At 47.6% G+C, this 115,343-nt stretch carries 99 protein-coding genes, 1 tRNA gene and 1 pseudogene (1 of these 101 only partly in view); 59 read left to right on the forward strand and 42 right to left on the reverse strand.

Annotation, left to right across the window (positions count from 1 at the left end):
* The 9 genes from PKOR_RS04595 to PKOR_RS04635 form a co-directional block, all read right to left on the reverse strand.
* Nucleotides 1-281, reverse strand: partial view of a DUF4249 domain-containing protein gene (locus tag PKOR_RS04595; RefSeq protein ID WP_046309412.1) — the 5' end (the start) only. The gene continues 757 nt to the left of window position 1, outside the view; 281 of the gene's 1,038 nt are visible here — the first part of the coding sequence; the start codon lies at nucleotides 279-281; its stop codon lies beyond the left edge, outside the window.
* 6 nt (nucleotides 282-287) lie between these two features.
* The gene (locus PKOR_RS04600; protein WP_084694726.1) at nucleotides 288-2,648 is read right to left on the reverse strand and encodes a TonB-dependent receptor; all 2,361 of its coding nucleotides are present in this window, start codon (nucleotides 2,646-2,648) and stop codon (nucleotides 288-290) included.
* Nucleotides 2,649-2,955: 307 nt separating this feature from the next.
* Nucleotides 2,956-4,512 carry a SusD/RagB family nutrient-binding outer membrane lipoprotein gene (locus PKOR_RS04605; RefSeq protein WP_046309415.1) on the reverse strand — a complete coding sequence of 519 codons (1,557 nt, stop codon included), beginning with the start codon at nucleotides 4,510-4,512 and terminating at the stop codon, nucleotides 2,956-2,958.
* A 32-nt stretch (nucleotides 4,513-4,544) separates the two neighbouring features.
* A complete protein-coding gene (locus PKOR_RS04610) occupies nucleotides 4,545-7,754 on the reverse strand; it encodes a SusC/RagA family TonB-linked outer membrane protein (protein ID WP_046309416.1) in 3,210 nt (1,069 codons plus the stop codon).
* A gap of 797 nt (nucleotides 7,755-8,551) precedes the next feature.
* Entirely contained in the window at nucleotides 8,552-9,988 is a 1,437-nt protein-coding gene (locus tag PKOR_RS04615) for a SusD/RagB family nutrient-binding outer membrane lipoprotein (RefSeq protein ID WP_046309418.1), read from the reverse strand.
* Between the two features lie 10 nt (nucleotides 9,989-9,998).
* Complete coding sequence (locus PKOR_RS04620) at nucleotides 9,999-13,244, reverse strand: SusC/RagA family TonB-linked outer membrane protein (protein ID WP_046309419.1); 3,246 nt, start codon at nucleotides 13,242-13,244, stop codon at nucleotides 9,999-10,001.
* Nucleotides 13,245-13,997: 753 nt separating this feature from the next.
* Nucleotides 13,998-16,151 (reverse strand): ferrous iron transport protein B, encoded by a 2,154-nt coding sequence (gene feoB / locus PKOR_RS04625; RefSeq protein ID WP_052738718.1) that lies wholly within the window; start codon nucleotides 16,149-16,151, stop codon nucleotides 13,998-14,000.
* Between the two features lie 9 nt (nucleotides 16,152-16,160).
* Nucleotides 16,161-16,364 (reverse strand): FeoA family protein, encoded by a 204-nt coding sequence (locus PKOR_RS04630; protein ID WP_046314082.1) that lies wholly within the window; start codon nucleotides 16,362-16,364, stop codon nucleotides 16,161-16,163.
* A 199-nt stretch (nucleotides 16,365-16,563) separates the two neighbouring features.
* A complete protein-coding gene (locus PKOR_RS04635; protein WP_046309421.1) occupies nucleotides 16,564-19,020 on the reverse strand; it encodes a bifunctional UDP-N-acetylmuramoyl-tripeptide:D-alanyl-D-alanine ligase/alanine racemase in 2,457 nt (818 codons plus the stop codon).
* 189 nt (nucleotides 19,021-19,209) lie between these two features.
* Between PKOR_RS04635 and PKOR_RS04640 the strand changes: the two genes are divergently transcribed.
* Nucleotides 19,210-20,157 carry an EamA family transporter gene (locus tag PKOR_RS04640; RefSeq protein WP_046309422.1) on the forward strand — a complete coding sequence of 316 codons (948 nt, stop codon included), beginning with the start codon at nucleotides 19,210-19,212 and terminating at the stop codon, nucleotides 20,155-20,157.
* A 55-nt stretch (nucleotides 20,158-20,212) separates the two neighbouring features.
* Here the strand turns inward: PKOR_RS04640 and PKOR_RS04645 are convergent, their stop codons facing one another.
* The 3 genes from PKOR_RS04645 to PKOR_RS04655 form a co-directional block, all read right to left on the reverse strand.
* On the reverse strand, nucleotides 20,213-20,521 hold the full coding sequence (locus PKOR_RS04645; RefSeq protein WP_046309423.1) for a hypothetical protein: 309 nt from the start codon (nucleotides 20,519-20,521) through the stop codon (nucleotides 20,213-20,215).
* 83 nt (nucleotides 20,522-20,604) lie between these two features.
* The gene (locus PKOR_RS04650; protein ID WP_046309424.1) at nucleotides 20,605-23,193 is read right to left on the reverse strand and encodes a DUF5686 and carboxypeptidase regulatory-like domain-containing protein; all 2,589 of its coding nucleotides are present in this window, start codon (nucleotides 23,191-23,193) and stop codon (nucleotides 20,605-20,607) included.
* A 93-nt stretch (nucleotides 23,194-23,286) separates the two neighbouring features.
* A complete protein-coding gene (locus tag PKOR_RS04655; protein ID WP_235337240.1) occupies nucleotides 23,287-24,183 on the reverse strand; it encodes a DMT family transporter in 897 nt (298 codons plus the stop codon).
* Between the two features lie 184 nt (nucleotides 24,184-24,367).
* Between PKOR_RS04655 and PKOR_RS04660 the strand changes: the two genes are divergently transcribed.
* The 3 genes from PKOR_RS04660 (at nucleotide 24,368) to PKOR_RS04670 (ending at nucleotide 27,401) form a co-directional block, all read left to right on the forward strand.
* Nucleotides 24,368-24,850: a regulatory protein RecX gene (locus PKOR_RS04660; RefSeq protein WP_046309426.1), complete on the forward strand. Its 483-nt coding sequence runs from the start codon at nucleotides 24,368-24,370 to the stop codon at nucleotides 24,848-24,850.
* 114 nt (nucleotides 24,851-24,964) lie between these two features.
* Nucleotides 24,965-25,861 carry an SRPBCC family protein gene (locus tag PKOR_RS04665; protein WP_046309427.1) on the forward strand — a complete coding sequence of 299 codons (897 nt, stop codon included), beginning with the start codon at nucleotides 24,965-24,967 and terminating at the stop codon, nucleotides 25,859-25,861.
* A gap of 70 nt (nucleotides 25,862-25,931) precedes the next feature.
* The gene (locus PKOR_RS04670; protein WP_046314085.1) at nucleotides 25,932-27,401 is read left to right on the forward strand and encodes a serine hydrolase domain-containing protein; all 1,470 of its coding nucleotides are present in this window, start codon (nucleotides 25,932-25,934) and stop codon (nucleotides 27,399-27,401) included.
* A 49-nt stretch (nucleotides 27,402-27,450) separates the two neighbouring features.
* Here PKOR_RS04670 and PKOR_RS04675 read toward each other — a convergent pair whose 3' ends face one another.
* The 6 genes from PKOR_RS04675 to carB all read right to left on the reverse strand — a co-directional run bounded on the left by PKOR_RS04675 (nucleotide 27,451) and on the right by carB (nucleotide 36,253).
* The gene (locus tag PKOR_RS04675) at nucleotides 27,451-28,083 is read right to left on the reverse strand and encodes a DUF4230 domain-containing protein (protein WP_046309428.1); all 633 of its coding nucleotides are present in this window, start codon (nucleotides 28,081-28,083) and stop codon (nucleotides 27,451-27,453) included.
* A gap of 63 nt (nucleotides 28,084-28,146) precedes the next feature.
* The gene (locus PKOR_RS04680) at nucleotides 28,147-29,034 is read right to left on the reverse strand and encodes a 1-aminocyclopropane-1-carboxylate deaminase/D-cysteine desulfhydrase (protein WP_420806332.1); all 888 of its coding nucleotides are present in this window, start codon (nucleotides 29,032-29,034) and stop codon (nucleotides 28,147-28,149) included.
* Between the two features lie 177 nt (nucleotides 29,035-29,211).
* Nucleotides 29,212-31,668, reverse strand: coding sequence for a YfhO family protein (locus PKOR_RS04685; RefSeq protein WP_046314087.1), 2,457 nt, complete (start codon nucleotides 31,666-31,668; stop codon nucleotides 29,212-29,214).
* Between the two features lie 41 nt (nucleotides 31,669-31,709).
* Nucleotides 31,710-31,988, reverse strand: coding sequence for a DUF4834 family protein (locus tag PKOR_RS04690; protein ID WP_046309430.1), 279 nt, complete (start codon nucleotides 31,986-31,988; stop codon nucleotides 31,710-31,712).
* A gap of 276 nt (nucleotides 31,989-32,264) precedes the next feature.
* Nucleotides 32,265-33,194: a hypothetical protein gene (locus PKOR_RS04695; protein ID WP_046309431.1), complete on the reverse strand. Its 930-nt coding sequence runs from the start codon at nucleotides 33,192-33,194 to the stop codon at nucleotides 32,265-32,267.
* A 242-nt stretch (nucleotides 33,195-33,436) separates the two neighbouring features.
* Nucleotides 33,437-36,253, reverse strand: a complete 2,817-nt coding sequence (gene carB, locus PKOR_RS04700) for a carbamoyl-phosphate synthase large subunit (protein ID WP_046309432.1) — start codon at nucleotides 36,251-36,253, stop codon at nucleotides 33,437-33,439.
* A 61-nt stretch (nucleotides 36,254-36,314) separates the two neighbouring features.
* On the opposite strand from carB, the gene PKOR_RS04705 reads away from it, so the two are divergent.
* On the forward strand, nucleotides 36,315-36,635 hold the full coding sequence (locus PKOR_RS04705) for a hypothetical protein (protein ID WP_235337248.1): 321 nt from the start codon (nucleotides 36,315-36,317) through the stop codon (nucleotides 36,633-36,635).
* 318 nt (nucleotides 36,636-36,953) lie between these two features.
* Nucleotides 36,954-37,361 carry a hypothetical protein gene (locus PKOR_RS04710; RefSeq protein WP_046309433.1) on the forward strand — a complete coding sequence of 136 codons (408 nt, stop codon included), beginning with the start codon at nucleotides 36,954-36,956 and terminating at the stop codon, nucleotides 37,359-37,361.
* A gap of 1 nt (nucleotide 37,362) precedes the next feature.
* Here the strand turns inward: PKOR_RS04710 and PKOR_RS04715 are convergent, their stop codons facing one another.
* A complete protein-coding gene (locus PKOR_RS04715) occupies nucleotides 37,363-38,016 on the reverse strand; it encodes a DsbA family protein (RefSeq protein ID WP_046309434.1) in 654 nt (217 codons plus the stop codon).
* A gap of 340 nt (nucleotides 38,017-38,356) precedes the next feature.
* Here PKOR_RS04715 and PKOR_RS04720 point away from each other — a divergent pair, with 340 nt between their 5' ends.
* The 3 genes from PKOR_RS04720 (at nucleotide 38,357) to PKOR_RS25215 (ending at nucleotide 40,892) form a co-directional block, all read left to right on the forward strand.
* The gene (locus PKOR_RS04720; RefSeq protein WP_200897426.1) at nucleotides 38,357-38,842 is read left to right on the forward strand and encodes a hypothetical protein; all 486 of its coding nucleotides are present in this window, start codon (nucleotides 38,357-38,359) and stop codon (nucleotides 38,840-38,842) included.
* A gap of 80 nt (nucleotides 38,843-38,922) precedes the next feature.
* Nucleotides 38,923-40,443 (forward strand): HTTM domain-containing protein, encoded by a 1,521-nt coding sequence (locus tag PKOR_RS04725; protein WP_046309435.1) that lies wholly within the window; start codon nucleotides 38,923-38,925, stop codon nucleotides 40,441-40,443.
* An 83-nt stretch (nucleotides 40,444-40,526) separates the two neighbouring features.
* Nucleotides 40,527-40,892, forward strand: a complete 366-nt coding sequence (locus PKOR_RS25215; protein ID WP_046309436.1) for a hypothetical protein — start codon at nucleotides 40,527-40,529, stop codon at nucleotides 40,890-40,892.
* A gap of 68 nt (nucleotides 40,893-40,960) precedes the next feature.
* Here the strand turns inward: PKOR_RS25215 and PKOR_RS04735 are convergent, their stop codons facing one another.
* Both PKOR_RS04735 and PKOR_RS04740 read right to left on the reverse strand, forming a co-directional pair.
* A complete protein-coding gene (locus PKOR_RS04735) occupies nucleotides 40,961-41,419 on the reverse strand; it encodes a hypothetical protein (RefSeq protein ID WP_046309437.1) in 459 nt (152 codons plus the stop codon).
* A gap of 72 nt (nucleotides 41,420-41,491) precedes the next feature.
* Entirely contained in the window at nucleotides 41,492-42,577 is a 1,086-nt protein-coding gene (locus PKOR_RS04740; RefSeq protein WP_046309438.1) for a DUF3616 domain-containing protein, read from the reverse strand.
* Nucleotides 42,578-42,664: 87 nt separating this feature from the next.
* On the opposite strand from PKOR_RS04740, the gene msrA reads away from it, so the two are divergent.
* Nucleotides 42,665-43,162, forward strand: a complete 498-nt coding sequence (gene msrA, locus PKOR_RS04745) for a peptide-methionine (S)-S-oxide reductase MsrA (RefSeq protein WP_046309439.1) — start codon at nucleotides 42,665-42,667, stop codon at nucleotides 43,160-43,162.
* Nucleotides 43,163-43,382: 220 nt separating this feature from the next.
* Here the strand turns inward: msrA and PKOR_RS04750 are convergent.
* The 4 genes and pseudogenes from PKOR_RS04750 to PKOR_RS04765 form a co-directional block, all read right to left on the reverse strand.
* Nucleotides 43,383-44,906 (reverse strand): annotated as a pseudogene (locus PKOR_RS04750) (IS1182 family transposase); the annotation flags it as partial.
* An 86-nt stretch (nucleotides 44,907-44,992) separates the two neighbouring features.
* The gene (locus PKOR_RS04755) at nucleotides 44,993-45,502 is read right to left on the reverse strand and encodes a hypothetical protein (RefSeq protein ID WP_046309440.1); all 510 of its coding nucleotides are present in this window, start codon (nucleotides 45,500-45,502) and stop codon (nucleotides 44,993-44,995) included.
* 237 nt (nucleotides 45,503-45,739) lie between these two features.
* Nucleotides 45,740-47,011 (reverse strand): zinc dependent phospholipase C family protein, encoded by a 1,272-nt coding sequence (locus PKOR_RS04760; RefSeq protein WP_052739091.1) that lies wholly within the window; start codon nucleotides 47,009-47,011, stop codon nucleotides 45,740-45,742.
* Nucleotides 47,012-47,049: 38 nt separating this feature from the next.
* Nucleotides 47,050-47,844: a phosphatase PAP2 family protein gene (locus PKOR_RS04765; RefSeq protein ID WP_052738720.1), complete on the reverse strand. Its 795-nt coding sequence runs from the start codon at nucleotides 47,842-47,844 to the stop codon at nucleotides 47,050-47,052.
* 137 nt (nucleotides 47,845-47,981) lie between these two features.
* Between PKOR_RS04765 and PKOR_RS04770 the strand changes: the two genes are divergently transcribed.
* From PKOR_RS04770 to PKOR_RS04785, 4 genes are all read left to right on the forward strand, one after another.
* Nucleotides 47,982-48,542, forward strand: coding sequence for a DUF4864 domain-containing protein (locus PKOR_RS04770; protein ID WP_046309441.1), 561 nt, complete (start codon nucleotides 47,982-47,984; stop codon nucleotides 48,540-48,542).
* Between the two features lie 127 nt (nucleotides 48,543-48,669).
* Nucleotides 48,670-49,680 carry a dipeptidase gene (locus tag PKOR_RS04775; RefSeq protein WP_046309442.1) on the forward strand — a complete coding sequence of 337 codons (1,011 nt, stop codon included), beginning with the start codon at nucleotides 48,670-48,672 and terminating at the stop codon, nucleotides 49,678-49,680.
* 185 nt (nucleotides 49,681-49,865) lie between these two features.
* Nucleotides 49,866-50,051, forward strand: coding sequence for a hypothetical protein (locus tag PKOR_RS04780; RefSeq protein WP_046309443.1), 186 nt, complete (start codon nucleotides 49,866-49,868; stop codon nucleotides 50,049-50,051).
* 108 nt (nucleotides 50,052-50,159) lie between these two features.
* On the forward strand, nucleotides 50,160-50,831 hold the full coding sequence (locus PKOR_RS04785) for a hypothetical protein (RefSeq protein ID WP_046309444.1): 672 nt from the start codon (nucleotides 50,160-50,162) through the stop codon (nucleotides 50,829-50,831).
* Nucleotides 50,832-50,842: 11 nt separating this feature from the next.
* On the opposite strand, the gene PKOR_RS04790 is transcribed toward PKOR_RS04785, so the two are convergent.
* The 4 genes from PKOR_RS04790 to PKOR_RS04805 form a co-directional block, all read right to left on the reverse strand.
* Complete coding sequence (locus PKOR_RS04790; RefSeq protein ID WP_046309445.1) at nucleotides 50,843-51,409, reverse strand: DUF4142 domain-containing protein; 567 nt, start codon at nucleotides 51,407-51,409, stop codon at nucleotides 50,843-50,845.
* A 123-nt stretch (nucleotides 51,410-51,532) separates the two neighbouring features.
* Nucleotides 51,533-53,851: a M20/M25/M40 family metallo-hydrolase gene (locus tag PKOR_RS04795; RefSeq protein WP_046309446.1), complete on the reverse strand. Its 2,319-nt coding sequence runs from the start codon at nucleotides 53,849-53,851 to the stop codon at nucleotides 51,533-51,535.
* A gap of 247 nt (nucleotides 53,852-54,098) precedes the next feature.
* Nucleotides 54,099-54,881: a TerC family protein gene (locus PKOR_RS04800; protein WP_046309447.1), complete on the reverse strand. Its 783-nt coding sequence runs from the start codon at nucleotides 54,879-54,881 to the stop codon at nucleotides 54,099-54,101.
* 173 nt (nucleotides 54,882-55,054) lie between these two features.
* Nucleotides 55,055-55,552: a YajQ family cyclic di-GMP-binding protein gene (locus tag PKOR_RS04805; protein ID WP_046309448.1), complete on the reverse strand. Its 498-nt coding sequence runs from the start codon at nucleotides 55,550-55,552 to the stop codon at nucleotides 55,055-55,057.
* Between the two features lie 224 nt (nucleotides 55,553-55,776).
* Between PKOR_RS04805 and PKOR_RS04810 the strand changes: the two genes are divergently transcribed.
* The 8 genes from PKOR_RS04810 to PKOR_RS04845 all read left to right on the forward strand — a co-directional run bounded on the left by PKOR_RS04810 (nucleotide 55,777) and on the right by PKOR_RS04845 (nucleotide 60,427).
* Nucleotides 55,777-56,208, forward strand: a complete 432-nt coding sequence (locus PKOR_RS04810; protein ID WP_046309449.1) for a GNAT family N-acetyltransferase — start codon at nucleotides 55,777-55,779, stop codon at nucleotides 56,206-56,208.
* 16 nt (nucleotides 56,209-56,224) lie between these two features.
* Nucleotides 56,225-56,779 (forward strand): lipocalin family protein, encoded by a 555-nt coding sequence (locus PKOR_RS04815; RefSeq protein ID WP_046309450.1) that lies wholly within the window; start codon nucleotides 56,225-56,227, stop codon nucleotides 56,777-56,779.
* A gap of 253 nt (nucleotides 56,780-57,032) precedes the next feature.
* A complete protein-coding gene (locus tag PKOR_RS04820; protein WP_046309451.1) occupies nucleotides 57,033-57,236 on the forward strand; it encodes a hypothetical protein in 204 nt (67 codons plus the stop codon).
* A gap of 186 nt (nucleotides 57,237-57,422) precedes the next feature.
* Entirely contained in the window at nucleotides 57,423-57,785 is a 363-nt protein-coding gene (locus PKOR_RS04825) for a nuclear transport factor 2 family protein (protein ID WP_046309453.1), read from the forward strand.
* A 10-nt stretch (nucleotides 57,786-57,795) separates the two neighbouring features.
* Entirely contained in the window at nucleotides 57,796-58,443 is a 648-nt protein-coding gene (locus PKOR_RS04830) for a DUF4369 domain-containing protein (protein WP_071843112.1), read from the forward strand.
* Between the two features lie 81 nt (nucleotides 58,444-58,524).
* Entirely contained in the window at nucleotides 58,525-58,707 is a 183-nt protein-coding gene (locus PKOR_RS04835; protein ID WP_148561631.1) for a hypothetical protein, read from the forward strand.
* A gap of 51 nt (nucleotides 58,708-58,758) precedes the next feature.
* Nucleotides 58,759-59,673, forward strand: a complete 915-nt coding sequence (locus PKOR_RS04840) for a pirin family protein (protein WP_046309457.1) — start codon at nucleotides 58,759-58,761, stop codon at nucleotides 59,671-59,673.
* Nucleotides 59,674-59,791: 118 nt separating this feature from the next.
* Nucleotides 59,792-60,427 carry a hypothetical protein gene (locus PKOR_RS04845; protein ID WP_046309459.1) on the forward strand — a complete coding sequence of 212 codons (636 nt, stop codon included), beginning with the start codon at nucleotides 59,792-59,794 and terminating at the stop codon, nucleotides 60,425-60,427.
* Nucleotides 60,428-60,496: 69 nt separating this feature from the next.
* On the opposite strand, the gene PKOR_RS04850 is transcribed toward PKOR_RS04845, so the two are convergent.
* Nucleotides 60,497-61,456 carry a sterol desaturase family protein gene (locus PKOR_RS04850; protein WP_046309460.1) on the reverse strand — a complete coding sequence of 320 codons (960 nt, stop codon included), beginning with the start codon at nucleotides 61,454-61,456 and terminating at the stop codon, nucleotides 60,497-60,499.
* 199 nt (nucleotides 61,457-61,655) lie between these two features.
* Between PKOR_RS04850 and PKOR_RS04855 the strand changes: the two genes are divergently transcribed.
* Nucleotides 61,656-62,591, forward strand: coding sequence for a glutamate--tRNA ligase family protein (locus PKOR_RS04855; RefSeq protein WP_046309461.1), 936 nt, complete (start codon nucleotides 61,656-61,658; stop codon nucleotides 62,589-62,591).
* Between the two features lie 77 nt (nucleotides 62,592-62,668).
* Here PKOR_RS04855 and PKOR_RS04860 read toward each other — a convergent pair whose 3' ends face one another.
* Nucleotides 62,669-63,187 carry a DUF2911 domain-containing protein gene (locus tag PKOR_RS04860; RefSeq protein WP_046309463.1) on the reverse strand — a complete coding sequence of 173 codons (519 nt, stop codon included), beginning with the start codon at nucleotides 63,185-63,187 and terminating at the stop codon, nucleotides 62,669-62,671.
* Nucleotides 63,188-63,422: 235 nt separating this feature from the next.
* Between PKOR_RS04860 and PKOR_RS04865 the strand changes: the two genes are divergently transcribed.
* The 4 genes from PKOR_RS04865 (at nucleotide 63,423) to PKOR_RS04880 (ending at nucleotide 66,989) form a co-directional block, all read left to right on the forward strand.
* A complete protein-coding gene (locus PKOR_RS04865) occupies nucleotides 63,423-64,832 on the forward strand; it encodes a mechanosensitive ion channel family protein (RefSeq protein ID WP_046314097.1) in 1,410 nt (469 codons plus the stop codon).
* Between the two features lie 223 nt (nucleotides 64,833-65,055).
* The gene (locus PKOR_RS04870) at nucleotides 65,056-65,757 is read left to right on the forward strand and encodes a haloacid dehalogenase type II (protein ID WP_046309464.1); all 702 of its coding nucleotides are present in this window, start codon (nucleotides 65,056-65,058) and stop codon (nucleotides 65,755-65,757) included.
* A 269-nt stretch (nucleotides 65,758-66,026) separates the two neighbouring features.
* Nucleotides 66,027-66,371 (forward strand): hypothetical protein, encoded by a 345-nt coding sequence (locus PKOR_RS04875; RefSeq protein ID WP_046309465.1) that lies wholly within the window; start codon nucleotides 66,027-66,029, stop codon nucleotides 66,369-66,371.
* Between the two features lie 150 nt (nucleotides 66,372-66,521).
* Nucleotides 66,522-66,989 carry a VOC family protein gene (locus PKOR_RS04880; protein ID WP_046314098.1) on the forward strand — a complete coding sequence of 156 codons (468 nt, stop codon included), beginning with the start codon at nucleotides 66,522-66,524 and terminating at the stop codon, nucleotides 66,987-66,989.
* Nucleotides 66,990-67,061: 72 nt separating this feature from the next.
* Here the strand turns inward: PKOR_RS04880 and PKOR_RS04885 are convergent, their stop codons facing one another.
* Nucleotides 67,062-67,664, reverse strand: a complete 603-nt coding sequence (locus PKOR_RS04885; protein WP_148561632.1) for a hypothetical protein — start codon at nucleotides 67,662-67,664, stop codon at nucleotides 67,062-67,064.
* Nucleotides 67,665-67,742: 78 nt separating this feature from the next.
* On the opposite strand from PKOR_RS04885, the gene mfd reads away from it, so the two are divergent.
* The 4 genes from mfd (at nucleotide 67,743) to PKOR_RS04905 (ending at nucleotide 73,432) form a co-directional block, all read left to right on the forward strand.
* Complete coding sequence (gene mfd, locus PKOR_RS04890) at nucleotides 67,743-71,114, forward strand: transcription-repair coupling factor (protein ID WP_046309468.1); 3,372 nt, start codon at nucleotides 67,743-67,745, stop codon at nucleotides 71,112-71,114.
* A 262-nt stretch (nucleotides 71,115-71,376) separates the two neighbouring features.
* Nucleotides 71,377-71,784 (forward strand): response regulator, encoded by a 408-nt coding sequence (locus PKOR_RS04895; protein ID WP_046309469.1) that lies wholly within the window; start codon nucleotides 71,377-71,379, stop codon nucleotides 71,782-71,784.
* A 164-nt stretch (nucleotides 71,785-71,948) separates the two neighbouring features.
* Nucleotides 71,949-72,803: a hypothetical protein gene (locus PKOR_RS04900; RefSeq protein ID WP_046309470.1), complete on the forward strand. Its 855-nt coding sequence runs from the start codon at nucleotides 71,949-71,951 to the stop codon at nucleotides 72,801-72,803.
* 194 nt (nucleotides 72,804-72,997) lie between these two features.
* Nucleotides 72,998-73,432 carry a hypothetical protein gene (locus PKOR_RS04905; protein ID WP_046309471.1) on the forward strand — a complete coding sequence of 145 codons (435 nt, stop codon included), beginning with the start codon at nucleotides 72,998-73,000 and terminating at the stop codon, nucleotides 73,430-73,432.
* Nucleotides 73,433-73,514: 82 nt separating this feature from the next.
* Here PKOR_RS04905 and PKOR_RS04910 read toward each other — a convergent pair whose 3' ends face one another.
* Complete coding sequence (locus PKOR_RS04910) at nucleotides 73,515-74,105, reverse strand: hypothetical protein (protein ID WP_046309472.1); 591 nt, start codon at nucleotides 74,103-74,105, stop codon at nucleotides 73,515-73,517.
* 99 nt (nucleotides 74,106-74,204) lie between these two features.
* Between PKOR_RS04910 and PKOR_RS04915 the strand changes: the two genes are divergently transcribed.
* The 3 genes from PKOR_RS04915 (at nucleotide 74,205) to PKOR_RS04925 (ending at nucleotide 76,855) form a co-directional block, all read left to right on the forward strand.
* Complete coding sequence (locus tag PKOR_RS04915) at nucleotides 74,205-74,783, forward strand: uracil-DNA glycosylase family protein (RefSeq protein ID WP_046309473.1); 579 nt, start codon at nucleotides 74,205-74,207, stop codon at nucleotides 74,781-74,783.
* A gap of 56 nt (nucleotides 74,784-74,839) precedes the next feature.
* Complete coding sequence (locus PKOR_RS04920; protein WP_046309474.1) at nucleotides 74,840-75,988, forward strand: pyridoxal phosphate-dependent aminotransferase; 1,149 nt, start codon at nucleotides 74,840-74,842, stop codon at nucleotides 75,986-75,988.
* 90 nt (nucleotides 75,989-76,078) lie between these two features.
* A complete protein-coding gene (locus tag PKOR_RS04925; RefSeq protein WP_046309475.1) occupies nucleotides 76,079-76,855 on the forward strand; it encodes an amidohydrolase in 777 nt (258 codons plus the stop codon).
* A gap of 99 nt (nucleotides 76,856-76,954) precedes the next feature.
* On the opposite strand, the gene PKOR_RS04930 is transcribed toward PKOR_RS04925, so the two are convergent.
* Together PKOR_RS04930 and PKOR_RS04935 are read right to left on the reverse strand one after the other, a co-directional pair.
* Nucleotides 76,955-77,347, reverse strand: a complete 393-nt coding sequence (locus PKOR_RS04930) for a hypothetical protein (protein ID WP_046309476.1) — start codon at nucleotides 77,345-77,347, stop codon at nucleotides 76,955-76,957.
* Complete coding sequence (locus PKOR_RS04935) at nucleotides 77,347-79,587, reverse strand: T9SS type A sorting domain-containing protein (RefSeq protein ID WP_046309477.1); 2,241 nt, start codon at nucleotides 79,585-79,587, stop codon at nucleotides 77,347-77,349. The genes PKOR_RS04930 and PKOR_RS04935 overlap by 1 nt, the downstream gene beginning before the upstream one ends.
* A 172-nt stretch (nucleotides 79,588-79,759) precedes the next feature.
* Here PKOR_RS04935 and PKOR_RS04940 point away from each other — a divergent pair, with 172 nt between their 5' ends.
* Together PKOR_RS04940 and PKOR_RS04945 are read left to right on the forward strand one after the other, a co-directional pair.
* Nucleotides 79,760-81,046, forward strand: a complete 1,287-nt coding sequence (locus PKOR_RS04940) for a UDP-N-acetylmuramoyl-tripeptide--D-alanyl-D-alanine ligase (RefSeq protein WP_046309478.1) — start codon at nucleotides 79,760-79,762, stop codon at nucleotides 81,044-81,046.
* Between the two features lie 192 nt (nucleotides 81,047-81,238).
* Nucleotides 81,239-81,934, forward strand: coding sequence for a hypothetical protein (locus tag PKOR_RS04945; protein ID WP_046309479.1), 696 nt, complete (start codon nucleotides 81,239-81,241; stop codon nucleotides 81,932-81,934).
* Nucleotides 81,935-82,017: 83 nt separating this feature from the next.
* On the opposite strand, the gene rfbC is transcribed toward PKOR_RS04945, so the two are convergent.
* On the reverse strand, nucleotides 82,018-82,560 hold the full coding sequence (gene rfbC / locus PKOR_RS04950) for a dTDP-4-dehydrorhamnose 3,5-epimerase (protein ID WP_046309480.1): 543 nt from the start codon (nucleotides 82,558-82,560) through the stop codon (nucleotides 82,018-82,020).
* A gap of 142 nt (nucleotides 82,561-82,702) precedes the next feature.
* On the opposite strand from rfbC, the gene PKOR_RS23345 reads away from it, so the two are divergent.
* From PKOR_RS23345 to ppk1, 4 genes are all read left to right on the forward strand, one after another.
* Nucleotides 82,703-83,431, forward strand: coding sequence for a SirB2 family protein (locus PKOR_RS23345; protein WP_052738721.1), 729 nt, complete (start codon nucleotides 82,703-82,705; stop codon nucleotides 83,429-83,431).
* Between the two features lie 3 nt (nucleotides 83,432-83,434).
* Complete coding sequence (hflX, locus tag PKOR_RS04960) at nucleotides 83,435-84,622, forward strand: GTPase HflX (protein WP_046309481.1); 1,188 nt, start codon at nucleotides 83,435-83,437, stop codon at nucleotides 84,620-84,622.
* 201 nt (nucleotides 84,623-84,823) lie between these two features.
* Nucleotides 84,824-85,318, forward strand: coding sequence for a SixA phosphatase family protein (locus PKOR_RS04965; protein ID WP_046314101.1), 495 nt, complete (start codon nucleotides 84,824-84,826; stop codon nucleotides 85,316-85,318).
* Nucleotides 85,319-85,359: 41 nt separating this feature from the next.
* Nucleotides 85,360-87,477, forward strand: coding sequence for a polyphosphate kinase 1 (gene ppk1 / locus PKOR_RS04970; RefSeq protein WP_046309482.1), 2,118 nt, complete (start codon nucleotides 85,360-85,362; stop codon nucleotides 87,475-87,477).
* 89 nt (nucleotides 87,478-87,566) lie between these two features.
* On the opposite strand, the gene PKOR_RS04975 is transcribed toward ppk1, so the two are convergent.
* A complete protein-coding gene (locus PKOR_RS04975; RefSeq protein ID WP_148561633.1) occupies nucleotides 87,567-88,592 on the reverse strand; it encodes a DUF6268 family outer membrane beta-barrel protein in 1,026 nt (341 codons plus the stop codon).
* Between the two features lie 74 nt (nucleotides 88,593-88,666).
* Nucleotides 88,667-92,479, reverse strand: a complete 3,813-nt coding sequence (locus tag PKOR_RS04980) for a BamA/TamA family outer membrane protein (RefSeq protein WP_046309484.1) — start codon at nucleotides 92,477-92,479, stop codon at nucleotides 88,667-88,669.
* Nucleotides 92,480-92,879: 400 nt separating this feature from the next.
* On the opposite strand from PKOR_RS04980, the gene PKOR_RS04985 reads away from it, so the two are divergent.
* The 8 genes from PKOR_RS04985 to PKOR_RS05020 all read left to right on the forward strand — a co-directional run bounded on the left by PKOR_RS04985 (nucleotide 92,880) and on the right by PKOR_RS05020 (nucleotide 100,817).
* Entirely contained in the window at nucleotides 92,880-94,079 is a 1,200-nt protein-coding gene (locus tag PKOR_RS04985) for a Pycsar system effector family protein (protein WP_046309485.1), read from the forward strand.
* 92 nt (nucleotides 94,080-94,171) lie between these two features.
* Nucleotides 94,172-94,669: an SRPBCC family protein gene (locus PKOR_RS04990; RefSeq protein WP_046309486.1), complete on the forward strand. Its 498-nt coding sequence runs from the start codon at nucleotides 94,172-94,174 to the stop codon at nucleotides 94,667-94,669.
* Between the two features lie 213 nt (nucleotides 94,670-94,882).
* Nucleotides 94,883-95,482: a TetR/AcrR family transcriptional regulator gene (locus PKOR_RS04995; RefSeq protein ID WP_046309487.1), complete on the forward strand. Its 600-nt coding sequence runs from the start codon at nucleotides 94,883-94,885 to the stop codon at nucleotides 95,480-95,482.
* Between the two features lie 100 nt (nucleotides 95,483-95,582).
* Nucleotides 95,583-96,116 (forward strand): YceI family protein, encoded by a 534-nt coding sequence (locus PKOR_RS05000; protein WP_046309488.1) that lies wholly within the window; start codon nucleotides 95,583-95,585, stop codon nucleotides 96,114-96,116.
* A 415-nt stretch (nucleotides 96,117-96,531) separates the two neighbouring features.
* Nucleotides 96,532-98,694: a PAS domain-containing sensor histidine kinase gene (locus PKOR_RS05005; protein ID WP_084694728.1), complete on the forward strand. Its 2,163-nt coding sequence runs from the start codon at nucleotides 96,532-96,534 to the stop codon at nucleotides 98,692-98,694.
* Between the two features lie 79 nt (nucleotides 98,695-98,773).
* Nucleotides 98,774-99,301: a GAF domain-containing protein gene (locus tag PKOR_RS05010; protein WP_046309490.1), complete on the forward strand. Its 528-nt coding sequence runs from the start codon at nucleotides 98,774-98,776 to the stop codon at nucleotides 99,299-99,301.
* A gap of 262 nt (nucleotides 99,302-99,563) precedes the next feature.
* Nucleotides 99,564-99,635: transfer RNA gene (locus PKOR_RS05015), tRNA-Arg, on the forward strand.
* 123 nt (nucleotides 99,636-99,758) lie between these two features.
* Entirely contained in the window at nucleotides 99,759-100,817 is a 1,059-nt protein-coding gene (locus PKOR_RS05020) for an ArsO family NAD(P)H-dependent flavin-containing monooxygenase (RefSeq protein WP_046309491.1), read from the forward strand.
* 55 nt (nucleotides 100,818-100,872) lie between these two features.
* Here PKOR_RS05020 and PKOR_RS23350 read toward each other — a convergent pair whose 3' ends face one another.
* Nucleotides 100,873-101,637 carry a hypothetical protein gene (locus PKOR_RS23350; RefSeq protein WP_052738722.1) on the reverse strand — a complete coding sequence of 255 codons (765 nt, stop codon included), beginning with the start codon at nucleotides 101,635-101,637 and terminating at the stop codon, nucleotides 100,873-100,875.
* A 176-nt stretch (nucleotides 101,638-101,813) separates the two neighbouring features.
* Here PKOR_RS23350 and PKOR_RS05030 point away from each other — a divergent pair, with 176 nt between their 5' ends.
* A complete protein-coding gene (locus PKOR_RS05030) occupies nucleotides 101,814-102,158 on the forward strand; it encodes a hypothetical protein (RefSeq protein WP_046309492.1) in 345 nt (114 codons plus the stop codon).
* 103 nt (nucleotides 102,159-102,261) lie between these two features.
* Here the strand turns inward: PKOR_RS05030 and PKOR_RS05035 are convergent, their stop codons facing one another.
* Nucleotides 102,262-102,639: a T9SS type A sorting domain-containing protein gene (locus PKOR_RS05035; RefSeq protein ID WP_046309493.1), complete on the reverse strand. Its 378-nt coding sequence runs from the start codon at nucleotides 102,637-102,639 to the stop codon at nucleotides 102,262-102,264.
* A gap of 171 nt (nucleotides 102,640-102,810) precedes the next feature.
* Between PKOR_RS05035 and PKOR_RS05040 the strand changes: the two genes are divergently transcribed.
* The 4 genes from PKOR_RS05040 (at nucleotide 102,811) to PKOR_RS05055 (ending at nucleotide 106,129) form a co-directional block, all read left to right on the forward strand.
* Nucleotides 102,811-103,929 carry an NAD(P)/FAD-dependent oxidoreductase gene (locus PKOR_RS05040; RefSeq protein WP_200897427.1) on the forward strand — a complete coding sequence of 373 codons (1,119 nt, stop codon included), beginning with the start codon at nucleotides 102,811-102,813 and terminating at the stop codon, nucleotides 103,927-103,929.
* 105 nt (nucleotides 103,930-104,034) lie between these two features.
* Complete coding sequence (locus tag PKOR_RS05045) at nucleotides 104,035-105,204, forward strand: type III polyketide synthase (protein ID WP_071843113.1); 1,170 nt, start codon at nucleotides 104,035-104,037, stop codon at nucleotides 105,202-105,204.
* The gene (locus PKOR_RS05050) at nucleotides 105,185-105,886 is read left to right on the forward strand and encodes a methyltransferase domain-containing protein (RefSeq protein ID WP_052738723.1); all 702 of its coding nucleotides are present in this window, start codon (nucleotides 105,185-105,187) and stop codon (nucleotides 105,884-105,886) included. The genes PKOR_RS05045 and PKOR_RS05050 overlap by 20 nt, the downstream gene beginning before the upstream one ends.
* Nucleotides 105,887-105,922: 36 nt before the next feature.
* The gene (locus tag PKOR_RS05055; protein ID WP_046309497.1) at nucleotides 105,923-106,129 is read left to right on the forward strand and encodes a hypothetical protein; all 207 of its coding nucleotides are present in this window, start codon (nucleotides 105,923-105,925) and stop codon (nucleotides 106,127-106,129) included.
* A gap of 112 nt (nucleotides 106,130-106,241) precedes the next feature.
* Here PKOR_RS05055 and PKOR_RS05060 read toward each other — a convergent pair whose 3' ends face one another.
* The gene (locus PKOR_RS05060) at nucleotides 106,242-107,144 is read right to left on the reverse strand and encodes a histone deacetylase family protein (RefSeq protein ID WP_046309498.1); all 903 of its coding nucleotides are present in this window, start codon (nucleotides 107,142-107,144) and stop codon (nucleotides 106,242-106,244) included.
* A gap of 618 nt (nucleotides 107,145-107,762) precedes the next feature.
* Between PKOR_RS05060 and PKOR_RS05065 the strand changes: the two genes are divergently transcribed.
* The 3 genes from PKOR_RS05065 (at nucleotide 107,763) to PKOR_RS05075 (ending at nucleotide 109,942) form a co-directional block, all read left to right on the forward strand.
* Nucleotides 107,763-108,392, forward strand: a complete 630-nt coding sequence (locus PKOR_RS05065; protein ID WP_046309499.1) for a porin family protein — start codon at nucleotides 107,763-107,765, stop codon at nucleotides 108,390-108,392.
* Between the two features lie 162 nt (nucleotides 108,393-108,554).
* Complete coding sequence (locus PKOR_RS05070; protein ID WP_046309500.1) at nucleotides 108,555-109,286, forward strand: YceI family protein; 732 nt, start codon at nucleotides 108,555-108,557, stop codon at nucleotides 109,284-109,286.
* A 113-nt stretch (nucleotides 109,287-109,399) separates the two neighbouring features.
* Nucleotides 109,400-109,942 (forward strand): DUF6992 family protein, encoded by a 543-nt coding sequence (locus tag PKOR_RS05075; protein ID WP_046309501.1) that lies wholly within the window; start codon nucleotides 109,400-109,402, stop codon nucleotides 109,940-109,942.
* Nucleotides 109,943-110,048: 106 nt separating this feature from the next.
* Here the strand turns inward: PKOR_RS05075 and PKOR_RS05080 are convergent, their stop codons facing one another.
* A complete protein-coding gene (locus PKOR_RS05080; protein ID WP_046309502.1) occupies nucleotides 110,049-110,606 on the reverse strand; it encodes a type 1 glutamine amidotransferase domain-containing protein in 558 nt (185 codons plus the stop codon).
* Nucleotides 110,607-110,894: 288 nt separating this feature from the next.
* Between PKOR_RS05080 and PKOR_RS05085 the strand changes: the two genes are divergently transcribed.
* The 3 genes from PKOR_RS05085 to PKOR_RS05095 all read left to right on the forward strand — a co-directional run bounded on the left by PKOR_RS05085 (nucleotide 110,895) and on the right by PKOR_RS05095 (nucleotide 115,337).
* Nucleotides 110,895-113,369 (forward strand): TonB-dependent receptor, encoded by a 2,475-nt coding sequence (locus PKOR_RS05085; RefSeq protein ID WP_200897428.1) that lies wholly within the window; start codon nucleotides 110,895-110,897, stop codon nucleotides 113,367-113,369.
* A gap of 95 nt (nucleotides 113,370-113,464) precedes the next feature.
* A complete protein-coding gene (locus PKOR_RS05090; RefSeq protein WP_046309504.1) occupies nucleotides 113,465-114,679 on the forward strand; it encodes a PepSY-associated TM helix domain-containing protein in 1,215 nt (404 codons plus the stop codon).
* Between the two features lie 160 nt (nucleotides 114,680-114,839).
* Complete coding sequence (locus tag PKOR_RS05095) at nucleotides 114,840-115,337, forward strand: TlpA disulfide reductase family protein (RefSeq protein WP_235337250.1); 498 nt, start codon at nucleotides 114,840-114,842, stop codon at nucleotides 115,335-115,337.
* Nucleotides 115,338-115,343 lie beyond the last annotated feature (6 nt).

The following is a 115,343-nucleotide window of genomic DNA, read 5'->3' on the forward strand; positions in this document are numbered from 1 at the left end:
TCAATTGGGTAATAACGTGTAGTAGCAGAGTCATACTCGAACTCATACTTTTCATTTCCGTCTGAGCTATATACCGCAACACTGGCCTTCTTTTCATACTCACTGTATTGATCTGAGTAAGGCTTAGCATGTGACAGCCGCACATAGTTATGCTCCGGATCGTTTGTAAAGCTGCCCTCTATTACCAGGTGCCTTTGCTGATCTTTGTGGTCAAAATCTATAGGGTCTATACATCCTACTGCGAGGAGCAGGAGCACCAACGGAAAAATTACTCTCAGCATATCAGATTAAAATTTCGCATTGAAGTTTACAGAAGGTATAGGCGCACCGATTACCGACAACTTAAAAGCACCGGGAGGAGCACCGTAATAGTGCTGGTATAGGGTAGAGTAGGCATTCTTTCTGCCATACAGGTTGTAGATAGAGATACCCCAGGTATACTCTGCCTTCTCCTTGATTATTGGCTCACGGTTAAATGAAAGATCCAGCCTATGGTAGTCTGGCATACGGCTTTGGTTGCGGCCTACATAGTTTGCAAATATTTGATTGTAGTACCTGTACCAGGAGTCTGCTCCCGTAATAGGCCTGCCCGTGGTGTAGGTAAAGTTTGCTGATACCGTCCATTTAGGCCAAGCCTTATAGTTGGCAAACACATTCAGGTTAACGGGTTTATCGTAATTTGAAGGATAGGCTTCTCCATCATTAATCGTTTCCTCCTCTGTTTCGCCTACAATTTTCCTGAACGACCTAGAGTATGTCATGCTTACCCAGCCGGTTAAGCGCCCCTGGTTCTTTTTCAACAGCCACTCAGAGCCATAGGCGTAACCATCTCCAAACAACAAGTCTGCATCCAGGGTAGGATTCAGGAGCAGCACGGCACCATCTTTATAGTCTATCTGGTTATACAGCTTCTTGTAGTATACTTCCCAACTGTATTCGTATACATGGTCTGGCTGCAAGTAAAAATATCCTAATGCTATCTGATCTGCTATTTGTGGTTGTATATACTTGTTCGAGAGCTTCCACACATCCACCGGTGTAATGGCCGCGGTATTGGAGATAAGCTGAATATACTGCCTGGTGCGGTTAGCCCCTACCTTAACGGCAGCGTTTTCAGACACAGAGTATTTAAGAGAGGCCCTAGGCTCTAGTCCTTGATAAGACTGTACAACACCGCCAGAACTAACATGAAGAGTGTCTACGATGCTCTTTATGCTTCTAGGCTCTCCCTCCGAGTACATATAAATATCAGCAGGGCCCACCTTGGTATAGTGGGTATAGCGCAGCCCTACCGACACCGATAATCTGTCATTTAACTTAACTTCATCATTGATGAAGCTAGATAATTCATATCCCCTGTCCTCATTTAAAGTGCGTCGATTAAAGCTAGAGGTTCCATGGGGTACCAGATCACCGGGTTGGATGCTATATAAAGAGGCTTCCCCTCCAAAATCAATCTGGTGACTTTCTTTTCCAAAATACCCGAAGTTCAACCTCAGCTGTGTGAGGTCAATACCTGAGTTTAGCTGAAACTCTTCACCTGTGGCAATACCTTCTACTGTATTTTTGTAAATACTTTTTACTAATGTAGCTGTACTTGTAAAGTTGTTGCTGAACAGATGATTCCATTGCAGCGTGCCGAGTGTGTTAGTCCAGCTATAGGTCGTATCATAAGGGAACTTAAACCCATCAGCACTGTGGTAGCCTGAGAAGCTGAGACTGTTATTTTTGTTTATGGTACACTTTAACTTCACATTGCCGTCATAAAAATACCCTGAGCTATTTTTGATGTTTTCGCTCGGGAAAAGCTTCAGCAGGTAATCAGGATAGGCGCCCCTGAAAGCTAAAAGCATAGTTACCTTTTCTGACAGCGGACCATCCATACTTACTTTAGCCGTAACCGGAGTTATACCTGCCTCATACCTCATCTTCTCGTTGTTCCCGTCTCGTAGGCTAACATCCAGAATAGAGGAAATCCTACCCCCATAGGTGGCTGAGATACCACTTCTATGAAGTGTAAAGCTCTTTAGAATATCGGGGTTATAAACGGAGAAGAACCCAAACAAGTGGGTGGAATTAAACAAGGGGGCACCATCCATTAAGATTAGGTTTTGATCCGCACTTCCGCCACGCACAAAGAAACCAGATGTCCCCTCCCCTGCATTCACGACTCCAGGTAGGGCTGATACTGCTCTTACTACATCCGGCTCACCTAGTAAGGTAGGCATACGCGTTAGCAGCTTCTGGTCCATGTAGCTGCTGCCCATACGCACTGAGTTTATATCAATGATGGAATTGGTCGTAATTTCGACTTGCTTTAAGCTTACGCTCCTCTCGCCTAGCATCAGAACAACTTCTTTATTGCCACCGTCTAGAACAATTGTTTCTTTAAGAGGGGCCATACCCACATACTGGCAGACTACTTCATATGTCCCTTTTTCCAGCTTTATACTAAAACGCCCCTGCTTGTTTGCCAGTACGCCTTTTCCGCCTGGCGAGAATACTACAAATGCCCCTTCCAACCTTTCTCCGGAGGCATCGGTTACTATGCCTGATAGTTTGTACTGCCTGATTTCAGTCTGTTGAGCTAAGACTGGCATCACTAGCAGTAGCACTATAAGAAAAGTATGGAGAATCTTTGACAACACAAGCTATACCTTTATAAGGGATTGTTTATTTTAAATATATAAAATAAACAATTGACATTAAACCCCTTACAGATGTTTTCCGTTGTCTCTCTCCTTTTTTAGAACATATGTACCCGCACCTTTTGCTTCTGCTCCTATGACAGCAGCGAGATGATATAGCTTTAGCTGTGGCTTACACTGCACAAACACCGATCTTTTACCATTCTATAAAAAAGAAAAGGCCTCCGGAAACCGGAGGCCTTTGTCCAATGAAGAAGACTACTACCTAGTATTCTAATCTATCTACTTTATTCATTTTTACTCTGTATTATTTAACGTCCCACCAAGGTCTTACTCCTAGGCTGTTTTTGCCACCAATGCGCTGCACTGCGTCAGCATAATTGGTTCCGTTCAGAGAAGCTTCTGTTACAGGATAGCTCATACGGAATGGTACCATGGTTACATCTGGGTCAACGGAACCGTCAGCTGGTGCTACAAAGATCGGCTCACCGGTGTAAGGATCTTCAAAGTCCAGACGTAGGCGCTCAAACCAAGCTTGTACACCTTGTCCATACATAGCGATCCACTTCTGAGAACCTATCAAATCCAAAGCTGTTTCCAAATCAGGAGCTTGATTAGCAGTACGAGACTCACTATAAGGAACCTCAGTTAGGTATTCTTCAAATGCAGCCTCAGACAGACCTGCAGCTTCGAAAGAAGATCTGATACCAGCCTCATAATGCTCTTCAGCACTCATAGGAGTACCTGCTATACCACGGGCAGCAACCTCAGCCAACATAAATTCTACCTCTGCATGGCTCAGGATATAAGTTGGAGCAGTTTCACCGATAACATAATCTCCCGGTAAACTTACCACCTTGGCATCACCATTAGAGTTTCCATTACCCGCATCCAGACCATAAGTTTCACCTACATACTGTGGGTTACCATTTGCGTCCAAGATAGGCGTGAAGCTAGATCCAAATGGGTTTCCAGAGCCAAGAGGTCTAGCAAACACAGTTACACGAGGATCGTCATACTTCTGCAGGTAATCAATGAATGGCTCAGAAACAGAGAAGTCAATTCTTGTTTTGTAGGCCTCTGCAAGTGGGTTGTTATTTGGTGCACCAGCAATCCAAGCAAACTTAGCACCCTCAGCGTTTGAAGAAATGAATCCTGCATCGCTGTTCAGAGCCTTGGTGATATGCTCTGTTGCGGTAGCCTGATCTGCTTCATACATACGCAGTGCAATACGCAGACGAAGAGAGTTCGCAAACTTCTTCCACAAAGTAACATCACCACCATAGATTATATCACCAGACTGGAATCCTGGGCTAGACTCATCCAGGATAGCAATTTGCTCATCCAGTGTATTGAGCACACCCAAATAGATCTCCTTACCATTGTCATATTTAGGAGTAACATTTTCTGTGCTCAATGCCTCAGAATAAGGCACTGGACCACCGTAAATGTCAGACAAAGTATGGAATGTCAGGGCCTTCATGATCTCAGCAATGGCGATACGGTTCTCATAGCCATTCAGCTGGTTCTCAGCCTCAATTTCCTGTGCAGTTGTCAGCTCTCTGAGCACATCAGCGTAGAAAGTGTTCCACATTGTTTGGTTTACACCCTCACGAATCTGGTAACGGCTTTCGTCTGTATACTGAGTAGAAGACCAATACTGAGCATAGTACATACCCATACGGCCATTGTTCCATGCATCTCCAATGTTGGTTGCATAGTTGTACTGCGCTGTCGCTAGTAGCTGCGCAGGGGTCGCATTCGCCGGCTGGTTAGGGCTAATGTTCATCTCCTCGAAGTCTTCTGTACAAGACACCATAGAGAACAGTGCTGCCCCAAGCAATAGCTTATTATATAACTTCATATTTATTCTATTTGAATTCGTTTATCTAAATACTACAGTCCCAGTGTCAGAGTGAATCCGTAAGAACGAACTGATGGTAAGGCACCACCTTCAATACCCTGCACGTTTGTGATAGAGTTAGTGATGTTCGATGGGTCTACGTGCTCTGAGTTAGAGTGAATCAGCCAAAGGTTTCTGCCTACAAACGCTAATCTTACGTTGTTGAATGGAGTTTTTCCTACTAGGCTGCTTGGCAGGCTATAGCCAAGGCTAGCCTCACGCAGATAGACGAAGCTTGCATCAATAATGTCAGCTGCACCAATTCTGTAGCCACCGTTTACGTAGAAATATGTACCTGCATCAATAGCTGTAGTGTTAGGAGTGCCATCGGCATGAACACCTGGCGCTACGATACCGTCTTCACGTACACTTCCTTCTGCAGTCTCTTCAACCATACCTGAGTAACGGCCAAACATCTGCGTAGTAGAGAAGAAGTCGCCACCTTTCTGGAAGTCTACTAGTGCTGAAAGGCTAAGGCCTTTGTAGCGGAATGTGTTAGTAACACCACCAGTAAAGTCTGGAAGAACAGAGCCAATTACCTTCTGCTCAGAAGAGCGGGCATAGTAACCGTTTGCAAGTACAATTCTTCTACCCTGATCATCATATTGATAGTCATAACCAACAATCGAGCCAAACGATTCACCTTCGCGAGCTTGCAGCTGAACAGCAAACGGAGCGTTAGTAATCACCATTGTCTTCTGGTCATCAGTCAACTTAATGATCTTGTTCTCGTTTTTAGCCCAGCTTATGTTAACATCCCAGCTGAAGTCGTTAGTTTTAACTGGTGTACCATACAGGTTAACTTCCACACCTTTGTTCTCTACCTCACCCGCATTAATGTAACGGTAAGTAAAACCGGTAGCAGCTGAAAGGCTCAGCGGAATGATCTGGTTTCTTGTTCTTCTGTTGTAGTAAGTAGCATTAAGACCCAATCTGTCATCGAATACACGCCACTCAGTACCAAACTCATACTCTGTAGAAATTTCTGGCTTCAGCTCTGCGTTAGGCAGTGTGTTTGGCACAGATACTCTTGACTCAGAGCCAAAAGGCATGTTCAGTGAGTAGGTTAGGATTGTGTTGTAAGGGTCAGTATCGTTACCTACCTGCGCAACGGCTGCACGAACTTTAGCCATGTTCAGCCAAGGAGCATCAATCAGTTCTGTAAATACATAAGAAAGTGATGCAGCTGGGTAAAAGTAAGAGTTCTCTCCTGCAGGAAGTGTAGAAGACCAGTCGTTACGTGCACTCAAGTCTAAGAACAATTGATCTTGGTAACCTAATGAAGCACTTGCAAACACAGAGTTAATCTGCTTTTCAGTCTTGTTATCCGTAATAGAAGGGCGGCCAACTGATGCACCAAGGTTATATACCTCTGAGCTCAGGCCATCTACGGTAGAACCTGCAAACACATTACGGGTACGTGTCATTCTGTTACCACCAACAAATGCATTCAGAGAGAATACATCAGTCAGATCTTTGTTGAAGTTTAACAAACCTTGAAGGTTGTTCTCCATGAAGTCGATCTTATACAGCGTGTAGTCAGATATCTCCTGAGAACCTGGTGCAATACGCTCTTCCTGTGTTTCTGAGTAAGTATCTGTAGACACTCTTACGTCAGCGCTCAGGTAATCAGTAAGCTTATAGTTTGCATTTACGTTACCGAAGATACGATCTCTTCCGTCGTTCTGGTAGTTCTTATAACGTACCCAGTATGGGTTGTTAGAGTATTTCGGAGCAGGGTTATCCCAAGAAGTACGGTTCCAGGTTAACTGTGTACCATCTGGCAACATGTAGTTCTTTTGTCTCTCGGTATCAAGCTGGCGCTGTCCCCACTGCGTGAACTGCTGTAGTACGTTAGTCCCGTCATAACCAGTACCTGGACGACCCTTGGCTTCGTGCGTAACATAGTTTGCACTTGCAGATACGCTCAATCGGTCTGTTACATTGTAACCACCATTGAAGCTCAGGTTATGGCGAACCATTTCTGAGTTAGGCAGGATAAAGTTCTGATCCAGGTTTGAATATGATAAACGGAAAGAACCTTTATCGTTAGAACCATCTACAGAGATAGAGTTCGTCAGGGTAGTACCTGTCTCAAAGAAATCGCGGATGTTGTTTGGCTGAGCTTCCCATCTTGCCAGTTCACCAAAGTTAGGGTTACCTAACTCCTTGTCCCAGCTCCAGTAAGGGCGGTATAGTTGTCCCTCAAATGCAGGTCCCCAAGATTCGTCCACGTCATAGTCAGGAATCAGATCATAGCTGCCTTTTCCGTCATTATCGTTGTAAGCGCCATCTCTTCCTTCTGGGAAAGCCTCAGGATTTTCTTCTTTATACAGTTTAGTGAAGCCGAAGCCACCACCATACTTGTTCTGATACTTAGGTAGTATGTATACTTTGTCTAGTGTCAAGCCAAGGGTATAAGTTACACCGATGCCACCACCGTCTCTCTTACCTTTTTTAGTAGTGATTACGATTACACCGTTAGCACCACGGCTACCATATAGCGATGTAGCAGCCGCACCCTTCAGTACAGTTACCTCAGCAATATCATTTGGGTTGATATCCTGAATAGCACTACCGTAGTCATAGCCGCCACCGCCACGCTGTTGGTTGGCGCTGTTAGAGTTAGAGTTTTCGATTGGAACACCATCCACTACGAACAAGGCGTTGTTGTTACCGCTGATTGAGCTAACACCTCTCATCGTAACTCTGGCTGAACCACCCATAGCACCTGAGTTCGTGCCCACCTGAACACCAGCAACTCTACCTGAAAGAGAATTAACGATGTTCGTTTCGCGCACCTGGCTCAGTTCATCGCCGCTCACAGTCTGAGATGAGTAACCGATTGATTTCTCTTCTCTAGCGATACCAAGAGCAGTTACAACAACCTCGCTAAGCTGCTGAGTGTTTACAGGCAGGCCAACATTAACAGTATTACCTGAGCCAATGCTGCGTTCTACTGTTTGATAGCCAATAAAGCTGAAGACCAATGTATTATTACCTTCAGGAACGTTGATTGTATAACTACCATCTGCTGATGTAGCAGTACCTACGGTAGTGCCTTTTACCAGAACGGTAACGCCTGGTAATGGCTGACTGGTAGTAGCATCTGTCACCTTACCAGTGATTGCCCTTACCTGTGCCATAGCCTGATGCAACAGGGCAGTCACAAGCAAGAGACTCAGAAATAGAATTTTCTTCATTGTGTTTTAGTTTAAAGTGAGAGTTTAGGTACTATTTATCTAAAACTAAGGCTAACACCTTAGTAGTGATACAAAAAAAGACATAGCTGCAAAGGCAGCAGCATATTTCTCTTTAGAGTGGCATAACAGGATGTAAAGGCGCTACAAAGCGAAGGCTTTTATAGCAGCAATAACACCCCTCTAGGAGCCAGACAGGTCCTACAAAGATGCCAATTTCCTAAAGGATTTCAGCCTGCCTATAAGCAAGCTACTACGATGGTGTGATATAAGCAGGAGGATAAGTGCAGTGTTGGGAAAGCACCTTATTAAGTAGTAGAGTTTCTTCCATAAAATATTTGTTTAAGGTGAGATATAATTCAAGTTTATTAAAAAGCCATCACATATTCAAATCCCCATCAAAAATTTCTAGTTTTTTTTATATAAATATCTTTATCAACAGAAGCTTAAAAAATCACAAACCATTGAATGTCAAAATCTTAAACAAGAAAGACATTTTTACACCTAATGATAAAAAGTTAAAAGCAATTTAATGAGACGCTAACTACCATCTCAATGTGGCGGCAATAAGAGCAATCGCTTTTGAGGTCACATTCAACTGACTTCTCTTGCTGCCGAAGATGGCGATTTATACGCACGTTTTGTTTTTTCTTTGCGTTCTTACGCATTTATTATTTCCCTGAAAGATAAGTGTGGACAAAATAAAAAAGCCTTAGGGTGCCAAGGCTTTTTTATTTGGAAACAGACTACTACTTAATCTTTCAGTTTATACCTTGTTACAACTAGTATAACCACCAGTATTACTGAACATCCCAGAAGAGGCGGGTACTTGCATCATCTCCGCCAATAGCCGCTGCCGCTGCCGCACGATTTTCAGGGTTAAGCGTCTGCTCGTTGATTGGGTAGATTAGACGCTTTGGAATGGTTAACTGAGCCGCTCCCTCTATTGCTGGAGGCTGCAAGTCAGGAGCATCCAACCTGCGCCATTCCAGCCAGGCATCAAAGCCACGGTTATACAACGCAATCCATTTCTGTGTACCTATTTTTTGTCGCCAGTCGCCTGGAGCTGTGTTATAGTTTACATCGGGTTGTGCCAAATAAGCAGCAGCCTCCTCCTCTGATCTACCCCAATACGTGATAGACGCAGTAACAGCATTATTGTAATGCTCTTCTGCAGTTCCTTCTACATTGAAGCCCCTTTCAACAGCCTCTGCCAACAAAAACTCTACTTCCGAATAGTCCAGCAGCAGTGCCTCAAAAGTAGGGTCGGCTATTTTAGCACTCACAGTTGAAAAGTTCGAGTAGTTATTTTCAAAGCCATAAATACCCCCTCTAAACTCCCCGTCAACATCAGTAAAATATTCTGGCCTTCTTGGGTCATCCAGTGCATTCATGATGTCAACTAGGGTATTGGCGGCAACATAGTCCTCTCTGGAGGTGAACGGCCCCTTCACGTTATCCGAAATGGGGTTGTTGTTTGGCGGCGCACTCAGGTAAGGGAAAACAGCATTATCTGCATTACTTGTGAACACGTTAGGAGCAGCCTCCTCTACAGCCGTTCTAGCACGATCTGGGTCAACATCCGCCAACACCATACCCATTTTTAACTTTAGCGAGTTACCAAACTTAAGCCATTGACTCATGTCTCCGTTGTAAAACACATCTCCTTCCTCAAAACCAGAGGCAGCAGGGTCCACAAGTCCGATAGCAGTATCCAGACGCGAAAGAAGATCATTGTATATCGTCCGCGCATCATCGTAGGCTGGTAGAGAGTTGTTTGGATCAAGTGCTTCGGTATAGGGTACATCTCCCCAAGTGGTCACAATCACAAACCAGGTGTACACCTCCATCATCTCTATCTGCGCCAACTGATTATTCTTCACCTCAGCATCAAGAAATTCATCTTCTGTTACCAGCCGCTTGGCTTCCTTCAGGTCTGCCAGCACATCCCGGTATAGCTCCTGCCACATATTTTGCGGAATCAGGCGGGATGTCATGTTATACCTTGGCTCATCCAGGTATTGAGTGGAGGTCCAGTGCTGCACGTAGAACCTATAATTATTAAAGTTCACGCTGGGTGTAGTTAACGCATCCGATAAACTCAAGACCGCAGTTGTAAACAGGGTAACAGGCGGTGCCTCTGACGTTCGCTTCGGATCAACGTTGTAATCATCCAAATCATCTACGCATGATGCCACCAGCACCATGGAGAGCAAGCATATAAGAATCCTTTTCATCTTCTAGTTCTTAAAAATTTAATCTAACATTAAAGCCGTAGGTCTTGACGGCAGGGTATGCACCACTCTGGTAGCCTCTGCCTGCGTTTCCGGAGCTAATGCCCTCTTCCGGATCAGAGTACTCCATGTTTTTATGAATGATCCACAGGTTACGGCCGATCAGCTGCAGGTCTATACCTTTTATAAAGCCAATGTTCTCTATAAGGGTTTGTGGCAATGCATAGGTTAAGGCAAGCTCTCTTAGCTTCACAAAGCTACCGTCGTATACATACCAAGCTCTTGGGGCACCAGAGAAGTTGTTGGCCGCGTAGCCAAACGGAGTTAAGCCGTTACCGTTCTGGTTTTCGGCATACACATCGTTCGGACTGCCATCTTCTTTCACGCCTGGCAAAAGGATACCACCGCCTTCTGCAACAGGAAGTCGCGACGGATTGCCTTTATCATTAAGACCCGCCGTGTGCGGATACAAGCCGGTGGCCTCACCATACCACTGGTCCAGCGAGAAAATATCGCCACCATGGCGCACATCCACCAGGAAGGCAAGGGTTATACCTCGGTAAGTAAGCGAGTTATTTACACCTCCCATCCAATCCGGGTTTGGATCTCCAATAATGGCATTAGCCCCTGGGGTAGTAAGATAATATCCATCTGCACTGACGGTTCTCTGTCCGTTAGTATAGACAAAGTCGTTGCCCCTGATGACACCGTAAGGATGACCTACCGCAGCATTGAGTGAAACACCACCCTGGAAGTTTTGCAGCGGGATATTCTGCACGTCCTCATACAAACTCAACACCTCGTTTCTGTTGCGCGAGAAGTTGAGATTCATGGTCCAGGTAAAGTCGGAAGACCTGATAGGTGTAACAAACGCTGCCACCTCAATTCCTTTATTTTGCACCTCACCCGCGTTCACAAAACGTTGGGTATAGCCAGATGCCGCTGTGGTGCTTACAGGTATAATCTGGTCTACAGTTTTAGATGTATACCAGGTAAAGTCAAATCCAAACAAGCCGTTGAAGAACTCTGCTTCCAAGCCTGTTTCAAAGCTTTTTGACCTTTCAGGCTGCAGGTTTTCATTATTCTTTATGTCCGGAAGTGAGAAGAGCGGAATGTTGCCATAGCTGGTAGGCTTGTCATACACATCAAGCAAACTCAGCGCCGGTGCATCGTTACCTACTTCGGCATAATTTACCCGAACCTTACCGTGGGACAGCCAACCTAACTCCAGCAAGTTTGAGAAAACCACGTTTGCAGCCACTGCCGGATAAAAGAATGAGTTATCTCCTTCAGGTAAGGTAGTGGACTTATCCCGACGTGCTGAAAGCTCAATAAACGCCGTTTCTTTGAAGCCAAAGTTTGCGTTGGCAAAAATACCATCAACACCGATACGCTCACCTTCCTCAAACGGAGGAGTTGGAGGGTTTGCAGAGTTTGACAATGCGTACAAACGAGGTACAACAAGTCCACCGTTAGTAGTCGCTCTAATAGAATTCATGCGGCTCCTGCGCAAGTTAGAACCCAATAAGCCCGTAAAGCTGATGTCTTCGGTGATATCTCCATTGAAGTTGGCGATGAGGTCAAAGTTGGCTTCGTTAAAGTCCCGGTTAAATCGTGCATATTGACTTACGTCTGCACTTCCCACAGCTACACGCTCTTCCTGCATATCGGTTGTGGTGTTAAAGGCTGCCCTACCCATTAGATTGAACCAGTCTGTAAACTTATAGGTGGCAGTGGCATAGCCGTAGAAGTTATCCCTGCTATCGTTTGAGAAGTTCTCATACCGTGACCAGTATGGGTTATCAGAGTAGATAGGACCTGTGTTGGAGCTGTTCCAGTTCCAGGTAATGTTCTGGCGGTTTCTAAAATAGGCCTCCCTCTGTTCTTCTATGTCTACGTTAGTTTGCCACCACTGCCTGAATGCCTGGTTAGGGTTACGGCCGTTGTAGCCGGTGCCGTACCTACCCACAGCTACAGTACGGGCATAGTTGGCAGAGGCAGCCACTGTTAATTTATCAGTTGCATCATAAGATCCATTAAAGTTAATCAGATCCTTGTCAATGGTGCTGTTTGGCAGGTTACCTTTTATGTCGTTGCGGGTATAGCCCAGGTTAAAGGTTGTTCTGTCACCACCACCGTTAACCACTATACTTTGGTTGGAGTTAACGCCTGTTTCATAAAAAGTGCTTGGGTCATTGTCAGCTGCAACCCACGGCCTTGTCTGGCCAAAGTTCGGATGGAACGGATCAATGGCATCCCACTGGTAAACCTGCAGGTTCGGGTCAAATCTCGGGCCGTAGGAGGCGTCATCCTGAAACCTCACCACAGGTGCTTCTCCGCTACCTAAGTCCTGAGGTGTGCGAAAACTCTGGAGGTAACCGGCACCATACTCCTTCTGGTATCTGATGAATGTACTTTCGTCAATCTGGCTCCAGGTAACACCGCTGTTGATAGTAACATTCAGGCTGTTCTTTCTGCCTTTTTTAGTAGTGATCATGATCACACCGTTGGCAGCGCGGGAGCCATACAAAGCTGTTGCCGCCGCACCTTTCAGCACGTTCACCGACTCAATGTTATCAGGGTTAAGGTCTGCGGCGGCGTTACCCCAGTCTGTGCCAACACCACCTCCCTGCTGGTTGCCAAAGTCTGGGTTTTGCTGCGCAACCCTTGAGCTAGTGTTGTTGTTGGCGTTACTCACTGGTACGCCATCAATTACAAACAGCGCCTGGTTATTACCTGTAATAGAGGAGTAACCACGGATTACCACGTTGGTAGATCCGCCCATGGTGTTGTTCGTTCTGATATCAAGACCGGCGACCTTACCAGAAAGTGTATTCACAAAATCTGCTGACCTTGTTCGGGTAATCTGCTCACCGCTTACTTGCTGGGCCGAATAAGCCAGCTCGTTTCGATTTCGCTCTATACCCAAAGCGGTTACCACTACCTCCTGTAGCTGTTCGGCATCCGTGGGCAGTGCCACATCAATAGTACCAGCATTACCAATGGTACGCTCTGTAGTTTGGTAGCCAATAAATCGGAACACCAGCGTATTGCTGCCTTCCGGCACATTTACTGTATAGGCACCGTCACCACCGGTAGTAGTACCTACAGTGGTACCTTTAACAATTACAGCAACACCCGGCAATGGTTGATTGGTAGTGGCGTCTGTTACCCTACCAGATACAGCCCTTACCTGTGCCGATGCCTGATATACCAGGAGTGTCACAAGCAGAAGGCTTATAGATAGCATTCTCTTCATTGTGTGATAGGTTAAAGTGAGAGATTAGGCAATTAGATTTGTAGCATCAGAAGCACAAGGCACAGGAGTAGCACAAGGCATTGGAGGGGTAAAAGACGAGGGGCTTGAAATACCCTCTAGAACAGGGGAAGCAGAAAAGCTGTACCTACTTTAGGGTACGCCGCGCCATATACAGCCAAACAGTAATTGTCCAAAGTTGATAGCTTTTGTATGGCTATACTTTAGTGCACCTAATGTTTACCAAATAAGAGTTTACAATGAGGATTCTGGCCGGGCAGAGGGATGTGCTTGGCGCTCAAAAGGCACCACACTATGTAGTAAAGCTTCTTTCATATATAAACAAACTAGGTTAGCGCGAATATCAAGGTTATCCAAAATGTACTATTCTCGCATTTGCTTGGCAGATCGTATCTCAAAAAGTCTATACAAATGCGCTCAGGCACCTCCTTTTTAATTTTTCAAACTTCTAACAGCCAGCATATTATCTATTAAGAATATACAATATTAAGAATGGAGGCCTTTAGAAGCATTTTACAAAAGCACAATTACGAATAATAATAATTATATAATTCTTATACGCAATAAAATCAAAGCATGGTTAAAGTGCATACCAAAAACTACGACCACAAATAGTTGCCTGTTAATGGGTTACAATTAATCTACTTCTACAACATAGGTATTATGCAAAAGCGCCGCCTAAGGACTTTATCCCTGGGCGGCGCTTCCGATAATGTATGCCTGGAGGTAAAATCTCTAACTGAACAAATGGAAGGTGATGAATGCCATTACGTAAGCCAAGCCACTCATATAAACTAATTGAGCTGCAGGCCAGGTCCAGCTCTTTGTCTCACGGCGCACGATAGCAAGAGTACTAACACACTGCATCGCAAAGAGGTAGAAGATCATAAGAGAGAAGCTTCGTGCAGGTGTAAAGAAAGGATCGCCGTTGGCATCTTTCTCTGTCATCAGCTTTTCTTTGATGGTTGTTACGTTCTCCTCTTCCCCTATACTATAAATGGTAGACATAGTACCAACAAATACCTCACGGGCAGCAAAAGAAGTTAGCAAGGCTATACCTATCTTCCAGTCATACCCTAATGGTCTGATTACTGGTTCTATAGTGCGTCCTACTATGCCCGCGTAAGAGGATTCCAGCTGGTGCGAAGCTATTCTATTTTCTGTCTGCTCCTCGTTTAGTCCTTCAGCCTGAGCTTCCTTTAGCGCCTGTTGTTCTGCTCTTTCAAAGCTCTCTCCAGGACCATAAGAAGCCAGCACCCAAAGTATGATAGAGATAGCCACAATTACTTTACCTGCTTCGAAAACAAAGGCTTTTACCTTTTCTACGATAGTTATACCCACGTTTTTCCAGCGTGGCATCTTGTAGGTAGGGAACTCCATGATAAAGTAACTGCGCTCTCTGGCCTTAAGTATGATCTTAAGCAACAGCGCTGAAAATATAGCCGCTAGAAAACCGATTAAGTACAGCCCCATTAGCACCAGGCCCTGCAGGTTTAGGAAGCCAAGATAGTATGTCTCTGGAACTACCAATGCAATCAGCACGGTGTATACCGGGATACGGGCCGAGCAGCTCATAAGCGGTGTCACGAAGATGGTGATCATCCGGTCTTTCCAGTTCTCAATGGTACGGGCCGACATAACCGCAGGCACGGCGCAAGCCACACCAGAGATAAGCGGCACCACGCTCTTACCGTTCAGGCCAAACTTCCGCATGATCTTGTCCATCATGAACGTAACACGGGCCATATAGCCAGTCTCCTCTAGTATGGCAATGAACGCGAAAAGTATAGCAATCTGCGGCACAAACACCAGCACACCACCTAAACCGGCAATTACGCCTTCTGTGAGCAGGTTCACCAGCGGTCCGCTGAAATTTTCCTGTATCAGCGTGTTCAGTGCTGCAATGCCGCCATCAATCAGGTCCATCGGGTAACTCGCCCAGGCAAAAACGGCCTGAAACACCAGGAAGAGTACACCAAAGAAGATAAGGTATCCAAACACCTTGTGCGTCAGGATTTGGTCCAGACGGTTGCTGAACTTTTCATCTTTATCAGCCTTCTCTACGCGTACAGCATCCAGCAGAAGCTCGTTGATGCGGGTGTAGCGGGCAATTGTTTCGTCAGCCTGTTGCGCGTTAGACTTAAAACCGGCCTTCTCCAGCTGATTGCTGAACCAAGCCAGGTCGTCCTCCGTCAGGAACTTCAGGCTTTTATACTGGTGAGCAAGCTGTAGCGCCAGGTAATCGTTGCTGAGGTTAAAGCGACTCTTGATGCTTTCCAGCAGAGGCTTTATATCCTGAGGTATAGTATAAAACGGCTTCTCTGGTGCGCTCAACTGCTGCGTCATCACGATCTTAAGAGCGGCCACACCAATGCCTTTACGGGCATTCATAGGTATAACCGGCACGCCTAATTCACGCTGCAGCGCCTCTACATCTATTTTCACACCTTCCTGCTCTGCCACGTCTACCATGTTCAGTGCCAACACTGCAGGTAATTGCAGATCAGCCAGCTGAGTAAACAGCAGCAAATTACGCTTCAGGTTAGAAGCGTCGGCGGTAACAATAACCAGGTCGGGGAAGTGCTTGGAAGTCGGGTCGTAGAGCAGGTCTGTTATTACACGCTCATCCAACGATTTTGGGTAAAGGCTATAGGTACCGGGTAAGTCAATAATCTCGGCCCTGATAGAGGGCGTTAGCTGACTATAGCCGGTCTTTTTGTCTACTGTAACCCCCGGAAAATTACCAACCTTTTGATTAAGACCAGTAAGTTGGTTGAAAAGTGATGTTTTGCCAGAGTTTGGATTACCGATCAGGGCAATCTTAACTTCTTCCGGCTTGGTAGAAATCTTCTCTACCAGTTTTATCTCTGGTTGGGTAGCTACAGTCATGAATAGAATCTACTGCTTGAGTAATATCGTCTCGGCTTCGTCTAGGCGCAGGGAGAGAGTGTAGTTGTTAACAATGATGGTGATCGGATCGCCTAGCGGAGCTCGGCTATTCATTTTCACCTCCGTGCCGGGAATACACCCCATCTCGAGCAGTTTTAAGCCCATTTCAGGGTCTTGCAGGCAGCAGATTACGCCACGCTCCCCTATTTTCATGTCGCGTACCGATCTGCGCTCTTTATGCTCTTCTGCCTTATGTTGCACCTCTTACCTCTCTTTATTTAGACTGTTTATAAACAACTGCAAGTTACAAGGTGTTCAACTTTAAAGCAAAAGAATTGACAATTAGAAGATCTTAGGCTGTAGACTCCTGTACTTGAGCGACTTCTAAATCGCCCAACTACAGGCTTGGATATTACTCAGAATAGAAAATCCGCTTAACGCGTGTGCTAACATTGGTTAAAAGCTCATAAGGAATAGTACCGATGTTTTGCGCCAGCTCCACCAGAGGCAGATCAATCCCAAAAACAGTTACCGCGTCGCCTGCTTTTACTTCTACGCCTGTTACATCTACCATGCACATATCCATACACACATTGCCGATGATGGGGCAGCGGTGCCCGTTGATAAAAACCTGCCCTACCCCATTGCTGAAGCGGCGGTCATAACCATCGGCATAGCCAATGGCAATTGTTGCGGTGGTGCGGTCAGTGCTGGCAATGCCTTTGCGGCTGTAGCCCACCGTATCGCCTTGCCTAACACTTTTAACCTGCGACACCGTTGTTTTTAGTGTACTTACCGGCCGCAGTGCTTCCTGCTCAGAACCTGTAGCTTCTACACCATACAGGCCTATGCCCAGGCGCACCATGTCCAGCTGGTGCTCCGGGAAGCGCACAATGCCTGCCGAGTTTAGAATATGCTTAATGACTTTGTACCCCAAACGCTCTTCAAGTTCGGCTGCCATACTTCTGAACCTAGCAATCTGCAGCTGTGAGAAATCATTGTGGATGGCCTCGTCGGCCCCTGCTAAGTGGCTAAAGGTGCTGGCAACCTGCACCTGTGGGTACTGCTCCAGCAGCCTGAACAACTCCTCGAAATCCTCAGGCTCAAAGCCTAGCCGGTGCATGCCCGTGTCCAGTTTCAGGTGGATTTTATACTTTGCGTCTGGTTCCAGCGACCCAACAAATGCCTCCAACTGCTCCAGAGCATAGATTTCAGGCTCCAGGTTATACTGCCGTAACTTCACGAAGCTGTCTGGCGAAGGGTTCATTACCATAACTGGCAGCGTAATGCCGTTCTCGCGCAATGCTACGCCTTCATCTACATAAGCAACAGCCAGGTAATCTACCCTGTGGAATTGCAACAGGTTAGCTACCTCAAAGCTACCGCTGCCGTAGGCGAAGGCTTTCACCATTACCATAAGCTTGGTATCCGGGGCGAGTTTGGAGCGGTAATAGTTGAGGTTATGCACCAGCGCATCCAGGTTTACCTCCAGCACCGTACCGTGCACCTTCTGCTGAAAAGCCTGCACAATCTTCTCAAACTCAAACACTCTCGCGCCTTTTACCAGGATAACCTCGTTACGGAAGCTTGCGGGATTGAAAACCTTGAGAAACTCTGCGGTGGAAGTATAAAAATCGGACTCTGAGAAAAGTTGGTTATACTTGCTAATGGTAGCTCCGATACCGATCAAACGCTCCACCTTGTGCGCCTGCACCAGCTCAGCAACCTTTCGGTACAGCTCCTCCTCCGCCAAGCCTGACTCCAGCACGTCTGAAAGTATGATCGTGTGTCGCCCCCGTTGCGGCTGACTAGCCTGCAGATCAAGCGCGATGGCAAGGCCGGCGAGGTCGTTGTTGTAAGTATCGTCGATGAGGTAACAGCCGTTGATGGCTTCCTTCATCTCCAGGCGCATGGCCACCGGGTGCAGGCGATCAAGACGTTCCTGAATTTCGGAGAGCGGCAGACGGCGGTACAAAAGTATAGCCAGGCAGTGTAGCGCATTTTCAACAGAGGCCTCATCAGTGAAAGGCAAGGTCAGGCGTTGCTTTTCCCCTTCAAAAGTATAGACCACAATTGTTCTGTGCCCTGCCGTGGTAGTAGCACTGATGTAAAGGTCTGCTTCCGGCTGCTGACGGCTCCATGTAAAGGATTTTATACTTTGAGCCTGCACCTGTTGATGCAGCAGTTCATAATCAGCACAGTAAAACAGCAACTCAACCTCCCTGAACAGCTTTAGTTTCTCCTGTACCTTCTGCTCCCGGGAGGCAAAGCCTTCATCATGAGCACTGCCAACGTTGGTAAAGATGCCAATAGTTGGTTGGATGACAGCTTGTAGCTTCTCCATCTCCCCCGGCTGCGATATGCCCGCCTCGAAGACACCCAAGGTGTGGTTAGGCTGCAGCTGCCATACACTCAGCGGCACACCCAGTTGCGAATTATAGCTACGCGGGCTCTTCACTACCATTTCATCCGGACTAAGCAAAGCCGACAGCCATTCTTTTACAATGGTTTTGCCATTGCTCCCCGTGATGCCAACCACCGGAACATTAAACTGTGCCCGGTGCCATGCCGCCAGCTGCTGCAATGCCTGCATGCTATTAGCCACCTGTAGGATGTTTGCCTCCGGATAAAGTTGCTGTAACTCCTGTGGCTCGCCCTGCTCCAGCACAAACTGCCTCACCCCTTTTGCATATAGCTGTGGCAAGTACTTGTGCCCATCATTATACTTGCCCTTGATAGCAAAAAATACCGAACCTGTCGGCTGCGAAAGCTTGCGGCTATCGGTAAGGAGGTGCACGACAGGCAGTGACTGTACAAATTGCACCTCTTTACCCTGAGTTATACTTTGGAGCTGCTGAAACGTGAGCATATGCTATACTTTTACCTAGCCCAAAGATAGGCCGGGGAGTTAGAAAGATAAACAGTTCGAAAATTTAGGAGCCAGCAAAGCATTGCTTAGTCATTCAACAAATATTTTTCACTACAAAAAACGTGTTGTAACACAAGCCTGACCTTTCGTTTCTGTAACTTTGCGCACTTTTATCTTTTTCTGTTTTATATGGAAACAACTAACACCAAACTATACTATGCGGCAGGACTGGCAGCCTTCATTATCTGGGGCTTTATTCCGTTCCCGCTCAAGGCACTGGCATCCTATCCCAGCGGACAGATTCTGTACTTCCGGGTGGCATTGTCGGTGGGGCTGCTGCTGGTTATTTCTTTGCTGTTTCGCCGCAAGCAACTGATGGCCATGCTGGCGCAGGTAAAGGCCTCTGAGCCACGCGAGAAACGCCTTTTTATACTTTATACTTTCCTGGGTGGCGTGCTACTTACCACTAATTGGCTTGCCTTCATCTATGTAGTTAATCACATAAACATTCAAACAGGTTCTTTCTCTTACCTGCTCTGCCCTATACTTACAGCAGTACTAGGCTTTTTACTGCTGAAAGAAGAGCTTCGGGTAAACCAGTGGCTGGCAATTGGCCTTAGTGCTCTGAGCTGCGCCATGGTGGGCAGTGGCGAGATTACCAGTCTGCTGTTTAGCTTACTCATTGCCCTGAGTTACGCCTTTTACCTGATCACACAGCGCCTCCTGAAGGCTTACGATAAAATTGTGCTCCTGAAGCTGCAGTTGGTGTTGGCTTTCGCCTTCATTGGTCCATTTTACTCTTTTCTTACCGGTGGAAATGCACAGCTGGACACACACTTTTTTGTGCAGGTAGGATTGCTTAGTGCTGGTTTTACGGTACTGCCGCTTTTCCTGAACCTCTTCGCTCTGAAAGAGCTTACCTCCGGTACCATTGGCATCCTGATGTACATCAACCCCATTCTAAACTTCCTGATGGCGTTTTTATACTTTGGAGAACAGACAACAAGCACTAAAGTGGCGGCTTACGTACTCATTTTCATCTCCGTGATTATCTACAACATCAATTTGAAGGGTAGGAAAAAGCGAGGCGCTGGCTTGGTGATTCCGCCTGTGGGCACGACAGCTTTGGTAAAATAAGAAGCGCCTCACCAATGCTAGTTGGTGAGGCGCGCCCGTTTATACTTTCCGTACTTTAATTCGTGGTTGTGCCGCGTTGTCTCTGCTGGTCCAGTTGCTGTAGCTCACGGGCAGCCGTGTCTACGTTAGGTTCCGGGTTGCCAAACTGATCGGCCTGCTCACCGGTCACGGCTGTGTCGCCAATTGGGGCAGGGCGCGGATTAGTAAGATTGGCAGCACTTTCATCTTCTTCCACAATTGCTTCTGAGGTTCCAGTAGTACGTTCTTCCTCTATCGTTTCAGCGCTGTTTCCACAGCTAAAACCTATTACAGAGAAAAACGCCAGTGCTAATGTTGACTTTAATATATGTGATGTCTTCATCATTCTTTCTAAATTAGTTCTTTGGCTATTTTTAACGGCCTCTGCACTAAATAGGTTATCCAGCACCCTGTGTCCAACTTGCTGCCTCAGAACCCGAAGCCTACCATTACGCCTGTTCTGGCTTTGTTGCCCTCCTGAAACGAAGTCACGAAATCTACACGCAGTACTTTAAAGATGTGCTCAATACCTAGCCCAAGCTCCAGGTAGTTACGCGACTCCTGCGTGTTCAGGTAATTCAAGCTTACCACCTCCTGCCACTTCAGCCTACGGAACAAAGGTATTTTGTTGAACAGGAAGCCATTGAAATGATGCTCGTAATGCGCCTCCAGGTAGCGGTTGTTAGTGCTGTAGCGGTAATAGTCGAGTAACTGGAAGCCTTCGTAAGTACCTGCAATCAGGGTTCGGTTGCCATTGAAATGCTTGTAGTCCATCAGGCGCATATCTTCTTTGCCCCAGAACACAGAGCCAAGCACACTGTATTTGCTGCGCCCGAGCAATCCTAGGCTTACATCATCGCTTATGCTCAAACCGGCTGTATTATACTTCACGTCACCACCCAAGGCTTTAAGTCCGCCTCTGTAGCTTAGCGTAAAAGTTGGGTATTTAGACCCCAAGTTGATCTTATCGTCGGGGCGGGTAATGTAGCGCTGCCTTGGCTTTATACTTAACGCAGCTGTGAGTGTCAGAGCCTGGTGCGGTGTAAATGAAGCGTCATCCAGTTCGGCATTTTGCGGCACATTAGAGGTAAAGCGGCTTGGCTCGTCTGTTCCCCTGTTTCTGAAGCTGAAGTCGGTGGTATTCTGCAGCGGCATGCGGTGCGCGTAATCTACGGAGGTACTAAGCCGTAGACCACTCCTGAGCTCACTTCGGTAGCTTACCTGACCAAAATCGCGCTGGTAGAGCTTCAGGTAGTTACGCTCGGCAAGCAAGGTATAGAGCGTATTTACGAAAGGCGATATGGGATTCACGTTGTTGATCTGAGACACATAACGGCCTCCTTCCACGCTAATCGTGCTGTTTTTGATGGGGTCATACTGAAAACTCATGCGCAACTTTGCATTCAGCTTATTGTTGCTAAAGCCGTAGCGTACAGCCGGCTCTATCTGGTAAGAGCGACGGTCTTCAAAATTCCTCCTGTAGTTTAACCGTACATCAGCAGCTACTCCCTCTACTGTGTTATACTGCAGTATACTTGGCCCACCCGTTAGGCTCAGGAACGGATCGAAGCGGTAAAACTTACGCTCGTAGGTATTGGAGTAAGTATAACCTCCAAGCAAAAAGCTCCCGAAAGAGGGCTTGTTACGCACTGCATCCAGTGAGTCCTGGTAAGGCCTTGAGTTCTTGATAACCTCCAGGCTGTCTTTCTTCTGGTAATCCTGCACCTCTTCCTGCGTAAGCGGCACCGGCCTTACGGAGGCCCAATAGGCCGAGTCGCGCTTATTGGCCTCTTTCTCCACCAACAGCACCTCTTTGCTGAATACTTTGTCGCTGACCACAGGCTGTGCCACTGGTTCTGCCTCCTGCGGCTCTACAACCTTATACTTTGGTTTTTTAGCTGGTCTGGCTGTAGCCACTTCAGGTTTGGCAGTAGGCTCCGGCTCTACCTCTTCCACTCTTGGTGGTTTGGCATAGGCAGGCTGCACTTTGTAGTTAGAGTATACGCCCATTGCATAGCCGCCGCCCTTAAAGCCCAAGCCAGCCGCCTCAAAGTTAAACCGCTGCGACACCGGCATCCATACTTCCTCGGCCACAGGTGCGTAAACCTGCCGCACCCGTATCCAGTCCACAAACTCAATTCCGGCATCTTTGGTCAGTCGTAAATCTGTGCTATGGATGCGCCAGCTGCCATCTACAATGTAGATATTACCTGAGAAAACAGGGTCATGCCTGCGGCGGGGGATTACTTTGATCTTGTTGATGGTGCGGCCATTTTCCTGAAAGGTGCCTAGGTACTCGAAGCGATAGAAAAACAGCGCGTTATTTGCCAGCGGCGACACAAAGCCACGCTCGCTCAGCCCCTCTACCTTCAGCAGTGGATCATAAAAGCTGATGTTCATTTCGGAAGCTTGGTTAAAGCTAAAGCCCTTCTTTTGCCCGCTCACCTTGCTCGAGATCATCCGCTCATGAATTTTGTTCGGTTTCTTAAACGCCAGTTCCGACACCGACTCCGACAGGTACACAATACCGGTATCTACGTCAACAATCTTCACGCCTAGTATTTTGGAGGGCACTTTGTCCATACGGGCCACACCCTTCATGTAAACTCTGGCACTCCAGGCATTCACTTCATTGCGGTGGTACTTGCGCAGCCGGATGGCGTTTCGCATAATGGCATAGGCGGGGTCCTCGTCAGCAGCTTTTACCACAACCTCCTTCAGGTTCAACACCTCTGGCTGCAGTTGCACATTTAGCTCTTGCGTGCCTTCCCCAATCGTTACGGTCGCAAGGTGGGCACGGTAGCCAACATACTTGAACTCCAAAGTATAAGTACCAGGGCTGAGCTGCAGTTGGTACAGGCCTTGATCATTAGTGGCGGTGCCGCTGGCTGTTTCCTTAATATAGATGCTGGCAAACGGCAGCCCTTGGTTGTTTTCATCGGTTACACGGCCACGCAGTGTGCCTGCCATAGCAAAAGCAGGCAATAGCAGCAGTAACAGCAGATAGTAGTAGCGCATGTGCTAAAGGGTTAGTAGCAGAACTTCGACTCAAAATATAAAGTAGAATCAAAACCTTCCACACAAAATACCACTTTTATCGCTATTACTCAGTCAAGGTTTTAACTCTACTCTTTTAGAGCCTGTTTCGGCGGCCAAGGTTGCTTTTTTTGTCATTTTATTTTTGTACTGAACGTTCAGGATAACCCCCAGCAGTACAAGTGCCATACCCAGGTAAGTCCAGATGTTGAGCAGTTCGCCGAAGAAAAAGAACCCGAAAAGCAGGGCGTAAATGATTCCAATATAAGTAAGGTTCGCAACCTTGGATATTTCCTCGTTCTGGTAAGACAGGGTCATGTAATACTGCCCCAACTGTGTGAACAGCCCCACTAGCAGCAGCACAACCCAATCCCAGCCAATAGGCTGTACCCAATTAAAGATAGTATAAAGCCCCACCACCGGCAGCGTTACCAGCGGAAAGTAGAAGATAATAACCAACGGGTGCTCGTTTGTATTCAGCTTCCGGACGATAGTATACGCCACTCCTGTAAACACGGCACTTATCACACCCAGCCACAGGTACAAAGTATCCACATTTGTCTCCACACCTTCAATTACCAGCACTCCTGAGAATGAAACCAGGAAGAAGATCCACTGCCAGAACCTCACTCGCTCTTGTACTACAAAGATGCCAAGTATAGCCGTGAAAATGGGCGACAGGTACTGTAGGGTAGCTGCCGTAGCCAGTGGCAGGTTCTGCAGCACGTTAAAGAACAGGATTAATGCCACTGCCCCGAAGGCTCCGCGCGCGAACAGCCACTTTCGATTGTTCCCCCACACGCTTACGCCGGCCCTGCGCAAGAACACCAGACTTATGGCCAACGAGATAAGCGACCTGAAAACGATAATTTCCTCCGCCGGAATGTGCGGCACCCACTTTACACATACCTGCATCAACGAAAAGAAGAACGTTGACAGCAGCATGTATATCACTCCTTTTGATAACTTCATTCTAAACTGTTTTCACTACAAAGGTCTGGGTTTTGGCTGGAGATTACTAATTGCCGCAACCAGGATCTGCAGGGATGGAAAAGGATGAGTAGAATTGAGACCACTCCCTAAACTTTCTAACCTTCTAACTCTTTAACTTTCTAACTTCAAACCTTGTTTATACTTTAGACACACATTTGAGCATTTGGAACGCGAGAAGAAAAAGAAGAACTACACACCCAAAGAGGCACTGATAAAAGCAGCTGCCTATTGCGCTTACCAGGACCGCACCCAGCAAGAAGTGCGTGATAAGCTGTACTCCTATGGCCTGGAGCCTGACGATGTGGAGGATCTGATCGTGCGACTGAGCCAGGAGAAGCTGATAGATGAGGAGCGCTATGCCCAAAGCTATGTACGTGGCAAGTATGGCTTGAAGAAGTGGGGCCGCCGCAAGATTATGCAAGGCCTCAAGAGCAAAGGCATCTCCGACTACTGCATTAAGCAAGGCTTAAAGGAAATCGATTTTGAGGTATATGAGCAGAACCTGCTGCAGCTTCTGGAAAAGAAGAATGCCACCGAAAAAGAGAAAAACCCTTTTGCACGCCGCCAGAAGCTTACGTACTTCTTGATGAGCAAGGGCTATGAAAACGATCTGATTCAAGATGCGCTGAAGAGGCTGGAGCTATAAAGGCAGAGAGGCAGCAAACTAATTAGCATAAGGCTATATGTTCTTGACAATAAATTCAATATTCTTATATTAGATAACACTAATCAAGAACCTCCATCTAACATATAGCCAAACATGAAGAAGGAGTTTATCCTGTCCGCTTTCATCACGCTGGCATTTCTGTCGCTTGGTTTTCTGCTGCTTCATTATGAACTTGTAGGGTACGGTGTCTCCTTTTTCGTGTTCCTCCCTTTTTCGTTGGGCTACTTACTTGGGAGGTCTACCTTCAGAAAGCTGAGCCTCTACGGCTTAGTATTCTCACTTGTCATTTTTCTACTGTTACTCCTGATTGGCGAACTTGAAGGCATGATATGCCTCTTAATGGCAATCCCTTTGATCTTTTTAGCCATCGCTTTTGGAGCTTATTTCGCACATCTTAATAGAAGAAGCAACAACATTAAAAAGGAGGACGATTTGCTTAAAAGCTCCATTGCCCCGTTTCTGCTTTTTATTGTTCTGGGTTTTTCTGAAAAACAGTTAGTAAACGATCAAAGACAGGTTTTAAAAGTCTCTTCTGAAATAACCTTGCCCTACACGCCCCTCCAGGTTTATGATGCCATCAAACATGTTGATACGCTTGATGCCGAAAAGCCTTTCTTGATGAAGCTGGATCTGCCAGTGCCGCAGAAGTGTGTTGTGAGTGAGGAAAAAGTGGGCGGTTTAAGAACCTGCTATTTCGAACGTGGACAGATTATCGAAAGAATTACTGAGTTGGAAAAAGGCCGGATACTAAGGATGAATGTGATCGACTACCAGTTGACAGGCAGAAGCTGGCTTGGCTTTGAGGAAGCCAGCTATACTTTTGAGGAACTGAAAAATGGTGGTTGTAGGATGATAAGAACAACTACTTATACATCTGTGCTTTACCCTAGATTCTATTGGCAGCCCCTGGAAAAGATAGGAATAGAACAGGAGCATGAGTATGTCTTCAACAACCTAGTAAAGGACCTGAACACAAAATATGGGAGGTAGTATTGTGTAGGAAGTATCAACCTATACTTTATGTCTTCTTATGAGCAAAACTCTGATAACTGAAACCGAGATGAGACATATCCTCACGCTTCTACTTTCACTCATACTTACCTTGAATTTTGCCCAGGGGCAGGTACCCAAAGATTCAGAGCTATTCCTGTTGCTGAAGAAGCAGGATAGCACCTTTTTTGAGCGCGGGTTCAACCAATGTGATCTTGCCTATCTGGAAGGTGCAATTCACCCCGAGCTCAGGTTCTACCACGACCAAAGCGGGATACAGGACAAAAAGATCTTCTTCGAAAACACACAGAAATACATCTGCTCAGATCTCGATAAAAAGCCCATCAGAAAAGTAGAGGAGCAGAGCTTAGAGGTGTTCCCGCTCTACAACAATGGTGTTTTGTATGGTGCTATACAGAGCGGTGTACATCATTTCTACATCCGTGAGCCTCAGAAGACGGATGTGCAGACAAGCACAGCAAAATTCACCCATTTATACTTGTTAGAAAATGGCAAATGGCTTCTAAAAGAGGTACTGAGTTTTGACCACAATAACCCAAACACCTCCCCCACCACGCTTTCTTTTGATAAAGAAATCGTGGCTCTTCTGGAGCAACACAAAGTACCTGCACTAGGTCTAGGCATTATCCAGAATGGCAACCTGAGCAAGATAAATGTTTATGGGAGTTTGAAAGCAGGTACAGCTGCCCCATACAATACTATCTTTAAAGTTGCCTCACTAGCAAAGCCAATAGCAGCCATGGTTACACTAAAGCTGGTTGATTCAGGGCAGCTGAGCCTGGACGAACAGCTAGACAAGTATTGGGTTGACCCTGACCTGAAGAAGGATAAGAGGACTAGGAAACTTACACCAAGAATAATACTGACCCACCAAACAGGTTTCCCGAACTGGAGATGGATGTCAGAAAAGAAAAAGCTGGCATTCGAGTTTGAGCCTGGCACCAAGTATCAATACTCGGGCGAAGGGTTCGAATACCTTAGAAAGGCATTGGAAAAGAAGTTCGGCAAGTCCTTAGAAGAGCTTTCTGACTCGCTGGTATTCAGACCTGCAAAAATGAACGACACACGCTATTGGTGGAACAACTCAATGGACGAGAAAAGGTATGCCGAAAACCATGATAAGGATGGAAAACAACTGGATACCTATAAGTACTACGAAGCCAACGCAGCAGCAAACCTGCTAACAACGGTGGAGGATTACGGCAACTTCCTTGCTTATGTCTTGCATGGAGCTGGGTTAAGCGAGCAGACTTATCAGGAAATGACCAAGAGCCAAATCAAGCTCAGAGACAAGAACTATTTCGGACTTGGTTGGGAAAAACTAACTGATTTCAGCACGGGAGAGTATGCCCTGCTACACACCGGAAGAGACCATGGACTTAGTTCATTGGCAATCATGTTTCCAGAGTCTGGAAACGGGTACGTCATTTTCCTCAATGGCGAGAACGTTGACCAGATCTACGAGAAGTTACTAATAGAGCATCTGTACTTAGGCAAAGAGCTCTGGGACAGAAGGTGACATCTTGGCTAAGGCTCAAGCTCCTAATAAACTACAGTGTGATCAAGTGCTATCTCTTTGCCGGCATTTGAGGGCTCTGTATTCTTCGCTGAGGCACCAACACCACACGACGGCCTGTTACTTCCTCTAAGATTGGCTTAAGTACTTTTTCAGCGTTAACCTTTGTCTGATTAAGTATACCAGAATTAAGAGCGGCTTTCTTCACGTTCGCCTCAGCATACTTATAGCTTTCCTGCACCAGGTCGGCATCCTGAAAGTAAGTATTCTCCTTACTGAAGACTTTAGACTTGCTATGGTCAATTTTATAGTAGCAGATTTCCGGCTCAGGCAGAGCCACCTGCACCAACGAGTCGCCTTGAAACTCTATGTCTGCCTGCGTTATTTTGGTAAAGTCAACACAGCCTACAGCTTCTCCAGACACTATCAGCACAATCTTGGAATTCGGCACCCAGCGCGACACATTCTTTTCATACTCTACCACATCTTTAAAATTGTAGCGCACCAGCTCCATCCGGCCCAGGTCCTCTACAGAGGTAAGTATGGTATTGTAGTTCACTACTACTTCCGGCTCCTTCTTTTCCGGTTTATTGAAGTATTCATTGAAAGTGCGCCACAGGAATATGCCAAGCGCAACAAGTATAACCCAAGGAACGAGTTTGATTAGAAAGCGAAGTAAGGGCATTTAGTGCTTTATCTGTTTTTAGGTACAGATACGCAGTTACAAAGATTGTGCTACAAATTTATACTACACCTGCACCCCCAGTCGCTCTTTAAAGCCAACATTGCCTTGCAGGCCACCTGTATGCACTGCCACAATGGTGCTGCCTCGCTTAAAATAGCCTTTCCTGATCAGGTCGAACAGGCCGTAGAACATCTTCCCTGTATAAACCGGCTCCAACGGAATGTAGTGCTGCTGCTTAAATTGCTCCATAAAAGCTATCAGCTCCGGCTTTATTTTAGCATAGCCCCCGAAATGATAATCCGTAATGAGCTGCCAATTGCTGTAGCTTTGCCCACCATAAGCTATTACCAGCTCCTCTACCTCCTGTTGCAGAAACTCCCCGCCTTTCAGTGCCGGAAAACCCAGCACCTGCTTCTCTCCTTCCAGGCTAGCTACAATGCCTGCCAATGTTCCACCAGTACCTGCGGCGCAGCAGATGTAATCATACTCAAGGGGAATGTCCTGCACAATTTCGGTGCAGCCTTTTACGGCCAGCAAATTGGTACCACCCTCGGGCAGCAGGTATACCTTACCAAACTGCCTTTGAAGCTCTTCCAGAAAATCAGGTTCGTTTTTTAGCCTGTATTTTTCGCGGCTGATGTAGTGCAGCTGCATACCACAGGAAGTGGCAAAGCTTAGGGTAGGGTTAAGTGGCAGGTGCTCTTCGCCCCGGATTATACCGATGGTGTTAAAGCCATACTCTCTACCAGCTGCTGCCGTGGCGGCAATATGGTTAGAATAAGCTCCTCCAAAAGTCAGCAAGGTGTCGTATCCCTGCTGCTTTGCCTCCTGCAGGTTATACTTTAGTTTGCGCCACTTATTGCCCGAAATGTGCGGGTGCAGCAGGTCTTCTCGTTTAACCCACAGCGTAACGCTCTGTTCCTGCAACAGGCTATCTTCTAACTTCTGCAAAGGTGCTTCTCCCATACTTGTCAAAAATGGTAAAAAAGAAGCCCCGGCAATAACCGAGGCTCTATTTTATACTTTAAGAACTTCTTGAATCAGGATGTAAGGCCAAAAGTTAGGATGGATACTTTTAATCCTCCCCCACTTTCTGACCTTCTAACTCTTTAACTTTCTAACTTACTACTATACTTTCTCCACAATAGTCTCTTCAACTGGCTTTTTCTTAACGCCATAGAAGATAGCACCAACTACTACTAAAAGCAGCAAGATCGAGGAAATCAGCGATACAGTATTACCAGTATAGTAAGACTGTGGCGCGAACTTAAACTCTATAGTATGCTTACCAGCTGGCACCTCCATAGCGCGTAATACATAGTTAGCACGGAAATGATCTACTGGCTCGCCATCAAGATAAGCTTGCCACCCTTCTGGGTAGTAGATTTCGGAGAATACTACCAGCCCCTCTTTCGCAGCATGATACTCATACTTGAGGTAATTCGGCTCATACTCTACTAACTTAATGTTGGCGCTATCGGTGCTGAAATAGCGGCGCTCTATTGGGAATTTGTTCACGTCCACCACGGCAGTAGAACCTGCATCAAACATCGTCAGTGCATTCAACTCCTCGTCCGGCGACTGCACTGGCTGTACTTCTTCTACAAACCAGGCATTTCCTAAAGCATCCGGTATGCGCTGCACCGGCTGTTTTTGATCTCCTGTAATGGCATAGCGGGTGTTCAGCATGCGTAGCACTTCCAGGTTATTCTGCGAAATGTGGCGGTCTATCAGATCCTGGTAGCGACGCAGCTTAGCTCCGTGGTAGCCTCCTACCGATTTATGAAAGTATGAAGTACGGGCATCGTTAAACGGATTAGGCAGATTGATGACACGGTAGCTCAGGCCCCTTTCCTTATCCTGCGTATCCTGCAGAATCATTTGGTCTGCTGGAGTTGGCTGGAAGAAGTTAGCCTCCACTTGGCGCTCAAAGTCACCGTTGTTCAGGTAACGCTGATCTACTGCCCACAGGTCTACAAGCACCAATATTCCTACACCCGCAATAGCTACATTAGCAGAAAGTTTATTCTTAACATAGAAGTACAGCAATGCTGCTGCCAGCACTATGAAAGCAAATGAGCGGAAGGCATCGGAACGCATCATGCTCTCGCGGTCAGCACGGATAGCATCTATCGGGAACTGCGCCTGTATCAGTCTCTGGTCGGTTTCTGACATGAAGCTGGCAGTACCGGCAAACAGCCATACCAGCAAACAAATGCCTGCAGTTATACCTCCAGAGATCAGCAGCTTCTTATCTAGGTCTTTTATTTGGCTACGCTCGTTAATCAGCTTCCACAAAGCAAGTATAGCCAGGAACGGAATAGTGATTTGGGCAATAACTAGCGCCGACGACACTGCCCTGAACTTGTTGTAGAGCGGGAAGTGATCGAACATAAAGTAGTTGAACGCTTCGAAATTCTTACCCCAGGCCAGTACGATAGAAAGAATGGTACCTGCTACCAACCAGCTTGTCCAGCGGCGGTCTACTATAAACAGACCTAGCACAAACAGGAATACTACAATAGCACCTACATACACAGGCCCGCTTGTCATTGGCTGCGGCCCCCAGTACATTGGCAAACCTTGCTTTACCAATTGCTCTGCCTGCGCAGGTGCGGCGCCCATTTTAAGAAAAGCATTGTATGTTTCAGAATCCGTATCGAGCGGGGCACTGCTGCTGCCACCGTAGAAGTCAGGGATTAGCAGCGTCATAGTTTCACTAACACCGTAGCTCCAGTTAAAGGCATACTCACGGTCAAGGCCACTGCCTACATCATTGCCGCTATTTGGCTGCGTAAGCTCTGACTTACCACGTATACTGAACTCGCTATACTCAGCAGTAGTGTACAATCTTCCAAAGTTCACGCCTACAGCAAGTATGGCAGCTACCAAAAGCACAACCCCGTGCTTCAGCAGCTCTGCAAAAGTGCCATTCTTAAAAGCATATATGATTTCCACCACAGCAAATACCAGCACCAGCAGCAGCATGTAGTACGTCATCTGCAGGTGGTTGAAGTGCAGGTTCATGGTGAGGCCTACGGCAAACAGGGCAGCACCAATCCAGAGGTTCTTGCGCAGCGCGTAAATAAGGCCTGCCAACACCATCGGGATGTAAGCTATGGTCAGGGACTTAGTGTTGTGCCCTGCCTCTAAAATGATGAGGTTATAAGAAGTAAAGGAAAAAGCCACTGCGCCTATGATGGCTAGCCAGGTGCTCATACCCATGGCCACCAAGAGTATATAGGCGCAGATAAGTGTAATAAAGATATTCCCCGCCAGGGCTGGCAGGTCGAAAGTCAGTACTTTATGAATATAGCCTGACCAGTCTCCAGGAAAGTGCGTCTGGATAAGGTAAGCTGGCATACCTCCAAACATGGAGTTAGTCCAGAGGGCTTCTTCGCCAGTACGTTCACGGTAATCCTGTATCTCTTTGGCACCGCCCTTAAACTGCAGGATGTCGTGCTGAGCAAGGCCTTTATCCTGGAAAAGCACCGGCGAAAAGTATACCGCCGTCAGAATCAGGAAAACTAGTACTGCGATGGCATGTGGTAGCACATCGCGTTTAAAGTTGAAGGAAGTTGTCATATCTTTCAAAAACCCAAAATAGAGTTTGAAAGATAGGAGTTTTATTTCACTTCTTCATAATCCACATACTCCCCGCCATTGAAAGTCTTGCGCTCTGGCTGCTCCGGAATATAGTCTATCTTAACATTGCCTTTGGCACGGCCATTTTCATTTTGCCTATGCTGCTGTGCCTGGCCTTGCTGATGCATGTTAGAATAAAAGAAGGTGCCATTGCGCATTTTCTTCTTGATAAACATCCCCAACAGCCACCTAAGCAATGCAGGTGCAACCATTCGAATGAAGAAAATTATGAGCAATGTAGTGAATATGAACTTGATCATCGTGATGCTTTCTCTTTTGGGTAATGCATACTGCAAAAACAGTACCTATACTTCTATACAACTCCTTTGCCAGGCTTTTGTTATCTGACTTTTTGGCGTATGTGCAGCAAAGATAAGGAGTATAGTTCTGAAATGCAGGTTTGTGTAGCTTAGTTCCGGTGCGGCAAGCTGGTTCATACCTTACACCTGTACTTTTAACGATAGAGAGCAAAAAGCAAAAGGGGCACATGCTGTACATATGCCCCTTTTGCTTTACCTGCCGCTAAGGGCTCTATACTATTTCCCCTTTCCAAAGCTGGCCTGCAAACCAATAGAAGGTATAAAGGTAAAACCGGAAAAGCTGTAAGAGCTGCTGTTTAGTAGCTTATAACTACCGTAGTTTTGATAGTACATGGTGATGGCCGGCAAGATGTAAATGTACTTAAAGCCTAGCTTTGCATTGACGAACAGACCAAAAGACCCAAAGCTGTTCTTCTCCATTAGCGGATTTACTTTCTCAACCTCGGTCCCATACTTCTGGAAAAGCCTGCCTGGCTCAAAGCCATACTTCACGGAGGTGTAATTGTATACCGCTCCGAACGCAACGCTGCCTTTCTCCTCTTCCACTCCAAACGATTTACTAAAAATGATCGGCACTGTTACATCACGGCGTTTTGCAGTAAACTGGAGTAATGGCTGCAGCTTGTCCAGAAACAACTTATCAATCCACTCAGAACTTTGCCCCGCGTACTGTAAGCCTACACTACCATACCACTCCCCGGCTTCAGCACCGATACCAGGATTATCTGGCGTGCCTGTCGGGCCTAAGAACTGGTACTGCGTATCAAAAACGTGTACACCCGAAGCATACTTGTATCCTACGTCCACACGCCTGGCTATACCATAGCGAATGTAAAAGTCAAAGGTTGGCCCCACCGGATCTAGGGAGTATGCCAGCATAGCTTTTGTGGCAGCCTCTACTTCATCATCATAGTATACAGAATCTCTCTTAGCAATGGCGTCCACAGCCGCTTTACCAATATCGTCGAGCTGGCCAATTGGCTCTGTAGCAATGTTGCCGCCAAAGTTCAGTCCTACTTTAAACTTGCCTGTGGCCGTAACTTTGCCAGAGTTAATTACTGCGCGTGGGGCTGTACAGCTCACCACTGACACCAACAACAGCACAAGCATACATGCCTTGTGCACTAAAGCTGTAGAAAAGCGCATCCGTTTCCTGTAAAAATGTTCCTTATGGTTTTGAGAGATAGAAACCCGCTGATTTTTGGTGTAGCGGGGGAGACTGCCTGTACAGAGAAACTATACTTTGCAAATCGCCGTTCCTTCTTACACAAAGCTACAGAAACGGCAAGCTCATTTACAATACGTCAACAAAATATTCGGAAACCGATATAAAATAAAAGCGCCCTCGTAATGGAAGGCGCTTTCTTAAACATGTATGGAGTGAGCTTTTATTTACTCAGGTATAAGTTACGCTCAGAATATACTTTTGTGAAGTAATCATCATCTAGGTCATCAATGAAATAGATAGCCTCACCGGTAGACTTCATCTCAGGGCCCAGCTCCTTGTTCACTTCCGGGAACTTGTTGTAAGAGAACACAGGCACCTTGATGGCATAACCATGCTTGTAAGGATTAAACTCGAAGTCCTTCACCTTCTTCTGACCTAGCATAATTTGGGTAGCATAGTTAATGTATGGCTCCCGGTAAGCTTTGGCGATGAACGGGAAAGTACGGGATGCACGAGGGTTAGCCTCAATGATGTATACCTTCTCGTTTTTAATTGCGAACTGTATGTTGATTACACCAACAGTCTGCAGAGCTACCGCGATTTTCTTGGTATGCTCCTCAATCTGGCGGATAACATTCTCACTCAAGTCGAAAGGAGGCAGCACTGCGTAAGAGTCGCCGGAGTGGATACCTGCTGGCTCTATATGCTCCATGATACCGCAGATATGCACATCTTCACCGTCGCAAATTGCATCGGCCTCGGCCTCAATAGCGTTGTCTAGGAAGTGGTCGAGCAGTACTTTGTTTCCAGGATGATCTTTCAGCAAGTCGATCACATGGGCCTCCAGCTCTTTCTCGTTGATCACGATCTTCATGTTCTGGCCACCAAGTACGTAGCTTGGGCGTACCAACAGCGGGAACTTCAGCTCTTTGCTCAGCTCCAGCGCCTCCTCTGCCGTCTCAATAACAGCAAACGGTGGATAAGGTATGCTCAGGTCGCGCAGCAATGAAGAGAAGGAACCACGGTCCTCAGCCAAGTCAAGTGCCTGGTAGCTGGTACCAAAGATTTTGATGCCGTAACGATCCAGCTTTTCAGCCAGCTTCAGGGCTGTCTGTCCGCCCAACTGCACAATCACACCCTCTGGCTTTTCGTGCAGAATGATATCATAAATATGCTCCCAGAATACTGGTTCAAAGTACAGCTTGTCCGAGATATCGAAGTCCGTACTTACCGTTTCAGGGTTACAGTTGATCATGATGGTCTCGTAACCACACTCTCTGGCAGCCAATACCCCATGCACGCAGCTGTAGTCAAACTCAATACCCTGGCCAATGCGATTTGGGCCTGAGCCAAGCACCACTACTTTCTTTTTACCCTCTGTAACGATACTTTCGTTCTCGCCTTCAAATGTACTGTAGTAGTAAGGGGTATTAGCCTCGAACTCTGCAGCACAGGTATCCACCATCTTAAACACACGCTTAATGCCAAGCTCTGTGCGCACGCTGTGTACTTCACTCTCTTTGCAGCGCAGCAGGTGAGCGATCTGGCGATCAGCATATCCTTTAATCTTTGCCTCACGCAGCAGATCTGTAGGGATGGTAGCCAGTGTATACTTCTCAATCTCCTTCTCCATCATATCCAGCTCCTCGATCTGCGCCAGGAACCATGGGTCAATCTTGGTCAGTTTCTGGATAGTGCTGGTTGGGATACCAATGCGCATTGCATCTTTAATGCTGAACAGGCGGTTCCAGCTAGGATTAGCCAGGCTATGAGTCAGCTTGTCGTAATCTGTCATCTCCTTGCCGTCGGCACCGATACCATTACGCTTGATCTCCAAGCTTTGGCAGGCCTTCTGAAGGGCTTCCTGGAAGGTACGGCCGATACCCATTACCTCACCTACAGATTTCATCTGCAGGCCAAGCGTACGGTTCACACCCGGGAATTTATCGAAGTTCCAGCGAGGGATCTTCACGATCACATAATCCAGAGCTGGCTCAAAGAAAGCAGATGTTGTTTTCGTGATGGCGTTTTTCAGCTCATCCAGGTTATAGCCTATGGCAAGCTTGGCTGCAATCTTTGCGATAGGATAACCAGTAGCCTTAGAAGCCAGTGCCGAAGAACGCGACACACGTGGGTTTATCTCGATGCCGATGATGGTGTCGTCGTCCGGGTTAACGGAGAATTGCACGTTACAGCCACCTGCAAACTGCCCGATACCATTCATCATCTTGATAGCCAGGTCACGCATTTCCTGATAAACCGTGTCAGGAAGCGTCATGGCCGGAGCCACGGTAATGGAGTCTCCGGTATGCACTCCCATTGGGTCGAAGTTCTCGATAGAGCAGATAATAATTACGTTGCCAAGGTTATCACGCAGCAGCTCCAGCTCATACTCTTTCCAGCCAAGGATACTTTGCTCGATCAGTACCTCGTGTGTTGGCGATGCATGCAGACCACGTGTAAGGGCTGCATCAAATTCGTCAGGGCTATTAACAAAACCGCCCCCCGTACCACCAAGGGTAAACGAAGGGCGAATCACCAACGGAAAACCGATTTCCTGCGCTATCTCTTTTCCCTCGAGGAAGGAGGTAGCTGTTTCTCCCTTACAAACATTTACGCCAAGCTCAAGCATCTTCAGACGGAACTGCTCCCGGTCTTCTGTTGTCTCGATGGCTTTTATATCCACTCCAATGATGCGTACATCATACTTCTTCCAGATACCGGCTTTATCGCACTCGATAGCCAGGTTCAGAGCTGTTTGCCCACCCATGGTTGGCAGTACAGCATCTATTTTATGCTTTTCTAGAATTTCAACAATGTACTTCTTCTCCAGTGGCCTGAGGTACACATTATCTGCCGTAACCGGATCGGTCATAATCGTGGCAGGGTTCGAGTTAATCAGTGTAACCTCTATTCCCTCCTCCCTTAGGGAGCGGGCGGCTTGGGAGCCAGAATAGTCGAATTCACATGCCTGGCCGATGACAATAGGACCAGAACCAATAATGAGAACAGATTTAATTGAAGTGTCTTTAGGCATTGGGTTGGTATGTATAAATTGCCCAAAGTTACAGCAAAATGTTAAGCCTCGCAAAGGAAAATTGCCTGACCCTGTATATTTCTCCCCTTTTGCACCTCAAACACAAAGTATACAGACCTTACGTAAGTATAAAGAGTACTTTAACCTAACGCTGAAAACCATGGAAACACCAAACGAGAAAGATATAATTACTAACGCTGACGAGAGCAAACGCTTGCCTGATGAGAACCCGGAGCCACTAACTGGCACAAAGAAAAAAGAGACCGATATTCTGGAGACAGGTTTCGAAGGAAAAGAGGCAGGCGGCAACGCTGCAGCAAAAAACGAAGATGACACCAGAGAGCTCGACGGCAGCAACGCTAACACCTTGCGTACTAAATAAGGTTTGCTGCACTAAAACCAGATGCTTATACATCAGCATCACCCTACCCGAATAACAGCCACACCTCTGTAGCAGCATTTTATTACGGGTGGTTTAAGATGTTTGCTGCATGAAAATTGTTCAAACACGAAGCCTCTGTAGTAACATTAAATGGCTGCAGAGGCTCTAATTTTTACAAAATCTAACTTTTTGTAATCTGGCAGCAAAAATATTACCTATTTCATATTTTCAATTAAATAATTAATATAGACATATTTTTGTTTTTTACCTATTAATGCTTAACATTATAGAACAATATCGGACCCTTACCAGCTGCTTATGGTTCTATCTTCTACCCCTTACCACCATGTAGAATACTATCAGCCCCACAACGTCATTGTCAGCCAATGGTATGGGGCATGTAGCAGCGAGGAATACCGTGAGGCACTCTACACATTCTTAAACTTTGTGCGTTCCAATAATGTACCCTACGCCATTTCAGACCGCCGAATGCTGCCGTCTATTTCTCTAGAAGATCTCGAGTGGACGCTGGATGAGTATTTAGAAGACTTTTGTAAGCTTCCACTTAAGCGCTATGCTTTTATCAACTCTTTCGACCCTGTAGCTGAGAAGCAGATTCAGCAGCTTATAGAAAGGGAAAAGCAGCTTCCTTTCCCTTTTAAGATAAAAGTCTTTCAAGACCTTACATCTGCTTACAGATGGGTGTTAGAGGAAGATGAAGTATAAACTACTTTCCGGATGCGCCTTCCTCCTGTCGTACCTGATCTAAAGTAGCTATTAACTGCTCATATGGCTGATAGCCTCGCGCTACTAAATATAGCTTTTCCCCAGCCTGGCAAACCATAGCCGGAAAACCATTTATTCCCCACTCCTCTACCAGCTTAAATTCTTGCCGAGCTTTCTCCAGGTATGTATCGTCGTTGAACTTTCTCTTAAAATCTTCTTCATCGGCATTAAACGCCCGAACTAGCGACATGTAGGTTTCTACCTCATTCATATCTTTCCCCTCTACAAAGTGCTGCCTCTGAATAGCCGACGCTAGTGGTACCTGTTGCTCCGGAAACTGCTCTTTTAAGATAGCCATGGCCACAGCAGGCGGCTCTGAATTTGTAATATAAGTACCCTCATCCAAGATTGCGCGATGGTAGATATCTGTTAGCTTAACACCTGTAATCTCTTTTAGCCTGGGCTCAACCTGCCGTATATAATCAGCCATGCCGCTGATGGGCCTAACGTTGCTGCCCCGTATCATACCGCCGCTGAGCACTTCAAAATCAAACTCCTCGCTTTTTTCCTCAAACAAGCGTGCTATTACAGGACTCATGCCATAGCACCAGCCGCATAAGGCATCCTGTACATAATATATCTTTTGCTTTTCCATTTATTAATCTGCTTTTGTCCTTTTTGAACTGAGTGGCTGCAGAAAAGTTTTGCTAATCAGCCTCAGAGGTGAACACAAGTTTGTTAGGAGTAGAGGCAAATAACGATTAAGCTTTCGGTACCGCAGGAGAGCATGGATCTCTTTTTGAGAAGCACAATGAGCAATTGGATAATAGTTACCGACGAACTCTCTACTATATTAGTAAAAACACCAAGGCTGTAAGCGTTTCCTTTGCGCTTAGCACTTGAAGCTGTACAATTAAGTTATACCTTTTCTTTGATACTGCGTAGAATCAGAAGTTAGAATTAAAAACTTAATGTAAAAACAAACACAGAAAGCTATGAAAAAGAACTTAATCACCTTCTGCTCAACAGCCTTTGCAATAGCCGCCCTTACTTTTAGTTGCACAACTTCGGACGGCACTACAACTGGCAGTGAAGGAATGGATGACGGAGATTATGGTACGACAACTGGTACAACCACAGGTACTACAACTGGCACAACCTCCGGAACAACAACTGGCACAACCTCCGGAACAACAACGGGCATGACCACTGGTACGACTACTGGCACAACCACTGGTACAACTACCGGCACTACAACTGGTACAACTACCGGTACTACAACTGGTACAACTACCGGTACTACAACTGGTACAACTACCGGTACAACTACTGGCACAACTACTGGCACAACCACTGGCACTACTTCCGGTACAACTACTGGCACAACCACTGGCACTACTTCCGGTACAACTACTGGCACAACCACTGGCACTACTTCCGGTACAACTACTGGCACAACCACTGGCTCTACTACTATGTAATTGAGTAATAGAATAACAGATATTAAGAAAGGCAGACACCATACGGTTTTTGCCTTTCTTTTTAATAACAATAGTGTAAGATGAAGTACCTGGAGTTATACTTACGCAAAGTCTTTACCGTAGACCTACGGGCACTGGCCGTCATGCGTATTTGGTTGGCAGGTATTGTGCTCATTGACCTGGCCATCAGGGCCACCGACATAGAAGCCCATTACTCCAACCTGGGAGTCCTTCCGCTCCACGTACTACACCGCCACGTTTGGCTGCCCCAGTTCTTTTCCCTGCATGCACTCAGCGGGCTCTGGCAATTTCAACTAGTGCTGTTTATAGTAGCTGCCATATTTGCCTTCTGCATGCTATTGGGGTACAAAACACGTATCTCCACCATAGCCACGTGGCTACTGCTCCTATCTTTGCAAAACCGTAACCCGCTTATAGCACAGGGCGGCGACGACTTGCTTCGAATGCTGCTGTTCTGGGGTATTTTTCTGCCGTGGGGCAGGTTCTACTCCGCAGATGCCGTGCAGGCCCGGAAACAGGGCATTGTTCACCAGCAGACTAATCACTTCAGCACCGCCACTATGGCCTATGTTCTGCAGGTAGGGCTGGTATACTTTTGCACCGCCTTACTAAAAGACTCCCCGGAGTGGCACACAGAAGGCACTGCCTTATACTATGCCCTCAGCCTGGATCAGATCCTGATGCCTGTAGGCCGTCTAATTTATCCTTACCCGGAGCTGCTGCGTGTGCTCACCCTGGCAGCTTACTACACAGAGCTACTGCTGCCCTTCCTGCTGCTCATTCCGTTTTTCAACAATTTCTTCAGGATGGTAGTGGTGCTGGTGCTGGTAGGCTTCCATATCGGCATAAGTCTTACCTTATTTGTGGGACTTTTCTACCTGATCAACATTGCCTCCGTGGCCGGTTTACTGCCAACACCAGCCATGAACTGGATCGACCGGCGTCTGCTGGGCTCTTTCCGCAAGCCGCACCTGGGGCAGTTTAAGCATGTTTTCAGCCGGTTTGAGACTCCCGTAAGTATACTGGTGCAGACGAAGTGGCAAAAGCCGCTGTTCCCGAAGCACCTGCTGTCTCCTATGCGTAACGGTTTTGTGGCTGTTGCTTTGTTCTACTGCATCTGGTGGAACCTGAGTGGCACCAACCTCTCTATCCACAAACTACCCGACCAGAGCCGTTGGTTTGGCTACCTCCTGCGCCTGGACCAGCACTGGGGCATGTTTTCTCCTGTGGTATTCAAGGATGACGGCTGGTATGTATTGGAAGGCTATACTGCCAATGGCGTAAACATAGACCTGAACCAGCAGGGCAAGGAGGTAAACTACAGCAAACCTGCATCTGTCGTATCACTGTTTAAGAACGACCGCTGGCGTAAGTATTCTGAGAACTACCTTTTCATCCACAACGCCTACATGCGCCCGTACTACTGCAATTATCTGGTGCGCCGTTGGAACGAAGATCACCCGCACCAGCCTATCAAACAGCTGGAAGTTATCTATATGAAAGAACCCTCGTTGCCAAACTATGAGTTGGCGGTACCTACACGGGAGGTACTCTGTACTTGTGCAAATTTACCTGAGTAATTAAAAGCTAATCAATTTTGTACTTTTATCGTAAAAGTAACTCTGAACCAAATTATTACATTAACAACTTAATACGAAAAGCTATGAAACGAGCATATTATTCATTTCTGTTTGCTGGCTCACTGCTGGCAGCAACTGCTCTTACCAGCTGCGGATCCGACAGCACAACTGGCGTTGAATCCGAGTCTACTACCGAACAAGGTGGTGACATGACTGAAGGTGATATGAACAGCGGAACTCAAACTCCTACAGATACAGCAGGCACTATGGGCACTACAACTACTGGTGGCACTACTGGTACTACAGGCACAACAACTGGCGGTACAACAGGCACTACGGGTACTACAACAGGCACTACGGGTACTACTACAGGCACTACAACTGGTGGTAGCACCACAGGAGGTAGTACAACTGGCGGTGGTAGCGGCACCACTACAGGCGGACACTAATAGTCTTACCAATAAAAACACAAAAGGCAGATATCAGTTGGTATCTGCCTTTTGTGTTTTTACTCAGGTTAGCCCTGCCCCTCCTCTTCGTCTCCACTAAGCGCGTAGCCTACGGCGGCTGCCACCATACCTCCCAGGAGGTAGTAACCAATAGCCATTGCCTGAGTTTTAGGAGTTCGGTTGCTTGGTTTCTCGCCTAAACCCATCGGGCCCGGCAACAGAACGGCGCCTGCTCCTGCAGCTGCCCCAAGTATAGACCCGCGCCACAGCGCACTCTTGCCAGAGCCTGCCATGCTATAGTATAATGAGTTAGAAATGATGTCGCCAACCAACGCCCAGGTGTGTAGTTTATCATCGTCCTGTGGCGGCTGCGCACCTCCTTTTTTCATTAGCTTTGAGATAGAGCGCATGCCCAACACATCCATGCGCGGAGCATCTGGCACAAACCGGCGAACTGTTTCGTGTACAAGCGTAACGACACAAGCACCAACAAAGCCACCTGCCACTGCTTTTATTACATTGTTCATAGTTTTATCTGTTTAGTTTAGCAGCATAAAGCTGTTTAACAAGTATAGGTGTTCTGGCAAAGAAGGTTACAGTTACGGCACTACACGCAGCACATCAGCCCAAACCGCCTCCTCTCCAGTCTTACGCTCATCAGTAGGGCTATCAAAAACCACCAGCACATGGTGCTCGTCTAGTACGGCTAAACCCTCAGCTTTGTCTTTTCCTGTATCTTCCCCAGTACCATGCGGCACCTCCAGCAGGCGTTCCAGCTCATTGTGATGGAGCACCTGCTCTTCCTGCCCCACCGCATTCGGCCAACGGTAGATAGCTATCACACCATCAAGATCCATGGTAGGGCCAGCAAGCAAGTATATGTCACGGCCAAAGAACCTAAGCTCACGGATGCCTTTCCCACGCAGGTTCAGGAAGTGTTTCTTATAGACCTTGCCATTCTCCAACTCCTTCAGGTCCAGCTTACCTTCCTCATCCTCCTCAGCTTCTATTTCCAGCACAATTGCCCAGCCTCGCAGCACAGGTCCCCGCAACCCAATAAAAATCCGTTTGCCATAGATAGCCAGCCCCTCTACGTCAAAGCCATTGTCTTTACCTGGTATGCCCATAAATGGTGCGATATGTTCATCATGTTGCAGCACTTCTGTTAGTACACTACTCTGTGTGTCGCCACGGAATTGGGCAGCCCGTAGCAGATGCCCCGGCTGATTAGGATCTTCCGCCTCCCGGTGCAACGTGTATTCACCTGTTTCAGCATCCTGCAAAATAGGGATGCGTGCCAATAGGTAGCGGTTAGGGTCGTTCTTTACCGTAGCCAGTTTCTGCACCTGCTTCTGTATAGATTGGTGGCGTTTGGGTTTAGCCCGCTTTAAACTATGCGACCCCATAATCCAGAGGTAATTATCAGCTATCCCCATACCCTCTATGTCAATCTCGCTGGCTCCTTTAACTGGCAGGTTCAAAAAATCTTCTAAATTGTAGGACTTATGATCTGCATAAGAGCCATCAGGTTGCTGCGTGAGCCGCTCAATGTATGTTCTCTCGTCGCAACTGATCCAGAGATTGTTACCGGTAAGCAAGGCTGTTGAAAGCCCATCACGCACATGTTTCCCTTCGGGATTAAGGCTGAGTTTCGGATTGAACTGTAGTATAACCTTCTTTTTCATTCTGCAGTTTTAAAGTATGGATAAGGCGGTTTACGAACTCCCGCCCCTCTTGGTAACGCTCTGATGATAGATAACGCATTTACAGATATGGAATCGACAGAAAGTGAACAATTGGAGAAAGCCACTTTTGGAGCTGGCTGCTTTTGGGGCATAGAAGTGACGTTCAGAAACACTCCCGGTGTGGTAGACACAACAGTGGGTTATATGGGAGGGCACACCGAAAACCCAAGCTACCAGGATGTATGCTCAGACCGCACAGGCCATGCAGAGGTAGTGCAGGTAACTTTTAACCCCAACCTGGTAACTTACGACCAGTTGCTGCAGGTATTTTGGCAAGCACACGACCCTACACAATTCCATAGGCAGGGGCCAGATGTTGGCTCCCAATACCGCTCCGTAATTTTCTACCACAACGAATCGCAGCGCCTGATGGCTGAGACCACCAAAGAGAACTGGCAGCAATCTCCTGAGTTTAGCGGCCGACTAATTGTAACAGAAATAGTACCTGCTGATACGTTTTACCGCGCCGAGGAGTATCACCAGCAGTACCTGATCAAACGAGGTATGGCCACATGTCGCATCTAAGCCCACAACAAACAAAAGAGGCTGTCCGGAAAGGGCAGCCTCTTTTGGTTTATCCGGTTGATTTTGTTTTTTAGGCGGCCAGCTGGAAAACGGCTCTTCTCGGGCTGAAAATGGTAGTCAGCTGGTCCAGCAGGCCGGTATGAGCCGCAGTTGGCTGTTTTAGCTGCTGGGAAAGACCGGAGGTGCCCCTCTCCAGGGCCTGCCGGAAGGCTTTCACTCCCTTGCGGGCTATTTTGCGCAGGTTGTGGGCCATGGCCGCCAGGCCAAAGTCCACCTCGGCTTTGGCAAGTGTTCTCAATCTAAAGCGGGTGAAGCGGTTGTTGCTCTTCACCTGCCCGAACACAGCCTCGGGCTCAATGGCCCTTCGCTTGCGGTGGCGGATTCCCTCCTCACTCAAGAGCCGCTCCCGTGCCCGGGCCTTTAACTGGCGCAGGCGGTGGTTGACCTCGATCATGCGGTTGCCCCTGCCCTTGAAGCACTGCCCCCGCAGCGGGCAGCCCTCACACCGGCGGGCAGCATAGCGGGTGACAGAGGAGACATGACCTAACTCAGAAGTACGGGTGTACTGGCCCACCCGCTCCAGGCGCTGGCCCATGGGGCAGACGAAGAAGTCCTGCTGCTCATTGTAGTACAGGTGCTGGGCGTGGAAGATGTCGTTCTTGAACTTGCGCTTCTGCTCTTGATGGAAGTAGCTGTACTTGACGTAGGCCTCTACCTGGTGCTCTTCGAGCCAGGCGTAGTTCTGCTCCGAGCCGTAGCCGGCGTCGGCCACCACTTCTTTTGACTGCCGCTGGTAATGGGCCTGGAACTGCTCCAGGTGCGGGATCAGCGTGGCCGTGTCGCCCGGGCGCTGGTGCAAAGAGAAATTGGTGATCAGCTGGCCCTCGGAGCTGATCTGCACGTTGTAGGCGGGCTTCAATTGCCCGTTCTTCATGTGGTCTTCTTTCATCCGCATGAAAGTGGCATCCTCGTCTGTTTTGCTATAGCTGTTCCTCTCACCGAGCTTCTCTAGCTGCTCCTCGTATTTTTGTAGTCGCGGCAGGTGCTCTTTCTCCAGTTTGGCCACCTGCTTGCGGGCCTGCTTGTCCAGCTCAGCCACGCGCTCGTTGAGCTGGCGGATCTCCTCTTTCAGGCGCTGGGCGTCCACCTTCTCGGGCGGCTGCTCCTGAGGCGCTTTCCTGTCTTCTTTGATGGCCTGCTTGATGTCCGAGAGCACGGCCTTGATCTTTGTCTCCAGCTTTTGCTTGTTCTTCTCCACTGAGCCCCGCCACACGAAAGTATAGCGATTGGCTGCTGCCTCCAGCTTGGTGCCGTCCACGTACTGGGTCTCCAGGCTCACGTAGCCCAGGCGGTTTAAGAGGCGCACCAGCTCGGCAAACAAGTCCTGGATCTGGTTCTTGAGGCGGCGGGAGCGGAAGTCGTTGATGGTGCGGAAGTCGGGGGTGCTGCCGCCCGAGAGCCATATGAAGTGGATGTTCTCCTCCAATGCCCGGGCGATGCGGCGGCAGGAGTAGATGTTATTGAGGTAGGCGTAGAAGAGCACCTTGAGCAGCATGCGGGGGTGGTAGCTGCTGGTGCCCCCGCCCTTGTAGGTGGCCAGGATGCGGTCGATGTTGAGCTCGTCCACCACCCGGTCCACGAGCCGCACCGGGTGGTCTTCCGGGATGCGGTCTCCGATGCGCTGGGGGAACAGGACCACCTGGTGGCCCGGCTGCTCCTTGAAAACAACGTTGCGCCTTTTCATACTCCCTAAAATAGCAAAAGAGGAGAAAATGAAAAAGGGGCCGCCCTTTTTGGACAGCCCCTTTACGTTATACTAGCCAGTTCAGCTTATTTTACTCTTGCGTTTGTTTTAGATGAGCCTGAGCTAGAGCTCGTATTTGATGAGCCTGTGCTGCTGCCTGAGGCGCCCTGCTGCTGCTTTGCGTTGATGCCTTGCATTGCATCTCTGGCTGTAGAAGCCGCCGAGCTAACCTGACCCTTGATCTTATTCTTATTTTTCTGGCTAAGTGCCATCCAACCTGCGCCAAGTGCTAGTACGGCACCTCCTACCACAGCTTTCTGCTTCGTAGTCATGTTAGTGAATTTGGTAGCGGCAGTGCTACCAAACTGCATCAGCTTATCCTGCATGCCTTTCATGCCACCTTGGCCAGTTGTGGCCTCTGTGTTGCTACGGCCCTGCATATTCTGGCTGCTGTTGCCTGAAGAACTGCTATTTGATCCTGATGATGAAGAGTTGCCAATGTTAGTGCTGCTCTGTGTTCCACTCGAAGGTGTAGAGTTTGTTTTTGCTTGACCTTGAGTTTGTGAGGTTGTGCTGTTATTCTTGTTCGTTTCCATGTGTCTTTCTTTTTGAGTCTAGTTTTTATGATACAATTCTGACCCAGGCAAACCCAACTCTTTTCGGCTGAGGATTTGCCAAGGCCTTAGATATATTTTATCGTTTATCTCTAAGCTTAGTTTCGTTTACGGCTATATTTTTGAGTTGCACCTGTCTTCTCTAAGTAAATGCACCTACTCACCAATCATTTTTTCTCATACACGGGGAAGTGCAAAAATCATACTATATCAGTCGGCTTACTGGCCTGCATAAAGCTGCTGTAGCTTCACCAGATTTTCCTGTATCTCCCCCCATTCTTTTTCCTCCTCTTTATCCTCTGGGCCAGGTGCATGGACATTTTTGTAGAACTTTAAGATGTTTTGCTGCAGCGGACGGTTAGCCTTCTCAAACTCTGATTTAGCCAACCTCTTCAAAAGCTCCGCATAAGTCTCATCGGTTAAAGGATATGTACCATGTTTCGTTTCTTTGCCAGTATCCAGCTGCAGGTTCTGCAGGGAGGGCTGCTTGTCACTAAGCTGCTTCAGCATGGCGCTATACTTATCTGCAGTAACATTAAAGCTCTCCAGGTACAGCTCCTCTGCCTTGGGTGGCGGTGGCACAAATGCCAGTGGCCGTAACGGACCTACTTTAGGTAGGACTTTGATGATATAAGCAACAGCCCTGGCAAAGAAAGATGGTCGCTCGTAGTCACGCCCCCACTGCTCATGAAAACTGGACCGGCTCATTCGGTATACGAATTGGTTTCTGGTAATTCCCGGCTTCTGCTCCTGTATCTCGCTTTTTTTAGCCTGCCAAGCGGCCTTTGTAAGCTCTGGAAATATCCCCCGGATAGTATAGCGATAGCTGCCAACAGCCAACGGAAGATTGATAAACACATCCTGTAGCTTTAACCCATAGGTTTCCAAAAAAGCCTCTTCCAATAGCTCTTTTGCCACCTCGAAACCTATAAAATCCTGGTAGGCTTCAGAAGCGTAGCTGCCTCGGGCTACCTGCAGCACGTCAAAGCCAAATTCTGTTTTTATATGTGATATGGCATCGTCGGCATAGGTAACTTCATGCCCATGCTCCTGCCCCACTTCTGGATACACAATAGGAACAGCCTTATTGGTGCCGATAGGGTGCCCGTAAATATCTGCATTAAAATGTGCCATGGCACCTAGCGCAAACCCTAGTTCCTCTACAGTATCAGCATGGCGCACCAGGCTTTCTACAAAATCACCGCTGCGCACATAGTGGGTAAGGTCGGTGAAGAAGGTATTGCCAAAAGGATAGTAGCCCATGTCCTGAACTATAGAGCCTCCATAGGCATAGGCATGTGCTTTTTTAAGATCTTCTGCAGAGGCATTAGGATAGCGCGAAATTAGGAGAGGCTTAAGGCTGGTCTCCCAGACAGCATCTACTACTGCCTGATGCGTTAGCACACCATAAGCCATGGCAGGAGTAGCTGATAAAAAGGAAAACACCAGCATACTAAGGCACAGCAGGGTACCATATAATCTGTTTTTCATAAGCTCTTGGTACGCAGTTGAAGCCAAAAGGTACAGCACTACTGATGCAAACTGTTATACTTGATTTTACGGTACAGCATAACCTCTACTATACTTATCCCCACTAATAGCCACAGCGCTCCCAGCAGGAACCCGGCCAATACGTCCGACAGGTAATGCACCCCCAGATAAATACGACTGAAGCCCACCAGCATAATCATTATGATGGTTTCCCATACCAACAGCGCCCGTTGCCAGAACGCTGAAAGCCGCCGGTACAGCAAGTATGAAAGCATACCGTATAATACCACGGCAGTAGTGGCGTGGCCACTCGGAAAGGAGAAATGCTCTGCTACATAATAGGCTACATCTGCTACAGGCCTGTTACGGCTTATAATGGTTTTACCAAACCTTACTGATAGCCCCACACCACCCAGAGCAAGCCAGAAGGCCACCAGCGACACCCAATGCCTGTGTAGCAGGAACGCAATGGTTGCCACTCCGCCTATTACAAACACGGCCTGCTGATCACCGAGCCAGGTAATAGTATATAAGGCTTGGCTCAACCTGTCGGACCGCATATCAAAAAGCGCGGAGGTAAACTTTTTATCCAGGGTTACAATCCACTCCGACTCTATCACACTTTCTGTCAAATTAGAGAGAAGCGCCATATTCACCAGTCCTGCAAATACAATCAGTGTCAGGGGGAGGCCAATAAAATAGGTTGTATCAAACCGCCCGGCTACAAAGGCCGTGAGCCTGGGAAAGCGCTGCTTCAGGCGCACTACAATTGGCTGGCGCAGTACCCAGGCAGTTGCGGTTCTTACCTTATCAGTTAGAATATTTCTTTTCATAGAATCGGTTGATGAGGATATACGCAGGCCGGACCCTTTGTTTTCTGTTTTCCAGCATTGACAGGATAAAGGCACACATCTACCCCAAAATCAGGACTATCCACAACTATCAGCCTCTAAATAAAGTACATATTTACATGAAGAATCAAGACAACATATTTGACAAAATAATGCTGGCCATCGGTGTGTTGCTGCTGGTGTTGTTCTGGGTTCAGTTTCCTGCTATGCCTACAGTTGAAGAACATCATTATGCCTCCTATACTTCGGGAGAGATAAATACAACACACACCTCGAAATGGACATACATGAAGCCTGACAAAGGGCTTTCGCCGCGCCAGGTTATAAGTATACAGCTAAGCGCCCTACAGCAGAACGACCCTGCCGATAGTGGTGTAATTACTCTTTTCAACTTCTCATCACCCACTAACCGGGTGCATTTAGGACCGCTGAATCACTTCCGGCTAATGGTGAGAGAACCTGCATATCGTACAATTCTTAACTTCAAAAGTTACAAAACAGGACAACTGGTAGTATCCGGAAGAAACGCTTATCAACTGGTGCTGATAGAAGCTGCAGACGGGAAGCAGGAAGCCTTTATGTTCATACTTACAAAGCAGCGTAAAGGCACTTACAAAGACTGCTGGATGACGGAGGGAATTGCACGCGTGGAGGAAGCTCCTATGACAAGCAGACTGTAGGGTAGAGTTGTGGCATCAGAGCGCTATGGCTTTGTCACCTTGCGGGTGTAGTAGCAACTTTGTGCCGTTACTGCGCACGACCTGATATAATTATTTGCCGTATCTTGGCTTGTAATTATACTTCCCTATGACCTTGAACTCAGCTACACGCCTGCCTATTATTGACCTGCACTGCGATTTACTGGTGTACCTTACAGATGTTCCTAACTCCGACATGAATAAGATTGAGGAGATTGGCTGTGCTGCACCCGCCTTAACAGAGGGTAACGTGAAGCTACAGGTAATGGCAATCTACTCGGCAACAGGTATTGGCAGCACCCGCTATGCAGAGTTACAGCGCGACATGTTCCGACAGCTGACTGACCGCGACAATTGCCTGACGGCAGTTACTAACGTGCAGCAGTTACACCAGGCTTTAAAGCAGCCCGGCCAGACGGGCATGGTAGCTGCCATTGAGAACGCAGCTGGTTTCTGTGAGGAGGACGAACCCTTAGAGAATGGCTTTAAGCGCCTGGAGAAAATGATAGAAGTATGCGAGCGCATTCTTTACATCAGCTTTACACACCATACTGCCAACAGGTTTGGCGGCGGCAACTCTTCTAACGGGGGCATTACCATGGATGGTAAAATGCTGCTTGATTACCTGCATGGCAGACGCATTGCCGTAGACATGTCCCACACCAGCGATGCCCTAGCCTTCGACATACTGAACCACATAGACAGGGAAAGACTGGATATACCCGTTATTGCCAGCCACTCTAACTTCAGGCCAATGTGGAAGCATGAGCGCAACCTCCCCGACGAGCTCACACAGGAAATTATCCACCGCAAAGGTCTTATCGGTATGAACTTCCTGCGCAAGTTCCTGAATACAGAAGACCCTGATGCACTGCTGCACCACATACAGTATGGCTTGGGTAAAGGTGCTGAGGATGCGCTCTGCTTCGGCGCCGACTACTTCTATTATGCTGATGAGACAGACCAAAGCCGCTATCCATTTTATTACAAAGAGCACGAGCATGCCGGCAACAGTTATACTTACATTCTGAACCAGCTGCAAAGCCAGCTTTCAAATGAGCAACTGCAGAAAATAGCCTATCAAAATGCCCATCGCTTTATAGAACGGATCTGGAGCTAAGCCTTTCTGGGTTTCCATAAAAAGGAGCTTTGCCGGGACTACTGTGCCTTTTAAATATATTCTTAGAAAGCTGGTTTTATAATAGAAAATTCCTATATTTAGAGAAGCCTATTTAATAAGAGTTGTGCTTTCGTGCACCCTCATTACCATTTTTACAACCACTGTTAAGCAAAAAATTTACAGCTATGAAATTTATTGGACTGTTTCTATTATTAGCCGGCCTTGTGTCTCTTATTCTTGGCTTTACTGGAGCTAATTTAGTGGTACTTAATTGGTTAAGTCAGTTCGGAGAAACCGGCAGCTGGGCAATTCGTATTGGCGTAACATTATTAGGCGGTATTATTTACTACCTGCGGAGGCACGATGACTAAGCAACGGCCAAAATTTGTATATATATTATTTGCCATGTCACCAGAATCCCCGTATATGCAATAATAGTACCCTCACTGTGCCGAACATAACCTTAAAGCCGTAACGCCATGGACGCTCAGGAATACACGCCACGCTACGTACAAATAAACGAACTATACATCGACACGGTGGTCATAGACGATACCGAGTTTATCACACTTTGGTGCTTTACTGTGCTCGATGATGAGTATAAATTTGTGTACCTGGGCTGCGACTTCTGCCAGTTCAACCAAATACTGATTGCTGCGGGCGATAAGGGCCGTGAGATTGCTTTACACCTGGCCGAGATCCTGGACAAACCTTACGACTCGCCAACACTTATCCCGGTAAAAGAGAAATTTGAGGAGTACCTGGAGTTGACAGGCCATGACATAATTGTGTATGAGCCACTGGCGCTGGAAGATGACCTGGAGGAATTTGATGAAAATGATGAGGAGCTGCCAATAGAGCAGTTATTTGGAGGAAAGTCTAACAAGACTCGCCAGAAGTACCTGATCTATCAACTCGACAGGTTATACCCGTCAAAGGTGTTCGAGCCAGAGAAACAAGTTACCGAAGGCCTTGCAGAATGCTTTGAAGATGACTCGCTGGAGTTAGCTCAGTTATACTACGACTACCTGAATGCTGTAGAAAATGGTTACTCTGATTGTGAGGCACGCCAGGTAGCTGGTTTAGAGCGAGAGCTCTTCTTCCGGATGGCGCGCAAAGCCTCTGAGTTGTGGGGCGGTAACAAGAGCTAACCTTGTTTTAATTACGCATCCTCTTCACCTATTTCAGCCGGAGCTGGCGTATTGATTCTGCTGATCTCATCCTGCAGGTGCACCCTCATGTCTGCAAGCCAGTCACGGGTTCCTTGATCTTCAGCCTTGGTAAGAGCCTCCGCGTAACGGTTCAGTTGCGCATTATGCGTGCTCAGAACAAATTCTCTGAAGCGAATATCCAGTTCCTTTCCCTCCAGTAGTTTAAATTCCTCCACCAGTCCCAGATCGGCTCCTGTCAACTTATCGGGTAATTGAATATTATTGTGCTTCTGCGCCAAGTTCTTCAGCTCGGTCAGCGCCTGCTTGTGGTAAGCTAATGCTTCTCTGGCCATACTTCTGGTTTGCTCTGTTGCTCCTTTTCCTGCGGCCACTTTTGCTATTTCTATCTGCAGCATGTTACTGCTGGCAGCATAGTCCCAGAAAGCGGGTTCGTGTTTAAGAGTTTTTACAACAGCAGTGTCTTTATCATCATTTTTCTCAGTTGCAGGCCCTTCGCAGGCGAGCACCAAAAGAAATACAGCGCCAAGGGTAGTGGCAAGGACTTTATCTATAAACATATAATCAGGTGCGTGTAAGGGTATTCTTTGCCTTCTATACTATATACCGCAGCCCTTTGGTTCGGCCACTCAGCAGATTCTGATAAAAGTATAATTGCACCTGAAGAGCCTACCAAACTAGTTTTAGAAAGTATAACTTTTCCGCACTACAGTGAGGTTGCTGTCACGCCCCTGATCCGGTATAACGTGGGCAGGACAAGGTGCTTTTACCAGCTCCTGCGGCAAGCCTATACTCTGGTCGTAGAGGTACAGTGTTAGATGAGCACCTTTATTTAGCTGCAAGTCTAAAGTTACTTCTTTGCTCTCTGGCAAACCATGCAGGCGGGTGAAGTATACTTTGCCAGTTCCAGCCTCTATCGGTGCTAATTTTAATGCTTCGCCAGCCAGGCTTATACTTTGCAGCGCATCTGGTGTTTGTGGCTGCAGAGCCACCTCCAAATGAGCTGCACCGCGAGGCGAAGCTAATCGCAGCCGAAGCATGCGCTCGCTTTCGGCAACAGAATCCTGGAGCACCTCCACCACAGGTGCAGGCACAGTTAAAGTGGTGGTTTCGTTTTTAAGGTATTGGATAGAGGCATGCGGATACACCTCTTTCAGCGGCCCTTGGGTAGCCGCCGAAAAAAACTGCTGGTTCCAGACATCAGTAGTTTGGGAGCGGGATACCCACCAGGCCTTACCTGTATCGGCATCAAGGTAGTAGCTTACGTGGCTGTGCAATGGCCGCTCGGCAGATGGCTTTTCTCCCTTTACAGCCATAGCAAGTTGCACCCCACCTGCTAATAAGAGCAACAAAGGCAGCAGTGGTATACTTTTCCAGCGAAACCCACGCTCTATCGTGACCAGCAGTGGCAACAGTAACCCTGCCAAAAGTAGCACCAGCAAAATCGTCCCATAGGGCAGTTGCAGCGTAAAAGCGGTGAACACTACCTCTGCTATAGGCATCAGCAGGAAAATGGCTGGCACACTTGCCAAAAGTAATATCACAACGTTTCTTAGGCCCAGGCCATGAACATCATTCCACCCTGCCAGCAGCACCGCTAACAAACCACCCAGGCTAAACAGTAGCGGAAACAGGAACAGGTAAGCAGCGTTAGGTGCTGTTAGGTAAACAGCCAACAGTAATATGTACTGAAGTATAACCACTCCCAGCACCAGCGAGAGGAGTCGCACCCAACATAACAGCAGCCAACTTATAAAAAGAAACAGCGCCAGTGCCAGCAGTAGGTAAGCCATAAAAAAAGCATCGTTGCTGTACAACCCATTATGCCGGTGCGACAATGGCAACATACTCCAAACCCACTCATTTATCGGGAAAAAGAGCAGAGCTGTTACCACCAACATTAGCAAGTATAACCCAACACCCGCTATAACGCCACGCACTTTTACCACCTCTTTCCGAAGCGCTACCCGCAGTGTAACAAACAGTAACATGGTTACCAGGGCAACCCACAGCAAGTTAAGCCCCGATTTATAAGTAATAACCCAGCCGCCTATAAAGTTAAAGAACACCTTGTTGCGGGCTTTGGTCTCATTCAAAGGCGTGTGGCCAAAGTGGCGGGTAAGTGCCAGCAGGTTACTGCCATGGTGCTGCAGGCTGTTCAGGCTTAGATTTTCTGGGTCATCTGTCTTTTTGTGGTAGTGCACAAAGCCATCAATAAAGGCTGAGTTTAGACCTGTATAACCAGCCTCCTTGAACAAAGTAAAATCAGTGTCATTGGGCATTCGGCTGTAAATCTCGTAGGCTAATGAACTGAAGAAAGGATGAGGCGCAGCCTCAGCATATTGCTCCGCTACCCAACCATTTTCAGGGCTAAGCTCAAAAGTCATACTTGGGCCATCGTTGCCACGGCCTTCTAAGTTTAGCACCAGTGCCACCTCCTTTGCCCACGGGTGCTTCAGAAAGGCCCTGGCACCATAAAGGCCGTACTCTTCGCCATCTGTCAGTAGTACAATTACATCGTGCTCCAGTGGCCCTATAGCCTTTAGGGCTCGAACTGTCTCCAGGATAGCGGCTACTCCTGCGCCATCGTCTCCTGCACCACGGGCATTCGGCTGCGAGTCATAGTGGGCCATCAGCAGTATAGCCTTATTACTTGCACCATTGCCTTGGAGCCTACCAATCAGGTTATACACGTTTCCTACTGAGGCTGCCTGCTCAGGGCCGTTTACAGCGGTTGCCTGCTGCACTTCAGGATTCAGACCCAGCTGCCGCATTTGCTGCATCAGGTAGGCTCTTACCTCAGCGTGCGCTGCCGTACCCATAGCATGTGGCTCCTGCGCTATCTGCTGTACGTGCTGCATCGCCCGCTCTGCCGAAAATTCTGCAGCAGGCGCACTGGCAGGCTTGGGAGCAGGAGGTGCCAAAAGGCAGATGCTCAACAGGGCTAACCCTGTAAGCAGCAGCAACAGAAAAACGGCTGTAAAAGTGTGGCGATAGCGCATAATCAAGCAGGCATTGTATGCAACCAATATATAAAAAATACGCCGGCAAGTTGCTTTACATCAGTAGCTTTTGCGGAAAGCAAGTTTAGCAAAGAGTCAGCAAGCACACTTTCAGCAGCCGTAACATCTACAAAGAAGTACGTCAATATTTACAGCTTTCTATGCCCCTTCTTTAAGACAGGTATAAAACACAACCGGCACCGCCTGTAGCAGGGGTGCCGGTTGTGTTTCAAAGCTTCAGCGGAACTTATAGAACTTCGTGCTTTTCTGGGTCCCTGATCTCGCTTTGACGCAGGTGCACAGGCTCAGAACGCTTACGCAACTGCATGTTCAGCATCTCTACCATCAGCGAGAAGAACATTGCAAAGTAAATATAGCCTTTCGGAATATGCTGGTGCAGCGCCTCTACTACCAGCATGAAACCGATAAGAATCAGGAACGACAAAGCCAGCATTTTAACAGTTGGGTGCTTGTTCACAAAGTCGCTTACATACTTGGCAAAAATCAGCATGATACCCATGGCCAGGATAACAGCAATAATCATAATGATTACCTCCTGCGCCAAGCCTACAGCCGTCAGAATAGAGTCGAAAGAGAAAACAATATCGATGAGGATGATCTGTATCAGCACCTTGCTCAAAGTAGCCTGAACTTTGGCAGTGCCGTGCCCCTCTTCCTCGCCTTCCAGCTTATTGTGGATTTCGGTAACGCTCTTAGCCAGTAGAAACAGACCACCGGCAAAAAGTATAATATCGCGCCACGAAACAGGAAAGTCATCCTGCGTAAAAGGAAGGTTTATAGAGAAAATAGGCGCGCCGGCTCCAACTATCCAGGAGATGAACAAGAGCAGAATAACCCGAAATATCAGCGCTAAGCTAAGGCCAATGTTTCGTCCCTTTGCCTGCTGTTCTTTTGGTAACCTACCCACGATGATCGAAATGAACACGATATTGTCTATACCAAGCACCACCTCCATAAAGGTTAGCGTCAGTAAGCTTATCCAGGTGTCCGGATTAGCAAATATTTCCATAGTTTTAGTATTTGTTATTGTGTTGATTGCCTCTAACACGTGTAGAGCCTAAACAGCCTGTACGCTGTTTTCAGGAAACAGTATACACCTGCTGCTCCACAACTGTTGTTGCTGGTTAAAGAGTAAGACAATCAACTTCAGCAGGCAACAGTCATCAATGGCAGCAGCATATTTTAGCTCTTCATGTTCACGAACTGCAGCGGCATACCTATCTCTTCGGCATTGCTGCGCAGCAATGCTATTACGCTCTGCAGGTCATCTATCTTTTTAGCTGTTACGCGTATCGTCTCATCCATCATCGCAGGCGACACCTTCAGTTTGCTGTCTTTGATGATCTTCATGATCTTCTTGGAGGTCTCTTTATCAATACCTGCCTTTACCTTAATATCTTTCTTCAGCATGGCACCCGACTGATAGGCCTCTTTAGAGAAATCCAGTGCAGTAGCATCCAACCCTTGTTTCACCATTTTGCCTATGAGCACATCCTCTGTATGCTGCACACGCATTTCGTTCTCCATGGTAATGTTCACAACACTTGATTTCTTGTCATACTCAAGGCTGCCTTTCGTGTCGCGGAAGTCATAGCGGTTCAGAATTTCCTTGCGGGCAACATTTACGGCGTTGTCCATGGTTTGCGGATCTACTTTACTTACAATATCAAAAGATGCCATAGGTGATTAAGTGTTATTCTTTAAAAACTGATTTACATAAATTAGACCGACAAAGTTATTCTTTTGAGGCCAAGTTAGAACATAGTAAATCTCTAATTGTTGCTTCATGAACCGCTAGGCTATGCAACACACAAAGTACCAGCTAGTGTTTGATGTACCAGAAGCCTTTAAAGTATAGCTAAGTATTTAAACACCCTTTTACCTGATAAAGGAATAGGCTAACTATGAAAATAATAGAACCTGCCACAACGGAACAATTTGAACAATATTACCGCCTGCGCTACCAGGCACTGCGCGAACCTTGGGGACAGCCCGAAGGAAGCGAGCGCCTGGATGATGATGCCTCCGCCATACATGCCATGCTTATGAACGATGCAGGAGAGGCTGTGGGAGTATGCCGCCTACACCTGAACACACTACAGGAGGGGCAGCTGCGCCTGATGGGAATCAGGAAAGACCAGCAGGGTAAGCAACTTGGCAATAAACTAATTAGGTACCTGGAGGAGCGTGCGCGTGCGCTGGGCGCTGAGCGAATGACACTGGAAGCCCGAGACTATGCTGTAAACTTTTACCGCCGCAACGGGTATGAGGTAGTAGAAAAAACATACCTGCTGTTTGGCTCTATACAGCACTACCGTATGGCCAAACAGCTTTGACGACACCTCAAAAACTATGAGAAAACAAACGAAACTATGGATAGGAGCTGGCGCTGTGCTGGCTGGCATGGCCATAATCAGTAGCTGTAGCCGCAGTCATGCTCCGCTCGATACAGTAACCAGTGTAGACCTGGACAAGTATGAAGGCCGATGGTACGAAATTTCCCGTCTGCCACAGCGCTTCGAAAAAGGCTGCCACTGCGTGTATGCAGAGTATAAGCAAAACCCCGACGGCTACCTGGAGGTGCACAACTACTGCCGCAAAGGTGGCCCTAGCGGTAAGCTAGATAAGGCCGAAGGCAAAGGTTTTCCGGTAGAAGGCAGCAACAACAGCAAGCTGCGTGTGCAGTTCTTCTGGCCCTTCCGCGGCGATTACTGGATACTGGAGCTAGACCCCGACTACCAATATGCTATGGTTGGCTCCCCCGATCGCGAAAGTCTCTGGATTCTCTCCCGCACTCCTAAACTAGACCAGGACGTAATGGAACAGCTTGTGCAGTTAGCCGAGCAAAAAGGATTTCCGGTAGAGCGACTATTACTTACCGACCAAAGCTGCTTTACACAAGAGTAAACCTCTACATAATCAAAAACCTGACGCAGCTGCAAGAGTTTTTATACTTTGGCAGCTGCGTTTTTTTGTTGCCCTAGCCTAAGTCCACTATCAATAAAGCCGCCATACAAGTTTTCTCCAGAACTGTGGCAACAGATAGTGCGGGCGCGACTCTAAGCCTGTTTTATAAAAACAGAAGCACTGGATTTTATCAGACAAAGCGCTATATTGTAACAGAATAGTACTAAATTCTACTTCACGTTACTCAACAACTATGACAATTGGAATCAGAGAAATGTGGTACAGCACCAATAAGGTATTAACCATCATCAATGCTACTCTTTTAGCCGTTCTTACTGGCAATGTAACAGACCCCAAAGCAATTCAAAATGCTCGAATTCCTCTCTACGCCAACATCCTCCTACTAGTGTTGCTGAGTATAGGACTAGCTGCTGCGATATATAAACTTTGGACGTAAGTATAAGGGTGAGCTAAGTATACACTGGTCTGTAAAGCTGATGAGTTGTGTTGGTTGGGCAGTACCCGTTTTAATGGCAGCCGTAATTTTCTGTAGGACTGATGACAATTCTACCATCAACAACACTAAGCCGCTAATGTACTGCTCAGTTTAAACGAGTATGTTATACTTCATGGAGATAAGAGTATGATAAGGCCAAAAGAACTGATAAGTAGATGGGTTGAAGCATTTAATAAGGGAGATGCAGACGAGATAGCTGAGTTTTATCATGCTGATGCTGTAAATCACCAGGTAGCCAACGAACCCATTGTAGGAAAAGAAGCGATCAGGCAAATGTTTGCCCAAGAGTTTTCTACTGCAGAAATGACATGTATAGTAGAGAACATCTTTGAAGATGGGGACTGGGGAATACTAGAATGGAAGGATCCTTTAGGTCTTAGAGGGTGTGGCTTCTTTCATATTGTCGATGACAAAATCAAGCTTCAAAGAGGCTATTGGGACAAGCTTTCGTTCCTAAGGCAACACAAGTTGCCAATCCCAACAGAATAAGCTATCGATTATGAACTCAAGTCAAAAACCTACGAACAAACTTACAACTCCTATTCTTCTATTAAGTCTCTTAACTCTGAGCTTTTGCGCTGCTAGAAAACACACGTCCTCAACCGGCAGCTACACAGTATCAGGTACAGTGAGTGGTGTGGAAGAAGATACCTGGATATACCTTAAGAGTACTACTCCCCCACTGCTGGACTCTGCACTTGTTAAGAATGGTCGCTTTGAGTTTCAGGGGCAATTACACGACAAGGTACTTTATACGATGATTGGGTTTAAAGGACCTTTTTATACAGCCGATGGCGCTTTTAAAGAGTATAGATTATCAGATGCAACTGTACTATGGCTTGAGAACAGCCAAATTATACTTGAGGGTGAAAGGGGCAAACTCCATGAGGCAAAGGTAACAGGCTCTGAGACACAACAGGACTTTATGCAGTTACTCTCCTTACCTCCAGGTGGCCTGGAAAAAATCATGAGCTTTATTCAGCAAAGCCCTAGCTCCTCCTTCCTAAGCGTATTCCTTCTGGACAAGCATAAAGAAGCTTTTGGCAGGGAAGAAACAGCAAAGCTTTTTAGCCTTTTGTCTGAAACTAGAAGAGAGACTATGTACGGAAGGCGGATTTCTGAATACCTTCAGCCGAATAAGGAATAGCCGTGGTCAGATTTGTAAAACAAAGGCCTTACAGCCTTTAGCTCTGGCTCGTTAATTTTCCCACCTAATATTAGGATGGATATGACCAGGCATCAGTTCACCTTATTCCTTACTGAGAACAACACTGTCATCGAAGGCATCAGAGCTAAGTATAATCCTGAGCAGTACAAGCTGATCTCAGCTCATGTTACTCTATGCCGTGAAGATGAAATAGTACCACTTCGCCTGGTTATAGACAATGTCAGTTCGCTTCATCTGCTATAATTATCAAATCACAGCAACTCTCGTTCTATAGGTAAATTAAGCTAATTCGCTATGTTAGATATCGTTATAGAAGCCCGTAAGGCATCACTAGGTCCAGGAATGGATGTAAAAAGGATACTCCCCTTCCGTCTGCGCAGGATGGTTGGCCCTTTCATTTTTATGGACCACGCAGGCCCTGTAGATGTACAGCCTGCAATAGCCACATCCATGGATGTACTGCCGCATCCGCATATCGGACTATCTACCGTTAGCTACCTCTTCGGTGGCCAGGTGACGCATCGTGATAGCTTAGGCGTACAGCAGGTAATCAGGCCGGGGGAAGTAAACTGGATGACAGCCGGAAGCGGCATTGCACACTCCGAAAGGTTTGAAGACCCAGCTGCACTGGCAGGAGGCACTTTGGAGATGATACAGACCTGGGTAACCCTACCGGAGAAAGAAGAAGAATCGGCGCCCTCTTTTGATAATTACAAGCCTGAGCAGCTCCCGATATTTACAGATACAGGCGTATGGATGCGCTTGATAGCAGGCGATGCGTTCGGAATGAGGAACGACGTGAAAACACATTCCCCCCTGTTTTACCTGCATGTTGTTTTAGACCAAGGAGCAAGGTTTGGATTGCCAACTGGCCATACCGAGCGTGGTATCTATATTGCCAAAGGAAGTATAGAGGTCTCCGGGCGCACATATACTGCAGGGCAAATGCTTGTCTTTAACAAAGGGGTAGACCCAGTACTTACGGCCAAAGAAGCCTCCACTCTTATGCTGTTAGGCGGTGAGCCACTAGGTGAGCGGTACATTTGGTGGAACTTTGTTTCTTCCAGAAAAGAAAGAATAGAACAGGCCAAGGCAGACTGGAAGGAAGGAAGAATCTTGCTACCTCCTAACGACAATCAGGAGTTTGTTCCACTTCCGGAAGAACGTTCCAAGCCAGCCGGAGATCCATCGCCACAAGCACTTTCCTGAGGCAGCAAAGGTGTGATGCTATAGCTTTACTAAGGCAGAAGGGCTGGGACTAAAATAATTGTAATTCGCTATATAATTTATTTATTTTAAGTAATACCTCCACAAAACCCCTTCGCTTATGAAAACTGTACTACCTACCCTTTTACTCTGTGTTTTAATCCTCTCCGGCTGTGCCAGCACCTCTACCTCTACTGCCAAGGTAACAAAGCCCGAAAAGTATTATGTAGGTTTCATGCCTTTGGTAGTTTATACCAACAGCGAGTTCAGCCAGCTTGACTCAGCTACCTATGAAGAGCACATCAGGGGCAAGTTCAATAACCTGGAGAGGTCCATGTACCGCAATCAGCTGGAGAAAACGCTTGTTCGCAATTTTAACCGGGAGAATGCACAGACCCGCCTGGTAAAGTCATCCGACTTATTTGAGATCAACACGGATATAGGTTACAGAGAGTTTCTGCAGAAAGTGCAGGCAACAGGCGTGGATGGTATCCTACTCATAAACCAAAGCGGTTACTGGCATACCACTGATTATACTACTGTGCATTACGACAACGTAAGCAGCACTACCGCAAACCCACAGCCCAATGCAGCTTACCACGCTTACCTCATTGACGTGCATACTCTAAAGCCTGTATGGTATGCTAACTCTGTTGTAACCGGTGTATATGCCGGCTTTGATACGCTAAACAACCACCTGGCACGTGCACTCTTCCGGAAGCTCCGCAAAGACAAGTATATACTAGCTACATATTAAAATAGGATTGAATTGAAAACAGAACGGCCTGAAAGCATCGCTATACTTCCAGGCCGTTCTGTTTATATCTTACGCTACTAGTTCAGCTTTTTCTTCTTTTGAAGAAGTCAGCTGCTGGCTTGCCATCCACTCCTGCTGTAATTGCTTAGAAGTTTTACGGCTGCCATCGTGGCTCCAGCCCGGAGGGCCAAACACATACATAAACTTCGCTCTCCAGGACTTCACGCTTTTCACATCTTTCCAGATATCGTTAAACTCGTGGAAGTTCAGCGTGATAGGGTCGTGCTTGGTTGGCGGGTGCAGTACACCAAATTTTGTCTCCAGCGCTACTTCTTTATCACGGAAGGTGCCAAATAACTTATCCCAGATAATAAGAATACCGCCATGGTTACGGTCGAGGTACTCTACGTTACAGGCATGGTGCACCTGGTGTACCCATGGTGTATTAAATATCTGCCCAAACACCGGTATTTTTGGCACCAGTGTAGAGTGGAGGAAAAACTGGTAAATTGAGTTGAAAGACATACACAGCGCGATCATCACCGGGTTGAAGCCAAGTATAGGCATCCAGATCCAGTAGATAGGCTTGTACATAAAGATCGTCCAGCCATTGCGGAAGGCTGTACCCAAGTTAAATTTCTCGGAGGAGTGGTGCACCAGGTGTGCTGCCCAGAATATACGGATCGTGTGGCAGAAACGGTGGTGCCAGTAAAAGTTAAAGTCGTCGCCGATAAGGCAGAGTACCCACACCCACCAGGCCCAGCCTAGGTTTTCATACCCCAGGTACTCGACACGCAGCGGTTCAAACAGCTTGTAAAACAGGAAAAATAACCCGATTTGATAAGCTTTAGTAAGTGTATTCAACGCGGCTGCCCCTAATCCTACCCAAGTACTGGCTAAAGAGTCCTTCAGGCTGTAAAGCTCCTTATCCTCCCGGTAACTAATGTAGGCCTCTCCTGCAATGAGCAGAAAAAACAGCGGCACAAAATAAGTGAAAGGGTTGGGCATCTGGTCAAACAAGATCTCCATACAAATCAGTCAGTAAAGTGAAGAGTGATGAGTACCACCAAATATTAGGGCACTTCAGAATTCTCTAATTTACGTAAAATTATCCCAAAGTTCTACACCCGCTGCAGCTTTACCTAGCCGCAATGGCCATACTTTTCGCGGCTGATTGGCAGAAATGGAGCCTTTCTCATAAATTTATGTATCCATTAACAATCATGGTATGGACCATAAGCTTAGAACACGTATTGCCCCCACACCCAGTGGTTTCCTGCACCTGGGCAATGCCCTTTCGTTTGCTATTACATGGGCGCTGGCACGGCAGCAAAACGGTATACTTATACTTCGTATTGATGACCTGGACAATGCCCGTTTTAGGCAGGAGTATCTGCAAGATATTTTCGATACGCTGCACTTTATGGGCTTGGATTATGATGAAGGGCCAGCAAACGCAGAGGACTTTCTGAAGAACCACTCGCAGCACCTGCGCATACCTGGCTACCATACCTTGCTGCAACAGCTTGTAAAAAAAGGCGTGGTGTATGCCTGCCCCTGCTCCCGTAAGCAGTTAAGCAGCCTGCCCATGAGCAACTGCAACCTGCACACCTGCCGCCATGAGCGGCTCCCGCTACACCTGCCAGACATTGCCTGGCGCATAGAAATACCAGAAGGCACAGAAATAACTTTTCAGGACCGGCTTCTGCAAAGCTGTACAGTAAAGTTGGCCGAGGAGATGCCTGACTTTGTGGTGCGCCGCAAAGAAGGAATACCAGCCTACCAGACTGCCTCTCTTGCCGACGATCTGGAAATGAAAATAAACACCGTGGTACGGGGCGAAGACCTGCTTTACTCTACGGCAGCACAGCTTTATATGGCTCAGCAACTCGGCGCGGAGGAGGTTTTAAGTATAAATTTTGTGCACCACCCCCTTGTGCTGGAGCCAACAGGCGAAAAGCTTTCTAAGTCTCACGACTCGCTTTCTATTGCGGAAATGCGCAAAAGCGGCCTTAGCAGCAAAGCTTTCTGGCAAATCCTGGCTCAAACCTTGGGTTGGCAAGAGGCGGGTGTAGAAGACGCTAAAAGCTTCCTGGATAACTTCCAGCTGGAGAGGTTGCACATGGCTGACTACCCTAGCCTAAAGGCAAAGGTTGTAGAGTAAACCTGCGATCAAACGTAAAACAAAACGGCAGCCGCTTTATAGCAACTGCCGCTTTATTTATACTTCTTTAGGCTTAACTACTTTGCCTGAATGCTAATAGGCACCTCCAGGTTCTCCCAACGTAGCAGAAGCGCATCATCTGTTACTCCGTAGGCTAAACGTTCGTTCATAGAGGAGGCCTCGCGGGGAGTAACCTGCACACGGAGCGCGTCCTGCTTCTCGTCGTACTGAGTGCCCCACTGCTTAGCGGTTTTGTTAAAGATCACTGTCCACTCATCTTCACCAGGTATGGTGTAGAAGCTGTAGGTGCCTGCTGCTAATCCCTCCCCCTCTACCATCACATCCTTATCGAATGTTACTGTGGTGGCCTCGTTAGCGCCAGCGCGCCATACTTTACCATATGGTACCAGTTCGCCCCAGATAGTGCGCCCTTTTACAGATGGACTACTGTAGTTAACTGTAACAGTAGCATCTCCTATTTTACCGGAAGCTGTGGCAGGAGGACTTGCCTTTGTTTCCTGTGCATGGGCATTAAAAGCCACGAAAATGCCGAACATCAGCATCATGCATAAATTTAGAACTTTTGATCTTTTCATAATTTTTACAGCTTTAGTCCAAAGCGCAAATACGTAAAAGAAAATCTTAAGGATGAAAAAATACGGATAACTTGGTCTTTATATAGGCATAAAACTTCAGCAAACGTAAAATTTTGAGCCTAAAGACTGGCTTACCTCAGGCCTTGCATGTCAACAAACGTCTCCTGTAGCTTTCATCCGTATAGGTAGGTGAAGGCTAAAACAGCCACGTAGACGATATCAAACAAGAATGCCTATGCCCTCAGCCTACAACAACAGGAGAACAAGAATAACCACTCGCACACCATCCCAACAGAAAACATATGGCCGTGATAACTATGATACAGGCCAAAGAACGACCTACAGCACCGGCCGAAGTGCACAGGCAAGAAAGAGGGTTACCAGAAATAATAGAAAGAGACGGGTAACGCGAGGCTCGGCAGTAGAGGGCGCAAAAAACAGGTTAAAGAACTTCAGGCAGGCTTCTATTTTGGCAGTAGCTATTACCGGGTTTATCATGTTGATTTTTTCGCCCAGCGAGGCGGGTTTAGCGCAGGAGGTGGAGCCCGGACAGGAGCAGGCTACTGATGACTCAGTAGCTGTTGTAGAGGAAATAGCTGTAGCAGATTTGGTACCCCCAGATACTGGACTTCCTGCAGAAGACACCACAGCCGTCCTCTCTGGCAAAGAGGCTACTGACGAGGCTATCGGTGCTTTACAAGGCCTGTGGGATAGTTTCTTCTATAACCTGCCCAAAATGCTGATTGCCTTAGGCACCCTGCTATTAGCTTGGTTCTTTGTACGCCTGCTGAAGATGCTTCTTCAGAAAGTATTAGGTCGCTGGGCAAAGTCCGACGCTATTATTTCGCTGGTATCAATCACTGTGTGGCTGCTGGCAATTGGTGTGGCACTGAGCGTGGTGGCCGGTGATATACGCGCGTTGGTTGGTTCATTGGGTCTGATAGGTTTAGCGCTATCGTGGTCGCTGCAAACGCCCATAGAGAGCTTTACAGGCTGGCTTCTGAACTCCTTTCAGGGCTACTACCGTGTAGGAGACCGGGTACGTGTGGGCGATGTGTTTGGCGACGTTTTCCGGATAGATTTTCTAACGACAACTGTTTGGGAGATTGGGGCACCCTACCAAGCTGGCTTTGTACAGGCAGAGCAGCCTACAGGCCGCTTGGTTACATTCCCGAACAACGAGATCCTGACTGGCACCGTCATCAACCTCACTCGTGATTTCCCCTATGTGTGGGATGAGCTAGCTTTTGCCGTAGCAAACGAATCGGACATTCAGCTTTCGATGCAAGTGTTAGAATCTACTGCTGGGCAGCTACTAGGTGATTACATGATAGAGCCTGCCAGAAACTACGCAACGCTGCTCAAGCGCTCCGGCCTGGACTATAATGTACCGGACAAGCCACAAGTTTTTATTTCATTAGAAGAGTCCTGGACAAATATTACCGTCCGTTACCTGGTAGGTGCCCGGGAGCGCAGAAAATGGAAGAGCGAGTTAACACTACGCCTGACCCAGGAAGTAAACAAACCAGAGTATGCCAACAAGATCATACCGGTATACCCTCGGCAGCAGGTGCAGTTTATCAACTCAGGCGGTGTGCCTGTGGAAGCAAGATTTATGGACGGCAGTAACGAAGAAATGCGCTAGCAAACTTCCTCAAGTACAGTTGGGAAAACAGCGGTGTTACAGCTCCTTCTCCTGCTCCACAAGCCTGGCCAATGTTTTATCGTAATCGGGGTGCGTGGTATGTAGCAACTCATACCTATTGAGCTCAGCGTATAGCAGCAGAAAACAAGTATACAGTCAACCCCCAGCCACTGCCAACGCGTAGGCTAAAAAACACCTGTTGTTTTCTCTAAACAAGAATCAGATGCCTAATACTAATTTAAACTCAAACAAAGGTCGTCCTGCTGTTCTACTTTTCGATGTAAACGAAACTCTGCTCGACATGTCGGATATGCAAAAGGCCGTAAACGAAACCTTTGGAAATGAACTGGCTTTTAAATTGTGGTTTGCACTGCTTCTGGAGTACTCGCTTGTAGAGAATGTGACAAACACGTATCATAATTTCAGCGAAGTAGGCCAGGCTGTGATGCGCATGACAGCTGAAAAAATTGGGAAAGATATACCAGAGGAAAAGCAGAAGGAGCTGGTAAATATGGTCAAAGAAACTCAACCGCACCCCGATGTGATACCCGGTTTAGAGAAGCTACAGCAGGCCGGTTTCAGATTGGCTACTCTTACCAACTCTCCTGCTAAATCAAGCATACCTCACTTAGAGAAAGTAGGACTAAAGCGCTTTTTTGAGGATACGTACAGTGTGGACAGCGTAGAGAAATTCAAGCCCCACAGCAGCCCCTATCAGTATGCCGCTGATCAGTTAGGAGTTAAGCTGGAGGAGGTAATGATGGTAGCCGCTCACGGCTGGGACATAGCCGGAGCCTTACGCGCAGGGGCAAGAGCTGCCTTTATTTCCCGCCCCGGTCAGGCGCTTTACCCATTGGCCCCAAAGCCAGAGCTTACAACCCCTACCCTACTGGAACTGGCAGAGCAGTTGGTTAAGATGGAATAGTAAGGCAGCGTTGAGCAAATTGTCTCTGTAACTACAGCTTATTGCTTTTACTTTTTATTAGCTTCTGCCTATATTGCCTTACAATGGCGTACGCTAATAGTTACCCTCATTCGGTACTACAGGCTTGCAGGTGGTTCAACATTGTTTGCTTGGCTTTATCTCTACTTGCTTGCCTCGATTTTTTTATACTTCCTTACAGCATTCATCATGAAAGAATTCTTGAGAGAGAAGAAGTATATGTGACTACCCGAGTCAGATTTACAGGCTCAGTGCATAAGAGTCAGCTAGACAACATAATCCTTTTTACAGAGAACTATTGCTACCCTTTCAACAGGATACAGGCCTTTGATCCATACAAGCCAGACTCAGTGCGCCTGATTACTACACGCTTATTTAGGATAGTAAGAACTGGATACGTTAAGGCTAACAATGTAGAGCAGGAACTGAAGCAGAAAGCAGGCATTTTCGACACTTTGATGTTTGTTCCCATTGCTTTTGCCCTAGTATCCTTGTTTGGTGTGGCTATGCGTAACAATAAAGAACAACTGCTAAATGCTGCCGTTATGAACGTGCTTCTTTCCTTAATCTTGCTATGGATAATGGGATACTTTTAATGTCAGACCTCAACCCTCAGCGGGCAGCTCTGAAAGCTTCCAAGTACATTTGTTTGTGTTTTTCCTTAACTTAGGAAGCGGTACAGCCAGAGTCTTGAATTGATGGTAAAACCGCACAACTTCTTAAACACTCTAACCGCTATTCCTGCCATGAAACGCATAGCTCTTTTCGCCTTCTCCTGCTGCCTTATAGGCTTTGCCAGCCACTACGCTAAGGCACAGTCAAAGCCAAATATCAGGCTTAACCATATTGCCGTTTACGTGCACGACCTTAAGACCAGCACCAATTTTTACGAAAACGTACTTCAGCTGGAACAAATACCAGAGCCGTTCCACGATGGGCTGCACACCTGGTTCACACTTGGTGACGCCGGCCAACTGCACCTCATACAGGGCGCGCCACAGAATGTTAAAAGGGATAAAAACGACCACTTATGCTTTAGTGTCGAGTCTATAGAGGATTTTATAGCACATCTCGACAAGCACAAGGTAAACTATTCTAACTGGCCGGGTACTGCCAAAGCACCTACGGTTCGGCCAGATGGCGTAAAGCAAATCTATTTTCAGGACCCGGATGGCCACTGGATTGAGGTAAACAACGATAAGCTTGGTAGATAGACCTGCAAACTATGATGCCAGTTTAAGCGCAGCAGTAACTGGCATCATAGTAGGTTTCAAATTATACTGATGCTAAACTTGCGACAGAGGAGCAGTCAGATCTCTTATTTCTGTCTGCAGCTCCTCTGCAAAGGGCTGTAGTTTAAGCATTGCTCTTTCTTTTTTGCTGTCCTGTGACAACAGGATTTTTGTACCATCCTCCAGCCACAGGTAACCATCAAAAGAAGTGGAAGTGGTAGGTGACCAAGAATACCTTGAGGAACCACTAATCGTTCTGTTCTTCTTCAGGAAGATGCACTTTATACCGGGAAAAGGCTCCCGATGTCCGATTGTGAAGCCCATAAGATTTACACCCTCACAATAGGTGCCTTTGTATAGATCTATCTCAAGGCATTTGAAATAAAGAAACGGAAAGATTCCGGCAGCAATTAGTAGTACTCCTGCAAAAGGTTGAGTTAACGAAAGTGCTATGCCTCCTGCCGCAATAATGATAGCACAAACCCTTGTACTAAGTCCCAGGGGCTCTGTTAACCTGTATCGAAGTAGAGGTGTTTCCATTAGTACAAGGTACAGTTTTTCTGCCTGTGTTTTACTACATTTATACCTTCGAAACCTCTCTTCTCCGCAACCTTCTACACCTTCAGCATGTTCAGGTATAGAGAAATGATTATTCATATCTTTGTGAAGAAGAATAGCAGAACGCGGCATCCAGAAGCCTTGTGTTCTGCCTTTGCTGTTTTGTTATATAGCTGAATGAAAGTAACTGATTTCCTAGAGCTTTACCGCCTCGATGGCGAGGTGCAGACCATCGCAGAGCGGCTAAAAGCAAATAAAGCTTACCGACTACAGATAAAGGGCCTGGCAGGAAGCCAGGATTCTGTGCTGGCGTCGGCAATCTACACGCTGAATCCACAGCACCAGCTCTTTGTAATGCACGACAAAGAGGAGGCCGCATACTTCTATACTGACCTTAAGAACCTGCTTGGCGAGACCCAGGAGATCTTACTCTTCCCGACTTCCTACAAGCGCCCCTACAGTTTCGACGACACCGAGAACGCTAATATACTTATGCGTGCCGAGGTGCTTAACCGCCTGAACCAGAAGACAGGCAAAGGCGAGTTAATCGTAACCTACCCGGAGGCGCTCACCGAGAAGGTGATCAACAAAAAGTCATTGGTAGAGAATACATTGGGAGCCAAGGTGGGCGAGAAGTTGGATACAGCTTTCCTAAGTGAGATGCTGGCTGAGTATGGCTTTGAGCGTACCGAGTTTGTGTACGAGGCGGGCCAGTATGCTGTGCGCGGTGGCATTGTGGACGTGTTTTCTTATGCGAACGACCTGCCGTACCGCATCGAACTCTTCGGCGACGAGATTGAAAGTATACGTACCTTCGACCCTGATACGCAGCTGTCGGTTGAGACGAAGAAAGCCATCTCCATTATACCCAATGTACAGACGAAGCTGCTGCAGGAAACGCGTGAGGCTTTCTTAGACTTTCTGCCCAGCAATACCACCATCTGGTTTAAGGACATTCGCCTGACACTGGATGTGATAGACGAGTACTTCGACAAGGCTTCGCATAGCTTTGAGAAGATGATGTCCGGTAGCGGTGGTATGCAGATTGTGTCGGACCCAGAGCAGCTTTTCCAGACGCAGAAGCAGTTTAAGCAGCTTCTGGAAAACTATAACGTGGTGGAGATAGGTAAGCGCTTTCACTTTAGGTCTGCTGAGGTAATACAGCTAAAAGCCAAGCCGCAGCCTTCGTTCAACAAAGACTTTACGCGTCTGGTAAAAGACCTGCACGAGCAGCAGGGGGCTGGCTATGTGAACGTCATTGCAACCGATTCGCCGCGCCAGATCAACCGCCTGACCATGATCTTCGATGAGCTGGACCACGACGTGCGTTTCCAGCACCTGCCTGTTTCGCTGCGCGAGGGCTTCATCGACCAGTCGCTCAAAATAACCTGCTATACCGATCACCAGCTGTTTGATCGCTTTTACCAGCACAAGGCCAAAACCGGGCATTCCAAAACCAAGGCCATGACGCTGAAGGAGCTGCGCTCGCTGCAGCCCGGCGACTACGTAACTCACGTAGATTATGGCATTGGCCGCTTTGCAGGCCTGGAGAAGGTGGAAGTAGGAGGCCGCCTGCAGGAGGCGATTCGCCTGGTATACCGCGACGACGATTTGCTTTATGTCAGCATTCACTCGCTGCACAAGATAAGCAAGTATAGCGGCAAAGAAGGTGGCCCGCCAAGTATGAGCAAACTGGGCTCGCCGGAGTGGGAGAATAAGAAGAAGAAGGTCAAAAGCAAGGTTAAAGATATTGCTCACGAGCTAATCAGCCTTTACGCCAAACGCAAAGCGGCACCAGGTTATGCTTTTAGCAAGGATGGCTTTTTACAGGCTGAGCTGGAGTCTTCGTTTATTTATGAAGACACTCCAGACCAGGGCAAAGCCACTGAGGACGTGAAGGCCGATATGGAGCAACCGCACCCAATGGACCGCCTCGTGTGCGGCGACGTGGGTTTTGGTAAGACAGAGGTAGCTATACGAGCCGCTTTCAAAGCTGCCTGCGACGGCAAGCAAGTGGCCGTGCTAGTACCGACAACCATACTTGCCATGCAACACTACCGCACCTTCCGCGATAGGCTAGAGCAGTTCCCGGTCACTGTAGATTACATCAACCGCTTTAAAACCACCAAGGATACCAAAGAAACCTTGAAGCGTGTTGCCGAAGGCAAAGTAGACATACTCATCGGCACGCACCGCATCGTGAGCAAGGATGTGAAGTTTAAGGACCTGGGCCTGCTGATTATTGACGAGGAGCAGAAGTTTGGCGTGAAGACAAAAGATAAGCTGAAGGAGATGCGCGTGAACGTTGATACCCTAACACTTACTGCCACACCAATACCACGAACGCTGCACTTCTCGCTGATGGGGGCCCGCGACCTTTCGGTTATTGCCACACCGCCGCCAAACCGCCAGCCGGTTAAAACAGAGCTGCACGTGTTCGACGAAACGTTGATCCGTGATGCTGTTGTAAACGAGATGAAGCGTGGCGGCCAGGTATTCTTTGTACATAACCGCATCAAAGATATTGAGGAGATTGCTGACATGATCCTGCGCCATGTACCAGACGCCAAAGTAACCTATGCCCACGGGCAAATGGAGCCTGAGAAGCTGGAGAAGCGCATGATGAAGTTCGTGAATGGGGAGTACGATGTGCTGGTATCGACTAACATCATTGAGTCTGGTCTGGACATTGAGAACGCCAACACCATCATCATCAACCGCGCCCACATGTTTGGCTTATCGGACCTGCACCAGATGCGTGGTCGCGTTGGTAGATCAAACAAAAAAGCTTACTGTTACCTGCTTACACCACCAGTAGCGGGCCTTCCTTCAGATTCGCGCAAGCGCCTGAGTACACTTGAAGAATTCTCCGACCTGGGCGAAGGCTTTAAAATTGCAATGCGCGACCTCGACATTCGTGGAGCTGGCAACCTGCTGGGCGGCGAACAAAGTGGTTTCATTACTGACCTTGGTTTCGAGATGTACCACCAGGTACTCGACGATGCTATTAAAGAGCTGAAGGAAACCGAGTTCCGTGAGCTGTTCTTGAAAGATAACCTGGCCGAGTTTATCGAACCTGTGCGTGAGTGTAATATCGAAACCGATATGGAGGTGCTGATTCCGGAGAGTTACGTAAGCAATATCTCTGAACGCCTGAATCTCTATAGCAAACTCGACAGCGTGAAGAGTCTGGAAGAGCTAGACAGACTCACGGCAAGTATAATAGACCGTTTTGGACCACTGCCAGAGGCTGTGCAGCAGTTGGTAGAGATCGTAAAGCTAAGATGGCAGGCACAGCAGCTCGGATTCGAAAAGCTAACGATCAAAAAGGAAACGATGAAAGGTTATTTGCCAAGCGAGAACAACGACAAATACTTCCAGTCAGACGTGTTTGGCAACATCCTGAAGTACGTGCAGCAGCACCCTCGCCGCTCACGCTTAAAAGAAGCTAAGGATAAACTAATCGTTATCGTAGAGGACATCCAGAATATAACTGACGCAAAAGAGGTTTTCGAGGGGTTTGGAGTGGCTGCCGTAACCTCTGTATAGATGTTCAAGCCTTGACTCAAAGAGCATGTCTACGGTAGGCATAATGAGCGTGCCGCAGACATAACTTGTCTTTGCAGAAATTAAGGTTTAATTTAAACGCCTTGTACCGAAACCTCTGCGCATGGGTTTACATAAAACAGTGGCCACTGCCAGAATTATAGTTTGCAAATAGCATAGCTTAACCAGGAGAGAATAATGCTCTAGAAAGTTAGGCTTAAGTATAAAGAAAGAAATACAATATATCTATTTAGAGTACGCCACCATGAGACAGCTGAACACGATACTTCTGATAGACGACGACGAAACCACCAATTACCTGAATCACCGTTTGCTTTCTCGCCTGGATGCCGCTTCTGATATACGGGTAGTGATGAACGGTGAGGAGGCCCTGAATTACCTGGAGCATGCATTTGCCAGTGTAGAAGGCTACCCACGCCCGGATCTCATTTTTGTAGATATCAAGATGTCGGTTATGGATGGTTTTGAGTTTCTGGAGGAGTACCAGAAATTTACACCTGAGCAAAAGAGCAATACTGTACTGCTGATGCTAACCTCTTCAGCCAGTTTCTACGACCTTGAAAAACTGAAAGCTTTTCCGGATGTGCGCAGGCACTACTCTAAGCCATTGGCAGAGGCCGATGTACGGGAGATCTTTCAAGAGTATTTTTAGCGCCTGTATTTCAAGATGAGCTATAGCAGCGGCATCCTTTTAAAAAGGGTGCCGCTGTTTTTTTGAGAAGCAGTCAGTTAACTATAGCCTCCGCATTGCCGTAAAAATAAAACCACGTATTTGTGGATTTAAGCATTGTAAAACGACAATATAAGAATAAAGCTATGGCAGACAAACCTTTGAATCTCAACCAGGATGATAAAAACAATCAGGATATAGGACGCGATCTGTATAATCAGGATCAACAGCAGAACCAAAATAGCTCACAGCGCTACAGCTATCGTGGCCGGCCTAACGACCGCAACTGGGGCGAAGGCAATTTTTTCCACACAGGCCCTAACCCTCGCGGAGCGCAAGATAGAAACCGTTACGACCAGGATTACCGCAAAGGAGGCGCCAGCAACAGCTCTTACAACCAAGGGCAGAATGCTCACCTGAACGACCACTACGGCAGCCGCGCTGGTAGCGCATACCGCGACGAGCGCCAGTTCCTGAACCACGGCGACCGTAACAACGATACATACCAGCACAGCATGCAGCACGATATGCGCCGCCCTCATGCACCAGGCGACTCGCTGCAGAACAAACACGGAGATGTAAACAATTATCAGAACGACCAGTGGCGCGAAGGCCCTGGTAGCAGTAGCCGTTACAAAGAAGATGACTACCGTTACGGCAGTGGCTCGCATAACTGGTACCGCGAAGGTCGCTATACTCCAGACAACAACGACGACGCTCCAAACCGACACCACCACCGCGACGACCGTGGCTTTATGGACCGGGTAAAGGATACCTGGAACGACATCTGGCACTCCGATGATCCGGATTATCATCCACGTGGCCCACACAGGTCACAGGCTGACCGCATCAGCTCCAGAAAGCATTACGGCTCTGAGCCGTACCGCGACCGCAGCTTCGACAGAGGCTACGAAGGAGGACCACGCTGGGCAGACGAGACTGACTCCGGCAAGGATAATTACTACGACGATACCGACAGAAATGAACGCTATCGCCGCTAAGCCGTATATGCCACAAGATTAGGTAGATTTGGTAGTAGATTAGTTTTAGTAGTGAATAACAAAAGCCAGCCGCAGCTGGCTTTTGTTATTTTGGCTATTCCTGCTTATCTTAAAAGGAACCTCCTGATTACCACGCCGTACACTTTAGAACCATGGCCTGTCAGGTATTTATTTGACCATTTAAGAGACACAGCATGCATCACGAAGAGCAAGACCCAAGACACCCGCACCACTGGGAGCACCAGCGCCACAGACGGCACCCGCACCATCCGGAGCACTTCAACGACTTCAGGAGCCGCTGGGGAGAGCCTGTACCCGCTATAAACCTGCATCGGCAGGACTGGCAGCAAGAGGATATTGGCAGATTTGAGCAGGAAGGACGTTACCATCGTGAGGAGTGGCTGCCAGAGCAACGCCAACATCCAAACCACTTTAACCAGCATCCTCAGCAGCAACACCCTTGGGAGGGGCAACGCCCGCCTGAGCCAATCTGGCGCCAGCGCGATGTGCATTTCGACCCAGGCAACCAGCGTGTGGAAGACCGTTGGTATGAAGATCCGACCATGCCACACCCACGCCGCCGTCCGCCACGCCACTACGATGGCTTCTGGCAAGACTATGAAGATTAGCTTATACTTTACAAGTAGGCTCGAAAAGATAAAAGCCGGTTATACCGGCTTTCGCTTTTTTTTACTCCTGCTATATCACCTATCAGAAGTGCTTCCGCAGGCCCACTCCCACCGATACAAGCTCCGGTATACCCGGCACCAGGTTCACTGATAAATCTGTGCCTGACTTTAGCTCATAGTTGTATTCAAACTCTCCCCCGTACCAGTAAAACCTATACTGCCATTGGCCGTGGCGCTTAAAGTACCCGTCATCCTGATAGCCTTCTATCCTGTTCCAGTCTTTGCGATACATTAGCGTGGGGCCAAAGCCACCATCAACAGAATGTCTGCCCCGGCTTAGGATAGTGCCTCTCCAGCCAACGTGTGTAAAGCCTGCCAGCTCGGCAGCGCAATCAGCATAAAGCCCCTGCTCCACCCGCACGCTCAGCTTATCACGATACACAAAGCGCTCATACCCTACTATGGCTCCCAAGTCCACAACAAATATTCCTTTCTCATCCAGCCTGTTTGGAAAAAGCTCTGGGTGTGGGCTCTGCTTTAGATGAGCTGACAAGCCAAAGAATTTAACCGTGACGGCATTTTTGAATGCAGGTAGCTCTGGCTCCTGCGCCAGCACTTGCAGCACAGACAGAAGCATACTTCCTACTATCAGTAACAGCCTAACTCTACGCATGATGATATCTTATACTTACTTCCGCTAAAATAGTCTTTTTGGCTAAAGCAGGTGTAGCAACTGCTAATCTTCGGCTATACTTTGTACTTTTGCAGGGATATGGAGGAGTTGGAGAGTTTACTAGCGCAGGTACGAGCCTGCCGCATCTGTGAGGAGCACCTGCCACTAGGGCCACGACCCGTTTTGGCAGCCAGCCACACAGCTAAGCTGCTGATTGTAGGGCAGGCACCAGGCACTAAAGTACACGCAAGTGGCATCCCTTGGGACGATCAGAGTGGCAAACGCCTGCGGCAGTGGCTCGGGCTGGCACCTGAGGTTTTCTATGATGAAAGCAAGGTGGCCATCGTACCTATGGGCTTTTGCTACCCAGGCAAGGGCAAGTCAGGCGACCTGCCGCCCCGCCCTGAATGTGCCCGGCACTGGCACCAGCAACTGATGACGCTCCTGCCTGATGTCCAGCTCACCCTACTTGTTGGCAAGTATGCCCAAGACTATTTCCTGGGCCATAAGGCTAAGCCAGCGCTTACCGAAACAGTAGCCAACTGGCATGAGTATTTGCCACAGTTTATGCCCATGCCGCACCCCTCGCCTCGCAACCAGTTCTGGATACGCCGCAACACTTGGTTTGAGACCGATGCCATACCTTATGTGCAGCAGTTGGTGCAATCTGTTATCTAGAAAGATCCGTATATTTAGCTTCTAATGCTGTTTTATAGTAGCAGGCGTATTAGCTTATGATAAACTATCCCACGAGTAAACTTCCTGATGTAGGCACCACCATTTTTACTGTGATGTCGACGCTGGCCAACGAGCATAAGGCTATAAACTTGTCGCAGGGCTTCCCGGACTTCAACTGTCCGGAGCCACTCATGAACCTGGTGACAAAGTACATGCACGAAGGTTTTAACCAGTATGCACCCATGGCTGGCCTGCCACAGCTCCGCCAAAAGATCAGCCTGAAAACAGAGAAAGTATACGGATACCGCCCTGACCCTGACACGGAGGTAACTGTAACCTCTGGTGCCACAGAAGCGCTGAATGCGGCTATTTCAGCAGTAGTTAAGCCTGGCGATGAGGTAATGGTGCTGGAGCCTTGCTACGACAGTTATGTGCCGGTTATCCGGTTGTGCGGCGGTTCTCCGGTCTTTGTGCCTTTGTCTCTTCCAGACTTCTCCGTAGACTGGGACCAGGTGAAGAATCGCCTCTCCTCCCGCACACGCCTGATCATCATTAACACGCCCCATAACCCTACCGGCGCAGTAATGTCCAGGCAAGACATGAACACACTGGCCAACCTGTTGAACGGCACCGACATTCTGGTGCTAAGCGACGAGGTATATGAGCACATGGTGTTTGATGGGCAAGAGCATTTTAGCGTATTGCAGCATCCGCAGTTGCGCGAGCGAAGCTTTGTCGTTTCCTCCTTCGGGAAAACTTACCATACAACCGGCTGGAAAGTAGGCTATGCTGTAGCTCCGCCTCAGCTCAGCAAAGAACTGCGAAAAATGCACCAGTTCATTACTTTCAGCACGGCCACTCCTTTCCAACTGGCTATTGCCGATTTTATGGAAGAGGAAGCGCATTACCTGGAGCTGCCTAATTTTTACCAGGCCAAAAGAGACTTCTTTTTACAGCAACTGCAGCAAACCCGCTTCGAGTTTATGCCTTCTGCAGGCACTTACTTTCAGCTTGTAAAGTACAATGGTATTACGGATGAACACGACCTCGATTTTGCCAAACGCCTGACAACTGAGACGGGTGTGGCTGCCATACCAATTTCTGCCTTCTACCACGATAAAACTGATAATAAATACCTCCGCTTCTGTTTCGCTAAGAGCGAAGAGACCTTGCGAGCTGCCGGAGAGATGCTGGCTAAAGTATAGTTTCGAAGAAAAGATGATGGCTATAAGACAAAACACGCTAACTTTTGCGTAGCTTTTTATCCTCATCCCTTATAAGATCGATTTTTAACTATGGATTTACGCGTAACCATTGTACAGACGGAGCTGCATTGGCAGGATGCAGAAGCAAACCGCCAGATGTTTAGCGACAAGCTTGCAGCCGCTGCTCCTCAAACGGACCTGATCGTACTGCCCGAGATGTTTACTACTGGCTTCAGCATGAATGCAGAAAGTGTGGCTGAGGAGGCCGACGGCCTTACACTTGACTGGATGCGACAGGAGGCACAGAAAAACCAGGCAGTAATAACAGGTAGTGTAATGGTGCGTGAGAGTGATAAATATTTCAACCGCCTCTACTGGGTGCGCCCTGATGGCTCTTTTGCCAGCTATAATAAGAAGCACCTGTTCCGTATGGCGAAGGAACATCATACCTATGCCCCAGGCAAAGAGCGCCTGATTGTAGAGCTGTACGGTTGGAAAGTATGTCCGCTGGTATGCTACGACCTGCGCTTCCCGGTATGGAGCCGCAACTCGGATAATGCATACGACCTGCTGCTGTATGTTGCCAACTGGCCTAAAGTACGCAGCCAGCCTTGGCGCACACTGCTACAGGCCCGCGCTATCGAGAACCTGGCTTACGTAGTGGGCGTGAACCGCGTAGGAACTGATGGCAACAACCATCCTTACTCCGGTGACTCAGCCATCATTCACCCTAAAGGCTACCAACTACTGGAAACAAGCGAAGTGGAGGGAATTCATACTATAACTTTGAGTAAAAAAGAACTCGTAGATTTCAGGGAAGCATTTCCGGCCCATTTGGATGCCGATACTTTTAGCCTGAACAGCTAAATACGCTACTCACCCCTCTTCCCAAAAGAGGGGTGTTCTTCTGATTACAGGCTAAGGGGGCATTTTGCTTAGAGCTTAGCAGTTAGGTTTACTATAGTTCTAGGAGAGCTCTCCACAGTAACGCTTCACCTCCTGCACTACCTCCTCTTCTGTCACCACTTTAAACGCTACATGCGAACGGGCGGAAAAGATACGCTGCAGGCGCGGGTGTTGCCCCTGCAAGAGCACCAGCCGCTGCTTACCCTCCTGGAACAGTTCTTCCAGCAAGGGCATCAGGCTACCTAAGTCCTGGGTATGCTCCTCTGCTTTTATGCAGACAACGGCACGCGCTGCCTCCCTTAACAGGCGCAGAGCGTAGTGCTGCAGTAGCTTATCGGAACGAGCATCAATGTCTAACACAGAAACAGATGGCAAACTTTTATGCACCTCTTCTACCACTGGCTGTTGAAAAGATGTATCGCTGGTAAGGTCTACGTAGAGGAATGCCTGCATTACCGCACCATCAGTTTAGAAGAAGTTTGTCCGCCTTTTTCTGACACTGCCCGGATGATGTAAATGCCGGACTGCAGTTCTGCCACCGATAACGTATGGGTACGGCTATACTTGTTAGCTTGGCTACGGTACGCACGCTTACCAACTAAGTCATATACTTCCAGCAGCACTGGCTCCGATGCCTGTACCCTTACAGGCTCTTCACGAGATTTATCATGAGGATTGGGATATACTCGCAGCGTAAGTTTCTCGCCTGCATCTGGCCCTGCTACATTACCTGCAGTCTGCTCCAGCAAGTATAGCCCTCCACCCTTTGACCCTAGCACCAGGTACTGCTTATTGGCTCCTCCTAAAGGTGCGGCAGTTATACTTAAACCCTTTCCTAACTGGGTTGCTTGCACCTGCTGCGTAAGTGTATTTTCCAGCACTTTTGTTTCAGCGGTAAAGGTGCCATGTTGGTTTTCGGAGATATTACGGAAGATGCGCAGCTCACCGCTTTCGTCTACTGTCAGTAAGTCAAGAGAGCCATCACCATCTATGTCGTAGATTGAAGAATGCAGGAAGCGGCGCTCAAAGTCGTAGTCCAACCCTCCGAAGCTACTGCTTTCCAATGTATAGACCGGTGCTGAGGCAGTTCCAGTATTGCGGTAGAACTCCAGGTTACTTGCAGCTTTACCTAGCACCAGGTCCAGATCACCGTCACCATCCAAGTCGGCAAAAGCTGGCGAGTCACCATCTGCTACTCTTAGCAGCACCTGTAGGTATGCCATATCGTAGGCGGCTGGTTGTCCTGCAGCAGCCAGGTTCTGCAGATAAGTTATCCGTGTGGATCCAGCTTGCGCACTTTTAAAGGTAAGTACAAGATCCATTGCTCCATCTCCGTTTATATCAGCAAATGTTGGTTTTATAGTATAAACTGAGCGGCTGTGCAGCCCCAGGAAGTCATCAGTAACAAGCGCAAAAGCCGGAGTTGCAGGTGTGCCGGTATTGCGGTAAAAACTGACAGAGCCCCCATACACGCCATTGCGGTAGCTGGCATCGTTGCCAACCAACATATCCAGGTCACCGTCACCATCCAGATCGGCAAAGGCTGGATAAGCTCCTTCACTCAAGTTTATCATCTGGTCCTGCAAGAAACTATCCTTCACAAAATCAAATGCAGGCATGTTGGCATCCCCTGTGTTGCGGTACAGCCAGGTAGAATTCATAAAATCCATGTTCCAAATTTCCTGATGTACCTGCGGTGCTGCTAACAAATCAGGCACTCCGTCAAACGTTACATCCTCATAGTATGCTGCAGGATAGAGGTTAAAGCTAATGGGATTTGAGGCTGGAAAAACCGGGCTAAAGTCAGTCATTAGTGCATTGTCAGGCGTACCCCTGTTTTCCATCAGCACAAGGTTCTCACAAGCAACTCCGCCCATAACCAATTCCATGTCACCATCGGCATCCATATCCAACAGTAACAAGGAGGAGCCATCGTGGCCGGAATGTGTGGGTGCAGCTATACTTTGCTCATGATGGCCGCCACACTGCTCGCCAAACTTAAAATCGTTGCAGTGCTCGCACTCCGTAATACCTCCCCACCAATTGGTCTGCTGCACAAACTGTAACGTACCGCAGGGCTGGCCCTGCTCCACCTGCATATTGCGGTAGAGCTCCAGGAAGTAACCTTGAGCGAAGTTTGTGATCAACACATCTAAATCGCCATCACCGTCAATGTCTGTAATGGCAGGCACATCGGCACCGTTCATCTGCATGTTTACCTGCCTTGTGCCATAGCGCAAGCCATCCGTAACCAGAGAGAACTGCAACTTTCCTTGCTCTGCTTGTTCCTGCCTAAACACCCGTATACCCAGAGGAGAGTTTGTAAAAATGTCCTTTAGCCCATCGCAATCATAATCCCGGAGCAAAACCCAATTATCAAGATCTGTCGGAAAAAATGCCTCATACTCCGGCGCGTATTTATATTGCCACTTCCCCTCCTCCTGCACAGCCAGCCAGGTAAATATTTTGCGCAGCTGCCTGTCGAAAATAAAGAGGTCTTCCTGCCCATCCTGGTTCAGGTCTATGGTAGAGAACTGCGGTGCATTTAGTCCCCCACTCCAGGGGTCGGTGAGTTGCCCTTCTGGTGTGGATACAGGTATGGCTTGGGTCATCTGAAACCTTAGCGGATCCTGCTGTGCCCTAGCACAAAGGGAAGCCACAAGTATATACAGGAGTGTAAAAGTTTTCTTCATGCAGGTACAACAGGTTAATGCCAGGTGTGGCTCACGCTAATTTGCCGAACAGCAGCCGGCCATCTACCGTTTTTCTCTATTTGGCTGTATATTGCCGCAATGTGAGGCAGCTAAATACTTAACGAATCTAGCTAGACGAAAAGCATTTAAGCAAGATAAAAATACGCATTTCATGCAGAACAATATTGAATTTCTATATCAAAGGTACCTGGAGTGCCGCCACGTAAGCACCGACTCTCGTGCAGCGCAGGACCAGAGCATGTTTTTTGCCTTAAATGGCCCCAACTTTAAAGGAGCAAAATTTGCAGAAATGGCCCTTGAAAAAGGAGCAAAGTATGCCGTAGTAGATGATCCTGCTATGGCCTCTGATAACGTGTTTGTGGTAGAAGACACACTACAGACACTACAGGATCTGGCTCGCCACCACCGCCGCCAGTTAAGTATACCAATCATTGGTATTACAGGCTCAAATGGCAAGACTACGACCAAGGAGCTTATTCATGCGGTGCTGAGCCAGAAATTTAACACTCTGTATACACAAGGCAACCTGAACAACCATATTGGGGTGCCGCTTACCTTGCTACGCATTAAGCCGGAGCATGAGATGGCGATCATTGAAATGGGCGCTAACCATATCGGAGAAATTGCGCTGCTTTCCAGTATAGCCATGCCAACCCATGGTATGATTACCAATATTGGCAAGGCGCACCTGGAAGGATTCGGAAGCCTGGAGGGCGTGGCCCGTGGCAAGAGCGAGTTATATGTGCACCTGCTGGAGCATGGCGGCACCGTGTTTATAAACACTGGCAATGAACACCTCATGCGCATGAGCCGCCGTATTGAGAACAAAGTTACCTACCCTGCACAAGAAGATTATTATCACAGCGAATTGTTGGAGGCGTCGCCTTACGTAGTGTATAAGGATGAAGAGGGCAATGTGGTGCACACGCAACTGGTGGGAAGCTACAACTATGAGAACATGGCCGCAGCAGCCTGCATCGGCAAGTACTTTGGTGTGCCGCTGCAGAAAGCCAACGAAGCTATTGCCGGCTATAGCCCGGTGAACAACCGCTCGCAAGTATTAAAGCAAGACAGCAACACCATTATCTTGGACGCCTATAATGCCAACCCTACCTCTATGGCCGCTGCTGTACGCAACTTCGGAAGTATGAACGCTCCCAAGAAGGTAGTTATACTTGGGGATATGTTTGAGATGGGTGCCGAGAGCGAGACTGAACACAGAACTTTAGGTGAGGTGTTAAATAAGCAGGCTTTTGATACCGTAATACTTTGCGGTAAAGACATGAAGTATGCGGCCGAAGTAAATGAGAACTTCTTATATTTCGAGACAAAGCCGGAACTGCAAACCTGGCTGCGCAAGAACCCGGTGGCGGAGAGCTACGTGCTGATCAAAGGCTCCCGGGGCATGGGCTTAGAAACGCTGGTGGAGGAGCTGTAATATAGCCAGATAATATATTCCTAGAAGTATAAGAATATATTATCTGGCTTCTGATATGCTAATCTTAAACCTAATAGGCTTATAATCCTGCCTTCAGCTTTACAGTGATTATGTATTTTGCCATGCCTGAAATTTAGTGTCTAGACATCTTTATTATATTTGAATATATTTATTCAAATATAAACCCATTCTATGAAGACAAAGATTGTATTACTTGCTTTCCTGTTGTGTTTAACCCAATTGGTTAACGCCCAAACAACAGGTACCCTTCCCTACAAACATCACTTCGGCATAGTTGCCAGTCCAACTCTCCAAAAAGTTTTTACCAACAACACCAGTTTACCTGTAGGCTTGATTTACAAACGGCAAGACAACGGCAGGGGCATGTTTAGGAGCTCCCTTATTAGTTCCCAAAACAGTTATCGCCAAAGTGTTGCTGTTCCATACTCAGCAAGCGATGTTGAAAGAACGGGAAAAGGCTTTACTGTTCAGCTGACGGGAGGATACGAATGGCATGTACCACTAAGCAATAAATGGCTGTTATATTATGGTGCTGAAGCAGGTCCCAGTTATGGGCGGAGTAACTCTGAAAGTCTAGATGTATACACTAATTCTAGCAGCCAAGGCAGCATTAGCCATTCCCAACAATCTACAACATTTGGTGCTATTTTACGTCCGCTTTCAGGTGTAGCTTATCAAATTACAGACAGGTTGTATATAACCACTGAAACAGCAATAGTAGCGAGCCTATACCGCTCCAAAAATAAGATGACCGATGAACAAACCACATCCGCAAATCACTCTTCTACAGAAAGATCATATAAAACAGATTGGAGTAGCATAAGTTATAAGCCTATTTCTAACATCTCATTCCTAATGCGGTTCTAATCAGGATAAAGAATCATAAAGCATGAAGCCAGAGGCGTGTACCTCTGGCTTTTGCTTTTAACAGAACTTATAAAATTTACTTCCTAAAACAGCGAATCAAAATCCTGCAACAGCGGCAACACCTCATCCTTCGGCGACACCAGCGGCTCGCTTACTCCCCAATCTATTCCCAAGGCAGGATCATTCCACAATATGCCGCCTTCTGTTTCTGGAGCGTAAAAGTCAGTGCACTTGTATAGGAAGGTTGTGTTATCTTCCAAGGCTACAAAACCATGTGCAAAGCCCTCTGGTATGTAAAGCAGGTTATGTTCCGCTGCATCAAGGATGCAGGCTGTATGCTGCCCAAATGTTGGAGAACCCTTACGAAGGTCTACCGCCACATCCAATGCTTTGCCAGTAGATACTCTTACCAGCTTACCTTGAGCATGTGGAGGCTTTTGAAAATGCAGCCCGCGAAGAACTCCCTTCTTCGACACCGATTGGTTATCCTGCACGAAATTGGGACTCAAGCCAAAAGGTTCAAACCACTTCAGACTAAAGGTTTCGGTAAAATACCCCCGGTCATCGCGAAAAACGCGTGGCTTAAATTCTATAATGCCTTCGATGTGAAAAAGTCTGTGTTGCATTGCTACCTGGTGCAGCTCTTTTATTTATGATACGGCTTACACGCCAAAAGGCCACAAGTTAGCCATTCTGCAGACACCATCAGAAATTTTAATGTAATTTGCAGTGGTTCTACTACACATAGCCGATAATAAAGTATAGCTTATGCAAGCAACTATCGCTTTTCTGCACACACATGTACTGGTGGTAGTGCTTTTCCTGCTCCTGTTCACCTTTAAGACAGTTCTGTTGCTGCTAAACAAGCACAAGGCGCTGGCCAAGGCACGCAAGCAAACAAGAATGCTCGACATCATTTTCGGCACTTTGATACTTGTTACCGGAGGTTACCTGCTGTTTAGCTACCAGGGTGTTCCAAGCTGGCTGATTACTAAGGTTGTTCTAGTACTTGTGGCTATACCACTAGGTATTGTCGGCATCAAGCGTGAGAACAAAATGCTGGCTGTACTGTCGCTGTTAATCTTCCTGTACATCTACTGCGTAGCGGAGACCAAAAGCCTAACGATGCAAAACCCCGGACCAGTGGAAAATGCAACTACAGGGGCTACGGCTACACCTGAGACAGATGCGGCCGAAACTGGTGATGCAAGACTCGGCGAATCAAAGGAGCTGCAAAAGGGAATTATAGGAGCCATAGGTGAGGCACAACTTGCTAATGCCAAGTCAATTTATACTCAACTTTGTGAGACTTGCCACGGTGCCGACGGAACCAAAGGTTTGGGAGGCGCTGCCAACCTGCAGGTAAGCAACCTGAGCCACAACAATCGTGTAAACGTAATCGAGAAAGGCCGTGGACTAATGCCGGCCTTCGGCAGCCAGCTAACGGACGAAGAAGTCGAGGCCTTGGCTGCTTATACCATGACGCTTAAAAAATAATGAATGGCTAAAAAGAAATTCTACGAAACCTCTAAGCCGCAGGAAACTGCCGTGCTGGTAGCTGTGCCAAACTACCGCCAAACTGATGAGCAAACAGAGGAATACCTTGATGAGCTTGCCTTCTTAGCTGAAACGGCAGGTGCACAAACCCTAAAGCGCTTCGTGCAGAAGCTGGACAAGCCAGATGTGCGCACCTTTGTAGGTAGTGGTAAACTTGAGGAAATAAAAGCTTATGTAAAGGAGTACGAGGTGGATATGGTGATCTTCGACGATGACTTGAGCCCCTCGCAGGTTCGTAACATAGAGCGTGAAATGCAGGTGAAGATTGTAGACCGCAGCTTGCTTATACTTGATATCTTCGCCCTGCGCGCTAAAACTGCCCAGGCACATGCCCAGGTAGAAATGGCTCAGTACCAGTACCTGCTACCGCGCCTTACTAACCTCTGGACTCACCTTTCCAAGCAGAAGGGTGGTATTGGTATGAAAGGTCCCGGTGAAACAGAGATTGAGACAGACCGCCGTATTGTGCGTGACAAGATTTCTTTGCTACGAGAGCGCCTGCGCAAATTTGAGAAGCAAAATTTTGAGCAGCGCAAAGCTCGCGCTGGCATAGTGCGTGTGGCACTGGTAGGATATACCAACGTGGGCAAGTCCACACTTATGAACCTGCTGTCAAAGTCAGAGGTATTTGCAGAGAACAAGCTGTTTGCTACCGTGGATGCCACAGTACGCAAGGTGGTACTCGAAAACATACCTTTCCTGCTCTCCGACACGGTAGGGTTCATCCGCAAGCTACCAACCAAGCTTATCGAGTCATTCAAATCTACGCTGGATGAGATACGCGAAGCTGATTTGCTGGTACATGTGGTGGATATATCGCACCCTTCGTTTGAAGACCATATTGCTGTTGTGAATGAGACTCTGAAAGACATTAACTCTGCAGATAAGCCAGTGCTGCTCGTATTCAATAAAATCGACCAGTACCTGGAAAAGCGGCAGCAGGAACTACAGGAGGAGGACATGAATATCCGGCCTTCTATCGAGGACCTGAAGGAGACTTATATGGCCAAAGAGCATGCTCCGGCCATGTTTATCTCTGCCACTGACAAGCTGAACATTGATGCACTGCGTGAAGAACTGCAGCGCCGTGTAGCTGAGATTCATTTTCAGCGTTATCCTAACAACGTGTAGCAAGTCTGCACTATTACCATTCTAGAAACACCCATCCGCTGCTCCGGCAGTAGATGGGTTTTTGCTTTCAGGCCCTCTACCTCCCTTTAGCCCAACCTTAACCACCCGGGCACAACCATTTACCCACACTTTCAGTAAGAAACAAAGCCACACATGTGGCCTTTCAAGTGGCCGTTTCAGGCCCTTAGAAACAGAAAATGTATGAAAACGCTATATATTCTTAGGCACGCTAAATCGAGCTGGGAGTTTGATGAACTCAGCGACCATGACCGCCCACTGAACAAGCGGGGGCGCCATGATGCACCACTGATGGGACAGGAATTGGCTGCACGCGGCGTAGAGCCACAGCTTATAATTTCTAGCCCGGCAGTTCGCGCCCTTAGCACAGCTACTCTGATAGCTAGAGAGCTTAACTATGATCCCGATGATATTGTGGTGGACACCCGCATTTATGGTGCTGACCGAGACGACCTGCTGCAAGTTGTGCTGAGTGTACCTGCCGAAGTAAGTTCCCTCATGTTAGTGGGACACAACGAGGCGCTCTCAGAGTTTGCCAACATGCTTTCGCAGGAGCCAATCGGCAGCCTGCCCACAGCGGGCGTAGCAGTTCTCGAGTTTGATTGCGAGAGCTGGTACGATATATCAAAGGACAACGCCAAGCTTCTATTTCACGACTTCCCTAAGAACCACAAGTAAGTCACCCTAGGCCCCACCCGGCGGCCAAAGCACTCAATACGATGGTAACAGATAAAACTAAAAAGCTGAAAGATAGCTCCGATACCCCTTTTATAAATCGGGAACTGAGTTGGCTTGCTTTTAACTATAGAGTACTGCAGGAGGCTAAAGATACTAATGTGCCCCTGCTGGAGCGCATCAAATTCATGGCTATTTTCTCATCCAACCTGGATGAGTATTTTAAAGTGCGAGTAGCCACCCTTAAGCGCCTGATCAAACTGAAACCCAAAACCCGCAGCAGGCTGGAAGAGGAGCCACAGGAGACACTGGAGCAAGTACTACAGGAGGTTCATCGGCAGCAGGAGGAATTTGGGCAGGTGTTCCGTGATGGCATACTAGCCGATCTGCGCCAGCACAACATCCACATGCTAACAGAGCATGGCCTTAATGAAGAGCAGGAAGCCTGGATTAGCGACTATTTTGAAGAAACGATTGAGCCGCTGCTGCTGCCTATTATACTGGACGAGACAGAAACGCACCTTTTCCTGCGAGACCAAACCGTATACCTGGGCGTGAAGATGTGGGACCCTACAGAAGCCGACTGCAAACCAGAACGCTTCGCCATGCTTGAGATTCCTACCAAAAAGCACGGAAGCCGCTTTGTAAAACTGCCTACAGTGGATGAGCATCGCTATGTCATGTTTATAGATGACGTGATTCGCTTCTGTCTGCCCAAGCTATTCCCGAAGTATAAATCTTTTGCTGCTCACGCTGTAAAGGTATCCAGGGATGCGGAGCTGGATATTGAGGAAGAAGTATCTGGAAGTTTGATGGCCAAAATACAGAAGAGCCTGAAGAAGCGTGAAACCGGTTATCCTGCCCGCCTACTCTACGACCCGGAAGCGCCTCAGGACCTGCTCGACATGATGGTAGCCCATACAGGCATTACTGAGGATGAATTAGTACTGGGCAGCAAGTACCATAACTTCCGCGACTTTTTTCAGTTCCCGGACTTCAACCTGCCTGACCTGAAGTATAAACCACAGCCTACCCTCATACATCCGCAGCTGGAACAAGCAACAAGCATGCTTGCCGCCATGAAGGAACGTGATTACCTGGTACACTATCCTTACCAGTCTTTCGATTACGTGCTTCGCCTGTTTGATGAGGCTGCTCGTGACCCCAAGGTTACCTCTATAAACGCAACGCTTTACCGTGTGGCTGATAACTCAAAAGTAGCTAAGGCCCTAGTTAAAGCGGCCAAAAACGGAAAACTGGTTACGGTGGTAGTAGAGCTGAAGGCCCGTTTCGACGAGGAGTCAAACATTTACTGGGCAGGAAAACTACAGAAAGCAGGCGCCAACGTTATTTTTGGTGTACCCGACCTGAAGGTGCACTCTAAAATTGGCCTTATTACCCGAAATGAGCGAGGTAAGCTAGTTAACTATGCCTACCTGAGCACAGGTAACTATAACGAAGCGACTTCCAAAATATACGCCGATCACGCCCTTTTTACATCTGATAAGCGACTAACTAAGGATGTTGAGCAAGTCTTTAATTTCTTTATAGACCGCCAAACTGACAAGAAGTTCGACCATTTGTTGGTGGCTCCCATTAACATGCGTCAGAGTTTTGTAAAGCTGGTTGACCAGGAAGTCAAGAACGCCAAGAAGGGATTACCGGCAAGTATGATCCTGAAGATGAACGCACTTCAGGATGGAAGGATGATCAAAAAGCTGTATCAGGCTAGCCAAGCCGGAGTAAAAATACAGTTGCTGGTGCGCGGTATCTGCTGCCTGGTGCCAGGGGTAGAGGGGCTGAGCGAAAATATTGAGGTGCGTAGCATCGTGGACCGCTATCTGGAGCATGCGCGGGTTTATGTCTTCCATAACAACGGCGATGAAAAAATGTATATCGCATCCGCAGATTGGATGACCCGAAACCTAAACCGCCGGGTGGAGGTCGCCTTTCCGCTTTACCAACCAGAACTGGTGGAGCAGGTGCGCCATATTATAGACCTACAGCTGCAGGACGATAAGAAAGCTCGTAATGTAGACAACAGCTACCTTAAGCCTGAAGAGCCTACTGACGTTCGTTCCCAATACGCCACCTATGAGTACCTGCGCGAGTTGGTGTCACCAAAGGTGGAGGACGCCTTCAAAACAGAGCAGGAACAGTAGCAACTTATACTTTGTAAACCTTAATAAAAGCAATATGCCCAGCTATAGAGTACAGCTGGCCATATTGCTTTTAAAGGTTCTCGCTAAAACTAGCGGTTCTTTTCTGTAAATCTTCTCGGCGGAACCAGAAACAGCTCTACCCCCACGTATCCTGTACCGGCTAAATCATTTCTTATCAACTCATCTCGGGAGCCAACCTCATCAAACAGGCGGTGCCTGTAGTACTGCCGGAAACCTCCTTCTACAGCAAACCACAGGAAGTCATATATCTCCCGCTCCATTCTCAACAGTCCTTTAATATCTGTGCGGCGGAGCTCCAGGTCCTTGAACTCTGACAGTGGCGGCTCATCAACATAAAGGTTGTAACTAGCGCCCTCCAGGCGATAGCCGGCGTAGAACAGGGTCTTTTCATTGGCATTATATCGTACCCGAAGGTTAGCCGGGAAGATAGATTCCACTCCCCAGTTATCGTTGAACGTGCGGTTATACAATATCCCTGGGTACACTCTCTGTCGCCCAAAGGTATAGCCCCACTGCAGGCCCACCCCGATAGAATAATCAGGGGACTTCTTCCAGCCGTAGGCTAAGTCTATTGTTGTTTTAAGGTAATCGGTTATGTTGATGTTGTCATGAGTATAATCTCCGTTGAGTTCGCCTTTCACCCTTACGAGGTAAAAGTTACGCTCATTCAGGGAGTGCAGGTAAGCTACCTGTAAGCCCAAGCTCTTCAGGTTCTTGTCTTCCAGGTAACGGTACAGGTCGTACGATGACTCTGAGAGTCCTTCGAAGTTGAACTCCTCCAGCTCGTAGTTAACACCAACAATAAGCTTTGTCTGTGGCTTGTTTAGTATGGGCGCAAAGGCACGCACCATAAATTGATTGTGTCTTTTAATATGTCCCTGTCCGTTTCCTACACGGGGGTCATCAGACTCTGAATCAATATCGAAGTTAGGTAAGCGATCATAGCTGATCACTACTCCACGAGATTTACCCATGCCCCGCACACCTGGCGAGGCAAACTCTTCTAAAGCCTCCGTTTCGGGAGCCTGTGCCTGTGCTGGTAGCACAAAGCACATAAGGGCTAGTAATGGTAAAAGTATGTTAATTTTTCTCATAGTTTATCTTGGCTGAGGGGATGTAAAGCCCCAATACTCATGTGCCTTTATATACTTACATCCCCGTTTTAGTGTTAGAAAAAGAAGCCAAAGTTTAACATCCACAAATCTTCTTCCTCACCTCGGGAATAACTTAGCGACAGCACCGTGCGGTTCAACAGATCCAGCCATACTCCTCCGCCGTACCCCATGTGCAAATTCCGGAAAACGGATCCTTCCACTTCGTTGTCGGTATATACTTTACCCGCATCCAAATGAGCAAGTAACCCAAACTTGGCAGGTGTAAGGTACAGGTTGTAGTCGAGCAGGTGCAGGCGGGCCTCTCCGTTGGCATATACGCTGCTGCGGCCGGCATAGCGTGTACGGCGGTAGCCGCGCAGGTTCTCAGTGCCACCCAACGTGCTGGCCTGGTAAAAACGGTAATCTCCGAAGTTATGCGAAGCACCTACCCTACCCGCCCAGGTAAGCTGAAACGGGAAGTTAGGAGTGATATAAAAGCGAAACTCGGAGCTTAGATTGGTGAAGTTCAGTTTCTCAGCGCCTATTTGTTGGTTAAAACTGATGGTATTGTACCAGCGCATGCCTATACGTGGGTTAGCATCAGTACTGCCACTGCCAAGTACCACCAGGTTGGCAAAGGCCCTGGCTCCAAGGTAGTGTTGTACTTTAAACCGGCCTTCCTCTGCATTGTAAGTTCCCTCGCGCAACTGCCCTGCCCTTGCCTGGTCCAATAGGAAGTTTTCTTCGTTTGGCATGTCTACCTCGAACCTATCGTAGGTAGGACCTATGCCCATTTTTACAAATGTAACCGGCACCCGGAAGAGCGCTGCATTAAGCGAAACACGCTCATAGCGTACCCTATAATAAGTGTCGTCGGTTCCTGGTGCCTGTTCGGTCCCGTTGCCAATGCCGTAGAAGTTGCGCCGGAACTGAGGGCCCTGCAGGTGGGCACCTAGCGCCAGGTTCCAATCACCTAGCACGTTTCGCACATCACCCGTATACTTTAGGTTATAGGAGCTGGTCCGGAAAGCATAATTTGCCTCTAGCAGGTGCTCTGCCGCATAAGGGTTTTTGCGGAACTTCTGCGTGCGCCAAAGTATACCGGCTCCCAAAAACACGCCATCCTCCATATTATACTCTGCCGACAGGCGCGGACCTACATAAGGCAGTTTATAGTTATCACGGTCGTAGAGGTTGACCTCATCATAAGGGTCTGTTTTGTCTTTTGTCTCGATACTGAAGCTAAACTGGTTTCCTTCTTCTGTATCATATACAACCGTGTGCTTTTTAAGACCACTTACATGGGATGAGTCGGTAATAATATCTGCATCGTTGCCTCCGATAATGCGCACGACAATGCTTTTATCTACATCGCCTGTTATCACAAACTCATCTTTGCCGTCCATGCCGTAGATGCGAACCTCTTTTGTTTCATTGGTAAAGAAGGTACGGTTAAATATTTCTTCCCGCACTTCACCTTCTTTGGAGGTTTTGTACCCTACTACCTGCAACCGCTGGTTATCCAGACGTGTTATCAGAAACCGTTCATGTTTATCGCTTCCGGTGATGTCTACGTATTGTGCCAGGAAGTCGTAGTAACGGGCTGCAGCCTGTGGCAGCTTCTCCCGCCTTGCCTGTAGCTTGGCTGTAATCTCTACTCCAGATAGCTCACGTACCGGCTCAGGCCATTGCTGTACAGCTTCCGCTATTACCTCGTCCGTCATACTTTTCCTGATATCCTGAGCAATCTGCAGCCATTCCTGCCGGGTAACCTTTGAGGTCAAAGTACGGTCCAGGGTAATGCCGCTCAGGTTAAGGCCCACCACATCAGGGAAGTCGTAGTCAAAGTTTTGTATGTTCCGGATGCCCCACTTGCGCGTAACCAGCCAGGGCAGCACACCATCGGCTTTGAAAAAGGCTTGGTCGCGGTCTTCGGGCACAGGTGTATAAAGATTGCCTTTATCGGGTTTGTCCTCCTCTACCCAGCGCCACTGCCCTTCATGCCTGTCCCAGTCGCCGATAAGCATATCAAAGAGACGAGCACGAACATACTCCCGCTGATCAACCTCGTGGTCATTATCCTCCACCAGCTCCTCCAGCACCTTGTCGGTACCTACCAAATTTTTGGCATATCCCAAGCTGGCTGTTTCCTCGTGGTTCTCGTCGGCATCCTCCTCCAGGTAAGCAAGTGTGTTGCTGAACTGATCCTGGTACAGCCGCAAGTATGGCGTATTTGGAATGTACACCAGCCTTGGATTAGTATGAAATATGCCAGCCGCATCTGCAAGGCGGGGTATTATAAGCGCTCCGTAAGGGTGCTGAGCAGAGATCTGGTCCTGCAGCAGGACACGGGCAGCAGTTTCGCGCAGGTATGGCGGCAAGGCTTTACTTGGATCTTTGTCCACAGTGCGCAGGCTATACTCCTTGGCATCTGGGTTACGCACCTTCAGTGCCGCTGTTTGCTTACCCCCTCCCAACTGGTAAGGCGTCAGGCCTCCATGTTCGCTTGCCATATCCAGCAGCGGCACTTTTACCGGAGCTGCCCACACATCACGGTAGTGTTGTCCCAGCAGAGTCTTGTGCAGTCCGCCGGCCTGGTAGTTTGAGTTGGCCGCGAGTGTCACGGTGCTGTCAGCGTAGTTCGTGTTATCAGTTATCGCCGGACGCTCCTCACGTGGCTTCTTTTTATAGAGCAGGGTGCGGTACATAATTTTACCTGTTTCGCCCTTGCCCTCAGGTGTCCAGAATTCTGCCCATACTTCGCCGTTCTCGTGATAGGTTGTTTTCACAAAGCCTTTCACCTTATGGGCATACTCCGCCACACCAGGTTTCACATAATCGGTTTTGCAACCGGACCCGCTAACAATATGCGCCAGGTTGTTATACTTGAAGTACTGCAGCGCGTGCTCGTGGCCGGCAGCGTAGGTGATATTGTCATACTTGTTAAAGATGTCGAGCAGGCCCTGGATATAGGCTTGGTAACGCGGATGCGGAATGTCCTGCAGAATACCGCCATACTTGCGCGCGAATGGATAAATAGATCCAATTACAGGCAATGGCAGGTACATCCAATCGCGAAGCATCGTGAGCGGGAAGAAATGATCCTTAGGAGTAAAAAAGCCGCCGTGCTCTCCGCGAGTCATCAGTGGGTGGTGGGCAACAACCAGAATGTCGCTGCCGCTGTTCTTCTTTATAATATCTTCCAGCTTTAAGAGCATCTCGCCTTCGGTAGCAGAGCCACAGTTGCTGTTGTCACCGTAAGGGCGGTTAAAAGGATGCAGCCACCACTCCGAGTCCAGCGCAATCAGTACCAGGTCTTCGCTTAGTTTTACCTCGTAGGGACCAGGGCAGCCATTGCCTGGCACATAAAAATCGCCGCCAACTACGATATTCTCATCTGTCAGGTACTCGTTAACATAGCGCTGCTCCCGCATTACAGCCTCTAAACCCCCACGGCCGCTGTGGTTCCAGTCGTGGTTACCAGGTATCATGTACTTTTCTCCGGGATAGCCTTTCAGAATATCGAGCTGGGCCTTCAGGCGGTTCTCTGAGACTTCACGGTCAAGCTTGTCGGGGGCTGGCAAGCCGTTCATGTACACGTTATCGCCTAGGAAAATGGTGGCACTCTTCTCCCCTGTCTCCATCATCATCTTGCGCATCAGCAATAGTGAGGGCTCTCCATTCAAATCAGGGGCTCCAACATCTCCGATCAGAAAAACAGTATAAAGAACATCGTTATCGGGTGCAGGGCTTGCTTGCTCCCAGGTAAGGGCTTTGCTACTATAATGTGGCTCTGTTGAAATACAGGCTGAGAGAAAGAAGCTCAGCAGAACACACCACCCGAAGCGCGCCTGCAGCCGATGTGTATGCTGTAATAATTTTATCATAGTTATGTTGGCTTAGAACATTTGCTGGTGTGGCACACTGCTGCGGATGCCGGCCTGCTAGCAGCACCTGAAAGTATGGCTGTAAGTCTGGGCGTACCAAAGGTGAGAACAGGCAGATACAGCTTTGATCTTTACACCGGTAGATCCACACGGCTCCATTCATGCTACAGTGTATGCCACAGGAGCGGCAAAACTGAAATTCATAAACGAGACGACCCTGCTTTTAGTTATTACCTTCCTGTATACTGCCAGATACCACCGCTGTTGCTCTTTTCACTAACAAAATGCTGTTTTTACCGTAACCGCAGATTACCATGTGCCACACAGCTAGCACCCTGCCGTCGGATCTGCATTTACTGCCATACGCGCACCCGGACCCGGCGCTGCAACATGACCAATTATGGAAGACCAGACAATAATAAAACATGCCGGTGAGTTTGTATTCCGGCTTTTTAAAGATAGGCTCTCTAAAAAGTTAGTTTATCATAACTACAAGCACACCTTCGAGACTGTAGCCGAAGCCCAGGATTTAGGCCAGCGGAGCAGGATTTCTGATGACCAACTACAGGACCTGGTACTGGCTGCCTGGTTCCACGATACAGGCTATGTGGACGCTTATGATGGGCATGAGGAAGAAAGCGTAAAAATCGCTACTGAGTGGCTGCAGGAAAAAGCGTACCCCCAGGAGCGCATTAATGTTATTACCGGTATTATTCTCGCCACCAAGCACAAGACAGAGCCGGAAACGCTGCTACAGGAACTGATGGTTGATGCCGACATGTCAAACATCGGGAAAGAGACTTTTTTTGCCACAGCAGAGCTCCTGCGCGTGGAGTGGGAGATTTTCCGCGACACGTTCTTTACTGACAGTGAATGGGAGCAGTTCCAGATGGACTTCCTGCTCTCTACTACCTTTCATACCAATCAGGCACAGCGTAAGTTCGCCTCACAGCTAGGGCTAAACATACAGGAGCAGCGCAGCCGCCTGAGCAAAGAGATTGAGAAAAAGAAAAAAGAGGAGAAGAAGAACCGTAAAACACTGGCCCAGCCTAAGCGCGGCATCGAAACGATGTTCCGTAACACGTACCGCACGCACCTGGACCTGAGTGCTATTGCTGATAACAAAGCCAATATGATGATCAGCCTAAACGCTATCATTATCTCGGTTATCATCACGTACCTGAGTGCAAAAACCTCCACCATCGGTGCCGAGTATACCACTCATCGAACTTTTCTTATCCCAATTGGGATACTGCTGCTGACTACGCTCGGCTCTGTTGTGTTTGCCATCATTTCAGCGCAACCAGAGGTAACGAGCTTCACGCTTAAGAAGAAGAAGGACCAGCGCTTAGACACCCGCAAGATCAACTTACTGTTCTTCGGTAACTTCACCAACTTACCGCTGGAAGAGTTTCAGCGAGGCATGCACGATATCATGCGCGATAAGAAGTCGCTGTACAACAACATGATTACCGATATATACTACCTTGGAGAGGTGCTTAGCCGCAAGTATAAAATACTTCGCATTTCCTACACCATCTTTATGGTGGGCTTGGTGCTAACAGTAGTAGGGTTTGCCGTAGCCGTAGCCTCTTATTAACAGGTTGCCTTGCTTTTGCAGTAGCTGATACTGTACTTTTGCCGAGACATTTATGCTAATATGGCACCTTACTTATTACCTGCAGCCAGCCAATGCCCGTAATTAGCTTTGAGACCATTGTTAAGGCCCCGATAGAAGTCTGCTTTGACCTCTCCAGAAGTATAGACTTGCACTCCATCTCTACCAGGCAAACCGGCGAACGAGCCATTGCCGGGGTTACCTCAGGCTTGATTGAGCTTAGTGAAACAGTAACGTGGCGGGCAAAGCACTTAGGCATTTGGCAAAATCTGACAAGCAAGATAACAGAGTACAACCGCCCCTATCACTTTTCGGATGAGATGGTACGGGGAGCTTTTAAGCGGTTCAAGCACGAGCATCATTTCAGACAGGATGGAGACTATACCGTGATGCTGGATATATTTGACTACACCTCTCCCTTCGGTCCTTTAGGCAAACTTGCTGACAAGCTGTTTCTCAAAGAATACATGGCCCGCTTCCTTCATGAGCGAGACAGTGTAATAAAAGAGTTCGCTGAATCGGATAGGTGGCAGGATATCGTGAACATTGCTCGTGTTGTTAAAGGCCTCTAAGCCTTCCCGCATAAAATCAGCTTACAAACCAGCATAAAGGTCCTCAAGCAAAAACACACAAGTTTTTATAGTACAGCCATTTACTACATTCTATAGTTATATCACCTCTTGTGCAGATATAGCTACAGAATTTTCTCTACTAGCTTACTATTTGATATCATGTAATGAAACTATACCTTTGCTAACACTGTTAGGTAAAGTAACAGGTGTAAAATGGGAATAGCAGAAAGAAAGAAACGGCATAAAGAAGAAATACGCTCTTCCATTCTTGAGGCTGCTTGGCAACTAGTAGTTCAGGAAGGATGGCAGGCCCTTTCTATCAGAAAGATTGCGGAGGCTATAGAGTATAGCGTTCCTGTAATCTATGACCATTTCGCTAATAAAGAGGCTATCCTGCTGGAGCTAACGAAGCAAGGCTTCCAAAAGCTGAACGATGAGCTGGTGAAAGCTAAGCAAGCTGCTGCCAGCACTGAAATGCAGATTGAGGCCATGGCTTATGCTTATTGGAAGTTTGCATTTGATAATAAGGCTTACTACCAGGTTATGTATGGGTTGGGTATTCCTTCCTGTGAAACAGTAAACCAGATAAGTGAACTTGCTACCTTCAGCGAACTGATTCTGCAGCCAATAAGAGAGATGATCGCTGCCGGGCCATACCCAGAGACAGATCCTTTCTTAAAGCTACATACTTTCTGGTCGATGCTGCACGGCCTGATATCCATCAACATGATGGGTGATGAGGATAAGGAAGATCTAAATCAAATGGTACTGCAGGATTTTATACGTGGTTTTGTATCAGGCATGAAATCATAATTTTTTTGCCTTTTACCTAACACTGTTAGAAGATATAACAGTATTAAATATTAATACAGTGATTACTAATACTTCAACAACTAATAATTAACAGATTAACATGGCAACAACAAAATGGTCGTTAGACCTCTCTCACAGCGAACTAGGTTTCAAAATCAAGCACCTGATGATTTCTAACGTAACAGGTAAATTCTCTAAGTTCGACGCAGAGGCTGAAACAGAAGGCGACGATTTTTCTAATGCAAAAGTAGTGGCAGATATAGACGTTGCGTCTATCAACACAAATAACGAGCAGCGCGATGAGCACCTGCGTAATGCCGATTTCTTCGCTTCGGATGCACACCCTAACATGAAGTTCGTGTCTACTAAAGTAGAAAGAGTAGACGAAGATACTTTTAAGCTTCACGGAGATTTGACTATAAAAGACACTACTAAGCCGGTAACACTTGCTGTTGAGCACAATGGTATTGCTACAGATCCTTGGGGTAATGTGAAAGCTGGTTTCTCTATCAGCGGCAAAATTAACCGCAAAGACTGGGGCATTAACTACAATGCTGCCCTGGAAACAGGTGGTGTAATGCTTGGCGAAGAATTGAAAATCCAAGGCGAAGTACAGCTGGTAAAGCAAGCCTAAGTTTCAGTAACTATATATAGCTTAAAAGAGGCTGTCCAATTCTTGGGCAGCCTCTTTTGTTTTGGTTGTAAACCGCAACAAGAGGTATTAGCGACAACAACCTATACTTGCCTGTTAGGCTCAAAGGCAACAAGTACTACCCCCTTCCAAACCTTTATTATATCCAATATAAGAAGACAATCATAGCAATTTATAATTTGTAACTTATACAAGCCATACCATATAACAAAGGATCACTTTTACCAGCACGCCATCCTACTACTACCCTGTTTCTTAAAAGTATGCACAGCAACCTCTTTATAATATCAAATCTGCAGCAGCAAGCTAAATAATTTTACCAATTGTATTTTATTAACAACATAGCTAGGTATATTTGCAACCATAATACAGGTACTGCACAAAAACAAACTCAGAAATGACGACTGGAATGTGGGAGAAGATGGCGCTTGTTTCTCCTGATATGTTTTGCACGTTCGACAAAAGCGGCAACATTACTTATACTAGTGAGGCAAGTAAAAGCATTTTGGGCTACAGCAGCGAAGAGCTGATTGGCTGCCACTACACTAAGCTGTTACATCCTGGCTATACTTCTGCCGCACAAAAGAGCTTTGAAGATGTGCTTAACGGCTCCTGCACTAATAGCTTCGAAAACTGCTATGTTCATAGAAAAGGCTACGCAGTACCCCTGCTGTGGTCTGCTGTCTTTTCTGATGAGGATAACACTTTCTATTGTGTTGCCCGCAGTATCTCGGAGCTAAAGGAAAGCACCTTACGCATTCAGGAAAGCGAGCAACTCTACAAGATACTATTCGACAGGAATCCTGATGTTATATTTACACAGGACAAAGAGGGCCTGGTACGTGAAGTAAACCAGAGCTTTTGCCAGCTGTTCGACCTTCCAAAGGAGGAGGCAATAAGCCGACCTACCACCTCCTTCCTGCCACCCGAAGCAGTTCCTGTTTGCGTGAAGTATTTCAACGAATGCCTACAGGGAAATTCGGTAAGATATGACATTGATGTTATTACAGCAGGTAATATTAACAGGACCTATGATGTCGTAAAGTTTCCTGTAATGGTGGAAGATGAGTTGTTGTACATCAAAACCATCATGAAGGACATCACGCCAGTTATTCGGTCGTACGAGACAATCAGGCAACAGGCCAGCAGGCTAAATACCATATTCGAGAGTATTACAGATGCTTTCCTGACGCTGGATAACAGCAAAAACCTCTCCTACATCAACAGCGAAGCGGTAAGACTACTCCGACTGGAGAAGCACCATGTAGGCAAAAACCTGCTGGAGATGTTCCCGGAAGAAACCGGTGGCGAGTTTCACTCTAAGATAACCTGGGCCTACACTACTGGCAATGCCACACATTTTACTGCATACCTGAAGCAGGTAGGTTTGTGGCTAAAGGTAAAAGCCTTCCCGTCAGCAGAGGGAATATCAGTTTATTTTGATGATGTAACGGAGCAGGAAAAGTCGAAGCAAGAGCTTGAGAAACTGTCCTTGGTGGCAAGCAAGACCAACAACAGTGTACTTATAGCTGATAAGGACTGGAAGATTGAATGGGTAAACGAGGGCTTCACAAAGCTACTAGGCTATAGTTTAGAAGATGCCATAGGTAAACGGCCGTCAGAATTACTGCATAGCCCTAATACCAATAAAGCTGCTTTCATCGCCTTAGAGCAAAAACTGTTACAGGGGGAGTCTATCTCCTTTGAGGTAGTGAATGTCAAAAAATCAGGCGAGAGTATATGGCTTTCGGCAGAGATTACTGCCGTTTTCGATGAAGCCGGAAAGCTATCCAGATACATTGAGGTGCAAACGGATATAACAGCCATCAAGAACTCTGAGTTGGAGATGGCTAACCTGGCAAAGGACCTTTACAGGCAGAACAGCGACCTGCAACAGTTCACTTACATCGTGTCGCACAATTTAAGATCTCCTGTTGCCAATGCAATTGGCTTAACAAACCTGTTAACAAAGCTCAACAAAGATTCTGAATTGTATGATAAGTCCCTGTTAAACCTGAAGAGTAGCGTCAACAGGCTGGATGCCATCATCAAAGACTTAAACACGATCCTAAGCATCCGGGACAGCAAAACTACTTTAGAGATGGAGGAGGTGGCTGTCAAAAAGCTTCTACAACAGGTAGTATTATCGCTTCAAGAGCCGCTTAACAGCTGTGGAGGACAGGTAATAGATACACTTAATGATGGGCTTAAGGTGAAAGCTAACAAAGCTTATTTATACAGCATATTCTATAACCTCCTGTCAAATGCAATCAAGTATAAATCAGAAGGACGAAACCTGCAGGTCCGTATTAGATGCCTTGGCAGCACAGAGAAAGGAACCCTGATTTCCTTCTCTGACAATGGCTCTGGTTTTGACATGGAGATGGCAAAGGACAAAATTTTTAAGCTGTACAAGCGGTTCCACAAAGACAGCAACGGCAGAGGCATTGGCTTATACTTAGTAAAAACACACTTAGAGGCAATGAACGGCCATGTAGAAGTTAGCAGCCAGGTTGGAAGAGGTACCAAATTCCTGTTTTACCTCCCAAAAGCCCACTAGTATACTATCGCAATAATTCCAGATACAGACAAAACATTCACCACGAAAACAAACAAAAATAATAGGAGAGGAGATTCAGATGAAGGAAGATATACAAATAACCCCAGGCTTTACTGTCAGAGAGGAAGAGAGGCTGGCAAAGCTTCATGGTTACACAGCGATAGAGGAGTATGAAAAGTCAGGGGCCTTTCAGCACATTGCTGGCATGGCAGCACGCATGTTTGATGTGCCAGTAGCGTTTGTGAATATTGTAGACAGGGATAGCGTTTTAATAAAAGGGAGCATTGGGCTAACTAATGTGAAGGAAATCAGCAGAAGCATTGGCCTGTGCTCACTAGCAATACAGCGTGACGAGGTTACTGTTTTTGAGAATACCAGAACAGAACTAAGCCTTTCAGCAAACCCGTTAATTTACGGTGAACCTGGCTTTCAGTTTTACGCGGGAGCACCGCTAAAAACGTCAGATGGCTACAGCATAGGTGCTGTAGGAGTTGCCGATTACAAGCCGCGCAACTTTGCAGAGGCAGAAGAGTTAATGCTGGAGGCACTGGCAACAACTGTAATGGAAGAGCTTTCTGAAATGCAGCTTATGAGCGTAACACAATAACCACGTGTTGCTTTTCTATCAGAACCACCTGTGACTTATTGTAAAGCCTCTACTTAACTGACCCAAGGGCCTGCAAAGCGCCCTATAATGCTCAATTTTACACGTAGCACCACCTTGTAAGATGTTGCTAATGTTTTATATTTGTGCTTCCTTGTAGAACTATAGTAGTTTTACTATAACTTTTCGCATTTGCCGCACCCTTACACCTGCCATGTTTGCTGGTTTATAATGGAGGCAAGCACAAAGCTAGCTTAGCATCATTGGCCCTGTAGTTCAATGGATAGAATAGGAGTTTCCTAAACTCTAGATCCAGGTTCGATTCCTGGCAGGGCCACAAGAAAGCCCCTCTGCACAAAACAGAGGGGCTTTTTCTATTTTATATTTACTTAATTAGTTAGCGCTGCAGTATAAACCAGCAAAGCACCATATAACAAGAAGAAACAGCAATTTATAGCTCATGATATATGACGTGATAGTTATCGGCGGCGGACAAAGCGCCTTAGCCTGCGCTTACTTTTTACGCAGGGCTGATCTCAGCTACCTTATACTTGATAACCAGAAAGAGTCTGGAGGTGCTTGGCTGCACGCATGGGATTCGCTTACGCTCTTCTCTCCTTCAGACCAAAGCTCACTGCCTGGTTGGCTCATGCCTAAATCGGAGAGTGCCTTTCCTACACGCCATGAGGTGATAGACTACCTGCGCCAGTATGAGAAACGGTATCAGTTATCTATCAAAAGGCCTGTGCAGGTACATCAGGTTACACCCCATGAGAACAGCTTTATACTTGAAACCAGCGATGGCAACTACCAGTCCAAAGCCCTAATAAGCGCCACAGGCACCTGGCACAAGCCATACATCCCCCCGGTACCCGGCCGTGAGAAATTCAGAGGCCTGCAACTGCACTCAGCTTTCTACAAAATTGCTGAGCAATTAGTGGGCAAGAAAGTATTGGTGGTAGGCGAAGGCAATTCAGGCGCGCAAATTATGTCTGAGGTATCGTTAGTAGCAGAAGCAGTATGGGCAACCAAAAAAGAGCCGGAATTTTTACCCGACGATGTAGATGGGCGAGTTTTATTTGACGTGGCGACGGCAAAGTATTATGCCCAAAAAGAAGGGAAAGAATTTAAGCCTGAGAAACTCAGCCTTGGCAATATTGTAGTGGTGCCAACTGTTAGGGCGGCACGTGAGCGAAACGCACTCCAGGCTGCAGGCAGATTTGAATCAGTAAATGAAACCGGCGTAATCTGGCAGGACGGTAGACACGAACAGTTCGACGCCATTATCTGGTGCACAGGCTTCTGGTCTGCCCTTGATCACCTTGCTGCACTCGACATCGTAACTGAGAACGGCAAGATACCTACAGAAGGCACCAAGGCTAAAGACTATCTTGGCCTTTGGCTAGTAGGCTATGGTAACTGGACCGGCTTCGCTTCGGCCACGCTGATAGGTGTAGGCAGATCAGCCAGAGAAACAGTAAAACAAATACAGGAGTATCTGCGAGAGAGGAGCCTATAACGTAAAAAGCCTGCCACTATACATGGCAGGCTTTTTATGATTTACACCTCGTTACTTAAAATCCACCTAGGCTGGAGGTGCCTCTGTCTGAGTTATGCGAAGTATCGCCACCGGCACTGCCAAGGCCTCCGCCATAGGTGCTTCCACCCATAGAGCCATAGCCACCGTAATTGCCAGAAGAGTTACCATACACGTTGTTACCAAAGGCTCCGCCATGGTTGCCGCCAGAGTAGCCTGTGCCGCCACCGTAGTTCTTACCCCCGTACGTGCTTCCCATACCGGTACCGTAGCCATCAGCAAAGTTTCGGGTACCATAATTCGGAATACCCCGGTTTGAGTTAGGGAATGACTCGCCCATGCCACCACCGTAGCGTGTACTTCTAAGGCCATCCATTCTGTCGGAGTAGTAAGGCTGATCCTCCTGCATATTGCCTTCTCGCTGCCTGCTGTTTAGGGTATTGTAGCGATCGGATGTACCATCAAAGCTAGAGATGCCATACCCTTGCCGTATGTCACCTTGCCTAGGCTGCCTCTGGGTATACTGATCTTCGTCTCTTCTGTATCGCTCCTGGTCTCTCCTATCGTCTCCATAGTACCCCCTGTTACGATCATAGTCCTGACTGTATCCTCTGTCGTAACCTTGGTTTCGGTAGCCGTGATAGCGATCTTCGTCCCGCTGATTGTAGCTTCTGTTGTCTCTATAATCTCTGTCAAAGCGATTGTTCATCTCTCGGTCACCTGCTCGGTTTTGCCCGTACCCCATTCTGCCTTCGTGCTCCAGGCCATCGTAGTAGCGGCGGTCTCTATCGTTTCTTTCCATAGCGTTCGGTTTAGATTTAAAATTTGATCATTCCTTTTTAACGGGAGCGATACCACACGGTTCAAACATCCTGCACAGCCGTAAAGGCACTTGTCCTAAACCAGCCCGCTACAGCTTTTGTAACATTATGCGCTATAGTTACATATATTAAAAGCAACCTTGCTCCTTTACACCTAATGAGAAAGCTTTTCTATATTACCTGTAGCTTCTTCTGCCTTAGCTCATGCTCTGGCGGAGGCAATGATGTGCAGGACGGGGAGCAGGTTACGATTGCCAGCGAAACTGGGCAGCCTACTCCGCTACCAGCCGATGTGATCTACAGCGCTAAACCGCTTATCAATGGCAGGCTCTACAGCAAGCCAAATTTTGAAGCCAGCTCCCTTGCATACTTTGATACTGCCCAAAGCATACACATCCTGGACACCTCTAACACAATGTTTGTGAGGGCTCGTATACTCCAGGACACCTCCTCCTATACTGGCTATGTACCCAAGACCATACTCCCAGAGCAGAAACAGTAATCACAACAAAGCCAAATTGCTGCACCATCTATCAAGTTAAGGCAAAAGAAAAGCGGCAGCTCTTTTCAAAGAACTGCCGCTCTACATACACTTTGTCTTTCTTCTACTTTATCACCACGCGCCGGACGGCACTGTAGTTATCAGCCTCCAGCTTAACGTAATACAAACCCTTAGCATAACGATCCAGATTAATTGTTCTGGTCAGTTTAGGTTCATCCCGCCTAATCGTTTCACGGTATATCTCGTTACCGATTACGTTCAGAATACGTAACTCCACCTGATGCGCCTCTAAGTTAGACACAGAGATGGTAAATACTCCATTACTCGGGTTAGGGTAAATTGCAACATCTTCCTCTTGCTCTAAGCCAAGCGGATTTTTATCTGTTTGCTGCGTTGCCTGCACCTGCACAGGAGGTTTGGCCTGCGCCTGCACAAACAGCACAGAGAAACATGTAAATAATGACAGTATAATTTGTTTCATATTAGTCGTTTATCCGAAATCTTTTTAGAATGTACTAGACAAAAGTCGTTCCACTTATTAAAACGCTCAGCCTTAATTTTTGTTCGTGTATTATACCCTATAAAAAGCGGCTGTTCACCAAATATAAGATTGTAAAGTTGTACAAAATTAATTTCATAAAGAATAATTGAGTTGATAAAAAAGGATGTCTTGGTGATAGGTGGCGGACTAGCCGGCCTAGTTAGCGCTCTAGGGCTGGCAAGGGCCGGACTGCAGGTAGCGCTTATCGAAAAAAAGGCCTATCCCTTCCATAGGGTTTGCGGAGAGTATATCTCCAACGAGGCCTTACCATACTTGCGTAAGCTCGGAGCACAGATAAGCCTGCTTGACCCGGCACGTATCAACCGCTTTATGCTTACTTCTCCATCCGGCAAAGCGCTATTCTCCAAATTGGACTTAGGCGGTTTTGGTCTCAGCCGCTACACCCTAGACAACCACCTGTATGAGCTGGCGCAGCAGCAGGAAGTGCAGTTTTTTCTGCAGCAAAGCGCACAACAAATTCATTTCGCTCATGACCAGTTTACAGCCTTACTATCCAGCGGAGAAAGCATACAGGCCCCTGTAGCCGTTGGAGCATTTGGCAAGCGCTCTAACCTCGACCGCCAGTTGCAGCGAAGCTTCTTCCGGGCCCGCTCCCCATACATCGGTGTAAAGTACCACATTAAGCATGACTTCCCCCGCGACCTGATTGCCCTGCACAACTTCCATGACGGATATGCAGGTACCTCAGCCATAGAAGACGGGAAACACTGCTTCTGCTACCTTACTACACGCGAGAACCTGAAAAAGCACGGTTCCATACCCGCCATGGAGCAGGCTATACTTTGCCGCAACCCACACCTCCAGCACATTTTTAAGGAAGCCGAATTTTTATACTTGCAGCCGGAGGTTATCAACGAGATTTCGTTCGCAACTAAAACCTGCGTGGATAACCACATGCTGATGTGTGGCGACGCTGCCGGCATGATAACACCGCTCTGCGGCAATGGCATGGCCATGGCGGTACACAGCGCGAAACTTCTGACCGACCAGGTGCTGCTGTACTTTTACAAAGGCCGCAACCGTCAAAAGCTGGAGCAGCAGTATACTTTTGCCTGGAAGCAGCAATTCGCTTCCAGGCTTCGTCTGGGCCGCACGGTGCAGCATCTGTTTGGAGGTCCGCTACTGTCGGAGGTAACAGTGGGCCTGTTAAAGGCAGTGCCGCCTGCGGTGCAGCTTATCATGCGCCAAACGCATGGTAAGCCTTTCTAAAGCTGCTCCTGCTTTCGCCCAAATCTTATAAGCGGCCGCATCCGTACTTATGTGCGTGTTCGTTTTTCGTATGCGGCTTAGCAGTTTTATACTTTCTCCCGACACATGCAACACGACAAGCGAAACCATACCCGAAACACAAATCACATGAAAAGCTACATTTGCGCCATCGGCACGGCTAACCCTCCGAACAAAATACCGCAGATGCAGGTGGCAGACTTTATGGCTGCCGCCATGCAGTTTGATGAGCAGGATACCCGCAAGCTGAAGGCGCTATACCGTGTGTCGGGCATTGGGCAGCGTTACAGTGTGCTGGAAGATTACACCCGCCAGAACGGTAACTTCTCCTTTTACCCAAATACCCCTACCCTGGAGCCTTTCCCTACGGTGCAGCAGCGCATGGATGTATATCGCCGGCATGCGGTGCAGTTATCAGAGCAGGCAATCCGGAGCTGCCTTGACCAAACACCAAGCATACAGCTCAGCGACCTCACCCATCTGATTACAGTTAGCTGCACAGGCATGTATGCCCCTGGGCTAGATATAGAGCTGGTTGAACGCCTAAGCCTGTCGCCTTGTGTGCAGCGCACTTCTGTAAATTTTATGGGCTGCTATGCCGCGTTTAACGCGATTAAACTGGCAGACTCCATCTGCAGGGCAAACCCGGAGGCTAAGGTAATGCTGGTGTGCACAGAGATCTGTACCATCCATTTTCAGAAGAACCCGGAACAGGACCATTTGGTGTCTAACGCCTTGTTTGGCGATGGCGCGGCGGCTGTACTGATGCAGGGGCAGCCCTGCCAGCAGATGAGCCTGGAACTGCAGTCTTTCCACTGCGATCTTGCACCTGCTGGCAAGCGCGACATGGCCTGGCACATTGGTGACACAGGCTTTGAAATGACCCTCTCCTCCTATGTGCCAGATCTGATCAAGAAAGGTATAAAACAGCTGACGGAGCGGCTTCTACAGGGCCTCAAAACCACACTGGCGGAGATAAAGCTGTTTGCCATACACCCCGGTGGCAGGCGCATTCTGGAAGTAATAGAGCAGGAGCTAGGCATGACCCGCGACGACAACCGTTTTGCTTACCAGGTACTGCGCGATTTTGGCAATATGTCGTCGGCTACGGTGCTGTTTGTACTAAAAGAGTTAATGCAAACACTGACGCCCCAACACAAAGATGAACCTGTGCTGAGCTTCGCCTTCGGCCCCGGCCTTACCCTGGAATCCATGTTACTGAAGGTCCATTATGCACATGCTGAGACAACGGTCTAACGAGCTGGAGCTAATGGATGACCTCACGCTTAGCGGAGAGGAACTACGCCAGAACCTGCGCGAACTGGAGGTGATCAACAACTGGCTGGGCGGGCATAAAGTAGTACTAAGTGCGCTGGACAGCCTGCTGGCAGAGCACCAACCTGAACGCCTGCGCATTGCAGACATTGGCTGTGGCGGCGGCGACACCTTACGAAGTATAGCCCGCTGGGCCCGCAGCAAACGTGTACCTGTAGCACTGGTTGGTGTTGATGCGAACGATTTTATGGTGCAGTATGCCCGCCGCCACTGCAGTGCCTACCCTGAGATAACCATAGAGCAGCAAGATGTTTTCTCAAAGGAATATAGCCTGCAAAGGTATGATGTTATAGTGTGCAGCCTTTTTTGCCACCACTTTACCGATGCACAACTGGTGCAGATGTTCCGGCAGCTGTACGGGCAGGCTAGGCTGGGAGTAATCATCAATGATTTGCACCGGCACTGGCTGGCCTATTACTCCATCAAATACATAACGGCAGCCTTCTCTAAGTCAGACCTGGTCAGGAACGATGCGCCACTCTCGGTATGGCGAGCATTCAGGCGTCAGGAGTTAGTGCAGCTGGTGCAACAGGCAGGTGTAGCTAAGTATAGATTACGCTGGATGTGGGCTTTCCGGTGGCAACTGCTTTTGCAAAAAATATAAGTGTTGCTTCGGCTGTAAATTATTTCAGGACATAATATGCGTAAACAAACGATTAACTTCTGGATACTTTTCACAGTATCAACCATCCTTTCCGCCATTGCTATCTCCTTATTTTTTAAGGCACTGAAGGTAATATTAATGGTAGTGCTGATTTTGGCACTGACTCCTATTATCTATCTTATCCTGCGCCTTATCTTCCCAACCAAAAAAGATGAGGACGATAAGCTTCGGAAGCGGGATTAGAACCGGTGCTTGCCTGAATCTTTACATGGGGCTCCTACCCCAAGAGTTTACTGGGTTTGAGGATGAGCAGGACTAAAAGTGGAAAACACTTTCTAACTTCTTAACCTTCTAACTAAAAGTAGAACTGCTGTGCCAGCCTAAAGGTGTTGGCATGTGCCTCTATAATGTATGCAATCTGTTTAGAATACCCACCACCCATACTTACCGTAACAGGCAGGTTATGGCGCTTACAAAGCTCCAGCACCGTACGGTCGCGCTCTTTACAGCCATCTATGGTCATTCCTAACTTTCCCAGCTTATCAGTAGCCAGCACATCCACCCCCGACTGAAAGAAGACAAATTCAGGCTGCACCACATCAAGCAAGCGTGGCAGGTGATGCTTTAACAACTGCAGGTAAGTTTTATCGTCCGTGCCTTCTGCTAAAGGCACATCCAGATCAGAATTCTCTTTATGGAAGGGGTAGTTGTGGCCGCAGTGCATACTAAATGTAAACACCTTCGGCTCGTTCTCAAAAATCTGTGCGGTGCCATTACCCTGATGCACATCCAGGTCCACCACCAACACCTTGTTTATATTTTTGTACTTGATGAGGTGGTTTGCAGCAATGGCAATATCATTGAGCAGGCAGAAGCCTTCCCCCCGGTCAGTAAAGGCATGGTGGGTACCGCCGGCAATATTCATCCCGATACCATATTCTAATGCAAACAAAGCAGCCTGCACTGTACCATTCATAATCACCACCTCGCGTTGCACCAGCTGCTCCGATAAAGGAAAACCTGTCTTTCTGATTTCAGACGGGGTGAGCTGAAGGCCACTGAGCCGTTGCCAGTAAGTTGTGTCGTGCGTATCAAGTATAAACTTTTCTGCCAGTGGCTCTGGAGCAAATAAGTTACCTTCGGTAATGGTACCCTCATATAAAAGCTGCTCGGGCAGCAGGTCATACTTTGCCATCGGGAAGCGGTGCCCCTCAGGAAGGCTGTGTGCAAAAATTTCGGACCAAGCTATCTTTAACATAGTACAAAACTAACAACAATAGGGCTATTAGAGTTTAGCTTCTCGCTTCTTACAAACAGCACAACGCGTTGCACCACCCATACAAGTTTAGTACAATTAACACTACTAACTCACAATAACGTGGATAACTTCTGAAACCATTTCAGACATGCCTAGCACAAGCAGTTTTCTTCAACTTCTAGGCAGCTAATTGTGGATAACTTTGTTGATTACACATGTTTATCCACCTTTTCTTGTTAATTCATTGTGAACAAGCTCCTGATTTCGTAATAATCCAGTGAAATTTTGCCTAACTGTGGAAATTGTCCACAGTTAGGCAAAAGGATTAATGGTTTACTTCTACCTACTGTAGCACTTCTTCTATTCATCTTAAAACACAATTAGCTCCTTCTTCATTCAGTGTTAAAACGGAGGTATCTGCTCAAAAATATTTTTTGCCCAAAACTACTGTACACAGAATATATTTACTTTACTTTTCCTACTGTTCACCCAGATAATAAGCTGGCACACACAAACTTTTATACCAGCAGCTACATAACCTCAGCCTTAAAATAAAGTATAAAACATATGAACAGCTCTTCACATTACAGAAGAGCATCAGTAAGCAAATCAGAAACTATGAGAAAAGGATTTACCCTGATGTTGCTACTACTTTGGTCGGCTACAGGCTTTGCCCAAATAGACGTAGAAGGCCCAAGCCGAGTGCAGCAAAACCACAACTTGTTAAGCCGCTCTCCCAACTCTGGTATCGGTATCAAAGGCGGAGTTAGCCTTGCCAATGTGCATGGCAGCGACAAAGACAAGTTTGGAAATGTTAGCAACCACACGTCTTTCCATGCCGGTGTTTTTGCCCAGTTCGGCTTTGGAGACTTTTTCTCGCTGCAGCCAGAATTGCTTTACTCCCGCAAAGGCTTTGAGCGCCAAGACTCGGTGTTCAGGTATGACTACCTGGAGGTGCCAGTGCTAGCGGTGTTTAATATAACAAACAACTTTAGTGTACACCTTGGCCCACAGGTAGGCGTTATGGTATCGGCAAAACACGAGGACCAGGAAATTGACCTGGAGCCTTATAACGCCTTTGATTATGGCGCTAGCGCAGGTTTGGAAGGCCAGGTTGGACGCTTCAGGCTAGGTACACGCTATGTGCACAGCTTAGGCGACTTGCGCAAGGAGGACAGTAGCGGCAATAGCATAGACGAGAACATTATGAATGGGGTAATTCAGGTATACCTTGGCGTTTCGTTCTAGCAGAAATTGATTCGCTAAAAGTTATCAGGAGCCGGCATTATGTCCGGCTTTTGCTTTTTTAGGGCCACTACAACATATAGATTATATCGTTTTATGTTTTACCAGCGTACCACTAGGTGTTAAACTGCGGCACAGTAGCACATATAAAAAATCAGAACTACTATGGGGAAGCACCACCAACACCTGTTTCTGCAGCTCGCTATGCTGTTCCTGCTGGTTTCGGCTTGTGATACCACGGTCAGGACTGACGAGGCTGAGATAGGCGATGCTATAGTAAAGGAGGCTAGTGTGGCTCCAACCGATACCTTTGTTGTAGATACAGCCCGAAGTGAAATCACCTGGATTGGGGCTAAAATGACAGGCAGACACAACGGCGTAATAGACATCACAGAAGGAGAGCTATACATGACCAATGGACTTGTTACAGGAGGCCGCATTACTCTTGACATGACTACTGTTAGGTCAACCGACAAAACCATTGACGAGAACAGCAATAAGAAGCTCACCACGCATCTTCGCTCTCCAGACTTTTTCGACTCTGAGCGCTATACTACCGCTACTTTTGAGCTAACAGGCTTTGCCCCCTACGATAGCACCGCCGAGCAGAGCAGCCCTAGTGGCGTCACTCCCCGGTACAGTGAGCTGCGTATAAAAAACCCTACGCACCGTGTTAGCGGCAACCTCACGATCAGGGGCCAAACTAAAAGTGTTGTGTTTCCGGCAAGAGTAACTCTGGAAGATAGCCTGCTGCGCGCTAAGGCCAATTTCAACATAGACCGCACCAAGTGGGGCCTTGTATACCGTTCCGATAACTCCCTAGGCGACCAAACCATTCGCGCAGAAGTGAACATCGGTTTAGACCTGATAGCCACGACACAAAACCCTAGTTTATAACTATTTGCCACCCATTATCGGGTACATGCTATGGCACTACAGATGCAAAGAGCAGTAAGTCATATGCTAAAGCCGGTTTTTATGCGTTCCTACTCATAAACCATCGTTTACCCATGAGAAGATTTCTGTGCCTGCTTACCTTTTTCTTTCTTTGTCTTACAGCCAGCGCCCAAGACCTGAGCCAGCTGAACCAAGGGCAGGCAGACACACTAGAGGCCGGTATGTTGGTGTTAGGCGGCTGGGCCATCATTAACATTCTTTTCAGCAGCTTTAAGCTGACGAAAGCCACCCGCAGCCGCAAGTACTTTTACCAAATGAATGTATACTGGAACATTGTAAACCTGCTCATCGCCAGCTTTGCCTTGTATACTATACTTTCCAAGGATAGTGCCACGCTCAGCTTATCAGATAGCCTTTACCTGCACGGCTGGTATAAAAAGCTGCTTTACCTTAGTGTAGGCCTGGATGCAGGCTTTATAATGCTGGGTGCTTACCTGAAAGAGCACTCACGCTGGTCGGCTAAGGCCGAACAAATGCAGGGTTGGGGGCAATCGGTACTATTACAAGGGTTGTTTCTACTACTACTGGACCTAGTACTGGTAATACTGTTGGAGACTTATACCAACGACTTTTTTCAACTGGTAGGAAAGGTGTAGCTTAAGCTTTACTTATAACGACCTGCTCACTCCCCAGTGTAGAGCCTGAAAAAGAAACCCACACCTTACATCTAAGGTGTGGGTTTCTTTTATAGAAGTACAACCACTAGCGGTCGTGCTTACCTTCAGCAAATTCTTCGATCATCTTTTTATTGAAAGCAGGTATATCATCAGGATTACGGCTTGTTACCAGGCCTTGGTCTACTACAACCTCCTGGTCTACCCACTCCGCACCGGCATTTTTGAGGTCGGTTTGCAGGGTGTGGTAACTGGTCATCTTTTTGCCTTTTACCTTACCTGTTTCGATCAAGGTCCAAGGCCCATGGCAAATAGCTGCAACTGGCTTGCCGCTCTCCATAAACTTGTTCACAAAGCTCACCGCATCCTTGTTGGCACGCAGGTTATCTGGGTTCATTACACCACCAGGTAGCAACAGGCCATTGTAATCATCAGCCTTAACGTCGTTCAACTTCTTATCCACCTTAAACTTGTCGCCCCACTCGGTATGATTCCAGGCCTTGATCTCATTATTGTCATTCGGTGAGATGATATGTGCCTCAGCACCCGCTTCTTTGAGTGCTTTCAGCGGCTCTGTCAGCTCCACCTGCTCAAATCCTTCTTCTACTAGTATCGCTATTTTCTTTCCTTCTAGTTTGTTCGCCATTCTAAGTTTGTTTTTTATGGTTAAACATTGTGTTGCTATATACATAACGCTTCAATACTCGAATTGTTAACCATTTCCCTTGTCACATCTGCAGGTGTTACCCATTATTAGTTCACCGATAATAGGTAAACAGTCTCCTCGCACACTAGCTATTGATAGTGATTTTGTATGTGACACCATCATTTTTACCTTTCATTATTTGGAATTAGTCTAAGTAAGTAGGTAAGTTTGCTGCCACTTAGAATTAGTCTAAATAAAGCAGCATTCTATTGGCAAAAGCTGCCCGGAATGACCACACATAATCAACATAACTTGTTAGGCATGCTGAAAAAATTTACGCTTATCTGTTTGTGTATCCTGTTCACACAGTTCGCATGGGCGCAACACCATAAAAGCTCAGTTATCAAGGGGCGGGTGCTGCAAGAAAATGACCAACCGCTTGCTGCCGCCAGCATTGTGGTAGAAAATACTCCTTTCGGTACCGTAACCGATGAGAACGGCTACTTTAAGATTATACACATGCCGGAAGGTACTTACCAGGTTAGAGCCATGATGATCGGCTTTAACAGCCTTACAACAAAGGTTCAGTTAGATCGTGGCGAGATAGAGGACGTTAATTTCAAGCTTCTGACCAAATCCAACCAGGTATCAGAGGTAGAGGTGTTCGGGGTAAGAGATAAGCAGCCTGAGAAGCTGGATGCCATTACCCGACTACCTCTTAAGCCAAGCGAGCAGATTCAGAGCATTTCTGTGATTTCGGAGAAGCTGATTGAGCAACAGGGCGCGCTAACTGTGATTGAAGGTGTGCGCAACGTACCAGGAGTTTATACTTACGCTACTTACGGTGGAGTAAGAGAAAGTATCTCTTCACGTGGTTTCCGTGGCATTCCTACACTTAAAAATGGTGTGCGCGTAATGACCGACTTCCGTGGCCAGGGCTTCTCTACCGATATGCAGGGTGTGGAAAGCGTGCAGGTACTGAAAGGTGCCAGCTCTATTACCATGGGTGCTTCTACCGACTTAGGTGGCCCGGGCGGTATCGTGAATATCGTAACCAAAACACCTAAGTTCGAGAACTCAGGCAGCGTATCGCTGCGAGCAGGCAGCTGGGGCTTAATCAGACCAACATTTGATGTGCAGCGCGTGCTGGACAAGAGCAATAAAGTAGCCATACGTCTGAACGGCGCTTATGAAAACGGTGGCAAGTTCCGCGACCACATGGAGAACGAGTCGTTCTACATTAACCCGTCGTTGGAGTGGAGACCAAATGCCCGCAGCACCTTGACGCTGGAAATGGATTACTTTAACGAGGCACAGACCATAGACCCAGGTACTGTAAACCTTTCTGTAGGCAACAAGGAAAACCAGATCTATGACATGCCATCCAACCGCTTCCTGGGTTTCGAGTCTGACAAGACAGATTTGAAGCACACTACTTACACAGCTCGCTACAATTACAACATCACCAACAGTTTATACTTACGTGCTGCTGTTTTCAGCTCCAATTACAACTACGATGCTATCAAGACTAACTTGGCGGCATTGAAGGCTAATTCATCAACGGGCGTAAACGTAGACCAAGTGAACTGGTACCGCCGCTCTATCGCCCACAACTCTACCCGCGAAGACAACAGCACTGTAGTGCAATTGGACCTGGTAGGCCGCAAAATAGAGACAGGCAAGATCAACCATACTTTTCAGGTAGGTGTTGATTACCGCTACATCGATCTATTCCAGCCTACTTATAACTCCATTGCCATAGACGAAATCAACGTTTTTGACCCGGCTACTATTTCGCATACCTTGCCTGAGAGTTTGCCTGCTTTTGAGCGCACTGGTGGTACACAAGCTTACGACTACCGCTTCGGGGCCACTTTCCAGGATGTGATTCAGCTTACCAACTGGGCCAGAGTATACGGTGGCGTACGCTACAGCACCAATAAGACAAGAGACAATGGTGAAAACAGCGCTACTACGGAATTCTGGAACCCATTGGCTGGTGTCATGTTCACGATCAAAGATGGTTTGAATATCTTTGGTTCTTACACCAACAGCACCAACCCTCGCTCTGCCTCCGTGGTAGACGAGAATGGCAACCCACTGGGTGCCGAGCGTATTGATCAGCTGGAGGCTGGCATCAAGTCTGAGTGGTTGAACGACCGCCTGCGCTTTAACCTAACGCTCTTCAAGATCAACAACAAAGACATGAACCTGCAGGCCTTTACCGTGGATGAAAACGGTGCGGTGCTGCCAACCGGCTACTACATTAAAGGCGGTAACGATGAGCGCAAAGGTGTAGAAGTAGAGCTTACTGGCCGTGTGCTGGAGAACCTGGAGATCGTTACTGGTTATTCTTACATAGATGCACAGTATAAAGACCACACCACTTTTGTACCGGGTTCTGCACCAAACAACACACCAAAGCATACTTTCAACGCCTATGCAAACTATACCCTGAGAAGCGGTCTGCTGCAAGGCCTAAACATTGGTGCCGGTGCTTATTACCTGGGCGAGCGCCCTTACAACGACTGGACAATAGATGGTGTGCAGTATCACAACATTGAGCCGAACACTGCGCCTTGGTACAACAAAGCTTATACCATAGTAAATGCACAGGTTGGTTATGAGTTTAAGAAACACTGGGGCATAAGAGCCTTGTTCAACAACATCTTCGATGAGGTAGGCTACGATGCATACCGCAGCAGCTTCATCGACAGGATACAGCCAAGGAACTTTTCCGGTGTAGTAACTTATAAATTTTAATTAGATTTATTCCAAATAATTAAAAAGCTGCCGATATTTACATCGGCAGCTTTGCTTTGCACACCATTCAAAGTCTTTTCCAAACTCCCTGACAGATGAAAAAATACACCTGGCGAAAGCTCTTCAACGATGTACACCTTTGGCTAGGCATTGCCAGTGGCCTCGTACTGTTTGTGGTTTGCCTTACGGGCACCATCTATACCTTCAGGGATGAGGTAGAGCAACTAATGGCCCCGGAGAAATACCATGTTGAGGTACCGGCTAACGCGCAGCCTATTGCTCCCGGCAAATTGATAGCGCAGTTAGAGCAGGAACTGAAGGGAAAGGTAGTGAACCTGAACATACCAGAGGATAAAGCCAGTACCTACACTGTAGGAGTAGCGCCAGCTCCTTCTACAGAAAAGGGACCTAAAGGCAAAGGTGGCGAGCAAGGTAAGGGAGGCCATGGCGGCGGAAGACCAGCCACCTATTATGTAAATCCTTACACCGGGCAGGTAGTTGGCACGCCAGAGAGCGCCACCTCAGAATTTTTTGGCACTGTAATGCGCCTGCACCGCTGGCTGCTGATAGAAGGCGATGTGGGTAAGATCATTGTGGGTACTTCTACTATCATCTTCACCTTTCTGGTACTGACAGGGCTGGTACTGTGGTTCCCTGTAAAACGCAAGAACTGGAAGCAGGGTCTCAAGATCAAAACAAATGCTAAGTGGAAACGCGTAAACCATGACCTGCACAATACCCTGGGCTTTTACTCTTCTATCCTGCTGCTGATCATGGCCCTGACCGGCCTTTGCTGGTCGTTTGAGTGGTACCGCGATGGCTTAAGCAGCGCGATGGGCTCAGAAGTATTCAAAGGCCGCCGCGAAAAGCCAATGACCATTGCTAGCGCTGCCTCTACAGCTACTCCAGAAGATTACATACAGCAGACCAACCTGCTGCTACCTTACTCTGGCGACCTGCGTTTGTCACTTCCAACTGACGATACCACAGCTGTAGTTGTACAGAAGAGCAAGACGGGCTTATTTGCCCTCGCTGCTTCTGACAAGGTACAGCTAAACAAGCATAATGCTGAGCCTCTGCAGGTAGAGAAGTTCTCTGATAAGCCTCTGAACGAGCAGATTGTGTCACTGATCAAGCCGCTGCACCTAGGCAACGTCTACGGTACTTTTTCTAAGATTTTATACTTTATTGCCTGCCTTATAGCCACAAGCTTGCCTGTAACAGGCACTTTGATCTGGATAAACAAGCTCCGCAAAAAGAAGAAGCCAAGCAAAGCCACACGTTACGGTGCAACTCCGGTTGCTAGCTAAGCAGGCACAGAAAGCAAAAACAGCCACGGTTATATTTTAGCCGTGGCTGTTTTTGTTTATAACAGTGCAAATCGAGTTACGCCTCGCTTTTATAATCCGCTGCAAATATTAATTTTATAGGAATAAACACGTATAAACCTGGTACACACGTTACCCAAGTATGATGACACACAAACTGAACCTGCTTCTGGCATCACTGGTCCTGCTGTTGCTCACCACAACCGCTGCCTCAGCACAAAAGGTGGAGGTCATAAAGTTTGCAGACCTGAAGGAGCTGCGAAACCAACCTCACGATACTTTATATGTAGTAAACTTCTGGGCCACCTGGTGCAGACCCTGCATAAAGGAGCTGCCATACTTCGAAGCTGCCAATCAGAAGTATAAAGGCCAGCCTGTAAAGGTAGTGCTGGTAAGTATGGACGCTGTGGAGGATTTAGATAGTCGTGTAAAAACCTTTGTGCAGAAACGCGGACTACAGTCGGAGCTACTATTGCTGGATGAGGTAGACGGCAACTCCTGGATAGATAAGCTGGAGCCCAAATGGTCTGGCGCTATACCTGCCACTATGGTGTTTAACAACAAGCGCGGGCACTATGAGTTTCGTGAAGCTGAGATGACGGAAGAAGAGCTAACGACTATAATTGAGAAGTATAAGTAGGCTACA

This window comes from Pontibacter korlensis (assembly GCF_000973725.1).
Classification (GTDB): domain Bacteria; phylum Bacteroidota; class Bacteroidia; order Cytophagales; family Hymenobacteraceae; genus Pontibacter; species Pontibacter korlensis.

What these genes read in the sequence shown, in the direction of transcription:
- PKOR_RS04900 (WP_046309470.1), top strand. Translation starts at nt 71,949, where the DNA reads ATGGCAGACAAACCTTTGAATCTCAACCAGGATGATAAAAACAATCAG.
- PKOR_RS04880 (WP_046314098.1), top strand. Translation starts at nt 66,522, where the DNA reads ATGAAACGCATAGCTCTTTTCGCCTTCTCCTGCTGCCTTATAGGCTTT.
- msrA (WP_046309439.1), top strand. Translation starts at nt 42,665, where the DNA reads ATGGAATCGACAGAAAGTGAACAATTGGAGAAAGCCACTTTTGGAGCT.
- PKOR_RS04605 (WP_046309415.1), bottom strand. Translation starts at nt 4,512, where the DNA reads ATGAAGTTATATAATAAGCTATTGCTTGGGGCAGCACTGTTCTCTATG.
- PKOR_RS04715 (WP_046309434.1), bottom strand. Translation starts at nt 38,016, where the DNA reads ATGGAAAAGCAAAAGATATATTATGTACAGGATGCCTTATGCGGCTGG.
- PKOR_RS04690 (WP_046309430.1), bottom strand. Translation starts at nt 31,988, where the DNA reads ATGATCAAGTTCATATTCACTACATTGCTCATAATTTTCTTCATTCGA.
- PKOR_RS04870 (WP_046309464.1), top strand. Translation starts at nt 65,056, where the DNA reads ATGCCTAATACTAATTTAAACTCAAACAAAGGTCGTCCTGCTGTTCTA.
- PKOR_RS04800 (WP_046309447.1), bottom strand. Translation starts at nt 54,881, where the DNA reads ATGGAAATATTTGCTAATCCGGACACCTGGATAAGCTTACTGACGCTA.
- PKOR_RS04610 (WP_046309416.1), bottom strand. Translation starts at nt 7,754, where the DNA reads ATGAAGAAAATTCTATTTCTGAGTCTCTTGCTTGTGACTGCCCTGTTG.
- PKOR_RS04735 (WP_046309437.1), bottom strand. Translation starts at nt 41,419, where the DNA reads ATGAACAATGTAATAAAAGCAGTGGCAGGTGGCTTTGTTGGTGCTTGT.
- feoB (WP_052738718.1), bottom strand. Translation starts at nt 16,151, where the DNA reads ATGACTGTAGCTACCCAACCAGAGATAAAACTGGTAGAGAAGATTTCT.
- PKOR_RS04910 (WP_046309472.1), bottom strand. Translation starts at nt 74,105, where the DNA reads ATGCGTAGAGTTAGGCTGTTACTGATAGTAGGAAGTATGCTTCTGTCT.
- PKOR_RS05010 (WP_046309490.1), top strand. Translation starts at nt 98,774, where the DNA reads ATGAAGGAAGATATACAAATAACCCCAGGCTTTACTGTCAGAGAGGAA.
- PKOR_RS04795 (WP_046309446.1), bottom strand. Translation starts at nt 53,851, where the DNA reads ATGCGCTATCGCCACACTTTTACAGCCGTTTTTCTGTTGCTGCTGCTT.
- PKOR_RS05035 (WP_046309493.1), bottom strand. Translation starts at nt 102,639, where the DNA reads ATGAAACAAATTATACTGTCATTATTTACATGTTTCTCTGTGCTGTTT.
- PKOR_RS04710 (WP_046309433.1), top strand. Translation starts at nt 36,954, where the DNA reads ATGGTTCTATCTTCTACCCCTTACCACCATGTAGAATACTATCAGCCC.
- PKOR_RS05065 (WP_046309499.1), top strand. Translation starts at nt 107,763, where the DNA reads ATGAGAAAAGGATTTACCCTGATGTTGCTACTACTTTGGTCGGCTACA.
- PKOR_RS04790 (WP_046309445.1), bottom strand. Translation starts at nt 51,409, where the DNA reads ATGTTTATAGATAAAGTCCTTGCCACTACCCTTGGCGCTGTATTTCTT.
- PKOR_RS23350 (WP_052738722.1), bottom strand. Translation starts at nt 101,637, where the DNA reads ATGGAAAGAAACGATAGAGACCGCCGCTACTACGATGGCCTGGAGCAC.
- rfbC (WP_046309480.1), bottom strand. Translation starts at nt 82,560, where the DNA reads ATGCAACACAGACTTTTTCACATCGAAGGCATTATAGAATTTAAGCCA.
- PKOR_RS23345 (WP_052738721.1), top strand. Translation starts at nt 82,703, where the DNA reads ATGCAAGCAACTATCGCTTTTCTGCACACACATGTACTGGTGGTAGTG.
- PKOR_RS04930 (WP_046309476.1), bottom strand. Translation starts at nt 77,347, where the DNA reads ATGCAGGCATTCCTCTACGTAGACCTTACCAGCGATACATCTTTTCAA.
- PKOR_RS04825 (WP_046309453.1), top strand. Translation starts at nt 57,423, where the DNA reads ATGATAAGGCCAAAAGAACTGATAAGTAGATGGGTTGAAGCATTTAAT.
- ppk1 (WP_046309482.1), top strand. Translation starts at nt 85,360, where the DNA reads ATGGTAACAGATAAAACTAAAAAGCTGAAAGATAGCTCCGATACCCCT.
- PKOR_RS04990 (WP_046309486.1), top strand. Translation starts at nt 94,172, where the DNA reads ATGCCCGTAATTAGCTTTGAGACCATTGTTAAGGCCCCGATAGAAGTC.
- PKOR_RS04810 (WP_046309449.1), top strand. Translation starts at nt 55,777, where the DNA reads ATGAAAATAATAGAACCTGCCACAACGGAACAATTTGAACAATATTAC.
- PKOR_RS05055 (WP_046309497.1), top strand. Translation starts at nt 105,923, where the DNA reads ATGCGTAAACAAACGATTAACTTCTGGATACTTTTCACAGTATCAACC.
- PKOR_RS04815 (WP_046309450.1), top strand. Translation starts at nt 56,225, where the DNA reads ATGAGAAAACAAACGAAACTATGGATAGGAGCTGGCGCTGTGCTGGCT.
- PKOR_RS04635 (WP_046309421.1), bottom strand. Translation starts at nt 19,020, where the DNA reads ATGCTCACGTTTCAGCAGCTCCAAAGTATAACTCAGGGTAAAGAGGTG.
- PKOR_RS04695 (WP_046309431.1), bottom strand. Translation starts at nt 33,194, where the DNA reads ATGCGCTTTTCTACAGCTTTAGTGCACAAGGCATGTATGCTTGTGCTG.
- PKOR_RS04855 (WP_046309461.1), top strand. Translation starts at nt 61,656, where the DNA reads ATGGACCATAAGCTTAGAACACGTATTGCCCCCACACCCAGTGGTTTC.
- PKOR_RS04760 (WP_052739091.1), bottom strand. Translation starts at nt 47,011, where the DNA reads ATGAAAAACAGATTATATGGTACCCTGCTGTGCCTTAGTATGCTGGTG.
- PKOR_RS04865 (WP_046314097.1), top strand. Translation starts at nt 63,423, where the DNA reads ATGCCCTCAGCCTACAACAACAGGAGAACAAGAATAACCACTCGCACA.
- PKOR_RS25215 (WP_046309436.1), top strand. Translation starts at nt 40,527, where the DNA reads ATGAAACGAGCATATTATTCATTTCTGTTTGCTGGCTCACTGCTGGCA.
- PKOR_RS04945 (WP_046309479.1), top strand. Translation starts at nt 81,239, where the DNA reads ATGAAGACAAAGATTGTATTACTTGCTTTCCTGTTGTGTTTAACCCAA.
- PKOR_RS04775 (WP_046309442.1), top strand. Translation starts at nt 48,670, where the DNA reads ATGACCTTGAACTCAGCTACACGCCTGCCTATTATTGACCTGCACTGC.
- PKOR_RS04925 (WP_046309475.1), top strand. Translation starts at nt 76,079, where the DNA reads ATGGATTTACGCGTAACCATTGTACAGACGGAGCTGCATTGGCAGGAT.
- PKOR_RS04940 (WP_046309478.1), top strand. Translation starts at nt 79,760, where the DNA reads ATGCAGAACAATATTGAATTTCTATATCAAAGGTACCTGGAGTGCCGC.
- PKOR_RS04995 (WP_046309487.1), top strand. Translation starts at nt 94,883, where the DNA reads ATGGGAATAGCAGAAAGAAAGAAACGGCATAAAGAAGAAATACGCTCT.
- PKOR_RS04850 (WP_046309460.1), bottom strand. Translation starts at nt 61,456, where the DNA reads ATGGAGATCTTGTTTGACCAGATGCCCAACCCTTTCACTTATTTTGTG.
- carB (WP_046309432.1), bottom strand. Translation starts at nt 36,253, where the DNA reads ATGCCTAAAGACACTTCAATTAAATCTGTTCTCATTATTGGTTCTGGT.
- PKOR_RS04845 (WP_046309459.1), top strand. Translation starts at nt 59,792, where the DNA reads ATGAAAACTGTACTACCTACCCTTTTACTCTGTGTTTTAATCCTCTCC.
- PKOR_RS04985 (WP_046309485.1), top strand. Translation starts at nt 92,880, where the DNA reads ATGGAAGACCAGACAATAATAAAACATGCCGGTGAGTTTGTATTCCGG.
- PKOR_RS04640 (WP_046309422.1), top strand. Translation starts at nt 19,210, where the DNA reads ATGGAAACAACTAACACCAAACTATACTATGCGGCAGGACTGGCAGCC.
- PKOR_RS05080 (WP_046309502.1), bottom strand. Translation starts at nt 110,606, where the DNA reads ATGGCGAACAAACTAGAAGGAAAGAAAATAGCGATACTAGTAGAAGAA.
- PKOR_RS04665 (WP_046309427.1), top strand. Translation starts at nt 24,965, where the DNA reads ATGAAGAAGGAGTTTATCCTGTCCGCTTTCATCACGCTGGCATTTCTG.
- PKOR_RS05000 (WP_046309488.1), top strand. Translation starts at nt 95,583, where the DNA reads ATGGCAACAACAAAATGGTCGTTAGACCTCTCTCACAGCGAACTAGGT.
- PKOR_RS04965 (WP_046314101.1), top strand. Translation starts at nt 84,824, where the DNA reads ATGAAAACGCTATATATTCTTAGGCACGCTAAATCGAGCTGGGAGTTT.
- PKOR_RS04895 (WP_046309469.1), top strand. Translation starts at nt 71,377, where the DNA reads ATGAGACAGCTGAACACGATACTTCTGATAGACGACGACGAAACCACC.
- PKOR_RS04675 (WP_046309428.1), bottom strand. Translation starts at nt 28,083, where the DNA reads ATGCCCTTACTTCGCTTTCTAATCAAACTCGTTCCTTGGGTTATACTT.
- PKOR_RS04980 (WP_046309484.1), bottom strand. Translation starts at nt 92,479, where the DNA reads ATGATAAAATTATTACAGCATACACATCGGCTGCAGGCGCGCTTCGGG.
- PKOR_RS05050 (WP_052738723.1), top strand. Translation starts at nt 105,185, where the DNA reads ATGCTGAGACAACGGTCTAACGAGCTGGAGCTAATGGATGACCTCACG.
- PKOR_RS04720 (WP_200897426.1), top strand. Translation starts at nt 38,357, where the DNA reads ATGAAAAAGAACTTAATCACCTTCTGCTCAACAGCCTTTGCAATAGCC.
- PKOR_RS04780 (WP_046309443.1), top strand. Translation starts at nt 49,866, where the DNA reads ATGAAATTTATTGGACTGTTTCTATTATTAGCCGGCCTTGTGTCTCTT.
- PKOR_RS04905 (WP_046309471.1), top strand. Translation starts at nt 72,998, where the DNA reads ATGCATCACGAAGAGCAAGACCCAAGACACCCGCACCACTGGGAGCAC.
- PKOR_RS04670 (WP_046314085.1), top strand. Translation starts at nt 25,932, where the DNA reads ATGAGACATATCCTCACGCTTCTACTTTCACTCATACTTACCTTGAAT.
- PKOR_RS04755 (WP_046309440.1), bottom strand. Translation starts at nt 45,502, where the DNA reads ATGGAAACGAACAAGAATAACAGCACAACCTCACAAACTCAAGGTCAA.
- PKOR_RS04685 (WP_046314087.1), bottom strand. Translation starts at nt 31,668, where the DNA reads ATGACAACTTCCTTCAACTTTAAACGCGATGTGCTACCACATGCCATC.
- PKOR_RS05075 (WP_046309501.1), top strand. Translation starts at nt 109,400, where the DNA reads ATGAGAAGATTTCTGTGCCTGCTTACCTTTTTCTTTCTTTGTCTTACA.
- PKOR_RS05095 (WP_235337250.1), top strand. Translation starts at nt 114,840, where the DNA reads ATGATGACACACAAACTGAACCTGCTTCTGGCATCACTGGTCCTGCTG.
- PKOR_RS05060 (WP_046309498.1), bottom strand. Translation starts at nt 107,144, where the DNA reads ATGTTAAAGATAGCTTGGTCCGAAATTTTTGCACACAGCCTTCCTGAG.
- PKOR_RS04740 (WP_046309438.1), bottom strand. Translation starts at nt 42,577, where the DNA reads ATGAAAAAGAAGGTTATACTACAGTTCAATCCGAAACTCAGCCTTAAT.
- PKOR_RS04645 (WP_046309423.1), bottom strand. Translation starts at nt 20,521, where the DNA reads ATGATGAAGACATCACATATATTAAAGTCAACATTAGCACTGGCGTTT.
- hflX (WP_046309481.1), top strand. Translation starts at nt 83,435, where the DNA reads ATGGCTAAAAAGAAATTCTACGAAACCTCTAAGCCGCAGGAAACTGCC.
- PKOR_RS04615 (WP_046309418.1), bottom strand. Translation starts at nt 9,988, where the DNA reads ATGAAAAGGATTCTTATATGCTTGCTCTCCATGGTGCTGGTGGCATCA.
- PKOR_RS04805 (WP_046309448.1), bottom strand. Translation starts at nt 55,552, where the DNA reads ATGGCATCTTTTGATATTGTAAGTAAAGTAGATCCGCAAACCATGGAC.
- PKOR_RS04830 (WP_071843112.1), top strand. Translation starts at nt 57,796, where the DNA reads ATGAACTCAAGTCAAAAACCTACGAACAAACTTACAACTCCTATTCTT.
- PKOR_RS04770 (WP_046309441.1), top strand. Translation starts at nt 47,982, where the DNA reads ATGAAGAATCAAGACAACATATTTGACAAAATAATGCTGGCCATCGGT.
- PKOR_RS04920 (WP_046309474.1), top strand. Translation starts at nt 74,840, where the DNA reads ATGATAAACTATCCCACGAGTAAACTTCCTGATGTAGGCACCACCATT.
- PKOR_RS04935 (WP_046309477.1), bottom strand. Translation starts at nt 79,587, where the DNA reads ATGAAGAAAACTTTTACACTCCTGTATATACTTGTGGCTTCCCTTTGT.
- PKOR_RS04835 (WP_148561631.1), top strand. Translation starts at nt 58,525, where the DNA reads ATGACCAGGCATCAGTTCACCTTATTCCTTACTGAGAACAACACTGTC.
- PKOR_RS05090 (WP_046309504.1), top strand. Translation starts at nt 113,465, where the DNA reads ATGAAAAAATACACCTGGCGAAAGCTCTTCAACGATGTACACCTTTGG.
- PKOR_RS04885 (WP_148561632.1), bottom strand. Translation starts at nt 67,664, where the DNA reads ATGAATAATCATTTCTCTATACCTGAACATGCTGAAGGTGTAGAAGGT.
- PKOR_RS05005 (WP_084694728.1), top strand. Translation starts at nt 96,532, where the DNA reads ATGACGACTGGAATGTGGGAGAAGATGGCGCTTGTTTCTCCTGATATG.
- PKOR_RS04765 (WP_052738720.1), bottom strand. Translation starts at nt 47,844, where the DNA reads ATGAAAAGAAATATTCTAACTGATAAGGTAAGAACCGCAACTGCCTGG.
- PKOR_RS05085 (WP_200897428.1), top strand. Translation starts at nt 110,895, where the DNA reads ATGACCACACATAATCAACATAACTTGTTAGGCATGCTGAAAAAATTT.
- PKOR_RS04860 (WP_046309463.1), bottom strand. Translation starts at nt 63,187, where the DNA reads ATGAAAAGATCAAAAGTTCTAAATTTATGCATGATGCTGATGTTCGGC.
- PKOR_RS04655 (WP_235337240.1), bottom strand. Translation starts at nt 24,183, where the DNA reads ATGAAGTTATCAAAAGGAGTGATATACATGCTGCTGTCAACGTTCTTC.
- PKOR_RS04650 (WP_046309424.1), bottom strand. Translation starts at nt 23,193, where the DNA reads ATGCGCTACTACTATCTGCTGTTACTGCTGCTATTGCCTGCTTTTGCT.
- PKOR_RS04725 (WP_046309435.1), top strand. Translation starts at nt 38,923, where the DNA reads ATGAAGTACCTGGAGTTATACTTACGCAAAGTCTTTACCGTAGACCTA.
- PKOR_RS04840 (WP_046309457.1), top strand. Translation starts at nt 58,759, where the DNA reads ATGTTAGATATCGTTATAGAAGCCCGTAAGGCATCACTAGGTCCAGGA.
- PKOR_RS04630 (WP_046314082.1), bottom strand. Translation starts at nt 16,364, where the DNA reads ATGAAAATAGGGGAGCGTGGCGTAATCTGCTGCCTGCAAGACCCTGAA.
- PKOR_RS05030 (WP_046309492.1), top strand. Translation starts at nt 101,814, where the DNA reads ATGAGAAAGCTTTTCTATATTACCTGTAGCTTCTTCTGCCTTAGCTCA.
- PKOR_RS04975 (WP_148561633.1), bottom strand. Translation starts at nt 88,592, where the DNA reads ATGAGAAAAATTAACATACTTTTACCATTACTAGCCCTTATGTGCTTT.
- PKOR_RS04785 (WP_046309444.1), top strand. Translation starts at nt 50,160, where the DNA reads ATGGACGCTCAGGAATACACGCCACGCTACGTACAAATAAACGAACTA.
- PKOR_RS05020 (WP_046309491.1), top strand. Translation starts at nt 99,759, where the DNA reads ATGATATATGACGTGATAGTTATCGGCGGCGGACAAAGCGCCTTAGCC.
- mfd (WP_046309468.1), top strand. Translation starts at nt 67,743, where the DNA reads ATGAAAGTAACTGATTTCCTAGAGCTTTACCGCCTCGATGGCGAGGTG.
- PKOR_RS05070 (WP_046309500.1), top strand. Translation starts at nt 108,555, where the DNA reads ATGGGGAAGCACCACCAACACCTGTTTCTGCAGCTCGCTATGCTGTTC.
- PKOR_RS04820 (WP_046309451.1), top strand. Translation starts at nt 57,033, where the DNA reads ATGACAATTGGAATCAGAGAAATGTGGTACAGCACCAATAAGGTATTA.
- PKOR_RS04915 (WP_046309473.1), top strand. Translation starts at nt 74,205, where the DNA reads ATGGAGGAGTTGGAGAGTTTACTAGCGCAGGTACGAGCCTGCCGCATC.
- PKOR_RS05045 (WP_071843113.1), top strand. Translation starts at nt 104,035, where the DNA reads ATGCAACACGACAAGCGAAACCATACCCGAAACACAAATCACATGAAA.
- PKOR_RS04620 (WP_046309419.1), bottom strand. Translation starts at nt 13,244, where the DNA reads ATGAAGAGAATGCTATCTATAAGCCTTCTGCTTGTGACACTCCTGGTA.